We start from the raw sequence: 85,441 nt of genomic DNA, 5'->3' as shown, positions 1-85,441 counted from the left end.
TCTTTCCCAGTCTCCCCATGCGAGGAAACTGCGTATCCGGTATTAGCATTCGTTTCCGAATGTTATCCCGGTCTTGCAGGCAGGTTGCCTACGTGTTACTCACCCGTCCGCCGCTAACCTTCCCCGAAGGGAAAGTCCGCTCGACTTGCATGTATTAGGCACGCCGCCAGCGTTCGTCCTGAGCCAGGATCAAACTCTCCATAAAAGCGGATTGGTTTGCGTGTACAACCGGAGGTTGGACATGCAGCATTCCGCAGGCATGAATTCGCTTGTTAGCTCATTCAAAAACTAGCTTGTTCAAACCTTTTGACAGGTCGCTCATTGTTCAGTTTTCAAGGAACAAAGTTGTTACATTCATCGTTCGGCTCATGACCGGATTTAGAATATATCATATCTCGAAACCGTTTGGCAAGCATTAATTTCGGGCTTGTTGCGGTTTCGATCACCGCGCCGTTTCTCGTTCGTCCCGGCCGGAATTAGAATATACCACGATGACGAATAGAGTTGCAAGTTGTAAAATTTTACAGTTGCCAGCCATTCAAGAAATCGACAAAGGCACGACGGCTATCCAGGCGGCAGCAACAGCCCAGATCGTCTATTCAATCGAACGGGTTTGGTTACCCGGGACGGCATATTCCCATCGCCAGCCAAGCGCATACCGCTCCGATAAGCAGAACGGCAGCTGCCGTCGACCGGTCGGTTACCGTTCGTCTTCCGGGTCTTCCTCGATCTGCGGGTACGTGCCCGCGCCTTGAAGCGCCATCCGGTATTCCGTCGGATTTTGGCCGGTATACTTCATGAACACCTTCGTAAAATACCGGCGTTCGGAGTACCCGACCTCCTTCGCGATCTGGGCGACGCTCTTCGGCGTGTCCTGCAGCAGCGCCTTTGCCGCCTCCATCCGCTGCCCCGTCACGTATTCGATGAACGTCTCGCCGAACGCGCCCTTGAACAGCAGGCTGAAATGCGACGTCGACAATCCGACGTGCGTCGCGGCCTCTTCCACGCTCAGATCGCGGAACAAGTGGCGGTCGATGTAATGCTTCGCCTGCGCCATCTGGAGCTCCGAATGCTTCCGCTTGTCCGTCGACCGCGCCGCGCCTTCGCTCGACGCCTGCCGGATGGCGGCGAGCAGGTCCTTGACGCCGAAGCGCCGGTCCATCTTGCGCCACAGCGCCTCCTCCTGCTCCCGGGGAAGCAGGCCCGCTTCCTTCAGCTCGCGCATCAAGTGGAGCGCCAGAAAGTGCAGCCACGCTTTCAGCCGCCCCTCGGGCACGCCGCCCGCTCCCTGAAGCCGCTCCGCGATCCGCCGCTGCTCCTCGTCCACGCCTCCCGCGTCCCCGCGCTTCATCGCCGCGATGAGCCGCTCGGCGGTCTCCCAGAGCGTCCGGCCGATCTCGTAAGCCGGGGGCTGTTCCGCGCCGTAGAAGGCGATCGGACCGCCGTCCGAGGCAAGTTGCATGCCGCGCCGGACGGTCGTATACGCCTCCGACAGCTCGTTCATCGCGGCGATTTTGTAGTACGCGCCCGCGTGCAGCCCAAGCTTCGCGTGCTGCCGCACGGCCTTCAGCAGCAGCTCCGTCCAGCCGACGACCCGCTTGCCGCACAGCTGCTCGCGCTCGGCGTCCGCTGCGCCGGGAACGGACGGATCGTCCGCGCCGCCCAGCAAGAGCACGCACCATTCCCCGTCGCGCATCTGAATGACCGAATGCGGCACCTCCTCTCGCCGCAGCGCGTCCCGCAGGATGTTGCAGACGGCGAAATTCCACCGTTTCCGCTCCTTGTCCGGCCAGTCGCGCCAGTCCCGCACGTCCTCCGAGCAGACGTCGATGTCGAGCACGACCAGCGTATACTTCGGCTCGCCGAGCAGCTGCTCCTGACCCGCCAGCAGCCAGTTGTCCGGCGTCGAATCGGTATAATCCATCAGGACGTCGTAGAGGAGCTTCTCGTTGGCCAGGTCCATGATGCGCTCCAGCTTGCGCTGCTCCTCCCGCTCCTGCTGCGCGCGCTTGCGCCGCTCGGACATGACGCGGGCGATGACGCCGGTCAACTCGTCGTACGGGATCGGCTTCAGGATGTAATCCTTGACGCCGTATTGAATGGCCGATCGCGTGTACGCGAAATCCTGATAGCCCGACAACATGATCACGTCGCACGGCAGCCCGCGCTCCCGAATCTGCCGCACGAGCTCAAGCCCGTCCATGACCGGCATCCGGATGTCGCAGAGCACGAGGTCGGCGGGATCCGCCGCCAGCAGCTCCAGCGCTTCGACGCCGTTTCTCGCCGTGCCGGCGATTTCCAGTCCCAGCATGCTCCACGGAATGACCTTCTCCAGGTTGCGCGTGATCGGAGGCTCGTCGTCGACGAGCAGTACTTTGCCGTTCATGTCCTCACCTCTGCTTCGGAATCGTGATCCGGATGACCGTTCCGTGCCCCGGCGCCGAACATAGCCGCAAGCCGTACTTCGGCCCGTAATGGATGCGCAGCCGGTCCGCGACGTTATGCAACCCGAGTCCCCGCCGCTCGCCCTGCTCGGCCGCGTTGGCCCCGGACGCCCGGGTCCGTCCGAAGCCGTTGATCCGCTTGAGCGCCGCTTCGTCCATGCCGATGCCGTTGTCCGTCAGCTCGAAGACGATCGCGTCCGCCCCGGCCTTGGCGGCGATGCGGATCGTGCCCGCGTACGGAAGCCCCTCGAAGCCGTGCTGGATGCTGTTCTCCACGAGCGGCTGCAGCGTCAGCTTCAAAATCGTGCAGTCCAGCGCCTCGTCCGCCGCGTCGAGCTCGTAGCCGAACATGTCCTCGAACCGGTATTTTTGAATCTCCAGGTAGCTGCGGACGTGCTCGACTTCCTCGCGGATCGTGATCGTCTCGGAGTGGTGCATGCTCGTGCGCAGCAGGATGCTGAGCCGGCGGACCATCGCCATGATTTTGCCGCCTTCGTTCTGCGCCGCGAGAGCGTTGATCGACTCCAGCGTATTGAACAGAAAATGCGGTTTGATCTGCGCCTGCATGAGCATCATCTCCGCGCGCTGCTTGCGTTCCTGCTCCTGCCGCACCTCGGTCAGCAGCCGGCCGATCGTTTCGACCATGCTGTTGAAACTGCGCGCGAGCAGCACGGTCTCGTCCTTGCCCTTCGCCGGCACGCGGATGTCCAGCATGCCTTGCTCGACGAGGCGCATTTTGCGGACGACGCGGATGATCGACTTGGCCACTCCGCCGACGAAGAAAATGTTGAACAGGATCGCGAACACGAGGCAGAGCAGCGTGATCCCGCCGATCCACTGCACGAAACGCACGTTCTCGCTCGTCAGCGACTGCCACGATTTCACGGACACGAGCACCCAGCCGCTCCGGTCCAAATCGTACGCGGAGATCAAAGAGTCCTCATGCCCGAACAAGCCTCGGAAGCTCGCGTATCGCGCGGTCGCCGGCAAGTCCAGCTTCGTCTCGGCGTTCACCGGACGGCCCGCGAGCTCGTGGCGGCTGTCCATCAGGACGAGGCCGTCCCGGTCGACGATGAGGTACCGGGTCTGCGTCTGCTGCCCGCCGGTCAGCGTGAAGTCCTGCAGCATGCTGTCGACCTCGTCCGACTTCACCTGCGTGACCATGATGCCGGCGTCGTTCAAGGTATCGGCGTCCTTGACGAGCCGCATCTGCGTGAACAGCGCGGCGCCCGTGCCCGTCAGGTCCTGCTGCTCGTAGGGACCGAGCCAGAGCGGCCGCCCGGCAAGCTTCAGAATCTCGGGGTAGACGGAGTGCCCCTGGAGCCGTTCGTACGGGATCGGCTTGAACGTCGTCGGGTCGTTGCGGTACGAGCGAAACATCGTGCCGTCCCTGCCGTAGAGCACGACCATGCTGAGCGCGGGATTTTGAAACAGGATCTTGCCGAGCGACTTCTCGTACTGGCTGATGGCGATCAGCCGGCTCGCGTCGTTCACGGAATCGCGGGAGCTGCGCAGCGCGTCCTGCACGCTCGGGTTCGTCACGCCGGCGTCCGTCAGTTGGTCCAGCTCCCGGAAAAAATAGCGGATGTTGCCGCCGACCGCCTTCAGCGTGAGTTCCGTCTGTTCGCTGTACTTCTTCTCCAGCAGATGCTCCGAATTAAGGAACGACGCGATGCCGAGCCCGATGAGCGGGACGACGATGAGCGCGATGAAGGCGAGCAGCAGCTTTGGGCGAAGATTCATGGGCGGTGGACTCCTTATCGATGTCGCAGCTTTCGCGGGAACCGGGCAAGTTCGGCCGCGCGGGTGGACGAAGGGAGGGAAGAATCAGCCCTTGACGCTGCCCGCCGTCATCCCGTCGATGATCTGCCGCTGCAGGAACAGGTAGACGGCCAGCACCGGCGCGATGCTGATGATGAAGGCCGCGGACAGGGACGAGAAGTTCGTCCGGTAACCGTCGTTGAACGTCGCCATGCCGGTAGGCAGCGTGCGGAGGGACTCCGTCGTCACGAAAAGCTGGGCGAAAATATATTCGTTCCAATTGCCGATGAACGCCAAAATGAACACCGTCACGAGCGCCGGCGCGGTGACCGGCAGGACGACCCTGGCGAACAGCCCCGCCGCCCCCAGCCCGTCGGCGACGCCCGCTTCCTCGAGCTCGGGCGGGACGGAGCGCATGAAGGCGTGGAGAATGAAAACCGTGATCGGCAGCGCATACGTGCAGTATACCAAAATCAGCGACGGCAGCGTATCGATCAGCCCGAGATCCGTCACGAGCCGGTACAGCGGGATGAACACCGCGCTCGGCGGCACGATCAGCCCCGCCAGCACGAACGCGTACAACCGCGTGCTGAGCCCGCGGTACCGCATCCGCGAAAGCGCGAAGGCGGTCGCCGAGGCGAGCACCAGCGTCAGAAGGCATGCCGAGAGCGTCACGACGAGGCTGTTCAGCGCATAGCGGCCGATATGGGCGGTCTCCCACGCCGCCCTATAGTTGGCGAAGTCGAGCCGCTTCGGCAGCGCCCACGTGTCGACGGTGATTTCCCGGTTCGTCTTGAACGAGGAGAGCAGCAGCCAACCGAGCGGAAACAGCGTGACCGCGACGTAGGCGCAGAGCAGCAGATGCAGCGGAAATTGGCTTCGGCGGAGACGGTCCGCCAGCCGAAAGCCACCGCGCGGCGTGCCCGATCCCGGCCGCGAAACGTTCAAGAAAGCGGCGCGTTTCATTCCTCCCGCACCTCCTCGGACCTGGCGATGCGCTGCAGCATGCCGGTCATGGCCAGCGTGATGACGAACATGGCGACGCCGATGGCGCTGCCGTACCCGAGCTCCAGGGAGCGGAAGCCGACCTTCAGCATGTACGTCGACATGACCTCCGTCGATTGGAACGGTCCGCCGTTCGTCATGATCTGGACGATGTCGAGCACCTTCAGCGTGCCCGAGACGCTGAGCAGCAGCATGACGAACAGGACGGGACGGATGAGCGGCAGCGTGATCAGGCGCGTCTCGCGCCAACCGTTCGCGCCGTCGATCCTGGCGGCGTCGGACACCTCGCCCGGAATGTTCAGAATCGCGGCCAGGCAGAGCACGATGAAAAAGCCGACGTTCTGCCAGGCGTTCGCGATCAGGATGGCGAGCATCGCGAGGCGCGGATCGGCCAGCCATTCCCGGGCCCAGCTCTCCCCGCCGATCAGCCGGAGCGCCTGGTTGATCAGGCCGGAGTCGTAATCGTAGAGCACGCCGAACAGGATCGCGACGATGGCGGTCGAGATGACGACGGGCACGAACACGGCGGACTTGTAAAAGCCGCGCAGGCGCCGGACCTTGCCGATCGCGATCGCCACGGCCAGCACGAGCGGAATGTTGACGGCGAGCGAGAACGCCAGGAAGAGCAGGTTGTTGCCGAACGCTTGGCCGAACGTCGCGTCGCGCAGCAGCCGCTTGAAGTTGCCGAGGCCGATGAACGTCCGCTCGGAGATGCCGTCCCACCGGAACAGGCCGTACGCGAACGACACGATGACCGGATAGACGAAGAACAGCGCGTAAAGCAGCAGGGTCGGAAGCACGAAGGCCGCGTAGGTCCAAGGATTCCGCAGCGTTTTGTTCATGGGGACCTCCTGATCGTGGACTGGTCGAACGGAAAAGAGGGCGCCCGGTTCGGCAGGACGCCCTCCCTGTGTCGCAAGCGACCGCGTTGACGCCAGGCGGGACCGCCGGCGCGGCTATTTCTGCGCGTTCGCCTTCTCCTGGGACGCCTGGATTTCCTTCGCCACGTCCTCCGGTTTCTTCACTTTGCCGATCAGCTCCTGCAGGCCGACGCCGACGTCGGCGCCCACGCTGGGCTGCACGATCGCGTCGAACGCCTTCCAGGAGGACGACGCGCCGGCCATCACCTGCAGCACCTCGGAGATGAGCGGATCGACGCCGGACAGATCGGACAGCTTCATGGACGGCAGCACCTTGTCTTCGAGCAGCGTCCGCTTCTGGACCTCCTCGGTGTAGAAGTCGCGGATGAACGCCTTGACCATCGCTTTCTGGTCGTCCGTCAGGTTGGAAGAAAAGCCGAAGCCGTTGGAATAGCTGGCGTTGATCGACGTCTGGTCGCCTTTGCCGCCCGGAATGGCCGGGAACGAAAAGTAGCCGATATTGCCCTTCAGGTCGCCGGCCTCGTCGCCGGTAAACCGGTTCGCGTCCCACGTGCCCGTGAACACCATCGCGGCGTCGCCCTTCAGGAAGTGCGCCCCTTGCTCCGCGTACGGCAGGCCGAGCGCCCCTTTGGTGAAATAATCGTGGTTCACGAGCTTCGCGTAATCGGCGAAGCCGGCGACGAAGTCGGGGTCGGTCCATTTGGCCGCGCCGGTCACGAGCCCTTCGAACGCCTTGATGCCGACGCGGCGCTCCATGACCGTGTTCCAGAGCATGCCGTTCACCCACGCGTCCTTCGCGGCCAGCGCGAACGGCGTCTTGCCTTTCGCCTTGATCGCATCGGCGAGCGTCAGCAGCTCGTCGAACGTCTTCGGAATGGACAGCCCCATGTCCGCGAACATCTGCTTGTTATAGAAAATGCCTTCGCTGTAGCCGCCGAACGGAAGGCCGTACACCTTGCCGTCGACCGTGAATTCGTCGAGACTCGCGAATTTGTCCTTGATGCCGAGCTCCTCGATGATCGGCGTCAGATCGAGCATCCGGCCCGCCTTCACGTACAGGTTCAGGTCCGCGCCGCCGAACACTTCGAAAATATCCGGCGGGTTGCCCGCCGCCATCTCCGCCTTCAGCTTCTGGTCGCGGTTGACGACCTCGTCGATGCCCTCCAGATTGATTTTCAGGCCCGGATTCTCGTCCATCGTCTTCGCGACGACGTCCTGGAGAATCTTCAGGCGGACCTTGCTCGTTTCTTTGATCTGCGTATGGCGAAGCGAGAGGGTGACGTCCTTGGGCGCCGGGGCGTTCGCGTCGTCCGCGCCGTTCGCGGGCGCGTTCGGCGCCTCGTTCGCCGCGCCGCCGCTGCCGGCGTTCGCGCCGCCATTGCCGTTCGCGCCGTCCGCGCCGTTCGACGAGCCGCAAGCCGAGAGCAGGAGCGCCGCCGACATCAGCGTCACCGCGGCCGCCGTCAAGCCTTTCTTCATGAGAAGACCTCCCCGTATTCGTATGGTTTCCGTGCCTGTCGCCGCTGCTTACACTTGCATTATAAAGCGACCTGGAAAAAGAAAGGAGGTCGAAAATACGACGGGCGCGGGCGACTTTTCGACGGAGCCGCCTGACGAGGGAGAATAATAAACGCCCACAGGACGCGAACATCCTGTGGGCTGCGGGCGATGCGGAGAATCGTATCCCCGCGCCAAGCGAATGCGCGCGGGTCGTCCGTTAGTCCGTTACCAGGCGTACGCGCGCGGCGCTTCGCCGCCCGGGCCCGGAAAAATTTCGTCGATGCGCGCCAGCGTCGCGGCGTCCAGCTCCACGTCGACGACGCGCAGGGAGCGCTCGAACTGCTCCAGCGTGCGCACGCCGATGATCGGCGCGGTCACCGCCGGGTTGGCGAGCAGCCAGGCCAGCGAGACGACGTCCTCGCGTTCGCCGAGCTCGTCGCATAGCGCCGCGTAAGCCGTCAGCTGCGCCGCGTGCTTGTCCGCGCGCGCCTTGTCGCCGCTACGCTTGCCGGCGCCGCCGCGGTTCAGGTTGCCCGCCAGCAGGCCGCCGTCGAGCGGGCTCCACGGAATGACGCCGATGCCGAGCCCTTGCGCCGCCGGCAGCACTTCCAATTCCGGCAAACGGCAGAGCAGGTTATATTTATGTTGTTCCGAGACGAGGCCGAGTATTCCGCGCGCCTTCGCCTCGCCCTGCGCGACGGCCAGGTCCCAGCCCGCGAAGTTGCTGGCGCCGACGTAGCCGATCTTGCCTTGGTTCCGGGCGACCTGGAAGCCGTTCCACAGCTCGTCCCAGCTGACGTTGCGGTCGACGTGGTGCATTTGGTACAGCTCGATGTGGTCCGTCTGCAGCCGCTTCAGGGAGCCTTCGAGATGCCGGCGCAGCTTGTACGCCGACAGGCCGCTCTCCCGATTCGGGCCGTCCGTCTCGTCGTGCATGTCGCCGTGGAACTTCGTCGCGAGCACCGTGCGCTCGCGGCGTCCGCCGCCCTGCGCGAACCAGCGGCCGATGATTTCCTCCGTGCGGCCGGCGTTCTCGCCCCAGCCGTAAATGTTCGCCGTATCGAAGAAATTGATGCCGGCGTCGAGCGCCGCGTCCATGATTTTAAACGCTTCCTTCTCTTCCGTGTCGACGCCGAAATTCATCGTGCCGAGGCACAGACGGCTGACCTTGAGGCCCGAACGTCCCAAATACGTGTACTTCATTCTCCATCGCTCCTTCGCTTGTGTTGATCCGGCCGCGCCGGCGCCGCGCCTCCCGCACGGGGGCCGGCCGTCCGCGCATCCGGACTCTCGAACGGCAATAACGCGCAACAAAAAAATGAGGAAAGGATTCCCTTCCTCATTATAATGAATAACGCGCCGCGATGGGTATGTCATGACGTCTTATTTTTCGGGACGCATGCCGAGCACCGCATCGCGAACGGCTCGGTAAAAGCCCCGCCACTCCGGGGCGGCGCCTTCGGGTCCGATGGCGGAATGTCCGCCCTCGGCTTCTTCCCCGCTTGGCGGCGCCGGACCTCCGGCAGGCTCGCCCGCCGGCGCCCCTGACCCGGCATCTCGTCCCGCTTCCGAGCGGCTTGCCGCACCTCGTCCGTCCGCTTGTTCCTCCGCCATCGCGGTCCCCTCCTTCGCTTCGCTGCGCCGTTCTCGGTCCGGCGCCTCGGGTTTAGCCTTTTAGCCGATGCTTCCGCAGCGAGAACAGCTCCCGCAGCTCGTCGGTCGACAGCTCCGTGATCCAATTCTCGGAGCCGCTGACGACCTGCTCGTTCAGCAGCTGCTTGCGCGCGATCATGTCGTCGATCCGCTCCTCCAGCGTGCCGAGCGTCACGTACTTGTGCACCTGCACGTTGCGGCGCTGGCCGATCCGGAACGCCCGGTCGGTCGCCTGGTTCTCGACGGCGGGATTCCACCACCGGTCGAAATGAATGACGTGGTTGGCCGCGGTCAGGTTGAGTCCCGTGCCCCCCGCCTTCAGCGAGAGCACGAACGCGCAGCCCGGCTCGGCTTCGTTCTGGAACGTCTCGATCATCGCGTCGCGCTCCACCTTCGGCACGGCGCCGTACAGATACGGGGTCGGCAGGCCGAGCCGCTCCTCCAACAGCCGCTTCAGCGTCGCCCCCATCTCCACGTACTGCGTGAAGATCAGGCAGCGCTCGCCTTCCGCCGCGATCTCCTCCGCCATCTCGAGCAGACGCAGCAGCTTGTTGGAGCGCTCCGGATCCCACGCCCCGGAAGAGACGCGGTCCTCCTTCAGCAGCAGGCTCGGATGGTCGCACACCTGCTTCAGCCGCGTCAGCGTGGACAGGATCAGCCCGCGCCGCTGCAGGCCGCCCGCCTTCTCCAGGCCGTTCATCAGCTCGGACACGACGTTCTCGTAGATCGCGCCCTGCTCGACGGTGAGCGACAGGTACGTGTTCATCTCGTTCTTCTCCGGCAGCGACAGCTGGATGGCCGGGTCCTTCTTCAGGCGCCGCAGCATGAACGGCTTTACCCAGCGCTGCAGCTCCGCGATCCGTTCCTCGTCCCGGTCCTTCTCGATCGGGAGGACGACCGCCTGGCGGAATTCGTTCAGGCTGCCGAGGTAGCCCGGATTCGTGAAATCGTACAGCGACCACAGCTCCGTCAACCGGTTCTCCATCGGCGTGCCCGTCAAAGCGATGCGGTGGTTCGCCGGCAGGCGCCGGATGGCCGAGGACTGCTTCGTGTAATAGTTCTTGATGTTCTGCGCCTCGTCCAGGCAGACGACGTCCCAGCCGACGCCCGTCAGCTCCGGCTCGTCGATCGGCGCCAGCGTATAGGACGTGACGACGAGGTCCGCCTCCGCGGCCGCCTCCGCGAACTCCTCGCCGCGCAGCCGCTTCGGCCCGTAATGGACGAGCACGCGGATGCCCGGCGCGAAGCGCTCCAGCTCCTTCTCCCAGTTGCCGATAACCGACGTCGGGCAGATAAGGAGCGACGGGCCGAGGCCGCTCGTCTCCATGACATGCTGCAAGTACGCGGTGAACTGGATCGTTTTGCCGAGGCCCATGTCGTCGGACAGGCAGGCGCCGAGGCCGAAGCGCCGCAGAAACGCCAGCCAAGACACGCCCTGCAGCTGGTACGGCCGCAGCTCGCCCTGGAAGGCCTTCGGCTTCTCGACGAGCGGCAGCTCGCTGGATTCGTTCAGCTTCGCGATCCAGGCGGCCAGATGCTCGTTCAGCTCGACCTCCGCGGTGAGCGCCTCGCCGATTTCGCTCTCCGGCTCGAGCTCCGTCTCCCCGCGCAGGTGCATCTCGAAGACGTCGCGCATCGTGAAGCCCTTCTTCGCGCCGTTCTTCTTCAGCCAGCGGCGCAGCCGCTCCATGTCGCCGGGATCGAGATGGACCCACTCCCCGCCGACCTGCAGCAGCCGCTTGTTCTGGGCCGCGAGCTGCAAGAATTCCGCCTCGCTCATGTCAACGTCGCCGACCGCGAGCTTCCAGTCGAAGTCGACGATCTGCTGCAGGCCGAACATCGACTGGTCCGACGAGCCGACGGACGACTTGACCTTCGCCTTCAGCTTCAGCTTCCGGCTGCGGGCGGCTTCCCACCAACCCGGCAGCAGCACGGAGCAGCCCGCCGCCAGCAGCTTGACGCTCTCGCGCTCGAGAAACTGCCACGCCTCCTCGTCCGTGAGCTCCGCCGCGCCGACGCGCTCTCCGGACGCGTCTTCTTCGGCGTTCGCGCCGTCGCCGAACCGCCTCCAGTCCGCCAGCGCGGCCGCCCACTTGGCTTCCTCGCGCTCGAGCCGCGCGGCGACGTGGGGCTGCCATTCCGCCGGCAGATCGGCCGGCAGCGCGATGCGCGCCGGACCGGCGTCCGCGCCGCGGGCGGCGGCGTCTCCCGCGGACGGCTCCAGCGTGAACCACGCCCCGCCGTTCGCCCGGTCCTGCAGCGCCGGCCGCAGCCGCCAGCCGCGGCCCACGCCCGGCTCCAGCAGCTGCAGGGCGATCCGGAACGGCACGTGGTCCCGCTTCATGCCGATCGAGACGAGCCAATCGTCCTCGTCCGCCGCCTTCATCGCGAGCGCGCTTTCGCCCGCGGCCGCGGCGGCGCCGCGCCACGCCTGCTCCGCCGCCGGGTTCGTCGCGATCAGCTCCTCGACGGTCCCGTCGAGCCAGCCCTGCACGGCGCCGAGATCGCCGTTCGCCTCGAGCCGCGGCACGAGCGCCCGCCAGGCTGCCAGCGCATCGGCCTCGCGCTGCGGCACGTCGAGGCGCCATGCCCGGGCCTCGGGCCGCCAGCGCGACCAATCCGGCGTGTACCAGCCGTTCAGCAGCGCCTGCCGCAGCAGCCCCGCCAGCTCGGACAGCGCGGCGACGCGCGCCGTCCATTCCACGCGCAGCAGCTTGACGGGCTCCGGCGCCGACAGGTAATCCAGGGCGACGGCGGGCGTCAGCAGCATCTCCGTCCGTTTCAGCCGCTCGTTGTTCGTCTCCTCGATTTCCGCGCCGTACCAGGACGCCTCGTGCCAGGCGAACAGCAGCCGCCGCAGCCGGATCGTCAATCCGGCGGCATGCGCGGCCGCGAGCACGACGCCCTCCCCGTTCTTCCAAAATCCGTCCACTACAATCGTTTCCGCGCCCGTGAATCCTCTCATGTGACGATCTTTCCCCTCCACAGCTCTTCCTGCAGCGCCCGCAGCCGCTGGTGCTTCCGCACGATCCCGTCCACGAAGCGGCTCCAGGCTTCGCCCTGCTGCTCCGCTTTATACAGCTTCTCCAGCCGCTTCATTAATTTGACCGCCTGCCGGTAGCCTTGGCGGTTGCGGGAACGGATCGCCCCGTCGATCGCCTGGTGGTACAGCGGATACAGCACGCGCGGCGCCGCCTTGCCGATCTCCCGGACGAGCTGGACGTCGATCTCGTCGGGCTCGATGCCGAACAGCAGCTGCAGGTCCGCCCACTTCTCGTACTGCCGCTGGTCGAGCCAGTGCTCCGTCAGCGCCGAATACGAGTACGGCAGGAACGACACCAGGTGCCCCTGCCAGCTCGGATTGTCCGGCTGCTGCCGGTCCGCGAGCCGGCACATCGTCAGGAACGGCCCGAACGCCTTGGACTTGCGGTCGACCGACAGCCCGCCGTACAGATAGCCCATCCAGGCTTCCAGCTTGGGCCAGTTCCGCTCCTCCAGCCGCTGCAGGGCGCAGTCCGACGCGAGCAGCGCCGTGCGGTTGAACGCGGTCTTGCCGAGCAGCGCCATGGCGTCGTCGTCCCGCTGGTCCGCGAAGGCCAGGAACGCCAGCGCCATCGGCACGAAGAACAAGCCGCGCTCCTCCTTGGTCCGGTCGAGCTCGGCGCGCAGCAGCGCTTCTTCCTTGGCCGCCCAGCCGGCGTCGCCGATCAGCCGCGACCAGAGCGCGAAATAGAGCGTCTCCCACCGGTGCAGCTGCTGCTCGCGATCCATGTCCCGGGCGTGGAAGAACGCCAGCAGGCCGTTCACGGCCGCGCGCTCCTCCGGCGTCAGCGCCGCCGGGTCGAGTTCGGCCGCGAGCTCCTGGTACTGGTTGATCCACGGCTCCGTCATGCGGGCGAACGCCATCTCGTAATAGTAGCGGCTGTAGCTGTCCGTATGGCCGTACGCCCGCTCGGCTTGTTCCAGCACGAAGACGATGCCGTGCATCCAGTGCAGGCGGCGCAAGCCTTCGTTCCATAGCTTGGAGGCCGCCTTGATCGCGGTCAGCACGGACTGAAGCGGATGAAGCGAGTGCCGGCACTGCCGCCACGTCTCGCCGTGCCGAGCCTCCATGTCGTCCAGCCACCGGTCCGGCGCATGCTCGAGCGACGACGGGTCCGCCGCCGGCCGCTCCGCCGCGCCCGGTTCGGGCGCGAGGCCGTTCAGCATCCGGTTGTGCAGCTCGTCGGGGCTTTCGCCGACCGACGCGTAATACGCGTAGAAGACGGCCGCCATATGCTTGCAGCTGCCGCGAACCGGACAGGTGCACGTGCTGAACGCGAAGTCGTCGCTGTCCAGCGTGACGGCGTAGATCGCCGTGCCTTTCACGACGCCGTAGACGGAGAAGCCCTCCATCGCTTGGACGGAGAGCACCTTCTCCCGGCGGTAATAGTCAAATCCCTTCTCCAGCACGTCGAGCGGGATGCCGCTTGCGATCGCGGCCTCCAGCGCCCGAAGCCGCCCGTCCTCCAGCTGAAAAAACGTGCTCATGGCGACCCTCCGTTCGTGTATGCCCATTCCCGCCATTATACCACATTCGCCGGCGAATAAAGCGAGCAAGCGCGAAGTTGCCGCACGGCGGCCCGCAAAAAAACAAAAAAGACCCGCCGGAGGACTTGGCGCGAAGCGTCCTCCCTCGAGTCGAGCGTTCCCGCGAACGCGAATGGCGCGAAGGGCTTTCATTGCGTCTAACCGGATCATCGGTGCAGGCTCAGTAGCCGCTGCCGATGCCTTGATAGTAATAGCCGATGCGGCGCATCCGCTCCGCGTCCAGCATATTGCGACCGTCGAAGAAATTGGGTTGTCCGAGCAGCCGCTTCGCTTCCTCCCAATCGATGCGCCCGAACGCGGGCCATTCCGTGCACAGCATGACCGCGTCCGCGTCCCGCAGCGCGTCCTCGGCTTCCTCGCAGACCGCGACCGCCCGGTAGTCGGCCCCGCCCGGCAAGGACGCGACGGGATCGTACAGCCGCACGGCGGCTCCTTCGCGGAGCAGGCGGTCGATGATCCGCAGCGCCGGCGCTTCCCGGATATCGTCCGTGTCCGGTTTGAACGCGAGCCCGAGCACCGCGACGGTCCGTCCCGCGAAGCCGCCGAGCCGGAGTCTCGCCTTGTCCAACAGGTAGGCGGACTGCGTCCGGTTCACGTCCATCACCTGCTCTAGAATGCGCAGGTCCGCGTCGTGCTTGCGCGCCGCGCCGACCAGTTCCGAGACGTCCTTCGGAAAGCACGAGCCGCCGTAGCCAAGGCCGGCCTGCAGGAAGCTCGGGCCGATCCGGGGATCGAGCCCCATGCCCTCGGCCACCTCGCTTACGTTGACTTCCAGCTTGTCGCACAGCTTGGCAAGCTCGTTCATGAACGAAATCTTCGTCGCGAGAAACGAATTGGACGCATACTTGATCAGCTCCGCCGTGCGCGGCGTGGTGACCAGCCGCGGGCAGGCGAACGAGACGTACAGACTCTTCAGCCGCTCCGCCGCCCGCCGCCCGTCGGCGCCGATGACGATGCGGTCCGGCCGGAGCGCGTCCTCGACGGCCTTGCCTTCCCGCAGAAACTCCGGGTTGGACGCGACGTCGAACGGAAGGGGCGCCGGCTGCGCCTGCGCGATCCAAGCCTTGATTCGTTCCTGCGTGCCGACGGGGACGGTGCTCTTGGTCACGACGAGCTTGTAGCCGTCCATATGGCGCGCGATATCCTCGGCAGCCTGCCGCACGTAACGCAGATCCGCGCCGCCGTCCGTCCCGGACGGCGTGCCGACGCAGATGAAGACGACGTCGTGTCCGGCGATCGCGGCAGCCTTGTCCGTCGTGAATTGCAGCCTTCCGCTCCGCACGTGCTTGGCGATCAGCTCCTCGAGGCCGGGTTCGTGAAAATGCAGGCGCCCTTCCTTCAGCCGTTCGATTTTGCCGGCGTCGACGTCGAGGCCGGTCACCTGCCAGCCCGTTTCGGCGAACACCATGGCGGTCGTGGCGCCGACGTAACCCGTGCCTACGATCAAGATTTTCAAGGTTCTTCCACTCCTTTATGCTCGGGCACCCCTGCGAGGACGGCGCGGTCGCCGACGATGACGTTCTTCATCGGGAACGGCACGTCCTTCGCATGCACCCCGTTCAAAATGATGCTGTTCTCGATGCTGCAGTTGTCGAGCGTCGAGCCCGCGCCGATCGAGACGTACGGGCCGATCCGGCAATCCTTCAGCACGCAGTCCTTGCCGATCGCCACCGGTTCGACGATCGTGCAGCCCTCCAGCCGGGCGCTGCCGTGAATCCGGCTCGCGGTCGCCTCCGCGGCGAGCAGCTTGCGGTTGGCCCGCAGCCACCGGTCCGTCGTGCCGACGTCGATGTTCAGCTGATCCGTGACGCGGTACGTCACGGCGTAGCCCCAGTCGATCAGCCGCTGGATCGCGTCCGTGATCTCGTACTCGCCGCGCTTGGAAGGCCGGATGTCGCCGGCCGCGACGAAAATCTCCTTCGTGAACGCGTACGCGCCGAGTACCGCCAGATTGGACTTCGGCTCCTGCGGCTTTTCTTCCAGGCCGACGATGCGTCTATCGCGAATATCCGCGATGCCGTAATCCTGGGGCACCTCGACCTCCGCGAGCAGCAGCGACGCCTGCGCGGCGCCGGATTCGATATCGTCCTTGAGCGCGGCCAGCGAAGCCGAGATCAAGTTGTCGCCGAGCAGCAGCATGAACGGCTGCCCCCCGATGTAGGGTTCCGCCTGTTTCAGCGCATGCGCGATGCCCTTGGCCTCGCGCTGGTAAATATACGTGATCGCGGCGCCGAGCGCCTCTCCCTCGCCGAGCTGTTCGCGAATGCCCGCTTCCTGGGACGGATGCACGACGATGCCGATCTCGCCGATGCCGATCTCCGTCAGCTTGACGATCGCCAGCTGCAGCAGCGGCGTGTTCGCCACGGGGATCAGCGTCTTCGGCCGGCTATAGGTAAACGGATAGAGACGGCTTCCTTTGCCCGCACAGAGAATCAATCCCTTCAAAACCTTTCACTCCCCTCTTCCATCGCTTGCTATATTCTATGAAAACTGCTTTCAATCGGTATAGGCCAACTCTTCGCGCAGCCGATAATGCCGCCGAATTTGATGAATGCGCCGTGCCCCGCTCGGAAGTCCGCTCATATCCTACAGTGAATGCCCATGGCAGACATCGACCTAAGGAGCTGAGGGACACATGAGAATTGCGCAAATTTCGACGAACACGATACCTGTCCCGCCGAAGGATTACGGAGGTACGCAGCGCGACGTGCATTATTTGACGGAGGAGCTGGTCAGACGGGGGCACGAGGTGTTCCTGTTCGCCAAGAAGGGCTCGACGTCGAACGCGACCCAAACGTTCGAATACGAATCGAACGATCAGACCGCGCAGCTGGATTTCATCATCAAGAACATGCCGCCGGACATCGACATCATCCACGACCATTACGGCATCGTCGCCAAGGCGAATCCGCCGATCCCGACCATCTGCCAGTCCCATTCCAAGCGAATCAAGTCAAGCGTGCAGATCCGGGTCTACGTGAGCAAATTCATTTTAAGGAAGTACGGCAGAGGGAAGGGCTACGCCGTCTACAACGGCATGAGCATGGACGATTACACGTTCAAGAAGAAGAAGCAACAATACTTGCTCTTCCTCGGGCGGTTGATCAAGGAGAAAGGCGTTCACCTGGCCATCAAGGTGGCCAAGAAGACGGGCCGCAAGCTCATCATCGCCGGCACGCTGAACGACAGGAAGTACTACAACGCCAAGATCAAGCCGCATCTGGGCAAAAAAATCCGCTACGTCGGCGCCGTCGGCGGCGACCGCAAGCGCGCGCTGCTGGCTAACGCGCACTGCGTCCTGTTCACCTCGACCTGGGATGAGCCGTTCGGGCTCGTCCTCGTCGAAGCGATGGCGAGCGGCACGCCCGTGCTCGGCTTCCGCCGCGGCGCCGTCCCCGAGGTGCTGCGCGGCGTGCCGCGGCTCGTGTGCGACACGACGGCCGGCATGGCGGCGAAGGTCCGCAACCGCAAGCGGCTGCCCAGCGCCCGCGCGCTTCGGCGGTACGCCCGGACCCGCTACTCGGACCGCAACATGACGGACGCGTTCCTGAAGCTGTATCGCCGGGTCATCGACAAGAAGCTGTACAAGATCAAGCAAAACACGCTATGGAACCGGCGCAAATCGAAGCTTCAATCTATGTCGAACGGAGATGAGGATTAGATGGTTACCGTGATCGCGTGCACGATGAGATCCGCCTTCATCGACAACGTGTTCGAGAATTACGACCGCCAGCTCTGGAAGAACAAGAAAATGATCATCGTCCTGAACAACGACAGCATGGACATCGAGGTCTACAAGGAGCGGGCGAGCCAATACCCCGAAGGCGAAGTCACCGTGTACCAGCTTCCCCAGCAGTACCGGCTCGGCAGGTGCTTGAACTATGCCATCAATAAAGCGGACAACGGCCTCATCGCCAAGTTCGACGACGACGATTACTACGGCCCCAAGTTTCTGCGGGAAGCCGCGCGCGCGATCAAGCACGGCCGGGCGGCCATCGTCGGCAAGCACACCGCCTACCTCTACTTCAACGCCAAGAAGACGCTGATGGTGTTCCGCCGGGGAGGCGAGTGGAAGTACAAGCGCAACGTCAAAGGCGGCACGCTCGTGTTTCGCAAATCGGTCTGGCGCCGGGTCAAATTCCCCGCCTACCGGAAGGTCGGCACGGATTCCAGCTGGCTCTCGCGCTGCGTCAGCCGGGGCTACCGCGTCTTCTCCGTCTCCAAGCGGCACTATGTCTGCGTCCGCCGGAAAAACTGGAACAGCCATACGCAGAAAAAGAGCACGCGCCGGTACATGCGGCACTGCAGGTTCCTGCGCCGGACGACGAATTTCCGCCGGTACGTCAATTAACGCCGGGAGGCGAGAGAACGCGCGCAAGGTCAACCGCCGGCCGGTTGACCTTGATTCGTCCATGAGGAGGCGAAGCTATGGCCGCGAACCGGACCGCGGGGGTTACGATCGTGACCTCCACCATTCGGACGAAGCACATGCAGGATATTTTCGATAACTTCGAACGCCAGCTCTGGCCCGTCAAAGAGCTGATCGTCATCGTCAACGACAACGGCATCGCTTTGCGCCCCTACAAGGAGCTGGCCGCCCGCTACGGCGGCGTCCGCGTGTTCCGCGTCGACGGGAGCCGCAACCTCGGCGCCTGCTTGAATTACGCGGTCGCCCGCGCCCGCTACCCCTATGTCGCCAAGTTCGACGACGACGATTACTACGCGCCCCGTTACCTGGACGAAGCCATGCTGTTGTTCGCCAAGAAGAAGGCGGACGTCGTCGGCAAGCGCTCCTGCTACTTTTTCTTCCCGCACCGCTCCTTGCTGCTGCTGCGCCGAACGACCGTCAAGCCGTACGGCCGGTGCAGGCGCATCGCCGGCGCCACCATCATGTTCCGGAAGCGGGTGTTCAAGAAGGTCGCCTTCTCGGCGAAGGTCGCCGCGGGATCGGACGTCCGCTTCGTCAACGCCTGCCTGAGGAACGGCTACAAGGTGTTCACGAGCTCCTCCTACAACTTCGCCGCGTACCGCCGCCCCAACCGGAAATCGCATACGTGGCAGGTATCGGAGCAGCGCCTGCTCGCCTCCAAAGGCGCGAAAATCGTCCGCACCGCCGATTTCAAGCCCTACGTGGAGCGGTCGCTCGACCAGCTGCCGCTGCCGGAGGCGCTTCGTCCGGACGACGCGGGGCAAGCGGGCGGCGCGCAGGCTTGGAGCGGTCCGGCCGGTGCCGGCCTGGCGTATGGCGGCGGCGCACGGAACGGCTTCGCGAACGGCTTGCCGAACGGCGCGGGGAAGAGCGCGGCGGGCGGCGCGGGGAACGGCGCGGGGAATGACCAAGCGAAGGGCGTGCTTGCCCCTTTCGGCCGTGCGCTGTCTATGCGGCGGCGTCCTTGACGCCCCGGACGGCCGTTACCGCTTGGCGTTTGCCCGGGCGTACCGCATGATCTTCCGGAATACCCGCGGATCGGGATGCTTCCTGAAGATGTAAGGATCCGGCGCCGTGTTGACTTCCAGGATGTACGGACGCAGCGCGCGGTCGAGCGCGATATCGAGGCCGATCACGCTGACGCCCGGGAACGCCCGCTGCATGGCCGCTCCCGCCTGCGCGCCCAGCTTCGCCAGCGCCTGCAGCTTCGCGGCCGGCTGCGCCGCATGCGCGCGCAGCAGCGTTTCCGCGGTTACGATTTTGCCGCCGCCGTGGAAGTTGGTCACGATCTTGTTTTTGGCGGCAACCCTGCCGATGATGCCCGTCGTCTCCCACTTCTTCGAAGGACTCAGCTGCGCCATGACCCGCAGATCGAACTTGCGTCCGCCGTATTCGAGGAGGTGAATGCCCTTCTGAACGAGATACCGCCTGCCGCGGGTTCTCGCCTTGAGCGAGCCGTACAGCGCGCCGAACCGAGCGAATCTCCGAATCCGCTTGCCGGCCTGGTAGCGGTAGCCGTCGCCGGCGCTTTCGACCCGCATCACGCCATTGCCGTGCATGCCGCGGTCCGGCTTCACGTACACCATCCCGTAGCGGTTCAACCGGTCCTGCAGGGCGGCCGCCGTCATCTTCGCCGTATCCGGCACGTGTTCGGCCAGCGGCGCGCTGCCCAGCAGCACGGCCGTCTTTCTCCATTTGCTTGCTACATAACGCGGCATACGATTCTCCTTTGCGTTCGAATTCGATTCTCCGAATTGCCCGATACACCCTTACACCCTATTCATGACTCTCGCGCTTGTTGCTAGGCGGCTGCCGGCGGCAGATAGATGTACTAGAAGACGTTCGTACGGCCGGCAAGGCGGACGGGCCGGATCGCAAAAGGCGCGACGTTCGCCGGAACCGGACCTAAAAAAGAAGCGGCCCGGCGGCCATTCGCGATGGCTGCCGGGCTGCTCCCGGGTAAAACGCACGTATGAGTCCAAGCTCCCCGCGGCCGTCTAACGGCGGATCAGGACGGAATTTTAATGATGAACGTCACGGTATCCGGCTCGTCGAGCGCCAGGGCGATATCGCCCTTGTACTTGTCGACGAGCGACTTCACGATGTGCAGGCCCAGGCCGGAATGGCCTCCCCCCTTGGACGTGTAGCCCGCCTTGAAGAGCGGCTTGTCCCGCAGCTCCCCGGCATGGAGGCACGTATTGCTGATCTCGCATTGGAAGTACCCGTCGCGCTGGCTTCCCGAGACCCGGACGACGCGGCTGCCTTCCCCGTACTTCATGACTTCGTCGAACGCGTTGTCGATGAGATTGCCGAACAAGCGCGTCAGATCGAGCGATTTCATGCCCAGCCCCAGCTGCTTCATATCGCCGAACTCCGTCGCGAAATCGATCTTGAGCATGTCCGCCTGCAGCATCTTGGAACGGACGAGCGCCGCGATCGCGGGATTGCCGATGTTGATGATGTCGTTCATCTGATGGATCTCGCCCGTCAGCTCCGCGGTGTACGCCCGCAGCTCCGCCGTCTTCCCGAGCTCCGCGAGCGAGCGGATCGTCTGCACGTGATTCATGAAGTCGTGGCGCTGAGAACGGATCGACTGGAACATCCCGTTGATCTCGTCCAGGTACGTCTCCTGCGCCCGGCGCGCCAGCTTGTCCTGCGACTTCCGGTACGCCGTGACGGCGCCGTACAAGAGCGCCAGGCTGACCGCCGACGCGCAGGCCATGATGATGCCGATGTTCCGGAACTGCTTGTCCAGCGTGTCTTGAATCGTGCCGTAATCCGCCACGAGCGACAGCACGTACCGCGGGATCGGCTTCCCGTCGCCGTCGAGCATGCTGGCCACCTTCGTGTCCACGTCCACCGGGATGAACAGCTTGATGACGCGCTCGCCCCCGACGGTCGCGTCCTGGTACACCTTGGCGTCCTTCTCGTTCGCGGTCTTCACGTTCGCGGCGTCGCGCTTGTCCTTGAGCGTGTACGCGCCTTCGATAATCGGATTTTGCGTCCGGTGGTCCAGCTTCTCCCCGTTGTCCGTGACGGTCTGGTTCTTGCCGTCCGGAAACGTCGCCGGATTGATGACCGCGATCTCCTTCAGCCACGAATTGGCTTCCAGCGTGTCCGCGATCAGCTTGCCGACGCCCGTCGCGGTGTCGTAGCCGAGCTGCCGGCTCTGGTAGCTGATGTACGGGTCCGTCATATAGTTCGTGGAGCCGTCGAAGTAGTAGCCCCATTTATGTATTTGGTCGGTGGACGTCGTCGAGAACTCGAACGGGCCGGTCCAGAAGTTCGTCAGCGTCTGTCCCCAGCCGATCGTCACGTTCTTGTCGTCGAACAGCTGGTTGAACGCCTTGTACCACGGATCCCAGCCGTCGGTCTCGTAGCCCGGCTCCTTCGGATCCGAGGACTTATAGAGCACGATGTTGTCGGCCGTCCGCTTCAGCAGGGTGATGTCGACCAGGTCGAGCTTCTTCGCCAGCTCCGCGAGCTGGTCGTTCGAGACCTTCTCGACGTCGGGATCGAGCGCGTACTGCGTCGCGATGGAGGCGGCCCGCAGTTCCCGGCCGATCTCCGCCTGGTACAGTTCCGCGCCGTTGCGGGACGTCTCGATCGAGATGCCGATCTGCTTCGCGACGGAATCGAGTTCATGCTGCAGCCCGTCTTCCAGCGATTGTTTCGTCGTGAAATAATACACGGTGTTGTTCGCGCCGAGCAGCACCACGATCATGATGATTACCAATAGCCAAGCATTACGACGCATTCCCCGTACTCTCCGATCAAAACCTGTATTTTCTGCGGCGTCGCGGATGAGCGCGATGGTGCCAGGCGCTTCCCATTATGACGGATTTCGAACAGAGTGACAATATGAGAAATAAACTTGCCTGGAATAATGATGCACTGCGCGCATATTTTTCCGAAGCGATGAAAGATTCCGATCAAACGCTCGCGCGCACGATTAGCCGCGCATGCGCTTGAACCACGCGAGCACCGCCCACCTTCGCTCCTGGCGCTTCTTGTAGCGGGGCAGCGAACGGTAAATCGCGCCGCATTCGGCGAGCATCCGCTTCGCCTCGTCCTTCCGGCCGAGCTCCGCGTAGAGGCCCGCGAGCCGGTAATACGCCTCGATGGAAGACGAATGGATGCCGCGGAATTCCTGCAGGCAGCCGATCGCCTTCTGCGGATCCTTCTTCGCGTACAGGGACGCGAGCCGCAGGTACGGCGCCCCGTACTTTACCCGCGGGTTGATGGACAGCGCGTTGCGCAAGGCCGCTTCGGCCGCGTCCGTCTCGCCCAGCGGCGCGAGGCTGGCGCCGAGATCGTCCCAAAATTCCGCGGAGTTGTCCAGCGGATCCTGCAGCGGCATGAGCCAGGACTTCGCTTCCGCGAACCGCTTCCGTTCGACGAGAAGCCGCGCCAGCTCGTGCTTGGCGGGAATGTCGTTCGGGTTCATCGCGATCTGCTGCCGCAACCGGCGGATCGTCCCGAAACGGCGGAGCGGCCGTACGATGCTCGGCGTCAGGCCGAGGAACCGGCGCTCGACCGCGTACAGCACGACCAGCAAGACGATGATTCCCAGGAACGGAATCCCGAGCAATCGCGCTAAAAATAAGATCAACAATACTTTGACCATGTGCCACCTGCCGCAATAAAGAATGGTAAACCTGCCATAATTGTACACGATAAGCCCGGTCCCGGATAGCGCCTTTGCGGTCTTGCGCGCCGCCCCGCCGGGCCGTACACTGGAAGCAAGCAACGGCAATCATTCCGAAAGAAGGCGATCTCGATGCTGGACGAACTGCGCGCCAAGCTCCCGGGCTGGGTGGAGGCAAGCCGGGCGAAAGCCCGCGAGGGAGACGTGGCTTCTTATATACCGGAGCTCGCCAAAGCGCCGCGGGAAGCGCTCGGCGTTACGGTCATGGCGGCCGACGGCCAGACCGTCTCCGCGGGCGATGCGGAGCTGCGCTTTACGATGCAGAGCATCTCGAAGGTATTCACGCTGCTGCTCGCGCTCATGGACAACGGCGAGGAAGGCGTGTTCGCGAAGGTCGGCAAGGAGCCGACGGGCGACGATTTCAATTCCATGCTGAAGCTGGAACTCGTGGAGCCGGGCAAGCCGTTCAACCCGCTGATCAACGCCGGCGCCATCGCGGTCACCTCCCTCATCCGCGGCGATACGCCCGCGGCCAAGACGGCGCGCATCCTTGCCTTCTTCGGCGAGGCAGCCGGGGGCGCGCGCCTGGACGTCAACCTCGACGTGTACCGCTCGGAATCCGCGACGGCCCACCGCAACCGGTCGCTGGCGTATTTTCTGAAGGACAACGAGGTGCTCGGCGACGATGTCGACGTCGAGGACGTGCTCGGCGCGTACTTCCGCCACTGCGCGGTCGAGGTCGACTGCGGGCAGCTCGCGCGGATGGCGCTCGTGCTCGCGCTCGGCGGGATCGACCCCGTCAGCGGACGGCGGCTCGTGCCGCGCCGGTACGTGCAGATCGCCAAAGCGTTCATGCTCATGTGCGGCATGTACAACGCCTCCGGGGAGTTCGCGATCCAGGTCGGCATACCGGCCAAGAGCGGCGTGTCCGGCGGCATTCTCGCGCTCGTGCCCGGACGCTTCGGCATCGGCGTCGTCGGTCCCGCGCTCGGCGCGAAGGGCAACAGCACGGCCGGCGTCCATCTGCTCGAGACGATGGCCGCGGAGCTGGATTGGTCGATGTTCTAAAGCGGCCCCTACGTATGCGCAAGGCCGCCGGCTCCGGAGCACGGGCAAGGCAAGGACGGAGGGCAAGGACGGAGGGCAAGGACGGAGGACAAGAACGGGAGACAAGGACGGAGGACAAGAACGGGAGACAAGGACGGGAGACAAACAAAAAGCCGTGCGGGCATGGAGCCTGCACGGCTTTGTTCGTTGCGCCGGTTAACCGACGTGCATCATCATTTCCGGCTGCGCGCCCTCTTGGCCTTCGACCTTCGCCGGACGGCGAAGCATCAGGCCGAGCACGGCGCCGAACACCGCGATGAACGTCAGCACGAGGAACGTGTCGCCGAACGACTGCGAGTAGGCGTCGAGCTGGCTCTTCGCCGCCGCGGCGTGCACTTCCATCCGCTTCGCGAGAATCGTGGACAGGCCCGCGACCGCGAACGAGGTCATGACCTGCTGCGCCGCGTTCGTCAGCGACGTCACCCGGCCGACGAGCTCGCGCGGCGCCGACTGCATCAGATGCGTGTTCAGCGGCATCATGGACAGTCCCATGCCCGCGCCGAGCAGGGCGAGCGGCCCCATGATCATCATCATGCTTGATTCCGCGTCGACGCGGGACAGGATGAACGCCGCCACCGTGACGAGCAGCATGCCGACGAAGACGAGCGGACGCGCGCCGATCTTATCGAACAGCTTGCCGCCGATCGGCATGAACACGCCGGCCGCGATCGCCTGCGGCAGCATGATGAGACCCGTGTCGAGCGCGCCTTTGCCATGGGCGTTCTGCAGGAACACCGGCACGAGGAACATCGTGCCGAACAAGGCGATTTGCGAGATCCACTGCACGATGATGCCGCGCGAGAAATCCGAGGAACGGAACACGCGAAGCTCCAGCAGCGGCTCCTTGCGCGACAGCTCGGCGATCACGAACAGGATGAGCGCGACGGCGCCGACGATGATGCCCGTGAGCGTCTTCGCGGAATCCCAGCCGTTCGCGCCTTCGCTAACGCCGTACGACAGGCCGGCGAACGCGAGCGGCGCCAGGACGAAGCCGAAGCGGTCGAGCGCGGCGACTTCCTTGCGCTCGATGCGCGGCAGCGTGCGGATGCCGAGCAGGATGCCGACGATGCCGATCGGGATGTTGATCAGGAACAGCCATTTCCAGCTGACGGATTCGATCAGCCAGCCCGCGAGCACCGGACCGAGCGCCGGCGCGAGCAGGATCGGAATGCCCATCATGCCCATGACCTGGCCGACCTTCTCGGGCGGGCTCAGGCGGTACGTGAAGGCCATCGCGATCGGAAGCACCATGCCCCCGCCGAGGCCTTGCAGCACGCGGAACGTGATCAGCATCTCGACCGAAGTGGACAGGGCGCACAAGAGCGAGCCCAACGTGAACAGAAAGACGGAAATCAAAAAGACCTTCTTGGCGCCGAACCGGTCGGACAACCAGCCCGAAAGCGGGATCGCGGCGGCTTGCGCGAGCGCGTAGCCCGTAACCGTCCAGCCGACGATCTGGAACGTGGAGTCGAACTCCTTGATGAAGCCCGGAATGGCGACGTTGACCGCCGTACCGTCCAAGACGACCATGAAAATGCCGATGATGATGGCTGCGAGCGGGGCCAATATTTTCTTGATGGAAAACGGCTCCTCCATGCTTGCAGCGGATGTTGCTTGTGCCGACATGCATACCCTCCTACCCGAATCGTTGATTCCGCTATCGGCGCCGCTTCCTGCCGCTCATTGACCCTACATCGAAGGTAAGGTTAAAATGATAGCAGCGCGGGTCATTCGTCGCCGTGCGGTTTTTTGTAAAAATGGACAATTGTCCGTTTTCTATACACAGCTTACCGGACCGCGCGCCCGTTGTCAATGAACGGCGTGTAAAGTTTTCAAAAATTACAGGGGGTCATCGCTTATGCAGCAGCGCAACGAACGGAAGGACGCCGCCCGGCATCGCGAGCTCATTCTCGATACCGCTTCGCAATTGTTTCTCGAGCACGGCGTGGAAGGCGTCAGCATGCACCAGATCGCCAAGTCCGCCGGCGTCGGGCAAGGCACGCTGTACCGGCGCTATTCCTCGAAGGCCGAGCTGTGCCTGGAGCTGATGGCGGACAGCTCCCGGCGGTTCAAGGCCGAGATCGAACAGTACTTCGAGCAGGCTGCAGGCACGCCGGTACGGGAGCGGTTGTCGGGATTCCTCGACCGCATCCTCGGCTTCATCTCCCGGGAGATCGACTGGCTGAACGCCATCAAGCCGTCGGCGTGGTGCCAGGAGGAGCAGACGAACGTCTATCAGGCCGAACCGTTCGTCTACGTCGTCGCCACACTGGAGACGCTGCTGAACGAAGCGGCCGAAAACGGCGAGGCGCCGGCCTGCGACGCGGAATTCGCCGCCTTCACGATCGCGGCATCGTTCAACCCGAGCAACTTCTACTACCTGATCAAGGACCGCGGGCTCTCCATCGAGGAGATCAAGGCGAAATACATCCGCTTCTACGACGGCTTGTTTTTCCGCCGGGATGGTTGACCGGCCGCATGCTTCGTACGGTTTGCACGGCACGGGTGCCGGCGCGCTCGGCGCAGGCGCGCGCGAACGCGCGGCAAAAAGGACGCTCCCGCGAAACGAGGTGCCTCGCACCTGCTTCGCGGGAGCGTCCTTTTTGCCGTTCGCCGGCCGTCCGGTTTACTTCGGCTGCAGCGCGGCTTTGTTCCAGTCGCTCAGAAACTTCTCGATGCCGATGTCGGTCAGCGGATGCTTCCACAGCGCGGGCAGCAGGGAACCGGGAATCGTCGCGATGTGCGCCCCGGCGAGGGCCGCCTGCTCGACGTGCCCGACGTTCCGGATGCTCGCGGCGATAATCTCCGTCTCGAAGCCGTAATTGCCGAGCATCCGCTTGAGGTCGCGCACGAGCTGCATGCCGTCCGCGGCGATGTCGTCGAGCCGGCCGATGAACGGGCTGACGTACGTCGCGCCGGCCTTCGCCGCCATCAGGCCCTGCGCGGCGGAGAACACGAGCGTCACGTTCGTCTTGATGCCTCTGCGGGACAGCTCATGGCAGGCGAACAGCCCGTCCTCGGTCATCGGCAGCTTGACGACGACGTTCGGCGCCCACTGCGCCAGCTCGCCGGCTTCCTTCAGCATGTCCTCCGCCTTCGTGCCGATGACCTCGGCGCTGACCGGCCCGTCCACGAACGCGCAGATCTCCTGCACGACTTCCTTGAAGGCGCGCCCTTCCTTCGCGACCAGCGAAGGGTTCGTCGTAATGCCGTCCACGAGACCGAGCCGCGCGACCCGCTTGATCTCGCCGATGTTCGCGGTATCCAGGAAAAATTTCATTCGTCCTTCATCTCCATTTGCGCTTGATTGAGCGGCGGCCGGCAGGGCCGGGGCTTGTCCGGCAAGTCCCCCGCAAGCCGCGAAACGACTCCTTTCGCGTCGGACTGCCGAGCCGCTTGGCCCTTCCCGCGGCGCCGCTCCTCTTCTTCCTTCCCCGGCGGGAGCCGCCCTTGAATCCGCGAGGCAAGGCGCGCAACCGCCTTCGAACCGCGAATGACCCGGCGCGCTCGGTCCGCGCGCGCGTAACGGCCGTGGCATAAGCTATCTCATCCCGGCGTCAAAAAACCTTCTCGCAACGATTCCGTATAAATACGGAATCACTGCTAGAAGGCTTGAGCAAGGTATGCGGCGAAGAACGTCAAATTTTTAATTCCCCAAGCTTGATCAGCTCGACAACCGCTTGTGAACGACCTTTAACGTTCAACTTTTGCATGACGTTGGAAATGTGGTTACGTACGGTTTTCTCACTGATGAACAGCTGCTGAGCGATGTCTCTAGTCGTCTTATCCTGCACAAGCAGTTCGAAAACCTCGCGTTCACGATGAGTTAATAAGAACTTGCTCTTCTGGTCGCTACCCATTAAATTTGTCACCCCTCCTTGCTCGGGTTTTTATGGTGTAACAAGGTTAAGGGATACAGTCAAAGTATCATATGAAAGGGCTTATGGAGTGGTGCGGTTATCCGTAAAAATGGGCGGGTATTCGTCCGGTTTCGCGTTCTAAAGGCCATCGCGGCCGCATAATCGCGCGATTGCGGCCGATAGGTCCTGTTCTCGGCGCGCTCTAAACGCGAGCAAAGCGGAAGGCGCGGCCTGACGCCCGGCACGCGAAAAACCGCGCCCCCGTGGGGAGCGCGGTTTTTCGTCCAAGCCGGCCGCTATCGGCGCCAATAATGCTCGTGCCCGTACCGGTACTGCTCCGGCCGCCTTGCGGCGTGCACGGCGAACGCGCCGTTCGGCCGGTACCGGAACGGCGTCTCGCCCTGCGCGTACGGCGCGGCCTTGCGCCGCTCGATGCAGTCGAGCAGCACCTGCTGCTTCAGCGACAGGTATTCCAGCGTATGCGGGCCGAACTCCGCCTCGATTTCCCCGGGCCGGAATTCGTAGTACACCGTCCGGCGCAGCGGATTGCCGTCGCCGGAAGGCGAGCCGTGCAGCACCTCGATGTTGTGGAAGATGACGTCGCCGGGCTGCATCGGCACCGGAATCGCGTCCTCCGTCGAGAAGCCGGGCTGATTGCAGCGCGCGTCCGCTTCCGCCTTCGTCCACTTGTTGCTGCCCGGAATCACCCACAGGCAGGTCTTCAAGTCCGCCTCGTCGAGATAAAAATCGACGTTGAAGATCGGCCGCGGATCGGCGCAGCCGTCCGGCACGGCCGCGTCGCGGTGCCACGGCACGATGACGCCTTCGTCCGGCGCTTTCAGCACCATGGAATCCCACGTCGCGATCAGGTTGCGTCCCTGCAGCTTCTCGACGGAGCGCAGGATGAACGGATGGCCGAGCAGCGCCTTCATCGGATCGCTCTTGTCGATGACGTATTCGATGCGCCGCAGAACCGGCTGGCCGGATTTCACGCCGGTGCCGTACATGTAGTCCGGGTCGTTCTCGACGCCCGCCGCGCCCTTCTCGTACAACTGCCGCATCTCGCGCTGCACGAGGGCGAGTTCTTCGCCCGCCAGCACGCCGCGCACGACGAGAAAGCCGTTGTCCAAAAAATATTGCGCTTGCTCGTCCGTGATGGCCTCCTGCTTGCGCGCGTCCGCCACCGGAATGTTCACGCCGGTCAAATCCATGATTCACGCCTCCCCAACTAAGGAATTGAGCTGCTTTACCCGTAGTATAAGGGAGAACGGGCGGCCTGTAAGTAGCGCAAAGTAACAAAGAGGTTGCCGAGATCACGCGGGTATGAGAACGTATACATAAACGAAACGCGAAAGCGCGAAGGAGGACGTCACATGTCGGGAAGCGCCGCCCCGCTGCCGGAGCATGCGGCCCATTCATACTTTCACCCGCCTTATATCACGCTGGCCCATCTCTTCCACGCGCCGCGGCTGTGGGGATTTCCGAGCCGGGTGCTGTCGAGCTACCAGTTCCAATACGTCGTCGAAGGCGCCGCCGAATACACGATCGAAGGACGCGCCATTCCGACCCGCCGCGGCGATCTGATCTACCACGCTCCCGCGCAAGCGCACGAGGTGCGCACCTTTCCCGACGAGAAATACGTCTGCATCTCGATCCTATTCGATTTCGGCGACGTGCCTTACCCCGTCGAAGAGCTGCTCGGGCCGGACCGGTACGTCGGCAATTTCGCCGGACACGCGGTCGAACAGCTGCTGACGAGGCTGATCGCCCGCTACCATCAGCCTGGCCTCGCCAACCACGCCGTCTGCCAAGGCCTGCTGATGCAGATTCTGAGCGAGGTGGCCGATTACAAGCAGGAACAGGCGTCGCAAACCACGGGCCAGCAAAAGATCAAAACGAAGATGGTGCTCATCCGCAATCATATCGCGGAGCATTACGACCGCGACATCAAGCACGCCGAGCTAGAAGCGCTGTCGGGCCTGAGCCGCAATTACATCATCGTCAAATTCCGCAAGGCGTTCGGCATGACGCCGTTCGACTACTTGACCCGCGTCCGGATCGAGCGCGCCAAAGAACTCGGCATCCTCACGAACATGTCGATCGGCGAGATCGCGCTGCGCGTCGGATACGCGGACGTCCATACGTTCGGACGGATGTTCAAGCGGAAAACGGGCGCGAGTTTCAGCCAATTTTGTTCCGCGATGGTGACGTAACGAACGCTGCGGCCGGTCCGCGCAACGCATGCAGGAAAATAAAAATAAAACGGGCGGCGGATCCATGCAAAACATGAATCGGCTGCCCGTTCTTGGTTTATCTTAAGGACTAGCGGCGAGCATGGCCCGAAATGTAGCGAGCCGGGAAGATGCGGTCGACCATGGCGTTGAATTCGGCGATATAGCCTTGGATCGGTTGACCGTTCTTGTAGTCGGCTTCGTAAGCGGCCATGCGATCCGCGAATTCGGAATTCGCCGAAACGTAGACTTCCTTGATCGACGGCGACATTTTCTTGATTTCTTGCGCGATTTGCGCTCGGAGCGCCGCCGATACGTCGCTTTCCGCCATCATGCGATCGGCGGCGAACGGCGCGACGGAGCCCGTTCGGCCGTCGGCGAAGTTCGTGTAGCCGCGCGACGTGCCGCCCGTCAAATCGTTGGCGACGTTCGCCGTGCCGCGCGTCACGTCGTTGATGACGTTGCCCGTGCCTCGGGCGAGATCCGTGATCGCGTTGCCCGTGCCGCGCGCGACGTCGGTAATCGGGTTGCCGGTGCCGCGGGCGACGTCCGTGATCGCGTTGCCCGTGCCCCGCGCGACGTTGCCGATCGCGCCGCCCGTACCCCGCGCGACGTCTCCGATCGCGTTGCCCGTACCGCGCGCGACGTCTCCGATCGCGTTGCCCGTGCCCCGCGCGACGTTGCCGACCGCGTTGCCCGCGCCGTACGTGACGTCCGCCGCGCCGCGGCCGACGGTACGGCCGATGTCCATGGCGCCGCGGCCGATGTCGCGGCCCACGATGCCCGTATCCCGCGCCAGGTCGCGGCCAAGCGGGCTAGGCGCGCCTTTCGCGACGTCCGCCGGCAGGTTGGCCGTATTGCGGAGCAAATTGCCCGTGCCCCGCGCCAAGCCGGTCACGCCGCCGGCGATGTCGCGGCCGACGTTCCCCGTGCCTCTGGCGACGTCGTACGAGCCCCGGTACAGCGCGTTCGTGCCTTTGCTCATCGCGCGCGGGAGCGCGTTCGGAGCGGCGAGATTCGTCAAGTCTCTCGCCGTATTGCGCGACTGGTTCGTCAAGCCGGACTGGTAATGGCTCGTCAATCCGTTGATATTGTTACGATTGCTGTTGACGTAATTGTAAGAAGGACCGCGAAGATAGCTGTTCGTGTTCAAGCTCAGGGACATGTTGCGGACGCCGTGCGACACGTTATGGAACGAGCTGCTGCTGCGGCCGTTCGCCAGGCCCTTCATCTTGTTGGCCGCCTTGCCGTACATGGCCGTGCCGCTCGTGCCGTACATGCCGTTCATGCCGTAGTTGCCGCTTGTGCCCATCATGCCGTTCATGCCGTACGTATTCTTGGTGCCCGACAAATGCATGTTCGGCGTCGCGATGGAGCTGGCCCGCGTCATCCGGTGCACGCCTTTGCCCCGGCCGAGGGCGTGCGCGTTCATCGAACGCATCGTATGCGGGCGCAAATACGCCTGCTGCGTGCGGCTCAGCGCCTTCGCGCTGCCCAGGCTCATCGAACTCGTGCCGCTTTGGTGAACGGGCGCCCCCGCGGTTCCCTTGCCGGCGCCGGCGCCGCGGTTAAGCCGCACGGCTACGTAGGCGTTGTTGTCGGTCAGCATGACGTAGGCTTTGCCGACGCCCTTGATGCCCGAGATGCGCTCCCCCATCGCCTCGCTCATTTCCATCCGGTAATTCTTGTGAAGGCCGACCAGATTGTTGCTGTTCAGCCGATGGCCGTCCACGCGGTTCATTTCGTTCATCTGGTCGTTGGCGAAACGGGTGTTCAAAATGCGGTTGCCGTTCATGTCGTACGAGACGCTGTTGCCGCGAATGTTGCGATTGCCAAGCTCGCCGTGCTTCTCCATGCAGCCCGTGAGCACTGTCGATAACATTGCCCCGGCTGCAAGCATTGCCCACTTCCGATGCTGCATCCCATCATCCTCCGTTTTATCGTCTGAACCCTACTCATGCGGCCCATAAGTAGCGTTAGCCGAACGGGGATGCGCTATGCTGGCAACTTTTTAGCTCCGCTGCGCCGGATTCCCTACGCGAGCGAACGCCCGGCGCTCCGTCGCGGTTGAGGGAAGCGCTTGCATGCGCAAAACGACTTCATCGTCATCGTTCTCCCGTCTATTCGATACGGTCCGCCTCGAGCCGGTCGTCTGCCTCGATATACGCCATCGCTTCGGAATCGGCGAACAAGGCGCGATACTCGGGAAGAAGCAGCGCATGCGACGCGGCGGCGGCTTCATCGTCCAGCCCTTCCCGCTCCACGGCCACGACCGCGTCCGCGCCGCGCTCGTTCGTCACCGCGATCCGCCGTCCCGCGTACCCCGTAACGGCGCTGGCCGTCCAGCCGTCCTCGGTCAGGACGGCCGTTCCGATCCCGCTTCGCCCCGCGGACGGGCCGGCCAGCAGCGCCAGCTTCAGCCGTTCGTTGCCGCGCGCGACCCGCAGCCGCCAATCGATCGCGTGCGACGGCAGCTCCAGCTCCACGGTCTGGCCCGCCGGCACGAGGCGCTGCGCGTGGATATGCGGCGACAGCGCGGGCGCGCCTGCGCAATGCACCGGCCGGTCCACGCTTCGGATCGCGGGGTGCACCGAGAAGCGGAGCTCGGCGCAGCGGTCGATTGCCGCCGTACCGCAGGCCGCGCAGCGATCGCGGTCCGCGTGCCCGGGCATCAGCGGCGCCGACGTCTCGGACGAAGACTTGCAGACGGGGCAGACGACCCGCCAAGCCAGGTCGAAGAGCCCGAGGCGCGTGCCCGCCAGCATCAGCCGGAGCACGTCTTCGCGCGGCGCGTCCCATGCCCGGGCCAGCGCGTAGGGGCGGATATCGGCCGCCGCCGCATCGTCGCCTTGGCGGATCAAGCGGCCGGCTTGCGCCGCGAGCGTCTCGGCATGGCCGGCGGCGACGAGCTGCCGCAGTCCTTCCGCCAGCTTCGCTTCGTTCACGGCTTGGCGCTCCGCGGTCTTGTCCGCCGCCGCCGGGTAAGCGCCGATCGCCCATGCCTCCGCATCGGCGGCCAACCCGCCCGCGACATACCGGAACGTCCGCGTCATGAGCCGCTTCGCCGCGAGCCGCACCGGCAGCGTCAGCGCCGAATGCGCGGGCACGAGGCCGGCATACAGCTGAACGAGCGTGCCCGGCCTGCCGCCGACGGCTTTATCGTCCAGCCGAACCCCGAAGCGGATCGCCCGCAGCGGGCCTTTGGCGTATTCGCGATAGCTCTCGTGCCACCGGTACCGCGACCACTCGAACGAATGATCCGGCCCCGCCGGCTCCGGAAAACGGAACGGCGCCGCGAGATGCGCGAGGCCCGCTTCGCCGGCTGTCGCGAACCGCTCGCGAACGGGGGCAAATCCGATCGCCCGGTTGACCCGCCCGATATCGGACAGCATCTCCCACGCCCGCGCGCGGGAAATCGGAAACGCCTTCTCCATAATGACCGTTACGGTCCTCTCCCGATTATTCCGCGCATCGCTCAAGGCCTTCAGCTCCTATCGTCCAAATTGCAAGCTCGACTGCTTCCATCATAACCCGAAATCACCGAACGGGCCACGGAATAAGCAAAAAGACTCTTGCGCGGGGCAAGAGTCTCATCGCCATGCGAATCGCCGGCCGGGCCGCGTCCGCGTCATACGAAATTGCGCGTGTCGTCGCTGCGGCCGAACTTGTAGACGGCGATCAGGAAGAAGACGGCCGCGAAGGCGGTCAACACCGCGAGATGAAGCCCGAGGGCGCCGATCCCGCTGCCGGACTGCAGCTTGTCGACCGCGTCGAGCAGCCAACGCTGCGGCAGGAAATCGGCTACCCGCCGCACCGCGTCCGGCATAATGGCGATCGGGAAGAAGCAGCCCGCGAGCAAGGAGGTCGGCGTGAAAATGAGATTTTGCAGCGCGCTCGCGGCGCTCGACGACTTGGAGAACGCCACGACGGCGAGCGACAGGCTGACCGCGATGAGCGCGTACAGAACCAGCAGCCCGAACATCTCCCCGAACGGCACGCCGACGCTCAGATGGAAGATCGCCCGCATGAAGAAGAGCGCGACGGCGATTTGGGCCGCCATGACGATCAGATTGACGACGATGTTCGAGAGCACGTACGTCCGCGCCGAGATCGGCGACGAGACGATCCGGAAGTACGTGCGGTTTTCCCGGTTCCGCAGGATCAGCTCCGTCAGGTTGCCCGCCGACGTCAGCATGAACATGAGCAGGAAGCCGATCGACTGCGTCGACACTTGTTTGGCGCCGGACGTATCGTTGACGGACTGCGCCGTTACTTTGAACGTCGAGGCGGCGTAGTCCTCGTAGAGCCGGTCGAACTTGGCCGCGTCGCCGTTCGCGATGCGCGCCATCGCGCCGACGTTGTCGATATAGCCGGTCAGCATCGACTTGTAGTACGCCGTTACCGTCGCGCCTTTCACCGACTGCAGGGCGATATGGTCGGGCCGCCCCGCCATGACGCTGTCGGAAAAGCCTTTCGACAATACGAGGCCGCTGTCCAGTTTCCCCGCCGCCAGCTGATCCTTCAGCTCCGCTTCGGTCACCATCGTAACGGTCGTATGATCCAGCTTGCGCATGAAACCGACCGTGTCGGCCGCGATCTTCGCTTGGCCGTCGCCGTTCGCGATGCCCACCCGCGCGTCGGGCTGCGACGAGGCCCCGTACACGACGGTCGCCAGGATGACGCCCCCGATCGGCAGACCGAAATGAATCAGCCAATTGGAACGGTTGCGCAGAATGCGCCGCAGCGTCCACGCGACCAGAAACCATAGTTCGTTCCGCATCTTAGAAGCCCTCCCTTGTCCGGCGGACGGCGGCCGTCGCTCCGAGGAGCAGCAGCGCCGCGCCCAGATACAACCCGATGGCCGACCAGGCGGCCGCCGTATGGCCGGCGTAGATGATTTGGGTCAGCGCCGCGTTGCCCCAGCGGATGGGGGACGCCCAGGCGACGAGGCCCATGACGCCGGAGTCGTTCACGGGGAAGTACGCGCCCCCGAGGAAGGAGCCCACCTGCACGATCAGCATCACCACGCCGCGTCCTCCGCCGTTCTTGAATAATTCGTTGGCCGCGATGCCGAGGCTCGTCGACATGATGATCTCGCAGACCAGCACGCCGAGGACGAGCGGCAGATGCTCGCCCCAATACGCCTTGAACACCCACTTGCTGAAGAAAATGATGGCCAGGATGCAGAGCGAGTTCGATACGACGTTGCCGAGCACCTTGCCGACGTAGATCTCGCCGCGCCGGATCGGCGCCGACACGAGCCGGATGCCCGTGCCGCGCACGACCTCCGAGCGCAGCAGGCCGCCCGCGGACATCGCGCCCCAGAGGCCGACCATGACCGTCATCGACAGCGCGTAATAATCCATGGAGCCCGGCGTGCGGTCGGCCGCGATCGACTCGTCCTTCAGGTAACTTCCGCCGTCCGCATCCGCAAGCAGCTGCCCGACTTTCGCCGGGTCCGTCCGCGCGACGGCCGCGGCGGCGTTGTATTGGTCCGCGAACGCGTTCAGCATCCCCTGCACGATGCCGCTTTCGACGGTGTCGCGGCTGCTGCCGTACTGCGAGATGCCGGCGTCCGTCACCTCGACGTACGCCGTATACTGATTATCCTCGACCGCGGCGCGCCCGTTCTCGCCGTCCTTCAGCGGCACGAACGCGATGCCGGTGCTCGCCAGCTGCTTCTCGAAACCGCCGAACGCCCGCGACAAGTCGCCGCTGCTCGCGTCGTGCACCGCCACCTTGATGTCGCTCAGCTCCAGCTCGGTGACGAAGGCGTTCGTCAGCGTTATGCCGAGCACGAGCATCAGCACGATCGGAAAGCCGAGCATGAAAATAAACGTCCGGTAGTCCCGGAAGTGCTGCTTGATTTCCTTGACCGTCATCAACCAGGTAATCATGCGTATCCCTCCTTTCTCCCCCGTCAGTCCCGCAAATTGCGCCCGGTCAGCGTCAGAAACACCGTCTCGAGGTTCGGCTCGCGCTCCTCGACCGTGCGGATCTCGGACTCGCCGTCCATCAGGCGCTTCAGGATGCGGTTCAAATTGTCGACCGACGCGTCGCTGTGGACGCGGATGACGTTCTCTTCCTGGCTGACCTTGCGGACGCCGGGCAGTCCGGCCAGCGTCTCGCCTTCGCCGCCGGCCGCGCTCTTCAGCTCGATGACGATGTCCTTCGTGTCCGTGATCGTCGCCGTCAGCTGCTCCTTCGTGCCTTCGGCGATGATTTTGCCATGGTCCACGATCGCGATCCGCGAGCAGATCTCTTCGACTTCCTCCATGTAGTGGCTCGTGTAAATGATCGTGCAGCCCGATTCGTTCAGCTTCCGCACCGAAGCCAGGATATAGTTGCGCGACTGCGGATCGATGCCGACCGTCGGTTCGTCCATGATGATCAGCTTCGGCTTGTGCGCGATGGCGCAGGCGATGTTCAGCCGGCGCTTCATTCCGCCGGAGAAGTTCTTCGGGTAGCTCTTCGCCTTGTCGGCGAGCCCGACGAACGCCAGCGCTTCCTCCGACCGTTCCTTCAGCCGTCCGCCGCGCAGCCCGTAGAGGCCGGCGAAGAAGCTCACGTTCTCGTAGGCCGTCAGGTCCTCGTAGATCGCCAGGTCCTGCGGCACGATGCCGAGGCTTTGCTTGGCGAAGCGGGGCTGCGCCTTGATGTCCCGGTCCAGGATGCGGATCTCGCCGCCGCTCGGCTGCAGCAGCGTGCAGATCATGTTGATCGTCGTGCTCTTGCCCGCCCCGTTTGCGCCGAGAAAGCCGAAAATTTCGCCCTCGCGTACCTTCAGCGAAATATTGTCCACCGCGACGAAATCGCCGAACTTCTTCGTCAGTCCCCGAATAGCCAACACGTTCATGTCCTTCAACTCGCTTTCGTTGATCTTGTAGCCTCAGTATAAAAAAACGAGACGCCCTTATGTCAGTGCATAAGTTCATCTCGTTCCCATGGGAAATCTCATATTCTTGCGCCAGCGCCCATCGGCCCGGGCATTGAAATGTTCATGGCCGTATTCATGGCGCGGCCCTGGCCCAAGTGGCTTGGGCCTAGCCGGAATCGCGCGGCCTTGGCGCGAGGCGCTCGGCCTTTGCGGGAGCGGCGCGGTCCAGATCAGGTCTCGGCGCGGCGCCGGTTTACGGCCCGCCCGGCGTCGACCGCGGCATGAGCGTCGTCACGGCGAAGCCCCGCGAGCCGTCGGCCGTCACCGTTCCGTTCGCGACGGCCGTCCGTTCCTCCATGCCGACGAGCCCCATGCCCTTGACGACCTTGTCCGCGCCTTGGCCGTTGTCGGTCACGACGGCTTTGACGAAGCGGTTCAGCACCCTCACCTCCACGTGAACGGCCGACGCGTTCGCGTACTTGGCCGCGTTCGTGAGCGCCTCCATCACGTTCTCGTGGATGATTTTCCACTGCAGCGGCGTGATCGCTTCCATGTCGCCTTCGTGCACGACCGTCGTCAGCAGGTCCGACTTGCCGCCGTACGCTTCCACGGCGGAGCGCAGCCGGATCAGGCCCAGTTGCTCCACGGGCGGCTTCAAGTCCTTGAGCGTGCGCCGGATCTGCTCGATGCCTTCCTTGGAGATCGCGATGGCGTTGTTCAGCAGCGCTTCCGCCCCTTCGGGATCGCGCCGCAGGGTCAGGCGGGCGGCTTCCATCTGGATGAGCCCGCCGGTGATGGCATGTCCGATGCCGTCGTGAATCTCCTGCGCCACCCGGTTGCGCTCCTCCAGCTTGGCCAAGTACTCGCTCGCCTGCGCGAACCCGGCGTTGTCGTTCAGCCGGCGCCCGAGCTCCTGCTGCCGGCGGCGCGACCCCTCGAGCTCGTCCTCCTGCGCGTTCGTCCGGTTCATGTACCGCTTCACGATCGCGTAATTGAAGAAGACGAACACGGCGATGAAGGCGTAATGCAGCAGCAGGGACGCGGGCAGGAACAGCATCGGCGCGAGCACCGGCACGAGCGCGAAGCGGTGCCGCCGCAGCCGGAAGGACGCGAGCTCGAGCAGGCTGGGCGGCAGCAGCAGCAGCAATTCCGGCTGCACGTACGCGCCGCACAGCAGCACGTACAGCACCGTCGCGACCGCGAGCCCCTGCTTGGCGGGCGCGGGCTTGGCGATATGCAGGATCAGGTTCACGATCAGATAGAGCAGCAAATACAGCACGAGCAGCTTCGGCGCCTGCGGGCGGGCGAAGTAGGCCAGCGCGATGACGTAAAGCCAAACGATCGTCTTGTTGCCGACGGTCCATACTTCCACGGGGACGGGCCTCCTTCGGGTAGCGTCTAGCGGGTTTTGCCCGTCAAGTAGTAGATGGCGATCTGCGTCCGGTGCTCCAGGGACGTCTTGTTCAGGATCGAGGTGATGTAGTTGGCCGTCGTCCCTTCGGAGATGAACAGCTCCTTCGAAATCTCCTTGTTGGCGTAGCCTTTCGCGATCAAGCGCATCACCTCGATCTCGCGCTCCGTGAACGGGGAGAGGTCGATCGGCGTCTCTCCGGATGCGGGCTGCCCCGCGGATGCGGCTGCCGGGGCGCCGATCGCGGGCTTGAGTTTGTCGAGAATGATGTCCTGCAGCACGTTGTTGCCGTGATAGACGCTCTTGATCGCGTCGCGAATCCGTTCCGGGTCGTTGTTCTTCAGCAGATACCCCTTCGCGCCGCAGCGGATCGCCTCGACGATGTATTCGTCGTCGTCGAAGGTCGTCAGGATGAGCGGCTTCGTGCCGGTCTGCTCCGTAATGAGGCGCGTCGCCTCGACGCCGTTCATGTTCGGCATCCGCACGTCGAGGAGCGCCACGTCCACCTCGTTCGCGCGGCAGTACGCCACCGCCTGCCGTCCGTCCTCGACGGCGCCGAGCACCTCGAACTCCTCGAACGTGTTCAATATGATGCGCATGCCTTCGCGGATGAACGAGTTGTCGTCCGCGATCAGCACTTTGATTTTCATGCCGTCATCGCCCCTTCGCTGCTCTTAGTGTACCTTATGCGGCAAATGCCGGAAAGCGGCGAGGGCGGTGCTGCGCGCGGAAAAAGCCGCTCCCGGATCGGATCCGGAAGCGGCGCTTTATTGCCGGGCGTATGCCTGCCCGTCAAGCGAATTCCTTCAGGAACGCCGTCAGGCTTTCGTCGGCCCCGCGTTCGGGGAAGTACTCCAACCCGACCAAGCCGGCATAGCCGGCGTCGCGAATGGCGTTCAGCACGTTGCGGTAATGGATTTCCCCCGTGCCGATCTCGTGGCGGCCCGGGTGGTCGGCGATGTGGAAGTAGCCGATGCGCCCGAGGTTCGCCCGGATCGTCGGGATCAGATTGCCTTCGGAAATCTGCTGATGGTAGACGTCGAAGAGCACCTTCACGTTCGGGCTGCCGACCTTGTCGATGATCGCGAACGCCTCGTCGGAACGGACGAGGTAGTAGCCGCGGTGGTCGACCAGCTCGTTCAGCGGCTCGACGACGAGCGTGACGCCCGCTTCCTCCAGCAGAGGCGCGGCGGCCTTCAGCCCGTCGACGATGCTGTCGTGCTGTTCCTCGCGGGCGACGCCTTCGCGGGCGTCGCCGACCGTCGCGATCAGGTACGCGCAGTCCAGCCGCTTGGCCGCCGCGAGGCTTTCGGCCAAGCCGTCGATGAACCGGCCGCGCTGCGCGGGATCGACGAGGTTGCCGTGCTTCGTGCAGAACGAGCCGACGCGCAGGCCGAGCCGGTCCTTCTGGGCGGCGAGCGCTGCCAAATCCTTGTCGCCCCAGCCCCAGAACTCAAATGCGGTAAAGCCCAATTCCCGCGTCCGCTCCACGCGCTCGGCGAACGTCAAATTCGTCTTGCTGAATATCGCATCCAAGGATGGCGAGAAAATCATTGCGACAGCCCCTCTCCCGTTAACGAAACGCCGAGCTTGATGCTGGCTTCCGGTTGTTGGTCGACGTACGTCTCGTACGCTTCCGCCGCCTGCCCGAACGGCACGACGGGGTTGATGATCGCCTCGCAGTCGATCTTGCCCGCGGCGAGCAGGTTCCAGCTGGCTTCGCGGATGCGCTTGAAATCCCAGCGCGGGTGATCCGGATTCGGCTCGCTGCAGGCCCGCGAGAACACCAGCTTGGCGTTGTTGAAATGCGCTTCGCGTCCCCAGTCCATGCCGCCGCCCTTGAACGGCCGCGCCCAGCCGACGAACGCGATCGCGCCGCCGTACGCCAGCCCGCGCAGCGCGTGCTGCAGCGCGAATTCATTGGCGCTCGTCTCGATGACGGCGTCGACGCCGAGCTTCTCCGTGTCCTGCTTGAGCAGCAGACCGACGTCGTCGACGGTCGGATCGTAGCAGACGTCCGCCCCGGCGCGCATGGCAACCTGGCGCCGCTTCGCGATCGGATCGACGACCGCGACGTAGGACGCGCCCGCGAGCTTCGCCATTTGCGCCGCCAGCTGGCCGATCGCGCCGAGCCCGAACACCGCCACGCGGTCGCCGACGCGGATATGCGCGTCGCGGATGCCGCCGAGGGCGAAGTGGGCGGGATCGTAGCAGACCGCGCTTTTCCACGACATGCCGTCCGGCACGCGCAGCAGGTGATCCGGATGGGCGACGACCGTTTCCCGGATGCCCGAATAGCCGCATACGCGGTCGCCGACCGCGAACCGCTTCGCGTCCGGGGCGACCTCCGTCACGACGCCGACGTATTGGTTGCCGAGGTTCCACTCGCCGAATTTCTCCTGCGGCTCGGCCGCTTCGCGCGGCAGGAACGCGCGCCACCCGTCGTCGTAGTAATCCGTCACGAACGGGCTGACGCCGCGGAAGGCCGCCAGCTCGGAGCCGTGCTTCGGCGAAGCGTAGTCGACGCGGACCCGCACGTGGCCGGGCCGGAGCTCGGCCGTCTCCTCGTAAGGGAGCAGCGCCGCTTTGCGGGGCGCCACCGCGATCAATTGATGGGGCATGGATAACACCTGCGCTTTCTGCGTGATAGTCGGAACCGATACCCCCATTGTAAGCGCGGCGCAGGTGTAAGCGCTATGAATTGCTGTGCGTTTTTGTTGCACGGATGTGGTTTGTTTGCTAGTCTCGGGTGAGGAGGGGATGTTCGTGAAAGTCGAAAGCTTCCATATGCCGTCGATCGTTTCCGACCTCGATCTCTACTATTGCGGGGTGGAGGAAGTCGAACGATTCTTTACCTGCGGTCCGCATATCCGCGACCGGTACTTGATCCATTACGTCATCGGCGGCAGCGGCTTCTTCGACTGCCACGGCCGGCGTTACCAGGTCGGAGCGGGCGAGATTTTCGCGATTTTCCCGGGCGAGCTCACCTATTACGAGACGGACCCGGACGACCCGTGGACCTTTTGCTGGTTCGCGTTCGGCGGCAGGCGGAGCAAGGAAATGCTGCAGCGAGCGGGCATTTCCCATGACGTGCCGGTCCGTCGGGTTCACGGCGGCGACGCCATCCGCGGCTACGTCGAGCTCTTGAACGAGACGCTGCACGCGTACCCCAGCCGGGATCTCCCCGCGGCGCGGATTCACGGCGCGCTGTACGATATTTTCGCGGTGCTGGAGCTGTCTTATCTCGCTTCGCGTCCGGCGATGCCGGCGAAGGCCGATGCCGCGGACTATGTCGGCAAGGCGCTGCAGTTCGTCGAAACCCACTACCAAAGCCCGATCTCGATCAAAAACATCGCCGATTACGTCGGCCTCGAACGGACCTACTTCACGAAGCAGTTCACCAAGGCGACGGGCGAATCGCCGCAGCAATACTTGATCAAGTACCGGATCGATCAAGCGCAGCGTCTGCTCTCGACGACCGCGATGACCGTCGGCCAGGTCGGCAAAAGCGTCGGCATTCCGGAGCTCGCGTACTTCTCGCGGCTGTTCAAGAAAGTCGTCGGCGTCGCGCCGAAGCAGCACGGCCTGCGGCTGCAGGCGGAGCGCCGCGGAGCGGGGCGGTAGCTGTTTCGCGGCGGGCGGAATCGGGCTAATGATGCGTAAGACTAGCCGCGAAGGAGGCCGAACCCATGCCATGGACGCATGACGAATACCCGGATTCGCTCAAAAACTTTCTCGCCCCCGTCCGCAACAAGGCGATCGACATCGCCAACGCGCTGCTCGAGGACGGCTACGAGGAAGGCCGCGCGATCTCGATCGCGACCGCGCAGGCGAAGGAATGGGCCGAGCACCGGCACAAGCGAATCCGCAAAAAGGGACACTAGCCGTTTGAATCCGCGAGAATCGAAGACCGCCCGCGCGTCAACATGGAGAGGCGCGGACGGTCTTTTTTGCGTGGCCGATCAGAGCGGTGCTTGCGGCGCCGGGTCACCGCTGATCGCTTGCCCGCTCGATCATGAGGGTGATGCGGCAATCTGCGTCCCGCCTTGCCATCGCAACATTTACTCATGAAGGTAATCTAACAGTCTACATCACACTTCAAGCACGCCTATTTCGCTCATGAAGGTGATCCAGTCACCTTCATCCCGCCTCAAACATCCGTATCTCGCACTTGAAGGTGACCTAGTCCCCTCCATCTCGCCTCAGCCACGCCTATCTCGGCCGTGAAGGCGATGCAGGTGCCTTCACACGCCACTACATTCACGCACATCTCGCTCGTGAAGTCGCCCCAGCAACCCTCATCCCGCTTCGACCGCAGTTTGGCGTTGCTTTCCGCTACCCCCGCACTTCCTCCGCCGATCGCGCCGCTCGCGCCCGAAGTTCTATCTTCGTCTCCTTCCAAAATAAGGGTATACTAGTCTCATAAGGTTCCGGAAGGAGGAAATTCGATGAAACGGATGCCCTATAAGCGGCCGACGGAGCATTACGACGAGCGGATCAAAGCCATAGACGAGGCGCTCTGCATACTGCTCAAGAAACGAAAGGACGTCTCGGACAACCGCCCCGGCTATCCGCCCTTCGCGTATATCGAGGCGTGGGCTGCGGACAACGGCTTATATGAGGATCAGTTGAAGTATGTGTTCGGCTTGCTGATGGACGAGAGCCTGTATCGCCCGATCGTCGAGCCTGCAGGCTTTCGCAAGAACCTCCTCGCCGCGCGGCAAACGGAGTTCGGCGAAGCCGTTTACGCCGTCCCGTTCGTTCGGCAGTACGAAAACGCGAGCGTCGTTCATTTTACGATCGATCGAAGCGAGGAAGAAGACGCGGCCTTCGACCGATCGCGGCGCTACCGGTACTACGAGCTGACCGTCGGCGACGGCTATGAATGCGGCTCGCCGGTCGGAAGCAGCCATGGCGGCCATCACGCCCACGATTATATCGTCTCCCCGCCGCTGCCCGACGATCTTGCGGGATTCGAATTCACGTTCCGGGAATACGAACGGCGAGGAGAGCAAATGCCGACCGGCCGCGAAATCGTGATTCGCATGTAGCGACAGCCAAATCGCGAAGCAAAACAAAGACCGCGCCCCGCCGCACGGCGTCCGGGAGCGGTCTTTGTCGGGCCAAGACGCAAACAGGCGGCGCATTGCCTCGGCGTTCTCTCAACCTTGAGATGCGCAAGAAAATAGAAAAGCCCCGATGAATGAATCGCCGGGACTTCTCTTTTATCTCTCCGCAACTGTTATCTTACGCCTCCTCCGCGACGGCAAACGCGAACGGCCGCAGCTCCAGCTCGAAGCTGCCGTCGCGGACGTCCGGCGGCGGCGCGTCCGCGAGCCGCGGATACGGGCCGGCGGTCTCGCCCGCGCCGGCGCATGGAACGCCGCGCTCGTCGAGCACCCGCAGTCGGCCGGGACGGAAGGACGGCGCGCGCACGCGGAGCCGCAGCGGCGCGTCCGTGTAATTCGCGAGCAGCAGCGTGCGCCGGCCGTCGGCGTCCCGAACGGCCAGCGCCTCGTACGACAGCCGGTCGCGCACGAGACACGCTTCGGTTATCTCCCCTTGCAGCGCTCCGGCTGCCGCCAGCACGTGGTAAAGCGGGTATTCGCCCGCCCCGCCTTCCGGCAAGACGCCGAGCGGTCCCGCCGTCTCGTAGTAGCATGCGCGGTCGGCCGAGGCTTCCGCGAGGCTCTTCAGGCTGCCGAGCGTCCAGCCCGCGCCGAAGAGCGAGCGCTGCCGCGCGTCCTCGCGGTTCGCGCGGTTCTCGGCGGCGGCGGCCGCCTCGGGGCTCGACGCGTTCGGGTTCAGCCGCGGCTTGAGCGTGATCGGGCCGACGGAAAGCGGCACGCCCGGCGCGATCGCGCGGGCGCTGCGCACGGCCGCGCCCTGGGCCGACGCCGCCTCGGCCATGGAAGGCGCGTCGAACGCGTGCACCTGCGGGTTCAGCGCGAACGTCGCCGCTTCCATCGCCGCGAGCGGCAGCTCGGCGCGGTTGAACTCGGCGAAGTACGCCCGCGTCCCGCCGCCGACGCGGAACGTCAGCCCCGCGGCGCTCCGCAAGGCAGCGAGCAGCGCCAGCAGCGCTTCGTCGGCGACGTACGCGGAGACGCGGTACGGGTAGACGGCGTCGACCCGCAGCCGCCCCGCGGCGATGGCCCCGACGAGCCGCTCCGCCGCCCGCTCAGCGTCTTTCGCCTCGTCCGGCAGCAGCGCTTCCAGCTCCAGGCCGCAGTCCAGCTGCCGCGCATTGCGCGCGGCGGCGTCGAGCTCCGCCTGCCAACCCGGCTCGCCGAGCCGAACCGTCGCGTGCAGGAAAGCGGGCCGCAGCAGGCGAAGCTTCTCCGCCTCGAGCGGCTCCAGCTCCCGCCCGGGCGCGCTGCCCAGGCCGATGCGCGGCAGCCGGCCGGCAGGCCGGTCCCGCAGCTCGACATGCGGCGCGTCGGCTGCCGCTTGCGGCGTCCCGGACGGCGCGCGGTCGCCGATCAGGCGCAGCGTCACCGTCTGCCGGATACGGTCTCCCGCGTTTACGGCCGCCGGATATGGCAGCGCGAGCGGCGTGCAGTACGTTTTGTACGAATCGTCGGTCCAATTGCGCTGATCCTCCGTCTCGAACAGGTCGCCGTCGAACCGCAGCTCCGCCGTGAGCCCGCGGCGGACCTCGTGCCGGATCGCCCGCAGCGCCCGGAACGGCTGATGCGGCGAGATCCGCTCCGGGAACGTGCCGACGGCCGTGCCATCCGGCGTCTCCGTCTCGACGGGCGTGCCGGCCAGCGCGGCGGGATGCAGCACGCAGAAGCCGATCCGGTTCTTCAGGAACGCGGCATGCGCCGTGCCGTCGAACGAAAACGCGATCGTCCCCTCCGCGCTGCCGTCGATGACGCCCTCCCACGTGAAATCGATGTCGCCCCGACGGTGCTCGGCCGTGAACCGGACGCGGAACGAATCCGCGTCCTGCGCGATCTCGACGTTCCGGAACGCCGGCCGGACCGTCCCCCAATCGCGGTCGCGCACCGCGGCGTACAAGCCCCGTACGATTTCGTCATCCCCGAACCGGATATACCGCAGGCCGCCCTCCTCGAAAACGGCCGTCAGCGGACCCGCCCGCAGCGCGTGCCGCTCGGGCAGCGGATCCGGGGACCCGTACCGGAGCAGGCGGAGTTGTTGCGCGTCTGTCATGCCTTCGCCTCCTTTGCTCGCTTGTTCATCGGATGCCTTCAAGCACCGCGCCTCGGACGAAGCCGGGGACGCTTCCCGTTTACCGGTTGGTATTCGCCGCGGCTGCAAGCGCTCCCTTGCGGCGGGCGGTAAAATCCGCGACACCGCCCCCGTCCGGCTAAGCATCTCCGTTCTTTCTTTCTTTCGTTCTTTCTTTCTTCCGTCCCTTCTTTCGTCCTTTCGCTCGTCCGCGTCCGTTCGTCCGCCCGCGGCCGCGCGCTCCCGGCTCCCGCTGTGCTACAATGTCGGTACAAGCTCGCAAGCGCTTGTGACGACCAAACGGACCGGAGGTGGACGCATGCGCAAGCTGCTCTTTTTCGTCGGCCCGGCCGGCGCCGGGAAAACGACGCTGGCCGAAGCGTGGGTACGCCGGCACGGCGGCGCGTTCCTCGACATGGACACGCTGCTCCGGCCGGCGGCGGAAGCGATCATGACGCTCGCCGGCAAGGACCCGGAGGACCGGGACTCGCCGTTCTATAAGGAACATTGCCGCGATCTGGGCTACCGGATCACGATGGACGCCGCGCTGCAGCAGCTGGCCCTCGGCCTCGATGCCGTCGTGATCGGCCCGTTCACGAAGGAGACGGAGGACCCGGCCTGGCTGGACCGCGAGCTCGCCCGCATCGGCGCGTCCGCCGGCGAGGCGAACGTCAAGGTCGTCTCCGTCTTCCTCCCGGGAGACGACGATTACCGGACGCGCATCGAAGCGCGGGGATCCACGCTCGACGCATGGAAGCTCGGCCATTGGGACGAGTTCCGGCGCGCGCTGCGGCGCAGGACGATCGCCTGGCCGCTTCCGCCTGGCTCCGTCCTCGACTTCGACAATTCGGGGCCGTTCACGGACGCGAAGCTGGCCGGCCTCGAGCGCTTCGTGCTCGGCGGCGGCTGACGACACGGCGCCAATATGACGAGAAGGACCGGAGCTGGCCCATGCCTGCTCCGGTCCTCTTCGGTCCTCGCTCCGGTACTGCGCTCCGGGCCGGCTTACGCCAAGATCAGCCCGGCGCCCTCGAGCGGCCGTTTGTCCTCGCCGTCCTTCGCGGCGATGGCCGGCGGCTCCGAACAGATCCCCGCGGGCACGAGCGTCCGGTCCCGGTAAACGAAGCCGGACGTCATCGCCACCCCGGGCACGGCGCGCTCGTGGAGACGCTGACACTTTAGACAAAAATACATGCTCGCTCCTCTCCCTCGTAAAATCGTCGTCTCGCCCGTCGCGGACTTCCCGCACGCAGTCTACAAAATCGCGGCATGGAACCGTTACGACAAGCGAGCGACCCCCTCGCGCAACCCGACTAGCGCGAACGAAGCGCCGCTACTCCCAGGCGATGGCCGCCGCGCCCTTCAAGCGCGCCAGTCCTTCCGTGAAGAAGTAATCGCCGTAGATGAGCGGCACGTCGACGTTTTTGCGCTCGGGATAATGGCTGGTGCCGCCGCGGATCAACCCTTCCTCCCCGTCGTCGTCCCAAGCGCCGTAGTTGCGGTACAGCGACTCCAGCATCCGGACGCCCGCCGCCCGGTAAGGCGCGCCGTGCGCCGGCGCGCAATCCGCCAGAAGCAGCAGGCCGCAGGCGGCGCAAGCGCCCGCAGACGTGTCGCGGAAGCGCGGGGCGCCGTCCGGCAGGCGGAAATCCCAGTGCGGCACGCCGTCTTCCGGCAGATGCGCGACGAAGAAATGCGCCACGCGCTTCGCGCCGTCCAAATACGCGGTCCGGCCGGTATGGCGATAGGCGAGCGCCAAGCCGTAGAGCGCCCAAGCCGTGCCGCGCGACCAGGCGGATTCCGGCGCGAAGCCCTGACCGCCGATCCGCTCGAGCCGCTCGCCCGTCCCGGGATCGAACCGGACGATATGGTACACGGAGCCGTCCGGGCGGACGAATTCCCGCAGCACCGTGTCCAGATGCGCTTCGGCCACGTGCCGGAAGCGGGGATCGCCCGTCTCGGCCGAAGCCCAGAACAGCAGCGGCATGTTCATCGCGCAGTCGATGATCGCGAGGCCCGCGTTGTCGTCGCCCGCCCGCCACGTGTTCCAGGCGCGGATATAATTCCCCTTCAGGTTGAACCGGCCGGCCAGCTGGCCGGCCGCGAGCAGCGCGCGGTTCTTCGAGTCCTCCGCGCCGTACCGCTTATACCGCGCGACGCTCGTCAGCGTCCACATGAAGCCCGCGTCGTGATCGAGCTGGTCGTAGGCGGCCAGCACGGCGTCGAGCCCTTCCTCGCAAGCCTCGGCCAGCTGCCGGAAGGATGCCTCCCCGCTTCCGTCGTGCAGCAGCCAGAGCAGCCCCGGCCAGAAGCCGGCCGTCCACCAGTCCGGCGCCTCCAGCGCGTAACGGCCGTTTACGCTCGCATGCGGATACCCGCTGCCGATTCGCCTGCTCGTCCGTTTCACCTTGTCCACCGTCCGCGCCCATGCTTCCTCGACCCACTCGGTCTCCCGGTTCATCGCCATGCGCCTCCTCCCGAATTCGCCGGTTCGCTTGCCGGCGTCCCGTACGCGTCGTCCCACCGCAGCCGCAGCGGCTGCCCCTGCCGGGTCACGTAATCGATGCGGAGCGCCTCGCCGTCGCCGAAGACGGGCGGACGCTGCTTCCGGCCGGCGATCAGCGCCTCCAGGCCGTCGATGCCCATGCAGTCCGCATCCTCCGCCGACATGGCCTCCACCACGACGCCGTGGCGCCGGCCGGGGCACACGACCGTCATCCGGTCGGGTTCCTCCCGCAGCGCAAACGGTTGCATGAGATAGACCGTCAAATACACGTCGTTCACGAGCGCATGCAGGGCGTTGCCCGCGGCGATCCATTCGCCCTTCGGCAGGACGCCGACGATCCGCCCGTCCTCCGTCTCCGGAATGTCGTACAGCGCCATGACGACGTTCTTATGGAACAGCACCTGCTCATGGCCGCTGCGGTGACGGGGGTCGCCTTCCGCGTAACCCCGCCCGGGATGGAAGAAATACGCCTTGTTGACGCTGCCGGACGCCAGCAGCGGCAGCGTGACGTCCCAGCGATGCTGTTCGTTGTCGAACTCTTCGCGCCGCTCCAGCACGCCGCCCGCGGCGAATCGTGCCGTCATATACGTGTACGCGTGCAGCGCCGTCTCTTCGCCGCCGCCTTCGCTCGCGATCCGCTTTCGCACCTCGGCCGGCTTCCGGCGGTCGAGCGCCGTGCGGCGCGCCTCCTCGGGCGCCTCGTAGAACAGCAGGCCGGCATATTCCAGGCGGGGCAGGTCGGCCGGCAGCGGGAAATCGCCGAACTGCGCGTAGTCGAACAGCACGTTGCCGTCCTTCGGCAGATCGTGCGCCAGCGCGCGGAAATGCGGGGCGGCCCAGGCGCCTTTCAGGTAATAGAGCGCCCGCTCGTTCCAGAGCCAATCGAGCAGCCCGCGAAGGTCGGCCCGCTCTTCCTCGTCCTCGCGCCCGCCGCCGTCCCCGGCCAGCTCCAGCGCGCATGTGAACGCTTGCACCCAATGCCAGAACCAAGGCAGCGCCCCGTATTCGGCCATCCCCCGTTCGCGGACATGCGCCAGCGTCCGCTTCAGGCTGCGCCGTCCGTCCGCGAGCAGCGACGCGTCCGCGAACCGGCGGCCGAAAATCAGCTTGAGCGCCGTGTATTTGGCTTCGTGATGGTTGAACGCCCGCAGCGGCTTGTCGTAGAAGCGGCTCCGGTACGCGTGCGCCAGCGCTTCGCGGAACGCCGCGCGCAGCGCCTCCGGCAGCGCGGCGTCGTACCGGGCGGCGAAATACGCCATTAATCCGGCCATCAATTCCGCCGGCAGCGGGTTCGGCCTCGCCTCCCGCGGCGACGGGCCGAGGCCGAGCGGCCAATGGCCGTACAGCTCGGCGGCCGGGTCGGCGTTCTGCAGCGCCAGCACCTCGCCGAGCACGCGGACCGCCGCCGCCTTCGCTTCGCCGCGGTCGAACGGCAGGTCCGAATCCGGGTCGGCCGCCGCCGCGAAGAGATGCGAAGCGTAGTAGAAGTTGTCGCGGATATCGCCGTGAAACCATAGGCCGCTCGGCCGTTCAGGCAGTCCGAAAGCCCGGACGGCGGCGCCGCGCGCGATTTCGCGCAGGCGCGCTTCGCGGTCCGGCAGCATGTTCGTCGTCATGTCCAATTCCTCCTCCGCAAGAATCGATATCGAACCGTAGGCCTCGCGGCGTCTTCAGCGCGCAAGCCGCGCGTTGGCGAACCCCTTATTCAAACCGGAATTCCAGCCTGACCCGGTGCGCCGTCTTCGGCCGCCGGCTCGCGAATTCGACGGCGTGCCAGACGGCGTCCCGGCCGTCGTGGCCGCGCATGACATGCCGCCCGACGCTCGCTTCCAGCTCGCCGTCGTCGTAGGCGATGACCAGCCGGCGGCCCGTCAAGCCCTGCAGCGTCACGCGGGCGTCGTCGCGCAGGACCGGCTCGAGCCGGGTCACGACGCGTTCCGCGAACGTACCCGGCGCGTCGCCGAACCGGCACTCGTCCTCCAGCACGAGCAGCGGCAGCTCGGTCTTGCGCCATTCCAGCCGCCTGCGCAGCGATTCCAGCCCCGGCGCGCGGTAGGCGTCCGCCATTTCGAGCCGGAGCTCGTCCGCCTCCTCGCCGATCGACGCGGCGACGTCCCGCGCGGCGCTCCGCGCGCCTTCCCTCTGCCCGCGCCCGTCCGCGACCGGGACGGAGTGGCCCTGCGAGCCGTTGCAGGCGTACCCGTAGCGCCCCGCGCCGAAATATTCGGCCGTGTACTCGCCGCTGCCGAGATCGCAGACGAACGTCTCGCCGTCCGCGGTCAGAATGAACTGCCCGATATCGTTATGGTTGTGCGGTTCGTCGTTGCGGCCGGCTTTGGCGGCGAAGCCGAAGCGCCCGCGGCCGGTCGTCTTCCGGCCGACGAGCCACTGCGCGTCCGGCAAATAATAATCGCCGTCCGCCCAATCGGCGCCCCGCAGCGCGGGATCGAACCAGAGCACGTTGCGCAGCGCGTGCGCCCAGCGGCTGCAATGGTCGTCCGCGTACGGCGCCCGCAGCGCGTCCGGCGGGACCGCGATGCCGGGATAGAGGCCGGCCAAGTAGTGCGACAAGCCGATCTGGACGTAGGCGTGCCCGGCGGAGTCCGAGAAATTCACCGTCGTGCCGCCGTCCAGATACGCCTTCTGCTGAAACTCGGCGATCCGCCGGACTTTGTCGCCGCGGAAGAGATCGATGCCGCCCTTCGTCCGCTGCTTCAGCAAATCCGCGAAGTACGCATAGTAGCCGAAGCCGTAATTCCAGTAGCCGATCCCTTCCAGGCAAGCGCCGTCGGCGCCGAAGCCGGCCAAGTAATGCTCCATCGTGCCGAGCGCCTTGCCGACGATCGTCGTCAGCGCCTCCGAATTCGGCAGCAGCAGCAGCGCCGCGGAAGCGACGGAGCCGGCGCAAACCGCCGCCCAGTTATGCTCCGCCGTTTCCCAGAAGTAGGGCCCCTGCCGCAGGTACGGCTTGAACAGCCGGCCGACGACTTCCTCCTCGATGCGGCTCCGCAGCAGCGGCGGGAGCGCCCCGTCCGTCAGCACCGAGATTTCGGCGAGCGCGAAGCCCGTCTCCGCCGCGAACAGATCGATGCGCGTATCCCGTTCCCGGCGGCTCCATTCGGGGGATTCGACGGCGAAGCCCAGCCCGCCGTCCGTCTCCGCGGCGCCGCGCAGATGCGCCGGCAGGCACCACGTATATTCGTTGCAAATCGACCAGACGATGTCCTGCAGCGCCCCGCGGAAGGCCTCGTTCCCGGGCTCCAGCAGCGTCAGGAGCGCCATCGTGTTCAGCCTTCTCCGTTTCGCGAAGTAGACCTGCTCGTAGGCGAGCCGGCGGCCCGTCCGCTCGAACGTCGCGAACTGCGCGTAGGTCGGCTCGAGAATCGGTTCGCCGAGCAGCCTCCGCCCCTCTTCGCGGATTTCCGCGGCGGCTTCGCGGTAATCGTCGGTTTCGTTCACCTGCCGCCAAAATTCGTCCTGCCCGCCTTCCGGAAACAACAGCCCGGCCCCTCCCGGCGCGCCGGCGGCCAACGCGGCCGATATGCGCTCGCGCTCCATCGCGTCGCCCCTCCTCTTCCCTTGGCTCGTACCTCTTCATTGTATAAAAAACCGCATGGCGGATTTGGTCGAATCTTGAGCCGTCCGCATAATTATTTGACGGCGGCGGGGATAGGAGCGGAGGCCCGGCCCGGCCCGCGCGAGAACGAGCTTCCCGAACCGTCCGGCGGCCTCGGCGCCGCGCCAAAAAAAGCGGTCCCGGATGCCTGCGCATCCGAAGCCGCCGCTTCGTCGATCATCGTTTCATTCGTTCCCGCCCGCCGCTTCGGACACGCGGATCCATACCGTCATTTCGCCCGGCTCGCGATTGCCCCACAGGTAATACGGGACCGCCCTCAGCCGGACCGGGATCGGCCGGAGCCGCTTCGCCAGCGGGCGGTAAGCCGTCTCCGCCTGCCAGGAGTCCCGCTCGTCGGCCCGTCCCTCCGCGTCGATGACGACCGCCCCTCCGGGCAGGCCGGCTTCGAACGCGGCCGTCAGCTTCGCGTCGGCCGGAATCGACAGGGACGCGAGCGGCCGGCCGTTGTCGGCCTCCTCCAGGCAGTACACGAGCGGCCCGCGCTCGACGGCGGCCTTGCCCGCGTTCGCGCGGATGTCGGGATGCGCCGCCGTCAGCCGCGCCGTCAGTTCCGGCGCCCACTCGACGACGTCGCCCGGCGCCCATGCGCGGCGCACGACCGCGTAGCCGTCCTTCGTCTCGTACGGCGCCGGACGGCCGTTGATCGCGAGCGCGGCTTGCCCCGCGCACCAAGCCGGGATGCGCAGCGCGAGCGCGAACGGCGCGGACGGCGCCTCGGTCAGCTCGAAGCGGACGCGCCCTTCCCAGGGCAGCCAGGATTGCTGCGCGAGCGCGACCGGTCCGGCCGCCAGCGCGAAGCGCGTCTCGCCGCCGATGAAGAGATGCGCGTAGATCGTGTCGGACGCCGGGTCGGCCGTATAGACGTAATCGTGCAGCGAGCTCAGCAGCCGCGCCACGTTCGGCGGGCAGCAGGAGCAGCCGAACCACTTTTGCCGGACCGCCTTGACGTGATGCCGGCCCGGATTGCGCGCGGACGCCTCCGGCCAGACCTCGAGCGGATTGACGTAGAAGTAATGCTTGCCGTCCTGCGACATGCTGGCGATCACGTTGTTGTAGAGCGCGCGCTCCATGACGTCGGCGTAGTCGGCCTTCGGCTCCAGCTTCAGCATGCGCTGCGCGAAGAAGATCAGCCCGATGGAGGCGCATGTCTCGGCGTAGACCGTATCGTTCGGCAGGTCGTAGTCGAACGTGAAGGCCTCCCCGTGATGCGTCGAACCGATGCCGCCCGTGATGTACATCTGCTTCCGCGTCATATTGGCCCACAAGCGCCGGCAAGCCTCGGCCAGTTCCCGGTCGCCCGTGATGCGGGCCAGGTCCGCCATGGCGGTATACATGTACACGGCCCGCACGGAATGGCCGACCGCGGCCGTCTGCTCGCGCACGGGCACGTCCGCCTGGTTGTAGGCCATGTCCGCCGCGGTCGGCCGCAGCCGCCGCTCCGTCCAGATGCTCCGCCCTTCGCGGCGGTTCGTCTCGTCGACCAAAAAATTCGGCTGCGCGCCGCGCTCGTCGATGAAGAATTGCGCCAGCTTCAAGTACCGCGCCTCGCCCGTCGCCCGATGCAGCTTGACGAGCGCGAGCTCGATCTCCTGATGGCCGTCGTAGCCCCGGATTTGGCCCGGTCCCTCGCCGAACACGTCCCCGATATAATCGGCGAAACGGCACATGACGTCGAGCAGCTTCCGTTTCCCCGTCGCCTCGTAATAGGCGACCGCCGCCTCCATCATATGACCCGCGCAATAGAGCTCATGCGCCTCGTGCAGGTTCGTCCACCGCTCGTCCGGCGCTTTCACCGTAAAATACGTGTTCAAGTACCCGTCCTCGTGCTGGGCCAGCGCGATCAAGCCGATGACCTCGTCCGCCGTGCGCTCCAATTCGGGATCGGGATGGGTTGCCAGCGAATAGCCGACGGCCTCCAGCCACTTGGCCACGTCGCTGTCCTGGAACACCATGCCGCCGTACTCGCCCGCTTCCAGCCCCGCCGCGATGCGGAAATTGCGGATCGCGTAGCTCGGCGCGGCATCCGGAATCCGGTCGTTCAGCGCCTCCCATTGGTACGGAATGACCGTTTCCCGGACCAAGTCCGTGTACCGGTCCCAAAAATCGTCCCGAATGCGCACGCCTTCGGGTTTGCCGCTCATTTGCATCGCCACGAACGTCTCTCCTTTTGCCTGAAGAAATGATGGGATTTGAACATTGCTTACCGATAGTTTATCCTCGGATGAAAGGGTCTTCTATGGCTAAAACGACCCTCTTTTTTGCGATATTTCACCCTCGACGAACAAGGAGGCCATGTCCATGTCCGACCGTAACGGCCTGATCGCGCTGTCGCTCCCGCCGCTGCCGTACTACGTCACGACCGGCTTGTCCGTCTTCGCCCCCGGCGACCAGCATCCGAACCGGCGCAATCTCGGCATCTTCGACCTGCTGTGGGTCGTGCGGGGCACGCTGCACATCGGCGAAGAGAACCGGCAGTGGGACGTCGCGGCAGGGCAGACGCTTCTGCTGCTGCCGGACCGCTATCATTACGCGGTCAAGCCCTGCGAGACGGAGACGGCGTTCTACTGGATTCATTTCGATTTCGCCGGCGAATGGACGGCGGAGGCGGCATCGGAAGCGGCCGAGCGCCCCGCGCCCCTGCGGCAAATGTGGACCAATCCGCGCACGCTCCGCCTGCCTCAATACGCCTCGCCGGCGGAGTTCGCCCAGGCGCGGGGGCTGCTCGCCAAGCTGCTGGCGGAAGCCGGCCGCGGCCGGACGGCGGCGTACTGGCAGGAGCAGCGGCTGTTCCTGGAGCTGCTCGACCTGCTGGAGGACCGCGGGGCCGAGCGGGACGAGGACGCGCCCGCCGTCCGCCTCGCCAACAAGGCGGAGTCCTATCTCCGGCAGCATTACCAGTCGGACGTCACGAACCGCTCGCTGGCGGAGGCGCTTCATTTTCACCCGAACTACGTCGTGCGCTGCATGAAGGAAACGTTCGGCTGCTCGCCGATGGCCTATCTGCACCGGTACCGGCTCGAACAGGCGAAGCTGCTGCTGCTCAAGACGGAATGGCCCGTCGCGCGGATCGCCGAGCGGACCGGCTTCGCGAGCGCCCCGTACTTCTCCGGCCGCTTTCGGCAGTTCGCCGGTTTGTCCCCGCTGCAGTTCCGTAAACGGTACTCGACGTGACGCCCATAGGAATGGCGGCCGCGCGCGCGAACGCAGGCGGTCGGACGGAAGCGTTTATCCGGCGCCCGACCGGCCGATAATGGAAGTAATTCTCGCTCCGCCGAGGCTACGCACAAAGGTGGTCGCCATGTCGCTCGCGATTTGCATTTTTCTGGCTTGCTGCGCCATTATCGCGCTTTCGCTCATTCCCAAGAAACTGACCGAGCTCGAGTCGTTGTTCGTCTTCTTCAGCGGCACGGTATTCGAGCTCAGCGGATTTACGATCGCGCACATCAACCTCGATTGGGTCATCGTCCCCCACGGGAATGAACCTTCCTTCGCCAACCTCGTCATGCGCCTGATCGTGATTCCGGTCGTTCTGGTCATCGCCTCGCATGTCCTGCTGTACGACCGGAATGGGCTGAAATGGATCCTCGCGGCCGGCATCTTGCTGCTCTTCACGCTGTTCCAAATTCTGCAGGAGAAGCTCGGCATCCTGGTGACGCCGCATTGGAACGTGTATTACACGCTGATCTTCTTCGCCTGCTATATCGCGTTCGCGCGGGTGATGGCGCAGCTGATTTTGAACGCCCGGCCCGCCGAGGAGGGACGCTCGTGATCATTTACGATACGCGGTTCAACATCAACGAATGGTTCGTGCTGGGGGGCTTTCTCGTCGGCATCGGCCTCGTGCTGTTTCTGCCCAAACGCTTCTCCATGCAGCGGACGATTCTGTATTACATGTGCGGCGTGTACAGCGGCTTCTTCTTCGATCACTCGCTCAGCGTCGAGCCGGTGAGCTATTACGACGTCAACGACACGTCCGATTACGAATGGATGGACTTCGTGTCATACTTCGCGTACGGCGCGGTCGGCTACTTGTTCATCTACGTCTTCGACAAGCTTCGGGTCAGAATGCCTTACGTACCGGTCTATATTCTCGCCTGGTCGCTGGCATCCGTCGGACTGGAGTGGCTCTCGGTCCGAATCGGCGTGTTTCATTACAATTACGGATATAAGCTTGCCTATTCGTTCCCGATCTACTTGATCGTGCAGACGGCTTGGACCATGCTGTTTTTGCGCTACGGCCGCGGCGAGGCGAGGCGCGGGGCTGCCGGTCCGGACAAGGCAAAGAACGCATAAGGCGGCTCGTTCGGCGAGGCGTCCGATGCGTTCGGTTCGGTTGCCGGCCGCGTTAAGCCGGCGCGCCGGCAAGTCATCTCCAATAATCCCCGCTCCCGCCGCTCCCGTCGTAATAGCCGGGTCGGCGGTCTGCGTTCGCGCGATTCGAAGCGCTTTCAATCAATCGTTCCTCAAAAGGCTCCGCTCTTCGTCCGCCCGCCCCGGCGGCTAATTCCTCGGCCAGCCTGCGCATCGCCGCGCCGTCCCCCGTATACCCGTTGTAATAGGTCGGAAAATCAGCCCGATTCCCCTTCACCGTTCCTCACCTCCCCTTTCATTCTACCTATGCGCGAATAGGGAAATCATTCCTCCTCCCCCGCCCGGTTACCGGGCGGTTTGCCTCATTTTCCGGAAAGCGGCCGGCCGGGACGCGATGAAGCGGTACAGGAGGATCAGCGCCGATGCGGCGACCGGGTAGACGGGAACGGAATGGCGCAGCTTCCAGCCGGTGTACGTCAACGCCCCGTTGACGACGGACAACCATTTCGAACGCCAAGGCGACTTCACCGGCTGGCGCCCGCACGGCCGGGCAAACGCCAAAAAAGCCTTCCCCGGCACCGCCGAAGAAGGCTCTTATTTCCCGATTATGCGCCGACGTGCTGCCGTCCCGCGATTTGGCGCCCTCTGCCGTACGGAATGCACATCGGCGTGCCGAAGATCGGATCCGGCGCCACCTGGCACTTCATGTCGAAGACGTCTTCGATGAACCGCTCGTTCACGATGTCCTCCGGCCGGCCCTTCGTATAGATCTGCCCGCCCTTGACCGCTACGATATGGTGCGCGTACCGGCAAGCGAGATTGATGTCGTGCAGCACCATCGCGATGGTGCGGTTCTCCTTCTCGTTCAGCTCGAACAGCAGGTCGAGGATTTCGATCTGATGCGTCAGGTCGAGGAACGTCGTCGGCTCGTCGAGCAGAATCGTCGCGGTATTCTGCGCCAGCGTCATCGCGATCCAGGCCCGCTGCCGCTGTCCGCCGGAGAGCGCGTCGACCGGCCGGTCCGCGAGCTCCGCGAGCTGCGTCGCTTCCAGCGCCCGCTTGACCGCCCGCTCGTCTTCCCGCGACCACTGCTGCAGAAAGCTCTGGTACGGATAGCGCCCCTGCTTCACGAGCTGGTGCACCGTCAGCCCTTCCGGGGCGATCGGCCCCTGCGGCAATATCGCGAGCCGCTTGGCGAGCTCCTTGCTCGACAGGCGGGCGATGTCGCTGCCCTCGAGCAGGATAGAGCCCTGCTGCGGCTTCAGCAGACGGGCGACCGAACGGAGAATCGTCGATTTGCCGCAGCCGTTGCTGCCGATGAACACCGTGATTTGGCCTTGCGGGATAAGCAGATCCAGGTTCGAGAACACCGGCTGCTTGCCGTACGATAACGTCAAATTGTTCGCTTGGATGACGGACATGTCAAACCCTCCCTAATTATGCGCGGCGATGGCGGTACAGCAGGTAGATGAAGAACGGCGCTCCGATCGCGGCGGTGAACACGCCGGCGGGAATGTCGAGCGGGACGAACGCGGTGCGGGCCACCAGGTCGGACAGCAGCAGGATGAGCGAGCCGACGAGCGCGGAGGCCGGAATGACACCGCCGTACGCGGGGCCGACCAGCCGGCGGGCGATATGCGGCGCCATGAGGCCGATGAAATTGATCGCGCCGCCGATGGCGACCGCCGAACCGGCCAGCGCCACGCTGACGAAGAGCAGAATCGTCCGCTTCCGGTTAATCGGGCTGCCGACGCTTGCCGCGACTTCGTCCCCGAGTTCCTGGACGTTCAAGTGGCGCGCGTAGAACAGCGCCACGGGCAGCAGCACGACGAGCCAAGGCAGCAGCGTGACCACGTCCCGGTCCCACGCTACGCCGTAGATGCTGCCGGTCATGAAGGTGAACGCCTTGACGGCCACGGCCGTCGGCGTGAAGGACGCCATCAGGATCAGCATGTAGGTGAACGCCGTCAGCGCCGTCGCCATGCCGATGCCGATCAGCACGAGCCGAAGCGGCGTGATGCCGCCCCGGTAGGCGAAGAGGTAGATCAATCCGGCGGCGGCGAACGCCCCCGTGATCGACCAGATCGGCATGAACCGGATGCTGATTTGCGAGAAATACAAGATGAATACGATCGTGCCGAGCGACGCCCCGCCCGAGATGCCGATGACGTCCGGCGACGTCAGCGGATTGCGGACGATGCCCTGCAGCAGCGCGCCCGATACGGCAAGCCCGGCGCCGACGAGGATGGCGATGACGACGCGCGGCATGCGCAGCGTCATGACGATCATCTCGCTCGTGGCGTCCCCGGCGCCGAAGATCGAGCGAACGACGTCGAGCGGGCCGATCCTCGTGCTGCCGAGCCCCGCGCAGACGATGACCGCGACGACGTTGGCGATGAGCAGGGCGACGATCGCGATAAGCGTTCTGCGTTCGATTTGGAACGAATGCTTGCGTCCCCGGACGGTGATCCAGCGGTTCATGTCAGGCGCGGCCTCCTTTGCGGGCGATGTAGACGAAGAACGGCACGCCGATGATCGCCGTCATGACCCCGACCGGCACTTCTTTCGGAAACGCGACGTAGCGCGAGCCGATGTCCGCCCCGAGCAGCAGCACGCCGCCGAGCACCGCGCAATACGGAACCGTCCAGCGATAGTCGATGCCGACCAGATAGCGCGACACGTGCGGAATGATGATGCCGACGAAGGCGATCGGACCCGCCACGGCGACGGAACCGCCCGCCAGCAGCACGACGGCAAGGCCCGCGGCCAGCTTGACGAAGATCGTCTTCTGCCCGAGCCCCGTCGCGACGTCCTCGCCGAGCCCGAGCAGGTTCATATGCCGGGCCAGCACCCAGGCGCCGGCTAGCGCGACGCCCATGTAAGGCGCGGCGGAGGCGAAGATGCCCATATCGCGGCCGGCCACTGAGCCGACGAACCAGTACAGCACTTGATCGAACGTTTGGCCCCCCGTGAGCAGGACGCCGAGCGCGAGCGACGAGAAGAACGCCGTCATGGCCGCGCCGGCGAGCGTCACCTTGAGCGGCGTCAAGCCGTCGCTGCCGAACGAGCCGAGCAGGTAGACGAGCGCCGCCGTGAACGCGGCCCCCGCGAACGCCAGGGTCGCGAACGCCGACAGGCTCGAGACGTTGAAGAAGGCCGAGGAAGCGACGACGAAGAAGGCGGCCCCGGCATTGATGCCGAACAAACTCGGCGATGCCAGCGGATTGCGCGTGATGCCCTGCATCAGCACGCCCGCGACGGCGAGGCTCGCCCCGGCGATCGCCGCGATGAACGCCCGCGGGACGCGCGCGGTGCGGATGATGATTTGCTGCTGCGAGCCGACGTAATGATTGTACGCTTGCGCGACGTCGTGCCAGCTGAAGTCCGTGACGCCGAACAGGACGCTGCAGACGATGCCCGCCAGGAACAGCAGCAGAGCGGCCAGCAGTCCGGCGATTTTATGCGCGCGCGTAGAGAGTAGTACGTTCATGCGGTCCTCTTTCTCTTCTCCGGGAACGGAAATGGGTATGTAGGGCGATCGCGGCCTGCAGCCGAAACGAATTATTTTAACATTAAATTATTTTAGGGGATGCGGAGGCGACTGTCAATGATTTTGAGAATCATTATCAAATGTGCATTGACGCCGGCGTTCGGGCCTGCTATAGTTTAGCTGACCAAGAATGAGAATCATTTTCATACCGAAAGGAAGCTTGAAGCATGTCCGCCATCATTAGCAAGAAATTCGCCTGGACCTTCTCCGCCCTGTTGATTTTGTTCGCCGTCGTCCTGGCGGGCTGCGGCCAGTCCGGATCGAACGGCGCGAACGCCGGCGCCAATGATTCCAATGCCGGGAACGCCGGTTCCTCCGGCGCGGCGGGCCCGAACGCCGCCGCCGATCCGGCGGCCGAGCGCACCGTCAAGGACGCCATGGGCGAAGCCGTCATTAAAGGGACGCCCGCGCGCGTCGTCGTCCTCACGAACGAAGGCACCGAAGCGCTGCTCGCGCTCGGCGTGAAACCGGTCGGCGCCGTCAAATCGTGGACGGGCAGCCCGTGGTACGCCCATATCGCGAAGGACATGGAAGGCGTCACGGTCGTCGGCGAAGAGAGCCAGCCGAACCTCGAGCTGATCGCGAGCCTCAAGCCGGACCTGATCATCGGCAACAAAATGCGCCAAGAGAAAGTGTACGAGCAGCTGAAGGCCATCGCGCCGACGGTTTTCTCCGAAACGCTGCGCGGCGCTTGGCAGTCGAACTTCAAGCTGTACGCGGATGCGCTCGGCAAGAAGGCCGAAGGCGACAAAATCATCGCCGACTACGACGCCCGCACCGCGGACTTCAAAGCGAAGGCCGGCGACAAGCTGAAGGATAAGGTCTCCGTCGTCCGCTTCATGGCCGGCAAAATCCGCATCTACCTGTCCGACACGTTCACGGGCGTCGCGTTCGACAAGCTCGGCATCACCCGTCCGGACAACCAAAACGCCTTTAAGGAAACGTTCGCCGAAGAAATCACGAAGGAACGGATGCCGGAGGCCGACGCGGACAAGATCTTCTACTTCACGTACGATACGGGCGACGGCAAAGGCAACCAGATGGAGCAGGATATGCTGAAGGATCCGCTGTGGCAGAGCTTGAAAGCCGTCAAGAACGGCCAAGCCTACCGGGTGAGCGACGCGATCTGGAACACGGCCGGCGGCGTCATCGCGGCGAACCTGATGCTCGACGACTTGTACAAACTCTACGACATTCAACTGTAAACCCGCGCGGCGACGAGGCGGAGTCCACATCGGACTCCGCCTCGTTTTTTGGCCGCCATCGCGGACGCCTTCACCGCGCGTTCCCGGCTTCCGGCAGCGGGGCCGGCCGTTTCCGCAGGAATCGCAAATTCCAGCGAAGAAAAACGATCCCGCCAAAATAAACGGGAATCGAATACCAGTGGGACCATTCCCGCAGCTTCAGGTAATGCGCCTCGACGGACGCCCATTCGAAGGCCATGGCGTACGCGGTCCAAGCCGCCGCGTAGATGACGAAGGCCCGTACGCCCCGCGGCATGTAGTTCAGGATAATGACGCCGATCGCGCTAGGGTACAAGCATTGGATGACGACCACCTGCCATTGAATGCCCGAGCCGCCCTGGTCGTACCAATCCAAGTACAGATCGAGGAACTGGTCGCACAGCCGCGTCATGAACGCCACCGCGAGCCAAACCACGTAAATTTCCTGAAGGGACAGCCGCTTCGGGACGAGCGCGGCCGCGAGACAAGCGACCGCGGTGGCGATATACATGAACGTCATCGGAACCGCCTCATTCGCGCAGACCGTCTCCCGTTACCGGAGAGAGCGGGCGACTGGATTTGTTGAAGATGAACGATCCGGTCAAGATAATGCCGATCATGAGAAATCCGGACGTGACGACGGGGTTCGGAATAAGCTCCGAAAAAATGACGCACAACGTCCCCGCGAGGCCCGCGACCTGAAAGAAGACGATCGCCCGCGAATCGGGCGGATGCGCGCGCGCCGAAGCGAAGGCGTCCCAGACGTTCATCACGTAGAAGCCCGGATAGAAGTGCGCGATCTCCAGGCTGGCCGCTTGGCATATTTTCTCGTCGTGGCCGAGCATGTCGAGCCGGATGATCCGGTTGAGATGGATCGTGCTGTTCAGCCCCAATTCGATCAGAAGGAAAATGAGCGCTTTGACATACTGCCGATTGAACAGCTGTCCGAATCCCGGCATGATGATCGAGCAAATCACGGCCAATACGCGCATGCGGCAGCCCTCCCGTCGATAGTGAGTTTTATTAGTTTGCGGCAATGATTTCAAAATAATACCGTTAATAACGAATAAAGGTCATCGGAGCAGCCTGCTCCGATGACCTTCATCACGTCTTTTTCCTCGTGCGCGTCCAGCCGCGCGCGATGCCACGCGGCGTCGTTGTCGTTTCATCCGGTTTCAAAAGCTTCACGCGTTCTACACACGTTTCTCCCGCCCCGCTGTGATAGGATGATCAAGACAGCCATTCGAGGGAGGAAGATGACCATGCAGCAGTCTCATCCATTATCGCATAACGCCGCGGAACCGCCTATCGGGTTCGTCGCGTCCGGCTCCTATCCCGCGCGGGCGGGCAACGCGGTGCGCCCCCTGATCGACAGCGGCCCCGCCTTCCGCCGCATCTGCGAAGCCGTCGAAGCCGCCCGGCACAGCGTATGGCTTACGGTCACGTTCTTCGCGGAGGACTTTCAACTGCCGGACGGCCGCGGCACGGTGTTCGACGTGCTCGACCGGGCGGCCGATCGCGGCGTCGACGTGCGCATCCTCTTCTGGCGCCCGAACCCGGAGAGCAGCGGCTACGGCCGGACGTTCGCCGGGACGGAGGCCGACCGCGCCCTGCTCGCCGCGCGCGGCTCGCGGTTCCGCGCCCGCTGGGACCGGACGCACGGCCGGTTCTGCCAGCATCAGAAGGCGTGGCTGATCGACGCCGGGCACGAGACGGAGACGTCGTTCGTCGGCGGCATCAATCCTACCTTCCGGTCCGTCGAGCCCGGCCACGCCGGCGAAGGCCATCGGCACGACGCGTACGTCGAGGTGACCGGTCCTTCCGCGACCGACGTGCACCATAATTTCGTCCAGCGTTGGAACCAGGCCAGCGAACGGGCAGAGCGGGACGGCACGTGGGGCCATGACGGCGAGGACGAGCTGTCCTTCCCGGACCGGATCTCCGCGCCGCGCGGGACGATCGAGGTGCAGATGCAGCGGCAAGCCTCCCCCGGCCGCTATGCGGGCAGCCACCCCGCGCCGGGCGGCGAGCCGTACGACATCGCCCTCGGCGAGCGGACCGTCCTCGCGCAGTACATCCAGGCGATCGACGCCGCGCGGCGCACGATCTATGTGGAGAATCAGGCGCTGCCCGTGCCGGAAGTCGCGGCCAGGCTCGAGGATGCGCTGCGCCGCGGCGTGGACGTCGTCCTGCTCGTCCCCGGCGAGCCCGAAGGGCATGTGCGCGACTATCGCCGGCAGCCGGTCAAGCGCGCCTTCTTCGAGACGATCGAAGCGCTCGGCCGCCATGCGAACTTCGCGCTGGCCGGCCTCGCCGGACCGGACGGCCGCGGCGGGCGGAGCGGCGTCTACGTCCACGCCAAGCTCATGCTCGTCGACGATGCCTGGGCGACGATCGGCTCCTGCAACCTGCATGCCAATTCGCTTTACGGCCACACGGAGCTGAACGCGTCGTTCCGGGACCCCGCGGCCGTGCGGGCGCTGCGCCGGGAACTGTTCGCCGAGCATCTCGGCCGGGATACCGCGGAGCTGGACGACCGCGAAGCGTTCCGGCTGTTCCGCGAGATCGCGCTGGCTAACCGGGCGCGCATGGATCGCGGCTCGGCCGATTGGGAAGGCCTCGCCTTCCGGATCGACCCGGCGGCCTACGGCGTCTGACCCGGGCCGGCCGTCATGGCGCACGCCGAAGAGGCGGCCGCATCCCGCGGCCGCCTCTTCGCCTGCGCGCTTTACTTATACCCGAGCGCGGCCAGGTTGGCGTAGCTCGTCTGCAGGCAGTCGAACGGGCTGCCCTCGCACGTGTCCTGCTCGACGAGCAGGTACTTCGTCGAACCGGCGCGCTCGAGCGCGTTCAAGATGGCCCGGAAGTTCATGTTCCCTTCCATGACCGGCGCCATGACGGGCTCCGTGCCCCGGACGTCCATGTCCTTCAGATGGACGCAGTCGAGGCGGTCTTTCAGGATGCCGATCCACTCGCACACGTCCGCGCCCGCCGCCTGCACCCAATACGTATCGAGCGTAATGCCCATTTCCGCGGGCGAGAAATCCTCCAGCAGCCGCTCGATCAGCCGCTTGCCCCCGACCTTCCGGAATTCGAAGTTGTGGTTGTGGTACATGAACTTCTTGCCGGCCTTGGCGATCCGTCCGGCCGCTTCCCGGAAGTCGGCGGCGAAATGCCCGTACCAGTCGGGCGTGCGGTACTTATCCGGCATGCTGCCGATCCCGATATATTCGCAGCCGAGCACGTCATGCTCCCGGATGACCGCATCGGTGTCGCGGATAATGCGGTCCGGGCTCGTGTGCGTCAGGGCGACGGTTAGCGACAGCTCGTCGCAGATCGCCCGCAGCGCTTCCGGCGCGATCGGCCCCATCGCTGACGCCTGCACCGCGGTATACCCCATGGCGGCGATTTTTTGCAACGTACGGCGAATATCCGTCTCCGTCTGAATGAACGTTCTGACCGTGTACAGCTGGGCTCCCAAGATCATCGATTGCTACCTCCTTCGAATGGTTCGAACCGGCTCTGCTCTCCATTATAAAAATTATGCCGAAAGCCGCCATTGCGAATCGGAGCGTGTGCATTGCAAATCTAGCGATGTTTCTCTACACTGAGGGGGAACCGGAGGGGATAAACCGATGGAAATCCGCAGCATCCGCACGGATGCCATGCTCTATCACCATAGCGTCGACGTCCGAAGAACGGCCAGCTACGACCTGCACTGCCATCACTACTACGAAGTGTTCTACCTGATCGCGGGCCGCGTCGGCTATCTCGTCGAAGGCAGGCGGTTCGCGCCGGAGCCGGGCAGCTTCCTGCTCATCCCGCCGAACGTCTTCCACGGCGTCCGCGTCGAAAGCGACGACGCCTACGAGCGGCTCGCGCTGCACTTCGCGCCGGAGCTGCTGCATCCGGAAAGCCGCTCCGCCCTGCTCGCGCCGTTCCACGCGGCGTCGGGCTCGAAGGCGTTCTGCTTTGCGGACGCGCGGGAGCTGCGGCCGTTCCTCGACCAGCTTCTCGACGCCGGCGGGATGGACGAGACGCTCCGCGGCCTGTCGCTGCGCATCCGGTTGGAAGCGCTGTTATCGCAAATCGCCCGCATGGCTCCCGCGCCGGCCGGGGCGCCCGCGGCCGCCCCGGGTCTCGCCGAACGGCTGATCGACCACGTCAACGCGCACGTGACCGAGCCGCTGTCGCTGGACGAGCTGTCCGCGTCGTTTTACGTCAGCAAGCATCACCTGAACAAAGTGTTCCGCAAGGCCGCCGGCACGACGGTCGGCAATTACGTGCTGCGCAAGCGGGTCGCGCTCGCCCAGCGGCTGCTGCGCGATGGCCGCTCCGCCGCGTCTGCCGCCGCCGACGCCGGATTTCGCGATTACTCCTCCTTCTACCGGGCGTTCAAGAACGTCTGCGGCTGCGCGCCTTCGGCCTGCGTCCCGCCATTCGGCCGGCGCGGATTGTCCGGCGCCGCGCTTGATCAGGCCGCCGATCAGCAGCAGGAGCGGAAGGACGAACGCGACGAACAGGATGTACGGCGGGAAGACGACGGAATCCCAGTGCAGCATGTACGCAACGTCGGGGTAGAGAATGAGCGCGAAGGCGACCATCAGCATGCCGCAGGGGAGCGTCAGCGTCCGGTAATCGCGGAGCCGCAGCATCTCCGCGAGGCTCGTGACCCGGCCCCGGCGGGCCTCCGCGCATGACGAAGCCGCGCACGGAGGGCCATGCGCGGCTTCGAAGAATGGCTCGCTATGCGATGGGCGAGGCTATGCGCCCGCGTCTTCCGGGCTCGCCCATGCGGACGACCGCCTTGATCCCGATTCGGTCGAACGCAAGCGACGGGACCTGCTCCGGCGCGAATTCGTCCGTGATCAACCCGCGCAGCAGGCCGGGATAAAGCCGCTCCATATCGCGGATCCGGTCGAGCGCGCGCGCGAAATCCGCCTTCGACGCGTTCACGGAGCCGACCACGGTCTGGTTGCCGATGACCATCCGCTGATTGATGTCGTCCATCGGCACCGGGATGCGGCGGTCCGTCGGCGAGATGCCGACCGTGCCGATGATGCCGTTCCGGTTCAGCACGCGATGCGCCTCGACGAGCAGCGGGCTGTAGCCGGTGCACTCCAGCACGACGTCGAAGCCGATTCCGCGCTTGCCGGCGTAATGGCGCGCGAGCCCGCAGCCCCCTTCGCCGTCCGGCTCGCCGCCGTACGCGCTCCGGAACTCCGCGCCGACGCCCGCCAGCACCGCCGCCTGCCGGCTGTCCCCGGCATGCAGCGACCAGACGTGCGTTTCGAGGCCCATCGTTCGAAGCGACAAGGCGGACAGCAGGCCCATCGGGCCGGAGCCGAGCACCAGCGCCCGCTTCGGCTGCCAAACGAACCGCTGCTGGATGCAGGCGATCGTCGCCCACAGCTTCTCGAAAATGCTCTGCGGCTCCACCCATACGGCGAGCTGCTTCAGGTCGTCCGGCACCTTCACGACGTAGCGGGCGTCCTCGACCACGTATTCGCGCATGAAGCCGTGGGAGCCCTTGATCCCCCGTTCGGTGTATGCGCCCGTCTCGCAGTAGTCCGCCCGGTCCGCGCGGCAGTTCGCGCAGGCCGGATCCGCGCACGGCCGGCGCACCAGCGCCGTCACGGCGTCGCCCGGCCGGAACCCGGAGGCGGCGCCGGCCGCTTCCACGATGCCGCTCAGCTCGTGGCCGATGATCAGGTCGTCCTCGCCTTCCTCCGGCACGCCGTAGCGGTGCGTGACGATTTCTTTGTCGGTGCCGTCGATTCCGACGGACAGCACCCGGATCAGCACCTCGCCGTCGTGCCGGATGGCGGGCTTCGCCATCTCCGCCACTTCGATTCTCGCCGACTCGGACGCGGCGTTCTTCAATACGATCGTCTTCATGCGTTCGCTTCGCTCCCTTTCGGCGCGTCTCCCCGGCGCCTCACGTCAAATACCGCCCGATCCCCGCGCGGACGAACGCCACGGATTCCCGCAGCTCCTCCAGGCCGTTCACGCCGTCCTCGATCGAGATCCAGCCGCGGAACTTCTCTTCTTGCAGGACGCGGAAGATCGCGTCGTAATCGTTCATTCCCCGGCCGATGACCCCGTGCTCGAGCGCGTCGGAGTAGCCCTGGTCCCGGTATTCGCGAATGTCGTCCATCGAGCGGCCGGCTTTCAGATACCGGTCGCTGGCGTGCATCGTCAGCACGCGCGACCGGACCCGCTCCAGCAAGCGAAGCGGATCGTCGCCCGCCACGATCGCGTTGGACGGGTCGTAGTTCACGCCGAACCACGGCGATTCGATCCGGCCGACGATGTCGAGGAAGATGTCGCTCGGCATCGCGAATTCCGGCGCGGTCCAATAGCCGTCCTTGTAGTGGTTCTCCATGACCAAGTGCACCCGCTTCTCCGCGGCGTACGGCAGCAGTTCCCGGATGCACGAGACGGTCCAATCGATCCCGTCCTCCCGGGAAACGCCGCTCCGCCGCTGCCCCGACAGCACCCGGCAGCTCCGGAAGTCGTCCGGGCCGAGAATCGCCATGACGTCGATCATCCGCATCATGGCGTCGACTTCCCGCGCGCGCCGTTCGGGATCCGGCTGCGTGAAATCCGGGGACGCGCACATCATCGGAACCGCCAATCCCTGCCGGTCGCACGCCTCGCGGACGGCCTTCAGGTACGTCTCTTCCGCGCTTGCCAAAAACCGCGGGTACATCTCCAGCCCGTCGGCGCCGAGCGTGCCGGCCAGTTCGATCCACGTCTCCAAGCTCATCTTGCCTTCGGACAACTCATGAATGAAGCCCTTCGGAAATACCGCCACGCGGGCCGAAGCCGCCATAGTCGTCACTCCTCCGTCTTGTTCGCTTTGACCCGGTCCACGAACCGCCGCAAAATCGCTTGGAGCGCCTCGCGGTCCGTGCTGGGCTTGAATTCCCGCTTGTCGATGACGAGCGGCGCGCCGATGACGACGAGCGGCGCGCCGTGGCGAGGCATGTCCGCCGCCTGGTCGATGGACAGTCCGCCGACGGCCTGCACCGGCACGTTCACCGCCGCCGCCACCTCGGCGAGGTGATCGTACGGCGTGCGCGCCCGGTCTTCGCCCCGCTCGTCGAAGCCGGTATGCACGATGATGTAATCGACGCCGTTCGCCTCCATCATCCGGGCGCAGGCCACGGGATCCGGCGCGGCCATGATATCGCCCATGACCCGGATGCCGTAATCCCGGGCGGCCCGGACGACGGCGCGGATCGTCGCCGGATGCGCCACGCCCATGACGACGACGTGGGTGGCGCCGGCCTTCGCCATCATCTCCGCTTCCAGGTAGCCGCCGTCCATCGTTTTCAAATCGGCCACGATGGGATGGTCCGGGAAGGCCTTGCGCAGCGCCGCGACGGCGTGCAGGCCTTCGCCGAGCAGAAGCGGCGTGCCCGCCTCCAGCCAGTCGACGCCGGCTTCCACGGCCACTTCGGCCATCGCCAGGGCGTCCGCTATCGTGGTTAAATCCAGCGAAATTTGCACGATCGGTTCCATGATCGCTTTCCCCTCTCCTTCGTCCTTTGAAACGCTTTCAATTACGAAGCCCGCGCGGCCGCTTCGCGCATTTCCGCTTCCGTCAATCGCTGCCGGCCGCATCTGTGTCCATATTCCACGCGGCGGCGGGAAGTCCTGCCGGATGCGCTCAATTGAGGAAAGGGGACCCACCTCGCGCCGGGAACGACGTTCACCAGCAGCCCTCTCTCCCGGGGCGGAAGGCCGTTTTCACAATATCGTAAAATCGTTGCCCATTGTGCATGATTGCCCAATGGGCAATAATAGAGAGGAACATCGCGGCGCGCGCTTGACCGCTTGCGCCCGCGGAAGAAAGCGAGGTGTACCGTACGCGATGACCAAACCAAGCTTAAGGGACGCGAAGCGGGAGGCGACCGCGCACGCGCTCGCCGACGCGGCGTTCGAGCTGGCGCTCGAGCGCGGGCTCGACGGCTTCGTCGTCGACGACATCGTCCGGCGCGCCGGCTTCTCCCGCCGGACGTTCGCCAATCATTTCTCCTGCAAGGAGGAAGCGGTGGCGACGGCCGCCGTCTCCTTCCAAGGCGTCCAAGAGGCCGACGAATTGCTCGCGGGCGTGGACGGGAACGCGTCCCCGGTCGATATCTTGTACCGGCTCATGAAGATGCGGCTGACCGCGGGAATCCTGTGGAAGCTGCGCGAGCTCGTGTCGCTGGCGAAACGGAGCCCGACGCTGGAGCCGTATATCCTGAGCGCGTTCCGGCGGCTGCAAGAGTCGGCGCAGGAGACGCTGAGCGTCTATTCGCAGGGCCGCTATCCCGACGGCTATGCCCATCTGCTCGCGGGCGCCGTCTACGGGGCGTTCCTGCCGCTGCTCGACGGCAGCCTGAACGTCCTGCTCCCCGGCCAGCCGGCCGGCGAGGTGCCGGGAGCCGTCCCGTTCGACGATTATTTGGACACCATGTTCGGCTATTTGCGAAGCGGCTTCTAAGCGAGGACCCGCGTTCCGCCCCTACTCCCCCAAGCAAAGGAGAATCATCCTTCTATGTCGACCTTTCTGTACAAAATCGGCCGCTCCGCGTACGACAAGCCCTGGGCGTTCATCGTCGGCTGGGTCGTCATTCTGGCCGTCGTGCTCGCCGCGCTCGGCGCGAACGGCATCCACGTCAGCTCCGATATGAAAATCGAAGGCACGGAGTCCCAAAAAGTGCTGGACCAGCTGGCCGCGGAGCTGCCCGAAGCGTCGGGCGGACAAGCGAGCGTCGTATTCGCCGCTCCCGCCGGAGAACGGCTGGACACCGCGGAGCGCCTGGCCGCCCTTCGCAAAGCCGTCGACGACGTCTACCGGCTGGACCACGTCATCAACCCCGCCGAATTGGCGGCGAAGGCCGGCGTCTCGGACGGCGCCCAAGCCGGCGCGCAAGCCGGCGATTCCGCGGCGGCGGGCGCCCGGCAAGGTGCCGAAGCCGGTGCCCAGGGCGACGCGGCGGCGGCGGCCGGCCTAGGTACCGGGGGCGCGAACGCCTCCGCGGCCGGGCAGGCGCCGTACGGCCCGCTCGTCGTCGACGGCGCGCCGGTTCCGGGCGTCATGATCGCCCGTGACGGCAGCGTGGCCCTGTTCCAGTTCCAATTCACCGTGCAGCAGATGTCGCTGCCCGAGTCCGTGCCGGACCGGGTGATCCAGGCGGTCTCCGCCGTGGAGAAGACCGGCATCCAGGCGCTGCCGAGCGACTCGCTGTCGACCAAGCCCGCCCTCGGCTCGACCGAAGGCGTCGGCCTCGTCGTGGCCGCCGTCGTCCTCCTGATGACGCTCGGCTCGGTCGTCGCGGCCGGCCTGCCGCTGCTGTCCGCCATTCTCGGCGTCGGCATCAGCGTCGGCGGGGCGTACGCCTTCTCGAAATTCATCCCGATGACCGACATCACGCCCGCGCTCGCGCTCATGGTCGGGCTTGCGGTCGGCATCGACTACTCGCTGTTCATCGTCAACCGGCAGCGCCGCATGATCCTCGACCAAGGCCTGAGCGCGCGCGAAGCCGCGAGCCGGGCGGTCGGCACCGCGGGCAGCGCGGTGTTCTTCGCGGGCCTGACGGTCATCATCGCCCTGTGCGGCATGCTCGTGATCGGGATCGCGTTCCTGTCGACGATGGCGCTCGTCGCCGCGGCGGCGGTGCTGGCGAACGTGCTCATCGCCCTAACGCTGCTGCCGGCCCTGCTCGGCCTGGCCGGCGAGCGGATCTGCTCGGCCAAGGCGCGCGCCAAGCGAGCCGGACAATCGTCCGAACCGCGGCACGGGTTCGCGCGCCGCTGGGCAGCCGGCGCGATCAAGCTCCGCTGGCCGATCGTGGTCGCGGCGATCGCCGTATTGGGCGTCGCGGCGATTCCCGTCGCCAAGATGGAGATGGGGATCCCGTCCGGCGCCACGGCGAACCTGGACACGACGTCGCGGCAGAGCTACGACGCGATTTCGCAAGGGTTCGGGGAAGGCTTCAACGGCCCGCTGCTGCTCGTCGCCGAGCCGAAGAACGGAGCCGCCATCGGAGCGGAGACGCTCGGCAAGCTCGCGCAGGAGCTCCAGCAGCACGAAGACGTCTCGCTGGTCACGCCGATGGGCGTGAACAAGACCGGCGACATGGCCATCATCAGCCTCATTCCGAAATCGGGCCCGACCGACGCGGCAACGAAGCGTCTCGTCCACGACCTGCGCGCGCCCGATTCCAAGCTGGCGCAAACGTACGGCGTCGCGATCAGCGTCACCGGCTTTACCGCGATCAATCTCGACATGTCCGCCAAGCTCGCGGAAGTGTTTCCGCTCTACGTCGGCATCATCGTCGTGCTGTCGCTGATTATTTTGCTGCTCGTGTTCCGCTCGGTCATCGTGCCGGTCAAAGCCACGGTCGGCTTCCTGCTCAGCGTGCTGGCCACGTTCGGCATTACGACGGCCGTGTACCAGTGGGGCTGGCTCCACGCCCTGTTCGGCTTCGATACCGGCGGTCCGCTGCTCAGCTTCATGCCGATCATGGTGACCGGGATTCTCTACGGACTGGCGATGGATTATCAGGTCTTCCTCGTCAGCTCCATGCGCGAGGCGTACGTCCACGGGCATCACGGCCGGTCGAGCGTCGTGCACGGCTACGAGCAGGCGAGCCGCGTCGTCGTGGCCGCCGCCGTCATCATGGTGTCCGTCTTCGCCGGCTTCATCTTCGCGCCGGACATCATGATCAAGCAGATCGGCTTCGCGCTCGCCGTCGGCATTCTGATCGACGCCTTCGTCGTCCGGATGACGCTCGTGCCCGCGGTCATGGCCGTCTTCGGGGACCGCGCCTGGCGCCTGCCGAAATGGCTGGACCGTCTGCTGCCGAACCTCGACGTGGAGGGCGAGAAGCTGATCGCCGAGCTGAAGGCGAAGGACGACGCGTCGCCCCGGACGGCCTTCCGGCCCGGATCGGCGGCTGCGGCCGGCATCTCGGCCGTCCGCGATTCTTCCAAGCCATCCGGCGTACGCCGGCCGGGCGACTCCTAGCTCCCTCCGATATCCATGTGCGCGGTCCGGCCGCATACATGGATATCTTTTTTTGTCCCATCCTAAGAAGAAAGAACGGTGACGCGGGACAGCGGGAAGGCGGAGGCTGCGGGAAGGCGGAGGCTGCGGGGAGACGGAAGCCGCGAGCGACGCGCGGCCGCGGCCACGCGCCGCTTCAACCCGGCAGGCGCGCCAATTCGGAAAAGCAACTGCCTATAGACAACGGCGGCGAAAAGGTGTACGCTGAAGATAAATTAATACCAGGTACTAAAACCTGATGCTAAGGAGTTGAACGGCTATGCTGCAGCACCCGCTTCAATCGCATGCGGCCATTACGGCTTTCGGCGCGTATGTCCCGGAACGGATTTTGACGAATCGCGATTTGGAACAAATGGTGGACACGACGGACGAGTGGATTTTTCAACGGACGGGCATCAAGGAGCGGCGCATCGCCGCGGACGATCAGTTTTGCAGCGACATGTGCTTCGGCGCGGTGCGCGACCTTCAGCTGCGCTACGGCGTCGTGCTTGAGGACGTGGATTACGTGCTCGTCGCGACGACGACGCCGGATACGTTCTTCCCGAGCATGGCCGCGCGGGTTCAGGCGGAATTCGGCATCGTCTCCTGCGGGGCGGCCGACGTCCAAGCGGCGTGCGCGGGGTTCGTCTCGGCGCTGCAGCTGGCCAACGGACTGCTTCTCTCCGGCGCTTACCATAAAATTCTCGTCGTCGGGGCCGAGACGCTGACCAAGGCGACGGATTACACGGACCGCTCCACCTGCATCCTCTTCGGCGACGGCGCGGGCGCCATGCTCGTGGAACGCCGCGAGGAGGGCGCGTTCCTCGCCTCCCACAACGGGACGAAGGGCGGCGACGGGCATCATCTGTACCGCTCCTCCCTCGCGCCGTCCATCGACGGCGTGCCGATCCAGACGAACGGCATGATCGTCCAGAACGGACGCGAGGTGTACCGCTGGGCGGTCACGACGGTGCCCAAGGGCATCCAGGCGCTCATGGAGCGCAACGGCCTCGCGCCGTCGGACATCGACTGGTTCGTGCCGCACAGCGCGAACATGCGCATCGTCGAATCCGTCTGCGAGCGGACCGGCATCCCGCTGGAACGGACGCTGACCAGCATGCGCGAATACGGCAACACCTCGGCGGCGTCCATCCCGCTGGCCATCGACCTGGCCTTGAAGGAAGACCGCATCAAGACCGGCGACACGCTGCTGCTGTACGGCTTCGGCGGCGGGTTGACGGAATCGGCGCTGCTGCTGCGCTGGACGCTGTAAGGCCGTTTCGGCTCAACCGAACGTTTCGCGACGCGTCGCGGGCGAGCGCGGAGCTTCCTTCGGGACGCTCCGCTTTTTTTCGCTTGGCCGGCCCGGTACCATGCGCGATTCGGCCAAGACCGCCCCCGCGGTCCCGCCGCCGCGAAATGGGAACAATCCGATTTTGTCGAATGCGCGCAAAGGCGGTATACTAGAACGTATACGAACCTATAGAAAGCGAAGGTAGCCCGCCATGGACGAACTGAAAAAGGCTTACGAGCTGCTTGGCCTGCCCGAGGGCGCAGGGAAGGAAGACGTCGAGAAGCGCTATTTCCTCTTGATCCGCCGGGAGCGCGCGAACCGGCAGCGCGAAGAGGCCGCGCAATCGGACGAGCAGGGGATCACCCTCGAAGACATCAACAAGGCGTACAAGACGATCCTGGAGTACGACGAGAAGCAAACGATGGCGCAGTTCAACGACGCCGCCTACGGCAAATTCAAAGGCATGGCCGGCTCCGCCCAGAAGGTCGATCATTTTTTCAGCTATTATAAATTTCACGTGCTCGGCGCCATCGCGCTCGTTCTGATCCTCATTTTCGGCACGAAAGCCTACATCGACCACCGGCACAAAATGGCCGAGCTCGCGAAGCTGCCGCCGATCGATGTAAGCGTCTCCTTCTTCGGCGAGTATTACAGCCAGGACGGCAGCTACCCCGTCAGCGACCTGAAGCCGCTCGAGGACAAGTTTCTCGCCCAGTTCCCGCAGTGGAAGCGGGTTCAGGCGTTCTTCACCTACGTGCCGTCGGACATCAAGAGCGAGCAGGATTCCGCGCTCATCCAGAAGAGCATCATCGATCTTATGATGAACAAAGCCGACGTGTATATCCTGGATAAGGCAAACTTCCAGAAGCTGGCCCAGGACGGCTCGCTCCTGCCGCTCGACGGCGCCAACGCCGCCAAGCTGGGCCCGGCCTTCAAGCCGGAGCTGGGCTACAAAGCCAAAACGGAGGACGTGCCCGAGGAGCACGTGTACGGCGTGGACATCTCCGCAAGTCCGCTGCTCAAAGGGCTGCCCGTCATCGGCAAAGAGTACATCGCCGGCGTCCGCGTGAATTCCGAGCGGCCGGACAACGCGTTCTCGTTCATTGCCGGGTATTTGAAATAATCGGTCGCCCCCGACCGGAAGCGCCGCTGCCGAATCCGACGCGATTCGGCAGCGGCTTTTTTTGCCGCCGCTCCGTTGCCGAAGTCCCGATCCATGTTACAATGAGTCGAACTGGATAAAAAAGGATAGACCGGGAGGCCCATCATGACCAGAAAAATCGCCTTTATCGCCCTATTCTTCTTCGCGCTGTTCGCGAGCCTCGCGAGCGCGGCGCCGCTGCCAGCCAAAGGCAAAGGCCACGTCTACGACGGCGGGGGCATGTTCCCGTCCGGCCGGCTGCAGGCGCTGGAGCAGGCCGCCGCGGCGGGCGCGCCGTACGCGTATTATATCGTCACGCTCGAATCGCTCGGCGCTTCCGAGCCGGACGCCTACGCGGAGGCGCTGTACGACGCCTGGAAGCTGCGGGCGGACGACGTTGTGATCCTGCTCCCCAAGCAAGAACGGCGCGTGCAGCTGTATTTCGTCAATCCGCCGCTCCAGCGGAAGCTGGACGCGCTGCCGGACGACTACGCCGGCAGCGGCTATGCCGGACGGGCGGCGATCGACCGGTTCGTCGGCGGCACCTTCACCCCGCTCGCCAAGGAAGGCGATTACGCCGGCGGCGTGCTGAAGCTGATCGCCGCGGCGAAACGGCTGCCGGAGCCGGCGGGGGATGCGGCGCCTGGCGAGGGACAGGACACCGCGCCGGATGCGGCCGGATCGCCGTCCTCCGGCGAGACCGCAACGCCGCCGGCCTCGGCGCCGGACAGCGGCATTGCGGCTGGCAACGGCACGGCGGCGGGCCAGCCGAGCGCGCCGGCGAACCGGACCGGCCTCGCGATCGCGCTGCTCGTCTTAGCGCTCGTTGGCGCCGCCGCGATCGTGCTCGTCCTCTACTTGATCCGCCGGTCGCGGCATGCCCGCCTCGTCCGCGAAGCGGACGCGATCGCGGTGGGGCTGTTCCGCGCCCAGGAGCTGCTCCGTCCGCTCGTCGGGCTGTACAGCGGCCCGGCCACCGCGGCGACGCTGAAACCGGTGGCGGACGCGCTCGACGCCCGCGCGGCTGCCGCGCAGGAACTGCTGCGGACGCTCGGCGGCAGCCCGCCGGGCTTCTTCGCCGGCGGCGGGCGCCGCGAGACGGACGCGGCCGGCGCGACCGCCGCGCGCCTGCGCGCCGATGCCGGCGAGCTGCGCAAGCAGGCCGAGCATCTCGCGGAGCTGGACCGGCAGAACGGCCGCGAGCTCAGCGCGATCCAAGGCGAACTGAGCGGCCTGGCGGCCAAGGCCGGCGAGCTCGCAACCGCGAACGGCCTGTCGCTCGCCCGGATCAAGCAGGAAATCGCCGAGAACGCGGAGCAGGTGGAAGTCATCCGCAAGCGGCAGGTCACGGACCTCATCGACGCGGCCGAGCTGCTCAAGCCGCATCGCGCCACGGCGGAGCTGCACGCCTCCCTGCTGGAACGGCTCCCTTCGTTCCTGTCGCAGCAGCGGCAGCTGCCGGACGACATCGCGCAAGGCCGTTCGCGGATCGAGGGCGAGCTGCGCGCCGAACGGCTCGAGCTGACCGAGTTCAATCCGTTCGACCGGCTCGAGGAAGCGTCCCGCCGGCTCGCGCCGTTCGCGGACGCGCTCGCGGCCGGCGATCTGCGCGAAGCCGCGGGCCAATCCGAAGCGATGACGGGCGCGATCGCCGAAGCGCGGCGGATGGTCCGCGAACGGGTCGCGCTGCGGGACGGCCTCGCCGCCGATCTGGAGACGCTGGAACGGTTCGCGGGCTCCTTCTCCTTCGGCGAAGCGGCCTACCGCGAAGAGCTCGGCAAGCTGCAGAGCCAGTTCGACGAAGCGGTCTGGGGCTTCATGCCGGACGCGTTCCGCGCGGCGACGGACGCCTTCCGGGAGCTCGAGGCGGGCCTCGCGCCGCTTCGCGAGGCGTTCGGGAAGCAGCGCTACGCCGCGGCGCGCCCGCAGGCGGACCGGCTGCTCGAGCTGTCGAAGCGCGCGGCGGAGGCGGCCGAGTCCTGCCTGAAGGCGCGGGAACGCGCGCTTGCGCGCACGGAAGCGCTGCGCGCCAAGCGGGAAGACGCGCGGCAGGCGTTCGAAGCGGCCGCCTCGCAGGCGGCGGCGCACCGGCTGCGTGCGGCGGGCGACAGCGGCGCCCGGGTCGCCATGCAGGAAGACGCGATTCAAGCGGAGCTCCGCGAGACGGACCGCCTGCTCTCGCCGCCGGGGATCCACCCGGACGCCGCGGAGCTGCGGCTGAACCAGCTGGCCAGCCGCGCGGCCGCCTACGCGCAGGACGTGCAGCGCCTCGTTCAGGAGAAGCAGGCGGCGGAGCGGCGCATGCGCGAGCTCGGCTCGCGCTACGATTCGGTCCATGCCCGGACGCGGCACCGGTCGCTGCCCGGCCATTTCGACGCCTCCTACCAAGCCCGCGTGAACGAAGCGGACCGCATGTTCGCGCTCGGGATGTACGCGGGCGCGATCGAGCAGATGAACGAGGCCGACCGCCAGCTCCGGCGCATGCAATCGGCGTACGACGACATCCTCCGCGAGGAGCGCCGGCAGGAGGAAGAACGGCGCCGGCACGAAGAGCTTCACCGCCAAAACAGCGCGCACCACGGCGGCCATCAAGGAGGCCATCAAGGAGGCCATCAAGGAGGCCATCAAGGAGGCCATCAGGGCGGCGGGCATCACGGCGGCTCAACCGGCGGGGATTCGTTCGATAAGCCGCGCGGTTCGTCCGGCGGCGACAACTGGTAGGGACCTCGGCTCGTCCGCGCAAAACAAAGCGCAGCCGCGCGTACGATTCGTACGCGCGGCTGCGCTTCGTTCGTTCAGGGGTTCAGCGCGAGATGCTTAAGGCCCGTATAGCGGTCCCGCAGCAGGTAGGCTTCCCGCAGCGATTCGCCGATCAGCGTCTCCGTCAAGCCGATGTCGCCGGGATCGGACGGTCCGCCGGCTTGCCGCAGCCACGTCCGCAGCCGCTCGGCATCCGGCAAATCGCCGAAGACGGCCGGATACGCGCCGGCCAGCCGCTCGCGGTACAGCTTCGCCAGCATGACGGCCGCGACGCCGACCTTGGCGCCGTGCAGCAGCTGCCGGCGGCCCTCCTTCAAGTACGCCATCTCCCAATGATGCGACAGATGATGCTCGCCGCCCGAAGCCGGCCGCGAATGGCCGACGAGCAGCATCGACCAGCCGGACAGGAGCAGCGCCTCCATCAGCACCTCCACGCCGCGCGCGGATCCCGTCGCGATCTCGTCCACCGCTTCGAGGCACCGCGTCAGCGCCTGCTCCGTCAGCTCGTACGCCAGCGGGCAGAAGGGCTCGCCGGCCTGCTCGGCCGAGAAGCGCCAATCCGCCAGCGACGTGAACTTGCCCAGCATGTCGCCGAAGCCCGCCGCCGTCATCCGCCGCGGCGCCGCCGCCAGCACGTCCAGGTCGGCGAAGATCGCCTCCGGCGCGATGGCCGGCACCGTCTGTTTGAAGCCGCCCGTGATGATCGGCGCGCCGACGGACGTGAACCCGTCGACGGAAGCGGCCGTCGGCACGGAAACGAACGCGCGGTCCGTCTGCGCGCAGACGAACCGCACGACGTCGTGGATCGTGCCGGAGCCGACGGCCAGGATCGCGCGGGCCTCCTTCGGCGTCTCCAGCATGACCTGGACGATCGTCCGCTCGTCCGCGATCACGTCGCCCTGCCCGTCGGGGTTCACCCGGCAGACGGCATGGGCGATTCCGGCCTCCCGCAGCGACTCGGCCAGCCGCTCGCCCGCCGCGGCCCACGTGTTGGCGTCGGCGACGAGCCCGACGGACGCGCAGCCGCGGGCCTTCAGGTACGGCGCGACCTTGGCGAGCGCTCCCGCCTCCAGGGCGCCTTCCATGACGATCGGCGCGAACACCACGCCTTCCGGCCGGCGGGCGGCCGCTTCGTTGATTTCGCGTAACGCGGTTTGGATCTCCATCTCGCATCAGTCCCCTTTCCTCGTTAGCGCCATTTTACCACACGCGAGATTGGGAGTCTTGCAGAATCGGGAGTCTTGCAGAATAGGAGACAAGGACCCAAACGGGCCGCCGCACCCCGGCATACACTGGCGGTAAGTGTGCGCATAGCAAGGGGGAAACGAAGGCGATGAAGCTGTTGTTTACGTACTTTATTCCAAGCGGCGGGATCGAGACGCTCAACCGGCTGCGGTATCATGCGCTTGGCGCCGCCGGAATCGAAGTCCACGCCCTCTACTTATGGAACGGCGCAGGCACCCAGAACATGGCCGGCATCCCCCATTTCGTGACCAACAACGATTTCGAAATTCTGGAGGTGCTTCGGAACGGGTACGACGCCGTCGTCGTCATCTGCGACCATCTCATGCTGCAGCGGCTGCGCGGCCTCGGCTACGGCGGCCCGCTGATCTACGAAGCGCAGGGACTCGGGACGAAGGAGCAGGCCGAAGGAACGCTGGCGTTCGCCTCCACGTTCATCCGCATGTACGCGCAAGGGGTCATCAGCCCGCCGACGTCGCATCTGATGGACATCTTCCAGCGATACCTCGGCGACTTCCCCCGCTTCTACGTGCAAAACATGATCGACACCGGGCAGTTCAGCCACCGCCCGTCGCCGTGGCTCAATCCGGACGGCGACCCCATCGTCGGCTGGATCGGACGGCTGGAGGCCAACAAGAACTGGCCGCTGTGCCTGCGCATCGCCGCAAGGCTCGCCGCGGAGAAGCCGAACCTGCGGCTCTGGCTGTTCGAGGACGCGACGATCTCGGAGCCCGGCGAACGGGAACGGTTCGTGGCGTTGGTGCGGGAGCTGGGCCTCGAGCCGAACCTGGTCGTGCGGTCCAACATCCCGCACAGCCATATGCCCCACTACCTGTCGGCGATCGGCGATTCGGGCGGCCTGCTGCTGTCGACTTCCTACGCCGAAGGCTTCGGCTACGCCGTCGCCGAAGCGATGAGCTGCCGCTGCCCCGTGGTATCCACCGATTCCGACGGCGTCCGGTGCTTCATCGACCACGACCGGACGGGCAAGTTTTTCCGCAGCGGCGGCGTCGACGAAGCCGTCTCGGAAGCGCGGACGCTGATGAACGACCGGGCGCTCGCGGAACGGATCCGCGACGAAGCGCAGCTGCACGTCCGGCAGCATTTCTCGCTGGGCCGGTACGCGGCGGACATCGTCAACGTGCTGACCGCGCTCGGCCTTCGGCGCTGACGCGCGCAGATGGACGGATGTCCCGCGCCACTTGTCCGTGACGCCTTCGCCTTGTCCCCGCCTAGTAAACAAAAGCATTGCCATTCTGTTCGAAGAGGTGCACGATCATGCTGCCAAAAGTGTCGATCATCATTCCTTTCTATAACGATCAGTACGTCGACCAGGCGATCGTCAGCGCGCTGTACCAGACGTATCCGAACGTGGAAGTGATCGTCGTGGATGACGGCTCCACCCGGCATCAGGAGGTCGTCGCCCCCTACCGTTCGCGCATCCACTACATCGGCAAGGCGAACGGCGGCACGGGCAGCGCGCTGAACCACGGGTTCTCGATCGCTTCCGGCAAATACGTCGCGTGGCTCAGCTCCGACGACCGCTTCCTGTCCGACAAGGTCGCCAAGCAAGCCGCCTATATGGAAGCGACCGGCGCCCAAATCAGCCACACCGACTACCACGTCATCAACGAGCACGGCACGGTCACGGAATACGGAGCCGGCATCAAATACCCGTCGGCCAAAGCGTTCATCTACGGCATCCGGCACGGCTGTCCGGTCAACGGCTGCACGGTCATGATGACCAAGGAGCTGTTTCAAGCCATGGGCGGCTTCAATCCGGGGCTGCCGTATACCCACGATTACGATTTTTGGATCCGCGTGCTGCTCTCGCGCGTGGACTTTCATTACTTCAACGAGCCGCTCACCCTCTACCGCCGCCACTCCCAAATGGGCACCGTGCGCCACTTCAACACGATTCTGAACGAAGCGGGCATGGTGACCGCCCAGTATGCGCATCAGCTCGACGATCTGCTGGCGCAGCTGCCGGACTGAGCGGGGGAGAGAACAGGGAGAGAGAAAGGCCGAAATGAAAAAACACCGCGCTCGGCGGCTTGATGCTGCCGAGCGCGGTGTCTTTTGAGTTGTTCGCGCAAGTCGGCCGGAGGCGTGTCGACGCTCCGGTGGCGCAACCCGAACTAGTTGGGCGAGCTAGTCTAGGCGGCCTGGTTAGACGATCGGGCTGGACGATCGATTAGACGATCGGCTAGACGACCCGCTTAAAACGCTCGGCAGAGCGAGGCGCCTAGACCGCCCAGCCGCGCTGGCCGACCTGCTTCTCGAAGTACGCCTCGTCGATCGCGAGCCCGAATCCGGGCAGCTCCGGCACGAGAATGCGGCCGTCGTTAATGCGGTAGCCCGACGTATCGATGCCTTCGATCCGCGCCTCGTCCCACTCCGCGAATTGAAACCCTTCGATCGCCGGAGCGGCCTGCGCCGACGCGAAGTTGCCGAAGAAGCCGCCGTAGTTGTGAGGCGCGGCCTTCACGCCGGAGCGGGCCAGCCGCTTGCTCAGCTGGATCCAATTCACGATGCCGTAATCCTTCAGGTCGTATTGGATCGCGTCGATCAGGCCCGCTTCCGCCCATTCGACGATCGGCCCCGCGGCCAGCCCCTCGCCGTCGGCGATCCAGACGCTTAAGCCTTCCTTCGCCATCCAATCCTTCAGCTCGCGATACAGCCGGTCGTCTTCGTGGAACGCTTCCTCGATCCACAGCAGGTTGGCGGACGCCGTTTCCTTCAGCACCTGCTTCGCGAGGTTCAGGTTATACCCGTTGTTGGCGTCGATCGACACGTTGCACGACGGGCCGACCGCCTCGCGGACGCCGTTCACGATCGCGATGTCCCGCCGCGTGCCGGCCTGAAGCTCCATGTGCATCGCGCCGCGGCCGACCTTGATTTTGAACCCCCGGAAGCCCGCCTCGTAGCCCTGCATGGCTTCTTCCTGCAGCAGCGCGACCGCGTCCGCATCCGAGCTTAAGTGCAGATCGTCGAAATACAGCGACGTGTCATAGCAGGGCACCGTCAGGGGCGAGGTCCCCTTCCCGCCGGTCAGAAGCGCGTGCACGGGCATTTCCTCCGCCTTGGCCAGCCAATCGAACAACGGAAATTGCAGGCCCTGGAACCGGTCCTGGATCCACTGCTCCTCGCAAAACAGCCCGCCTGCCGGCGTCCCGACCATCGCCTGGGCTTCGTCGCGGGAAATCCGCGACCACCCGTAGCCCGTCCGCCCGCCGATCGTCACGCGGACGAGCGGGAATCTTACCTCCTTGCCGTGCACGCCCAGCCTTGCGTTGCACCCGGCCGATCTCGGGCGTTCGCCTCTCATCTCGGCTTGCTCGATCCTCTCGATGCGCCAGCTTTTGTCTACGTTCATTCGTCCATGTCTCCTCTCGCCAAACGAAAAATCAGGCATGAAGCGTCGAAATCCGGTCATCCTCCCCATCTTAATGCGCCTGGCCGGCCGACTGAATAACGAAAACGGATCAATCGGTGAGTAATAGGGACATCCTTGCCGGTCGGCTGGTTCGTTCGACTGCAGGGAAGGCCGGCGAACTCGCCGAAAGAACGGGACGGAGTACCGTTCTTGAGCCGCTTGGCGGCGGTTTCGCCGAAAGAGCGGTACGGGGTACCGTTCTTGAGCCGCTCGGCGGCGGTTTCGCCGAAAGAGCGGTACGGGATACCGCTCTTGAGCCGCCCGCCTGGCGCCCTACCGCAACATCGGCAAAAAAAAGGCCGTCCCCTCGTCGTCTTTCCTGACGGCGGAGACAGCCCTTCCTTAATAAAACCAATCAAATCACCGTCACGAAGTACCCGATCAGGTACGCCGCCGGAACCAGCACCAGCTGCGCCAGCATCGTGCCCATGAAGCGCGCCGTCATGAGGACGACGTAGATTTTGCCGAGCTTCGTCCGGTATTCCGCGCTGCGGAGCGCCTTGTCCGTGATGAGTCCGAGCTGCGGATCGATGAAGATCGTCAGCAGAATCGTCGCGATGCCGTTGATGATGCCGGACGCGTTCGAGGCGGCCGTGCTGAAATGGGGAAACAGATGGGCCGCGTAGAGCGCCGCCAGAACCCCGACGGTATAGAACGACGTAACGATGACGCTGAGCAGCATGAAGGTCTTCGAGATGCCCAAGTACCGGAACCGGCTAAGATGGAAGCGCGGCAGACGGACGTAATGCCTCGTGTTCTTCAGCTGCCCGATCGTGACGCTCGACACGAGCTTCGGCAAGGAGCCCGCAATCTCCAGTTTCGCGATCATGCGGGCGAAAAGCCGCACGCAGGTCGGAAACAGGATGATCGCGAGCAGCGTGCCGACCGACGACGCGAGCAGCGTGATGCGCAAGTAATGCAGCATCGGAAAGCCGGGGTGCGACCGCCCGTAATCGACGAACTTGGCCGCGATCGGCCCCTGCACCATGTTCGCCGTCCGCGACACCAGCACGATGATGCCGGTCAAGGACAGCGCGACGGCGATTTTGTTCAACCGGACCCCCGCCAGCCGGACGGCGTACGACAGGGTCTCCGCCGTATGGATGATCGTCGTCATCGCGAAGACGACCAAGAGATTGGTCAGCACGCGGCGTTTCTCCTCTCCAGGAAAGCGGTGTGCCTAATCTAAAGCATTATAACGTTCGCCCGTTGGAAACTCGTCGGGACTCGAATCGGCCCGTTGGTCGCTTGCCGGGTACCAGCACCGGTCCGTTGGACGCGGTCGGGGCGCCGGGACGACCGCCGGGACCGGAAACGGTCCCGCCATATTCACAGCCGGCCGGCTGCGGAACGTCTTGCCGCCGCGCCAGTCCGTCGCCGCATGCCGCGCAACGCCTCGCGCCCCGACATGCGGCGGCTATCCGCTTAATGCGGATCCGAGAACAGCGCGGTGGACAGGTACCGCTCGCCCGTGTCCGGCAGGAGCACGACGATGGTCTTGTCCTTATTGTCCGGCCGCTTGGCCAGCTGAAGCGCCGCGAACGCCGCCGCCCCCGAGGAGATGCCCACGAGCAGCCCTTCGGTCCGCGCCAGCGCGCGCGCCGTCTCGATCGCTTCCTCGTTGCGCACCGGCACGATCTCGTCGACGACGGCTGGGTTGTAGTTGCCCGGCACGAAGCCGGCGCCGATGCCTTGAATGGCATGGCCCCCCTTCTGGCCGCCGGCCAGCACCTGCGAGTCGAACGGCTCCACCGCGACGATCCGCACGGCCGGATTTTTCTGCTTCAGCACCTCGCCGACGCCGGAAATCGTGCCGCCCGTGCCGACGCCCGCGACGAAAATATCGACGGCGCCGGCCGTGTCCGCCCAGATTTCCTCCGCGGTCGTCCGTTTGTGCACCGCCGGATTCGCCGGGTTTTCGAACTGCTGCGGAATAAAGGAATGCGGGATTTCGGCGGCCAGCTCCTCCGCCTTCCGGATCGCGCCTCCCATGCCTTCCATCGCCGGCGTCAGCACGAGCTCCGCGCCGAGCGCCGTGAGCAGTTTGCGCCGTTCCATGCTGAAGCTTTCGGGCAGCACGATGATGAGCCGATAGCCCATGGCCGCGGCGGCCATCGCCAGCCCGACGCCCGTGTTCCCGCTCGTCGGTTCGATGATGACGGAATTTGGCTGCAGCAATCCCCGCTCCTCCGCGTCCTTGATCATGGCGAAGCCGATCCGGTCCTTGACGCTGCCCGCCGGGTTGAAATACTCCAACTTGGCGACGACTTTCGCCTGCGCTCCCGCCTTGCCCGCGAATTTGGACAGCTCCAGCATCGGAGTGTTGCCGATGAGATCCGTGATGTTTTTTGCGATGCCCGGCATCCGATAACCTCCTCAACGATAAGCAAAATTAATGTTGTACCTCAAAACCCATCCCGTACTTCCCTATCCTAGCCTTCCAGCCGCTTCTCGAAACATAAGCTTGAGGGGCAGCCGATATATTCGCCGTACGGCTCGATGGGGGCGTACCCGTGTTTCTTGTAGAATGCCACAGCCTCGAATTGGGGACCGCCCGTCTCCAGCCGAATGACGGCGTAGCGGCGCGCCCGGGCCTTGTCTTCCAAATAGCGGAGCATCCGTCCGGCGACGCCGCGGTTGCGGAATTCCGGCTCGACGTAAAACCGTTTCAGCTCCGTCGTCTTCCCGTCGAGCTCCTTGATCGCCCCGCAGCCGGCCGGTTGGCCGTCCAAGTAGGCCACCGCGAAATGAATGTCCCGGAGGTCCGGGTCGTCCAAGTCGACGCCGAATACCTCCTCCGGCGGATACAACCCGTACAAGTACGCGTCCAGCTTGCCGATAAGCCCGAGCAAATCGGGGTCTTTCATCCTTACGTCGACGATGCGCAATTCATGCATGGTTGTCCGCTCCGCTCCTTCTGACTGATCCAACTGTCCGTTCTACTGGTTGTTGCTGGCGTTTGTTCCTACTGTCCGTACTACTGTCCGTTCTTACTGTCCGTTCTGCCGGTTGTTCCTGCAGTCCGTTCCTGCCATTCGTTTCAACGGACCGTTCCCGCTATTCGCAATGGTCCTGCCGCAGCCAGGCATCGGCCTCGCCGGTCCAGCGGCCGTCGTCGTCCGCGAGCAAGCCGGTCCAGCCGAAACGTTCTCCGGCGGCCAGATTACCCGGATGGTCGTCGACGTACAGCACCGGCGCGTCCGGCGCGAGCCGGCCGCGCAGCGCCGCGAACATCGCGTCCGCCGGCTTGCTCGCTCCCGCCTCGCTCGAGATGACGACGTGCCCCAGGTACGGACGAAGCCGCTCCACGACCGGCGCCAGCCACTCCGCGCGATGATTGCTGAGCAGATGGACATCGGCGAGCCGGCTCCAAGCCGCGACGCGTTCGAACGCCGGCAGCGGCCGAAGGTTCCGGAGCAGCAGCTCGCGGGCGTCCCGCCCCGCCACGTCCGGGCAGCGGTCTCCCAGCCAGCGCCAAAAGTCCGCTTCCGACACGGCGCCGGTCCAGAGGCCGTCGCGCAGCTCCGCCTTGTATGCCGCCCGAATGTCCGGATACGGGACGCGCGCGGCGTCGGCGAGCATCGTCCAGAAGCCGGGCGTCAGATTCGTCACGATGACCCCGCCCGCGTCCAGCACCAGCTGTTTTCGCATGTTGGCCGCCTCCTTTCTTCGGGTAAGCCGCTTACGGGATCATGCCGAAAATATACGT

At 65.1% G+C, this 85,441-nt stretch carries 73 protein-coding genes, 1 rRNA gene and 1 pseudogene (1 of these 75 cut by a window edge); 23 read left to right on the top strand and 52 right to left on the bottom strand.

Annotation, left to right across the window (positions count from 1 at the left end):
- The 12 genes from BMZ79_RS15830 to BMZ79_RS15775 all read right to left on the bottom strand — a co-directional run.
- Positions 1–205, bottom strand: a 16S ribosomal RNA gene (locus BMZ79_RS15830); the annotation flags it as partial.
- A 495-nt stretch (positions 206–700) separates the two neighbouring features.
- Complete coding sequence (locus BMZ79_RS15825) at positions 701–2,386, bottom strand: response regulator transcription factor (protein WP_090641555.1); 1,686 nt, start codon at positions 2,384–2,386, stop codon at positions 701–703.
- A gap of 4 nt (positions 2,387–2,390) precedes the next feature.
- Complete coding sequence (locus BMZ79_RS15820) at positions 2,391–4,187, bottom strand: cache domain-containing sensor histidine kinase (protein WP_090641553.1); 1,797 nt, start codon at positions 4,185–4,187, stop codon at positions 2,391–2,393.
- Between the two features lie 84 nt (positions 4,188–4,271).
- A complete protein-coding gene (locus BMZ79_RS15815) occupies positions 4,272–5,171 on the bottom strand; it encodes a carbohydrate ABC transporter permease (protein ID WP_090641551.1) in 900 nt (299 codons plus the stop codon).
- Positions 5,168–6,052, bottom strand: coding sequence for a carbohydrate ABC transporter permease (locus BMZ79_RS15810; protein WP_090641550.1), 885 nt, complete (start codon positions 6,050–6,052; stop codon positions 5,168–5,170). The genes BMZ79_RS15815 and BMZ79_RS15810 overlap by 4 nt, the downstream gene beginning before the upstream one ends.
- 114 nt (positions 6,053–6,166) lie before the next feature.
- Positions 6,167–7,570 carry an extracellular solute-binding protein gene (locus BMZ79_RS15805; protein WP_090641548.1) on the bottom strand — a complete coding sequence of 468 codons (1,404 nt, stop codon included), beginning with the start codon at positions 7,568–7,570 and terminating at the stop codon, positions 6,167–6,169.
- 246 nt (positions 7,571–7,816) lie between these two features.
- Positions 7,817–8,794 carry an aldo/keto reductase gene (locus BMZ79_RS15800; RefSeq protein WP_090641547.1) on the bottom strand — a complete coding sequence of 326 codons (978 nt, stop codon included), beginning with the start codon at positions 8,792–8,794 and terminating at the stop codon, positions 7,817–7,819.
- Positions 8,795–8,974: 180 nt separating this feature from the next.
- Positions 8,975–9,205, bottom strand: coding sequence for a hypothetical protein (locus tag BMZ79_RS15795; RefSeq protein ID WP_090641545.1), 231 nt, complete (start codon positions 9,203–9,205; stop codon positions 8,975–8,977).
- Between the two features lie 52 nt (positions 9,206–9,257).
- Positions 9,258–12,209, bottom strand: a complete 2,952-nt coding sequence (locus tag BMZ79_RS15790) for a DEAD/DEAH box helicase (RefSeq protein ID WP_090641544.1) — start codon at positions 12,207–12,209, stop codon at positions 9,258–9,260.
- Positions 12,206–13,774, bottom strand: a complete 1,569-nt coding sequence (locus BMZ79_RS15785) for an SWIM zinc finger family protein (protein WP_177222158.1) — start codon at positions 13,772–13,774, stop codon at positions 12,206–12,208. The genes BMZ79_RS15790 and BMZ79_RS15785 overlap by 4 nt, the downstream gene beginning before the upstream one ends.
- A 220-nt stretch (positions 13,775–13,994) precedes the next feature.
- The gene (locus tag BMZ79_RS15780) at positions 13,995–15,290 is read right to left on the bottom strand and encodes a UDP-glucose dehydrogenase family protein (RefSeq protein ID WP_090641541.1); all 1,296 of its coding nucleotides are present in this window, start codon (positions 15,288–15,290) and stop codon (positions 13,995–13,997) included.
- On the bottom strand, positions 15,287–16,279 hold the full coding sequence (locus BMZ79_RS15775) for a sugar phosphate nucleotidyltransferase (protein ID WP_090641539.1): 993 nt from the start codon (positions 16,277–16,279) through the stop codon (positions 15,287–15,289). The genes BMZ79_RS15780 and BMZ79_RS15775 overlap by 4 nt, the downstream gene beginning before the upstream one ends.
- A 190-nt stretch (positions 16,280–16,469) precedes the next feature.
- Here BMZ79_RS15775 and BMZ79_RS15770 point away from each other — a divergent pair, with 190 nt between their 5' ends.
- The 3 genes from BMZ79_RS15770 to BMZ79_RS15760 all read left to right on the top strand — a co-directional run bounded on the left by BMZ79_RS15770 (position 16,470) and on the right by BMZ79_RS15760 (position 19,231).
- Positions 16,470–17,495, top strand: a complete 1,026-nt coding sequence (locus tag BMZ79_RS15770) for a glycosyltransferase family 4 protein (protein WP_090641538.1) — start codon at positions 16,470–16,472, stop codon at positions 17,493–17,495.
- A complete protein-coding gene (locus BMZ79_RS15765; RefSeq protein ID WP_090641536.1) occupies positions 17,496–18,185 on the top strand; it encodes a glycosyltransferase family 2 protein in 690 nt (229 codons plus the stop codon).
- A gap of 77 nt (positions 18,186–18,262) precedes the next feature.
- Entirely contained in the window at positions 18,263–19,231 is a 969-nt protein-coding gene (locus BMZ79_RS15760; RefSeq protein WP_090641535.1) for a glycosyltransferase family 2 protein, read from the top strand.
- A 15-nt stretch (positions 19,232–19,246) separates the two neighbouring features.
- Here BMZ79_RS15760 and BMZ79_RS15755 read toward each other — a convergent pair whose 3' ends face one another.
- The 3 genes from BMZ79_RS15755 to BMZ79_RS15745 all read right to left on the bottom strand — a co-directional run bounded on the left by BMZ79_RS15755 (position 19,247) and on the right by BMZ79_RS15745 (position 22,890).
- On the bottom strand, positions 19,247–19,981 hold the full coding sequence (locus BMZ79_RS15755; RefSeq protein WP_090641533.1) for a YheC/YheD family protein: 735 nt from the start codon (positions 19,979–19,981) through the stop codon (positions 19,247–19,249).
- Between the two features lie 290 nt (positions 19,982–20,271).
- Positions 20,272–22,020, bottom strand: a complete 1,749-nt coding sequence (locus BMZ79_RS15750; protein WP_090641532.1) for a sensor histidine kinase — start codon at positions 22,018–22,020, stop codon at positions 20,272–20,274.
- A gap of 195 nt (positions 22,021–22,215) precedes the next feature.
- Positions 22,216–22,890 carry a tetratricopeptide repeat protein gene (locus BMZ79_RS15745; RefSeq protein WP_090641531.1) on the bottom strand — a complete coding sequence of 225 codons (675 nt, stop codon included), beginning with the start codon at positions 22,888–22,890 and terminating at the stop codon, positions 22,216–22,218.
- 153 nt (positions 22,891–23,043) lie between these two features.
- On the opposite strand from BMZ79_RS15745, the gene glsA reads away from it, so the two are divergent.
- A complete protein-coding gene (gene glsA, locus BMZ79_RS15740) occupies positions 23,044–23,979 on the top strand; it encodes a glutaminase A (protein WP_090641529.1) in 936 nt (311 codons plus the stop codon).
- Positions 23,980–24,174: 195 nt separating this feature from the next.
- Here the strand turns inward: glsA and BMZ79_RS15735 are convergent, their stop codons facing one another.
- Positions 24,175–25,644, bottom strand: coding sequence for a DHA2 family efflux MFS transporter permease subunit (locus BMZ79_RS15735; RefSeq protein WP_090641528.1), 1,470 nt, complete (start codon positions 25,642–25,644; stop codon positions 24,175–24,177).
- Positions 25,645–25,876: 232 nt separating this feature from the next.
- On the opposite strand from BMZ79_RS15735, the gene BMZ79_RS15730 reads away from it, so the two are divergent.
- Complete coding sequence (locus tag BMZ79_RS15730) at positions 25,877–26,488, top strand: TetR/AcrR family transcriptional regulator (RefSeq protein ID WP_090641527.1); 612 nt, start codon at positions 25,877–25,879, stop codon at positions 26,486–26,488.
- Between the two features lie 156 nt (positions 26,489–26,644).
- On the opposite strand, the gene fsa is transcribed toward BMZ79_RS15730, so the two are convergent.
- From fsa to BMZ79_RS15715, 3 genes are all read right to left on the bottom strand, one after another.
- The gene (gene fsa, locus BMZ79_RS15725) at positions 26,645–27,298 is read right to left on the bottom strand and encodes a fructose-6-phosphate aldolase (RefSeq protein WP_090641525.1); all 654 of its coding nucleotides are present in this window, start codon (positions 27,296–27,298) and stop codon (positions 26,645–26,647) included.
- Between the two features lie 358 nt (positions 27,299–27,656).
- Entirely contained in the window at positions 27,657–27,878 is a 222-nt protein-coding gene (locus BMZ79_RS15720; RefSeq protein ID WP_090641524.1) for a helix-turn-helix domain-containing protein, read from the bottom strand.
- Positions 27,879–28,174: 296 nt separating this feature from the next.
- Entirely contained in the window at positions 28,175–29,089 is a 915-nt protein-coding gene (locus BMZ79_RS15715) for a phytanoyl-CoA dioxygenase family protein (protein WP_090641523.1), read from the bottom strand.
- Between the two features lie 162 nt (positions 29,090–29,251).
- On the opposite strand from BMZ79_RS15715, the gene BMZ79_RS15710 reads away from it, so the two are divergent.
- Complete coding sequence (locus tag BMZ79_RS15710) at positions 29,252–30,091, top strand: helix-turn-helix domain-containing protein (protein WP_090641521.1); 840 nt, start codon at positions 29,252–29,254, stop codon at positions 30,089–30,091.
- A gap of 109 nt (positions 30,092–30,200) precedes the next feature.
- Here BMZ79_RS15710 and BMZ79_RS15705 read toward each other — a convergent pair whose 3' ends face one another.
- The 9 genes from BMZ79_RS15705 to BMZ79_RS15665 form a co-directional block, all read right to left on the bottom strand.
- Positions 30,201–31,991 (bottom strand): YhcN/YlaJ family sporulation lipoprotein, encoded by a 1,791-nt coding sequence (locus BMZ79_RS15705; RefSeq protein ID WP_177222157.1) that lies wholly within the window; start codon positions 31,989–31,991, stop codon positions 30,201–30,203.
- Between the two features lie 238 nt (positions 31,992–32,229).
- On the bottom strand, positions 32,230–33,588 hold the full coding sequence (locus BMZ79_RS15700) for a DUF5939 domain-containing protein (protein WP_090641518.1): 1,359 nt from the start codon (positions 33,586–33,588) through the stop codon (positions 32,230–32,232).
- Between the two features lie 149 nt (positions 33,589–33,737).
- The gene (locus BMZ79_RS15695) at positions 33,738–34,889 is read right to left on the bottom strand and encodes an ABC transporter permease (RefSeq protein WP_090641517.1); all 1,152 of its coding nucleotides are present in this window, start codon (positions 34,887–34,889) and stop codon (positions 33,738–33,740) included.
- Between the two features lies 1 nt (position 34,890).
- The gene (locus BMZ79_RS15690; RefSeq protein WP_090641515.1) at positions 34,891–36,006 is read right to left on the bottom strand and encodes an ABC transporter permease; all 1,116 of its coding nucleotides are present in this window, start codon (positions 36,004–36,006) and stop codon (positions 34,891–34,893) included.
- Between the two features lie 23 nt (positions 36,007–36,029).
- Positions 36,030–36,965 carry an ABC transporter ATP-binding protein gene (locus BMZ79_RS15685; protein ID WP_090641606.1) on the bottom strand — a complete coding sequence of 312 codons (936 nt, stop codon included), beginning with the start codon at positions 36,963–36,965 and terminating at the stop codon, positions 36,030–36,032.
- A gap of 274 nt (positions 36,966–37,239) precedes the next feature.
- A complete protein-coding gene (locus BMZ79_RS15680) occupies positions 37,240–38,358 on the bottom strand; it encodes a sensor histidine kinase (protein ID WP_090641513.1) in 1,119 nt (372 codons plus the stop codon).
- Positions 38,359–38,384: 26 nt separating this feature from the next.
- Positions 38,385–39,047 (bottom strand): response regulator transcription factor, encoded by a 663-nt coding sequence (locus BMZ79_RS15675; RefSeq protein WP_090641512.1) that lies wholly within the window; start codon positions 39,045–39,047, stop codon positions 38,385–38,387.
- Positions 39,048–39,189: 142 nt separating this feature from the next.
- Positions 39,190–39,933 carry a hydroxypyruvate isomerase family protein gene (locus BMZ79_RS15670; RefSeq protein ID WP_218154697.1) on the bottom strand — a complete coding sequence of 248 codons (744 nt, stop codon included), beginning with the start codon at positions 39,931–39,933 and terminating at the stop codon, positions 39,190–39,192.
- A 14-nt stretch (positions 39,934–39,947) separates the two neighbouring features.
- On the bottom strand, positions 39,948–41,018 hold the full coding sequence (locus tag BMZ79_RS15665) for a zinc-dependent alcohol dehydrogenase (protein WP_090641509.1): 1,071 nt from the start codon (positions 41,016–41,018) through the stop codon (positions 39,948–39,950).
- 145 nt (positions 41,019–41,163) lie between these two features.
- Between BMZ79_RS15665 and BMZ79_RS15660 the strand changes: the two genes are divergently transcribed.
- The 3 genes and pseudogenes from BMZ79_RS15660 (at position 41,164) to BMZ79_RS15650 (ending at position 43,448) form a co-directional block, all read left to right on the top strand.
- Entirely contained in the window at positions 41,164–42,021 is an 858-nt protein-coding gene (locus tag BMZ79_RS15660) for an AraC family transcriptional regulator (RefSeq protein WP_177222156.1), read from the top strand.
- A gap of 65 nt (positions 42,022–42,086) precedes the next feature.
- Positions 42,087–42,248: pseudogene (locus BMZ79_RS15655) on the top strand (DUF2188 domain-containing protein); the annotation flags it as partial.
- Between the two features lie 597 nt (positions 42,249–42,845).
- On the top strand, positions 42,846–43,448 hold the full coding sequence (locus BMZ79_RS15650; protein WP_090641505.1) for a hypothetical protein: 603 nt from the start codon (positions 42,846–42,848) through the stop codon (positions 43,446–43,448).
- A gap of 196 nt (positions 43,449–43,644) precedes the next feature.
- On the opposite strand, the gene BMZ79_RS15645 is transcribed toward BMZ79_RS15650, so the two are convergent.
- Positions 43,645–45,573, bottom strand: coding sequence for a D-apionate lactonase family protein (locus tag BMZ79_RS15645; protein WP_090641503.1), 1,929 nt, complete (start codon positions 45,571–45,573; stop codon positions 43,645–43,647).
- Positions 45,574–45,910: 337 nt separating this feature from the next.
- Here BMZ79_RS15645 and BMZ79_RS15640 point away from each other — a divergent pair, with 337 nt between their 5' ends.
- Positions 45,911–46,501, top strand: a complete 591-nt coding sequence (locus tag BMZ79_RS15640) for a P-loop nucleotide/nucleoside kinase family protein (protein ID WP_090641502.1) — start codon at positions 45,911–45,913, stop codon at positions 46,499–46,501.
- A 95-nt stretch (positions 46,502–46,596) separates the two neighbouring features.
- Here BMZ79_RS15640 and BMZ79_RS33625 read toward each other — a convergent pair whose 3' ends face one another.
- The 5 genes from BMZ79_RS33625 to BMZ79_RS15620 all read right to left on the bottom strand — a co-directional run bounded on the left by BMZ79_RS33625 (position 46,597) and on the right by BMZ79_RS15620 (position 53,881).
- Positions 46,597–46,785, bottom strand: a complete 189-nt coding sequence (locus tag BMZ79_RS33625) for a hypothetical protein (RefSeq protein ID WP_143088969.1) — start codon at positions 46,783–46,785, stop codon at positions 46,597–46,599.
- A gap of 139 nt (positions 46,786–46,924) precedes the next feature.
- Positions 46,925–48,058, bottom strand: coding sequence for a YyaL domain-containing protein (locus tag BMZ79_RS15635; RefSeq protein ID WP_371263723.1), 1,134 nt, complete (start codon positions 48,056–48,058; stop codon positions 46,925–46,927).
- Positions 48,049–49,713 carry a hypothetical protein gene (locus tag BMZ79_RS15630; RefSeq protein WP_090641499.1) on the bottom strand — a complete coding sequence of 555 codons (1,665 nt, stop codon included), beginning with the start codon at positions 49,711–49,713 and terminating at the stop codon, positions 48,049–48,051. The genes BMZ79_RS15635 and BMZ79_RS15630 overlap by 10 nt, the downstream gene beginning before the upstream one ends.
- A gap of 85 nt (positions 49,714–49,798) precedes the next feature.
- Entirely contained in the window at positions 49,799–51,655 is a 1,857-nt protein-coding gene (locus BMZ79_RS15625; protein ID WP_090641498.1) for a heparinase II/III domain-containing protein, read from the bottom strand.
- Between the two features lie 243 nt (positions 51,656–51,898).
- Positions 51,899–53,881: a glycoside hydrolase family 127 protein gene (locus BMZ79_RS15620; RefSeq protein WP_256252772.1), complete on the bottom strand. Its 1,983-nt coding sequence runs from the start codon at positions 53,879–53,881 to the stop codon at positions 51,899–51,901.
- A 151-nt stretch (positions 53,882–54,032) separates the two neighbouring features.
- Here BMZ79_RS15620 and BMZ79_RS15615 point away from each other — a divergent pair, with 151 nt between their 5' ends.
- The 3 genes from BMZ79_RS15615 (at position 54,033) to BMZ79_RS15605 (ending at position 56,027) form a co-directional block, all read left to right on the top strand.
- Positions 54,033–54,905: a helix-turn-helix transcriptional regulator gene (locus BMZ79_RS15615; protein ID WP_090641495.1), complete on the top strand. Its 873-nt coding sequence runs from the start codon at positions 54,033–54,035 to the stop codon at positions 54,903–54,905.
- Between the two features lie 127 nt (positions 54,906–55,032).
- Positions 55,033–55,503 (top strand): hypothetical protein, encoded by a 471-nt coding sequence (locus tag BMZ79_RS15610; RefSeq protein ID WP_090641494.1) that lies wholly within the window; start codon positions 55,033–55,035, stop codon positions 55,501–55,503.
- Positions 55,500–56,027 carry a hypothetical protein gene (locus BMZ79_RS15605; RefSeq protein ID WP_256252767.1) on the top strand — a complete coding sequence of 176 codons (528 nt, stop codon included), beginning with the start codon at positions 55,500–55,502 and terminating at the stop codon, positions 56,025–56,027. The genes BMZ79_RS15610 and BMZ79_RS15605 overlap by 4 nt, the downstream gene beginning before the upstream one ends.
- A gap of 73 nt (positions 56,028–56,100) precedes the next feature.
- On the opposite strand, the gene BMZ79_RS15600 is transcribed toward BMZ79_RS15605, so the two are convergent.
- The 5 genes from BMZ79_RS15600 to BMZ79_RS15580 form a co-directional block, all read right to left on the bottom strand.
- Entirely contained in the window at positions 56,101–56,322 is a 222-nt protein-coding gene (locus tag BMZ79_RS15600; protein ID WP_090641492.1) for a hypothetical protein, read from the bottom strand.
- Between the two features lie 68 nt (positions 56,323–56,390).
- Positions 56,391–56,573 carry a hypothetical protein gene (locus BMZ79_RS15595; protein WP_218154696.1) on the bottom strand — a complete coding sequence of 61 codons (183 nt, stop codon included), beginning with the start codon at positions 56,571–56,573 and terminating at the stop codon, positions 56,391–56,393.
- Between the two features lie 77 nt (positions 56,574–56,650).
- On the bottom strand, positions 56,651–57,466 hold the full coding sequence (locus BMZ79_RS15590) for an ABC transporter ATP-binding protein (protein ID WP_090641489.1): 816 nt from the start codon (positions 57,464–57,466) through the stop codon (positions 56,651–56,653).
- A 16-nt stretch (positions 57,467–57,482) separates the two neighbouring features.
- Entirely contained in the window at positions 57,483–58,526 is a 1,044-nt protein-coding gene (locus BMZ79_RS15585) for a FecCD family ABC transporter permease (protein WP_090641488.1), read from the bottom strand.
- A gap of 1 nt (position 58,527) precedes the next feature.
- On the bottom strand, positions 58,528–59,535 hold the full coding sequence (locus BMZ79_RS15580) for a FecCD family ABC transporter permease (protein WP_090641486.1): 1,008 nt from the start codon (positions 59,533–59,535) through the stop codon (positions 58,528–58,530).
- Positions 59,536–59,762: 227 nt separating this feature from the next.
- On the opposite strand from BMZ79_RS15580, the gene BMZ79_RS15575 reads away from it, so the two are divergent.
- The gene (locus BMZ79_RS15575; RefSeq protein WP_090641485.1) at positions 59,763–60,800 is read left to right on the top strand and encodes an ABC transporter substrate-binding protein; all 1,038 of its coding nucleotides are present in this window, start codon (positions 59,763–59,765) and stop codon (positions 60,798–60,800) included.
- A 70-nt stretch (positions 60,801–60,870) separates the two neighbouring features.
- On the opposite strand, the gene BMZ79_RS15570 is transcribed toward BMZ79_RS15575, so the two are convergent.
- Both BMZ79_RS15570 and BMZ79_RS15565 read right to left on the bottom strand, forming a co-directional pair.
- Positions 60,871–61,338 (bottom strand): hypothetical protein, encoded by a 468-nt coding sequence (locus tag BMZ79_RS15570; protein ID WP_090641483.1) that lies wholly within the window; start codon positions 61,336–61,338, stop codon positions 60,871–60,873.
- Between the two features lie 10 nt (positions 61,339–61,348).
- Positions 61,349–61,810: a hypothetical protein gene (locus tag BMZ79_RS15565; RefSeq protein WP_090641481.1), complete on the bottom strand. Its 462-nt coding sequence runs from the start codon at positions 61,808–61,810 to the stop codon at positions 61,349–61,351.
- Positions 61,811–62,080: 270 nt separating this feature from the next.
- Between BMZ79_RS15565 and BMZ79_RS15560 the strand changes: the two genes are divergently transcribed.
- Positions 62,081–63,475, top strand: coding sequence for a phospholipase D-like domain-containing protein (locus BMZ79_RS15560; protein ID WP_177222155.1), 1,395 nt, complete (start codon positions 62,081–62,083; stop codon positions 63,473–63,475).
- A 71-nt stretch (positions 63,476–63,546) separates the two neighbouring features.
- Here the strand turns inward: BMZ79_RS15560 and BMZ79_RS15555 are convergent, their stop codons facing one another.
- The gene (locus BMZ79_RS15555; RefSeq protein WP_090641478.1) at positions 63,547–64,305 is read right to left on the bottom strand and encodes a sugar phosphate isomerase/epimerase family protein; all 759 of its coding nucleotides are present in this window, start codon (positions 64,303–64,305) and stop codon (positions 63,547–63,549) included.
- 148 nt (positions 64,306–64,453) lie between these two features.
- On the opposite strand from BMZ79_RS15555, the gene BMZ79_RS15550 reads away from it, so the two are divergent.
- Positions 64,454–65,518 (top strand): helix-turn-helix transcriptional regulator, encoded by a 1,065-nt coding sequence (locus BMZ79_RS15550; RefSeq protein ID WP_090641476.1) that lies wholly within the window; start codon positions 64,454–64,456, stop codon positions 65,516–65,518.
- A 46-nt stretch (positions 65,519–65,564) separates the two neighbouring features.
- Here BMZ79_RS15550 and BMZ79_RS15545 read toward each other — a convergent pair whose 3' ends face one another.
- The 3 genes from BMZ79_RS15545 to BMZ79_RS15535 are packed head-to-tail and all read right to left on the bottom strand — an operon-like array spanning position 65,565 to position 68,345.
- Entirely contained in the window at positions 65,565–66,716 is a 1,152-nt protein-coding gene (locus tag BMZ79_RS15545; RefSeq protein ID WP_090641475.1) for an alcohol dehydrogenase catalytic domain-containing protein, read from the bottom strand.
- A 40-nt stretch (positions 66,717–66,756) separates the two neighbouring features.
- Positions 66,757–67,653 carry a sugar phosphate isomerase/epimerase family protein gene (locus BMZ79_RS15540; RefSeq protein ID WP_090641473.1) on the bottom strand — a complete coding sequence of 299 codons (897 nt, stop codon included), beginning with the start codon at positions 67,651–67,653 and terminating at the stop codon, positions 66,757–66,759.
- Between the two features lie 5 nt (positions 67,654–67,658).
- A complete protein-coding gene (locus BMZ79_RS15535) occupies positions 67,659–68,345 on the bottom strand; it encodes an orotidine 5'-phosphate decarboxylase / HUMPS family protein (protein WP_090641601.1) in 687 nt (228 codons plus the stop codon).
- Positions 68,346–68,697: 352 nt separating this feature from the next.
- Here BMZ79_RS15535 and BMZ79_RS15530 point away from each other — a divergent pair, with 352 nt between their 5' ends.
- The 5 genes from BMZ79_RS15530 to BMZ79_RS15510 all read left to right on the top strand — a co-directional run bounded on the left by BMZ79_RS15530 (position 68,698) and on the right by BMZ79_RS15510 (position 77,015).
- Positions 68,698–69,312, top strand: coding sequence for a TetR/AcrR family transcriptional regulator (locus tag BMZ79_RS15530; protein WP_090641472.1), 615 nt, complete (start codon positions 68,698–68,700; stop codon positions 69,310–69,312).
- Between the two features lie 54 nt (positions 69,313–69,366).
- On the top strand, positions 69,367–71,841 hold the full coding sequence (locus tag BMZ79_RS15525) for an MMPL family transporter (RefSeq protein ID WP_090641470.1): 2,475 nt from the start codon (positions 69,367–69,369) through the stop codon (positions 71,839–71,841).
- Between the two features lie 298 nt (positions 71,842–72,139).
- Entirely contained in the window at positions 72,140–73,132 is a 993-nt protein-coding gene (locus BMZ79_RS15520; RefSeq protein ID WP_090641469.1) for a ketoacyl-ACP synthase III, read from the top strand.
- Between the two features lie 232 nt (positions 73,133–73,364).
- Complete coding sequence (locus BMZ79_RS15515; RefSeq protein ID WP_090641468.1) at positions 73,365–74,276, top strand: hypothetical protein; 912 nt, start codon at positions 73,365–73,367, stop codon at positions 74,274–74,276.
- Between the two features lie 144 nt (positions 74,277–74,420).
- A complete protein-coding gene (locus BMZ79_RS15510; RefSeq protein ID WP_090641466.1) occupies positions 74,421–77,015 on the top strand; it encodes a TPM domain-containing protein in 2,595 nt (864 codons plus the stop codon).
- A gap of 74 nt (positions 77,016–77,089) precedes the next feature.
- Here the strand turns inward: BMZ79_RS15510 and BMZ79_RS15505 are convergent, their stop codons facing one another.
- Positions 77,090–78,220 carry a sn-glycerol-1-phosphate dehydrogenase gene (locus BMZ79_RS15505; protein WP_256252766.1) on the bottom strand — a complete coding sequence of 377 codons (1,131 nt, stop codon included), beginning with the start codon at positions 78,218–78,220 and terminating at the stop codon, positions 77,090–77,092.
- 167 nt (positions 78,221–78,387) lie between these two features.
- On the opposite strand from BMZ79_RS15505, the gene BMZ79_RS15500 reads away from it, so the two are divergent.
- Both BMZ79_RS15500 and BMZ79_RS15495 read left to right on the top strand, forming a co-directional pair.
- Positions 78,388–79,467 carry a glycosyltransferase family 4 protein gene (locus tag BMZ79_RS15500; RefSeq protein WP_090641464.1) on the top strand — a complete coding sequence of 360 codons (1,080 nt, stop codon included), beginning with the start codon at positions 78,388–78,390 and terminating at the stop codon, positions 79,465–79,467.
- Positions 79,468–79,574: 107 nt separating this feature from the next.
- The gene (locus tag BMZ79_RS15495) at positions 79,575–80,291 is read left to right on the top strand and encodes a glycosyltransferase (protein ID WP_090641462.1); all 717 of its coding nucleotides are present in this window, start codon (positions 79,575–79,577) and stop codon (positions 80,289–80,291) included.
- 250 nt (positions 80,292–80,541) lie between these two features.
- On the opposite strand, the gene BMZ79_RS15490 is transcribed toward BMZ79_RS15495, so the two are convergent.
- The 6 genes from BMZ79_RS15490 to BMZ79_RS15465 all read right to left on the bottom strand — a co-directional run.
- On the bottom strand, positions 80,542–81,672 hold the full coding sequence (locus BMZ79_RS15490; RefSeq protein ID WP_090641460.1) for a mandelate racemase/muconate lactonizing enzyme family protein: 1,131 nt from the start codon (positions 81,670–81,672) through the stop codon (positions 80,542–80,544).
- A 415-nt stretch (positions 81,673–82,087) separates the two neighbouring features.
- Positions 82,088–82,879 carry a lipid II flippase Amj family protein gene (locus BMZ79_RS15485; RefSeq protein WP_090641459.1) on the bottom strand — a complete coding sequence of 264 codons (792 nt, stop codon included), beginning with the start codon at positions 82,877–82,879 and terminating at the stop codon, positions 82,088–82,090.
- Positions 82,880–83,157: 278 nt separating this feature from the next.
- On the bottom strand, positions 83,158–84,096 hold the full coding sequence (cysK, locus tag BMZ79_RS15480; RefSeq protein WP_090641458.1) for a cysteine synthase A: 939 nt from the start codon (positions 84,094–84,096) through the stop codon (positions 83,158–83,160).
- Positions 84,097–84,164: 68 nt separating this feature from the next.
- A complete protein-coding gene (locus BMZ79_RS15475) occupies positions 84,165–84,629 on the bottom strand; it encodes a GNAT family N-acetyltransferase (protein ID WP_090641456.1) in 465 nt (154 codons plus the stop codon).
- Positions 84,630–84,789: 160 nt separating this feature from the next.
- On the bottom strand, positions 84,790–85,383 hold the full coding sequence (locus BMZ79_RS15470; RefSeq protein WP_090641455.1) for an HAD family hydrolase: 594 nt from the start codon (positions 85,381–85,383) through the stop codon (positions 84,790–84,792).
- Positions 85,384–85,414: 31 nt separating this feature from the next.
- On the bottom strand, positions 85,415–85,441 hold the 3' portion of the coding sequence (locus BMZ79_RS15465) for a GNAT family N-acetyltransferase (protein WP_090641454.1). 534 nt of this gene lie beyond the right edge of the window; 27 of the gene's 561 nt are visible here — the last part of the coding sequence; its start codon lies beyond the right edge, outside the window; its stop codon occupies positions 85,415–85,417.

Origin of the sequence: Paenibacillus sp. UNC496MF, assembly GCF_900113915.1 — a bacterium.
GTDB lineage: Bacteria > Bacillota > Bacilli > Paenibacillales > Paenibacillaceae > Paenibacillus_Z > Paenibacillus_Z artemisiicola.
The sequence above is the reverse complement of the archived record's forward strand: the minus strand, read 5'-3'. Positions and strand labels throughout refer to the sequence as shown.

Excerpts from the sequence above, each read along its gene's own strand:
- BMZ79_RS15825 (WP_090641555.1), bottom strand. The coding sequence starts at position 2,386 with ATGAACGGCAAAGTACTGCTCGTCGACGACGAGCCTCCGATCACGCGC.
- BMZ79_RS15820 (WP_090641553.1), bottom strand. The coding sequence starts at position 4,187 with ATGAATCTTCGCCCAAAGCTGCTGCTCGCCTTCATCGCGCTCATCGTC.
- BMZ79_RS15815 (WP_090641551.1), bottom strand. The coding sequence starts at position 5,171 with ATGAAACGCGCCGCTTTCTTGAACGTTTCGCGGCCGGGATCGGGCACG.
- BMZ79_RS15810 (WP_090641550.1), bottom strand. The coding sequence starts at position 6,052 with ATGAACAAAACGCTGCGGAATCCTTGGACCTACGCGGCCTTCGTGCTT.
- BMZ79_RS15805 (WP_090641548.1), bottom strand. The coding sequence starts at position 7,570 with ATGAAGAAAGGCTTGACGGCGGCCGCGGTGACGCTGATGTCGGCGGCG.
- BMZ79_RS15800 (WP_090641547.1), bottom strand. The coding sequence starts at position 8,794 with ATGAAGTACACGTATTTGGGACGTTCGGGCCTCAAGGTCAGCCGTCTG.
- BMZ79_RS15795 (WP_090641545.1), bottom strand. The coding sequence starts at position 9,205 with ATGGCGGAGGAACAAGCGGACGGACGAGGTGCGGCAAGCCGCTCGGAA.
- BMZ79_RS15790 (WP_090641544.1), bottom strand. The coding sequence starts at position 12,209 with ATGAGAGGATTCACGGGCGCGGAAACGATTGTAGTGGACGGATTTTGG.
- BMZ79_RS15785 (WP_177222158.1), bottom strand. The coding sequence starts at position 13,774 with ATGAGCACGTTTTTTCAGCTGGAGGACGGGCGGCTTCGGGCGCTGGAG.
- BMZ79_RS15770 (WP_090641538.1), top strand. The coding sequence starts at position 16,470 with ATGAGAATTGCGCAAATTTCGACGAACACGATACCTGTCCCGCCGAAG.
- BMZ79_RS15765 (WP_090641536.1), top strand. The coding sequence starts at position 17,496 with ATGGTTACCGTGATCGCGTGCACGATGAGATCCGCCTTCATCGACAAC.
- BMZ79_RS15760 (WP_090641535.1), top strand. The coding sequence starts at position 18,263 with ATGGCCGCGAACCGGACCGCGGGGGTTACGATCGTGACCTCCACCATT.
- BMZ79_RS15755 (WP_090641533.1), bottom strand. The coding sequence starts at position 19,981 with ATGCCGCGTTATGTAGCAAGCAAATGGAGAAAGACGGCCGTGCTGCTG.
- BMZ79_RS15750 (WP_090641532.1), bottom strand. The coding sequence starts at position 22,020 with ATGCGTCGTAATGCTTGGCTATTGGTAATCATCATGATCGTGGTGCTG.
- BMZ79_RS15745 (WP_090641531.1), bottom strand. The coding sequence starts at position 22,890 with ATGGTCAAAGTATTGTTGATCTTATTTTTAGCGCGATTGCTCGGGATT.
- glsA (WP_090641529.1), top strand. The coding sequence starts at position 23,044 with ATGCTGGACGAACTGCGCGCCAAGCTCCCGGGCTGGGTGGAGGCAAGC.
- BMZ79_RS15735 (WP_090641528.1), bottom strand. The coding sequence starts at position 25,644 with ATGTCGGCACAAGCAACATCCGCTGCAAGCATGGAGGAGCCGTTTTCC.
- BMZ79_RS15730 (WP_090641527.1), top strand. The coding sequence starts at position 25,877 with ATGCAGCAGCGCAACGAACGGAAGGACGCCGCCCGGCATCGCGAGCTC.
- fsa (WP_090641525.1), bottom strand. The coding sequence starts at position 27,298 with ATGAAATTTTTCCTGGATACCGCGAACATCGGCGAGATCAAGCGGGTC.
- BMZ79_RS15720 (WP_090641524.1), bottom strand. The coding sequence starts at position 27,878 with ATGGGTAGCGACCAGAAGAGCAAGTTCTTATTAACTCATCGTGAACGC.
- BMZ79_RS15715 (WP_090641523.1), bottom strand. The coding sequence starts at position 29,089 with ATGGATTTGACCGGCGTGAACATTCCGGTGGCGGACGCGCGCAAGCAG.
- BMZ79_RS15710 (WP_090641521.1), top strand. The coding sequence starts at position 29,252 with ATGTCGGGAAGCGCCGCCCCGCTGCCGGAGCATGCGGCCCATTCATAC.
- BMZ79_RS15705 (WP_177222157.1), bottom strand. The coding sequence starts at position 31,991 with ATGTTATCGACAGTGCTCACGGGCTGCATGGAGAAGCACGGCGAGCTT.
- BMZ79_RS15695 (WP_090641517.1), bottom strand. The coding sequence starts at position 34,889 with ATGCGGAACGAACTATGGTTTCTGGTCGCGTGGACGCTGCGGCGCATT.
- BMZ79_RS15690 (WP_090641515.1), bottom strand. The coding sequence starts at position 36,006 with ATGATTACCTGGTTGATGACGGTCAAGGAAATCAAGCAGCACTTCCGG.
- BMZ79_RS15685 (WP_090641606.1), bottom strand. The coding sequence starts at position 36,965 with ATGAACGTGTTGGCTATTCGGGGACTGACGAAGAAGTTCGGCGATTTC.
- BMZ79_RS15675 (WP_090641512.1), bottom strand. The coding sequence starts at position 39,047 with ATGAAAATCAAAGTGCTGATCGCGGACGACAACTCGTTCATCCGCGAA.
- BMZ79_RS15665 (WP_090641509.1), bottom strand. The coding sequence starts at position 41,018 with ATGCCCCATCAATTGATCGCGGTGGCGCCCCGCAAAGCGGCGCTGCTC.
- BMZ79_RS15650 (WP_090641505.1), top strand. The coding sequence starts at position 42,846 with ATGAAACGGATGCCCTATAAGCGGCCGACGGAGCATTACGACGAGCGG.
- BMZ79_RS15645 (WP_090641503.1), bottom strand. The coding sequence starts at position 45,573 with ATGACAGACGCGCAACAACTCCGCCTGCTCCGGTACGGGTCCCCGGAT.
- BMZ79_RS15640 (WP_090641502.1), top strand. The coding sequence starts at position 45,911 with ATGCGCAAGCTGCTCTTTTTCGTCGGCCCGGCCGGCGCCGGGAAAACG.
- BMZ79_RS33625 (WP_143088969.1), bottom strand. The coding sequence starts at position 46,785 with ATGTATTTTTGTCTAAAGTGTCAGCGTCTCCACGAGCGCGCCGTGCCC.
- BMZ79_RS15635 (WP_371263723.1), bottom strand. The coding sequence starts at position 48,058 with ATGGCGATGAACCGGGAGACCGAGTGGGTCGAGGAAGCATGGGCGCGG.
- BMZ79_RS15630 (WP_090641499.1), bottom strand. The coding sequence starts at position 49,713 with ATGACGACGAACATGCTGCCGGACCGCGAAGCGCGCCTGCGCGAAATC.
- BMZ79_RS15625 (WP_090641498.1), bottom strand. The coding sequence starts at position 51,655 with ATGGAGCGCGAGCGCATATCGGCCGCGTTGGCCGCCGGCGCGCCGGGA.
- BMZ79_RS15620 (WP_256252772.1), bottom strand. The coding sequence starts at position 53,881 with ATGCAAATGAGCGGCAAACCCGAAGGCGTGCGCATTCGGGACGATTTT.
- BMZ79_RS15615 (WP_090641495.1), top strand. The coding sequence starts at position 54,033 with ATGTCCGACCGTAACGGCCTGATCGCGCTGTCGCTCCCGCCGCTGCCG.
- BMZ79_RS15610 (WP_090641494.1), top strand. The coding sequence starts at position 55,033 with ATGTCGCTCGCGATTTGCATTTTTCTGGCTTGCTGCGCCATTATCGCG.
- BMZ79_RS15590 (WP_090641489.1), bottom strand. The coding sequence starts at position 57,466 with ATGTCCGTCATCCAAGCGAACAATTTGACGTTATCGTACGGCAAGCAG.
- BMZ79_RS15585 (WP_090641488.1), bottom strand. The coding sequence starts at position 58,526 with ATGAACCGCTGGATCACCGTCCGGGGACGCAAGCATTCGTTCCAAATC.
- BMZ79_RS15580 (WP_090641486.1), bottom strand. The coding sequence starts at position 59,535 with ATGAACGTACTACTCTCTACGCGCGCGCATAAAATCGCCGGACTGCTG.
- BMZ79_RS15575 (WP_090641485.1), top strand. The coding sequence starts at position 59,763 with ATGTCCGCCATCATTAGCAAGAAATTCGCCTGGACCTTCTCCGCCCTG.
- BMZ79_RS15570 (WP_090641483.1), bottom strand. The coding sequence starts at position 61,338 with ATGACGTTCATGTATATCGCCACCGCGGTCGCTTGTCTCGCGGCCGCG.
- BMZ79_RS15565 (WP_090641481.1), bottom strand. The coding sequence starts at position 61,810 with ATGCGCGTATTGGCCGTGATTTGCTCGATCATCATGCCGGGATTCGGA.
- BMZ79_RS15560 (WP_177222155.1), top strand. The coding sequence starts at position 62,081 with ATGCAGCAGTCTCATCCATTATCGCATAACGCCGCGGAACCGCCTATC.
- BMZ79_RS15555 (WP_090641478.1), bottom strand. The coding sequence starts at position 64,305 with ATGATCTTGGGAGCCCAGCTGTACACGGTCAGAACGTTCATTCAGACG.
- BMZ79_RS15550 (WP_090641476.1), top strand. The coding sequence starts at position 64,454 with ATGGAAATCCGCAGCATCCGCACGGATGCCATGCTCTATCACCATAGC.
- BMZ79_RS15545 (WP_090641475.1), bottom strand. The coding sequence starts at position 66,716 with ATGAAGACGATCGTATTGAAGAACGCCGCGTCCGAGTCGGCGAGAATC.
- BMZ79_RS15540 (WP_090641473.1), bottom strand. The coding sequence starts at position 67,653 with ATGGCGGCTTCGGCCCGCGTGGCGGTATTTCCGAAGGGCTTCATTCAT.
- BMZ79_RS15535 (WP_090641601.1), bottom strand. The coding sequence starts at position 68,345 with ATGGAACCGATCGTGCAAATTTCGCTGGATTTAACCACGATAGCGGAC.
- BMZ79_RS15530 (WP_090641472.1), top strand. The coding sequence starts at position 68,698 with ATGACCAAACCAAGCTTAAGGGACGCGAAGCGGGAGGCGACCGCGCAC.
- BMZ79_RS15525 (WP_090641470.1), top strand. The coding sequence starts at position 69,367 with ATGTCGACCTTTCTGTACAAAATCGGCCGCTCCGCGTACGACAAGCCC.
- BMZ79_RS15520 (WP_090641469.1), top strand. The coding sequence starts at position 72,140 with ATGCTGCAGCACCCGCTTCAATCGCATGCGGCCATTACGGCTTTCGGC.
- BMZ79_RS15515 (WP_090641468.1), top strand. The coding sequence starts at position 73,365 with ATGGACGAACTGAAAAAGGCTTACGAGCTGCTTGGCCTGCCCGAGGGC.
- BMZ79_RS15510 (WP_090641466.1), top strand. The coding sequence starts at position 74,421 with ATGACCAGAAAAATCGCCTTTATCGCCCTATTCTTCTTCGCGCTGTTC.
- BMZ79_RS15505 (WP_256252766.1), bottom strand. The coding sequence starts at position 78,220 with ATGGAGATCCAAACCGCGTTACGCGAAATCAACGAAGCGGCCGCCCGC.
- BMZ79_RS15500 (WP_090641464.1), top strand. The coding sequence starts at position 78,388 with ATGAAGCTGTTGTTTACGTACTTTATTCCAAGCGGCGGGATCGAGACG.
- BMZ79_RS15495 (WP_090641462.1), top strand. The coding sequence starts at position 79,575 with ATGCTGCCAAAAGTGTCGATCATCATTCCTTTCTATAACGATCAGTAC.
- BMZ79_RS15490 (WP_090641460.1), bottom strand. The coding sequence starts at position 81,672 with ATGAACGTAGACAAAAGCTGGCGCATCGAGAGGATCGAGCAAGCCGAG.
- cysK (WP_090641458.1), bottom strand. The coding sequence starts at position 84,096 with ATGCCGGGCATCGCAAAAAACATCACGGATCTCATCGGCAACACTCCG.
- BMZ79_RS15475 (WP_090641456.1), bottom strand. The coding sequence starts at position 84,629 with ATGCATGAATTGCGCATCGTCGACGTAAGGATGAAAGACCCCGATTTG.
- BMZ79_RS15470 (WP_090641455.1), bottom strand. The coding sequence starts at position 85,383 with ATGCGAAAACAGCTGGTGCTGGACGCGGGCGGGGTCATCGTGACGAAT.